Raw genomic sequence first — 81,989 nt, 5'->3', positions numbered from 1 at the left:
GGTGCGGGGTTTTTTGCTTTTGTTTTTCTCCCTCTCCCTGAAACTTTCTCACCTTCGACTTGCAGGCTCGACATTCATACCATTTCTGGGTATCGTTAGCTGTCTGGATGTCTAAACGTTTATACGTATATTGTGAGGAAGTAAGGTTATGCCGATTCGGGTGCAGGACGAGCTACCAGCCGTCAATTTCTTACGTGAAGAGAACGTCTTCGTGATGACGGCTTCACGCGCGACAGGTCAGGAAATTCGCCCGCTGAAGGTTCTCATCCTCAACCTGATGCCGAAAAAGATTGAGACGGAGAATCAGTTTCTGCGTCTGCTGTCGAACTCCCCGCTGCAGGTCGATATTCAACTGCTGCGTATTGATGCCCGCGAGTCACGTAACACGCCCTCTGAGCATCTGAATAACTTCTACTGTAACTTCGAAGATATTCGGGGGGAAAACTTCGACGGACTGATTGTGACAGGCGCGCCGCTCGGTCTGGTTGAATTTAACGATGTTGCTTACTGGCCGCAGATCAAACAGGTGCTGGAGTGGGCAAAAGATCACGTCACGTCAACGCTGTTTGTCTGCTGGGCGGTACAGGCCGCACTCAACATTCTCTACGGTATTCCCAAGCAAACCCGCACTCAAAAGCTCTCCGGCGTATACGAACACCACATTCTTCATCCACACGCGCTGCTGACGCGTGGTTTTGATGACACCTTCCTGGCCCCGCATTCCCGCTACGCCGATTTTCCGGCCCAGCTGATTCGTGATTACACCGATCTGGAGATCCTGGCCGAAACGGAAGACGGGGATGCCTACCTGTTTGCCAGTAAAGACAAACGTATCGCGTTCGTTACCGGCCATCCTGAGTATGATCCCGATACTCTCGCATCAGAGTATTTCCGTGATGTCGAAGCGGGTCTTAATCCGGATATCCCGTACAACTATTTCCCGAAAAACGATCCGCAAAACAAACCAGGAGCCACCTGGCGCAGCCACGGAAATCTGCTGTTCACTAACTGGCTCAACTATTACGTCTACCAGATTACGCCGTACGATCTTCGCCACATGAATCCGACGCTGGAGTAATCGTCTGCATTAAACGATCCTAAAGCGTTTCAGCTATTCAGATCAGGCACCTTCGGGTGCCTTTTTTATTTCCGAAATCCCGTTCAACATACCAGGAAACTTTAACTCTATATTAATCATCATGTTGCGTTGTAATTAAAATTAAAATGGAAATTGTTTTTGATTTTGGAAAGATTATAGATAGTCTTAATTCTGCTGAGCGAAAACTACACAACGATCTTTCGTTCGCATTGGGGGCGTGATTTTGGATCTTTGATGAGGAGCAGAACGATGACTCAACAGGCAACCACGGTCGATGAATTGACCTTTACCCAGCCGAATGGTGAGCAAGAACAGCAGGTTTTGACGGCCGAAGCGGTAGAGTTTCTGACTGAGCTGGTGACCCGCTTTACGCCGCAGCGCAATAAGCTGCTGGCGGCACGCATTCACCAACAGCAGGAAATCGATAACGGCAAGTTGCCAGGATTTATTTCGGAAACAGCTTCCATTCGTCGTGGTGAGTGGAAAATCCGCGGCATTCCTGAAGATTTACAGGATCGTCGCGTTGAGATCACTGGTCCGGTAGAGCGCAAAATGGTGATCAACGCCATGAACGCCAACGTTAAAGTCTTTATGGCCGATTTTGAAGATTCGCTGGCCCCTGACTGGAACAAAGTTATCGACGGGCAGATCAACCTGCGCGATGCCGTCAACGGCACCATCAGCTACACCAACGAAGCCGGGAAAATCTACCAGCTCAAACCGAATCCGGCGGTGCTGATCTGTCGCGTACGAGGTCTGCACCTCCCTGAAAAACATGTCACATGGCGTGGAGAAGCCATTCCGGGCAGCCTGTTTGATTTCGCACTTTATTTCTTCCATAACTACAAAAACCTGCTGGCAAAAGGTAGCGGTCCCTATTTCTATCTGCCAAAAACGCAGGCCTGGCAGGAAGCCGCCTGGTGGAGCGAAGTATTTAGCTACGCGGAAGATCGCTTCAACCTGCCGCGCGGCACGATCAAGGCCACGCTGCTGATTGAAACGCTGCCCGCCGTGTTCCAGATGAATGAAATTCTGCATGCCCTGCGCGACCACATTGTCGGCCTGAACTGCGGACGCTGGGACTATATTTTCAGCTACATCAAGACGCTGAAAAACTATCCCGATCGCGTACTGCCGGACCGCCAGGTCGTGACCATGGATAAACCCTTCCTGAGCGCCTATTCGCGTCTGCTGATTAAAACCTGCCACAAGCGCGGTGCCTTTGCGATGGGCGGCATGGCGGCCTTTATTCCGAGCAAAGACGCGGAGCGCAATAATCAGGTGCTCAACAAGGTGAAAGCCGATAAAGAGCTGGAAGCCCGTAACGGTCACGACGGCACGTGGATTGCCCATCCGGGCCTGGCCGATACGGCGATGGAGGTCTTCAATCGCGTACTCGGCGATAACAAAAATCAGCTGTTTGTCACGCGCGAAGAAGATGCCCCAACGGCTGAAGAACAGCTGCTGGCACCGTGTGCGGGCGAGCGAACGGAAGAGGGGATGCGTGCCAATATTCGCGTCGCGGTCCAGTACATCGAAGCGTGGATCTCCGGCAACGGCTGCGTGCCTATCTACGGCCTGATGGAAGATGCTGCCACGGCGGAAATTTCGCGCACCTCTATCTGGCAGTGGATCCACCATCAAAAAACGCTCAGCAACGGCAAGCCGGTCACCAAAGCCCTGTTCCGTCAGATGCTTGCCGAAGAGATGCGGGTCATCCAGGACGAGCTGGGCGAACACCGCTTCAGCAGCGGACGCTTTGACGACGCAGCGCGCCTGATGGAGCAAATCACCACATCAGATGACTTAATCGACTTCCTGACTCTGCCGGGCTACCGCTTCCTGGCGTAACTCACCACATAACAATATGGAGCATCTGCACATGAAAACCCGTACCCAACAAATCGAAGAATTAAAGAAAGAGTGGACTCAACCGCGCTGGGAAGGCATCCGCCGTCCTTACAGCGCGGAGGACGTGGTGAAATTACGCGGCTCGGTCAACCCGGAATGCACGCTGGCACAGAACGGTGCGGCGAAAATGTGGAAGCTGCTGCACGGTGGCTCCAAAAAGGGTTATATCAACAGCCTCGGTGCGCTGACCGGCGGCCAGGCATTGCAGCAGGCGAAGGCCGGCATAGAAGCCATTTACCTTTCCGGCTGGCAGGTCGCGGCGGACGCCAACCTGGCCTCCAGCATGTATCCGGATCAATCTCTTTATCCGGCCAACTCGGTACCGTCGATGGTGGATCGGATCAACAATACCTTCCGCCGCGCGGATCAGATCCAGTGGGCCGCAGGCATTGAGCCCAACGATCCGCGTTTTATTGATTACTTCCTGCCGATCGTCGCGGATGCGGAAGCGGGCTTCGGCGGCGTGCTGAACGCCTTCGAACTGATGAAATCGATGATTGAGGCCGGTGCAGCGGCCGTTCACTTCGAAGACCAGCTGGCGTCGGTGAAGAAGTGCGGGCATATGGGCGGAAAAGTTCTCGTCCCGACCCAGGAAGCGATTCAGAAGCTGGTAGCCGCGCGTCTGGCTGCTGACGTGCTCGGCGTGCCGACGCTGGTGATTGCCCGTACCGATGCGGATGCGGCAGACCTGATCACCTCTGACTGCGATCCGTACGATAGCGAATTTATTACCGGCGAGCGCACCAGCGAGGGATTCTATCGCACGCATGCCGGTATCGAACAGGCCATCAGCCGCGGCCTGGCCTATGCCCCTTACGCCGACCTGGTCTGGTGTGAAACGTCCACGCCGGATCTGGCGCTGGCGAAGCGCTTTGCCGATGCGATTCATGCGAAATACCCGGGCAAACTGCTGGCCTACAACTGTTCGCCGTCCTTCAACTGGCAGAAAAAGCTGGATGACAAAACCATCGCCAGCTTCCAGCAGCAGCTGTCGGATATGGGCTACAAGTACCAGTTCATCACCCTGGCAGGCATCCACAGCATGTGGTTCAACATGTTCGACCTGGCGCACGCTTACGCGCAGGGGGAGGGCATGAAGCATTACGTTGAGAAGGTGCAGCAGCCGGAGTTTGCCGCTGGTAAAGACGGCTATACCTTTGTTTCTCACCAGCAGGAAGTGGGAACGGGCTACTTTGATAACGTGACGACCATCATCCAGGGAGGCGCCTCATCCGTTACCGCCTTAACGGGGTCAACCGAAGAAGCACAGTTCTAAACTTTTCCCCCTCTCCCCTCCGGGGAGAGGGACGGGGTGAGGGGGAATATATGTCGCGTGGCCTGGAATTGCTGATTGCCCAAACCATTCTGCAGGGCTTTGATGCCCAGTATGGTCGTTTTCTGGAAGTGACCTCCGGCGCGCAGCAGCGCTTCGAACATGCAGACTGGCATGCGGTTCAGCAGGCCATGAAGCAGCGTATTCATCTCTATGACCACCATGTGGGTCTGGTGGTGGAGCAGCTGCGCTGTATTACCGACGGTAAAAGCCCGGACGCGGCATTTTTACTGCGTGTGAAAGAGCATTACACCCATCTGTTACCCGACTACCCTCGCTTCGAGATTGCGGAGAGCTTTTTCAACTCCGTCTATTGCCGGTTATTTGACCACCGCTCATTATCTCCTGAGCGGTTATTTATCTTCAGCTCCCAGCCTGAGCGCCGCTTCCGTACCATTCCGCGTCCGCTGGCGAAAGATTTCTTTCCCGATCGCGGGTGGGAAAAGCTCCTGCATCGCATCTTAACGGATTTGCCGCTGCGCCTGCCGTGGGAGAACAAGCTCCGGGATATCGGCTATATCCATGCGCATCTTCGTGAAACCTACGGCGAGGAGGTGCTCAGCCGCAGCCATGTGCAGGTGGCCAACGAGCTGTTCTACCGGAATAAGGCCGCCTGGCTGGTGGGCAAACTGGTTACGCCGACGGCCATTGTGCCGTTTCTGTTGCCCATTCACCGTACCGACGACGGCGAACTGTTTGTCGATACCTGCCTGACCACCAGCGCCGAGGCCAGCATCGTGTTTGGCTTCGCCCGCTCCTATTTCATGGTGTACGCCCCGCTGCCTGCCGCCCTGGTGGAGTGGCTGCGCGAGATCCTGCCGGGCAAAACTACCGCCGAGCTGTATATGGCGATTGGCTGTCAGAAGCATGCCAAAACGGAAAGTTACCGGGAATACCTGCGCTATGTCACCGCGGCGGATGAGCAGTTTATCGAAGCGCCAGGTATCCGCGGCATGGTGATGCTGGTTTTCACGCTGCCGGGCTTCGACCGGGTCTTTAAGGTGATAAAAGACAAATTCGCCCCGCAGAAAGAGATGACCGCCGCGCACGTCCGCGCCTGCTATCAGCTGGTAAAAGAGCACGATCGCGTCGGGCGAATGGCCGATACCCAGGAGTTTGAAAACTTTGTGCTGGATAAGCAGCAGATCGATCCGGCGCTCATGTCGCTGTTAATGCAGGAAGCGCCGACGAAAATCACCGATCTGGGCGATAAAATAGCGATTAGCCATCTCTACATTGAGCGCCGTATGGTGCCGCTCAATATCTGGCTGGAACAGTCAGAGGGCCAGGCATTACGTGATGCCATCGAAGAGTACGGCAACGCTATCCGCCAGCTCGCCGCCGCCAATATCTTCCCTGGCGATATGCTGTTTAAAAACTTCGGCGTCACCCGGCACGGGCGGGTGGTGTTCTACGATTACGATGAAATTTGCTACATGACCGAGGTGAACTTTCGCGATATCCCGCCGCCCCGTTACCCGGAGGATGAGCTCTCCAGCGAGCCGTGGTACAGCGTTTCGCCGGGCGATGTGTTTCCCGAGGAGTTTCGCCACTGGCTGTGTGCGGACCCACGCATCGGGCCGTTATTTGAAGAAATGCATGAAGATCTGTTCCACGCCAGCTACTGGCGCGGGCTACAAACGCGGATCAAAAATGGGCACGTGGAGGATGTGTACGCTTACCGCCGCAAGCAGCGGTTTTGTGTGCGGTTTAACGAATCCCACCGTACGCCAGCGTCACCTCTTTCGCGGCCTTAATCACCAGCGCGCCCAGCTCGGTCACCCGGTCGTCGGTCATACGTGAGATGGGGCCAGAGATGGAGATCGCAGCAAACGGCTCGCGATGTTCGTCGAAAATACAGGACGCGAGGCAGCGCAGCCCCAGCGCATGTTCCTCGTCATCAAACGAATAGCCGCGCTTGCGGGTCAACGCCAGATCTTCTTTCAGATGCACCGGCGACACCAGCGTGGCGTGGGTATAGGCGTGCAGCCCTTTTCGGTGCAGCAGCCCGGTCACCTGCTCTTCGCTCAGCTGCGAGAGAAACGCTTTCCCCGCCCCGGAGGCGTGCATCGGCAGCTTGCCGCCAATCGGCGCGGACATGCGCATCAGCTGCGTGCACTGCACCTGGTCGATGATAATCGCCTGGTGGTCGCTCTGGTCGAGCACCGCAAGGTTCACCGTCTCGCCGGACTCCTCCATCAGCTTGCGCAGGATCGGGTGAACAATCGCCAGCAGGTTACGGCTCTGAAGGAAGCTGCTGCCCACGATAAACGCATGCGCGCCCACCGCCCAGTGCCCCAGCTCGCCGACCTGGCGGACAAAGCCCAGCTGCTGCATGGTGGTCAGCAGGCGGTGCGTGGTGGAGTTCGGCAGGCCAGCCTGCTGGGCCAGCTCCGTCAGGGCCACGCTGCCGTGCGACTCGGCTATCCACTCCAGCAGCTTCAGACCGCGCGTCAGGGATTGAACCTGTCCGCCGGGTTGTGCAGCGGCGGTGGCGGCAGGTTTTCTGCCGCGTTTGGCGGGAACGGTCGCGACCATGACGATCTCCTTTTTCTGTATCGTGGAAATCATTTTCGTTTTATTTGGTGAATTTGCAACCGCTTTCCTGACTGATCGGAGGAGTGATGGTGAACATGTCTCATGTTACCGCGGCGTGACTTTTCCACCCTGCGAGATTGTGCCAGTATGGAACGCAGCCTTTTGGCCTTGTTGAGCGTTGTCGGGAGCAAGTGTGAGCAGCAAAGTAGAGCAACTGCGTGCGCAGTTAAATGAACGAATTCTGGTGCTGGACGGCGGCATGGGCACCATGATCCAGAGCTATCGTCTGAGCGAAGACGATTTCCGCGGCGAGCGCTTCGCCGACTGGCCCTGCGACCTGAAAGGAAACAACGACCTGCTGGTGTTGAGCAAACCGTCCGTGATTAAGGATATCCACAACGCCTACTTTGAAGCGGGTGCGGATATCGTTGAAACTAACACCTTCAACTCGACAACCATCGCCATGGCGGATTACCAGATGGAATCCCTGTCGGCGGAGATCAACTATGAGGCGGCCAGGCTCGCCCGCGCCTGTGCCGACGAGTGGACGGCCCGCACGCCGGACAAGCCGCGCTACGTTGCCGGGGTGCTTGGCCCGACCAACCGCACCGCGTCGATTTCACCGGACGTCAACGATCCGGCGTTTCGTAATATCACCTTTGACCAGCTGGTTACGGCGTATCGTGAATCGACCAAAGCGCTGGTGGAAGGTGGCTCCGACCTGATCCTGATTGAAACGGTGTTCGATACCCTCAACGCCAAAGCCGCGATATACGCGGTGAAAGAGGAGTTTGAGGCGCTGGGCGTTGACCTGCCGATCATGATCTCCGGCACCATCACCGACGCCTCCGGCCGCACCCTGTCCGGCCAGACAACCGAAGCGTTTTATAACTCCCTGCGCCACGCCGACGCGCTCTCCTTCGGTCTGAACTGCGCGCTGGGACCAGACGAACTGCGCCAGTATGTGCAGGAGCTTTCGCGCATTGCCGAATGCTACGTTACCGCGCATCCGAACGCCGGTCTGCCGAACGCGTTTGGCGAGTACGATCTGGATGCTGACACCATGGCGGCGCAAATCCGCGAGTGGGCCGAGTCAGGCTTCCTGAACATCGTCGGCGGCTGCTGCGGCACCACGCCGGAGCACATCGCCGCCATGAGCCGCGCCGTGGACGGGCTGCCGCCGCGCAAGCTGCCAGAGCTGCCGGTTGCCTGTCGCCTTTCCGGTCTGGAGCCGTTGACCATCGGCGACGACAGCCTGTTTGTGAACGTGGGTGAACGTACCAACGTCACCGGTTCCGCTAAATTCAAGCGTCTGATCAAAGAAGAGAAATACAGCGAAGCGCTGGACGTCGCCCGCCAGCAGGTGGAAAGCGGGGCGCAGATTATCGATATCAACATGGACGAGGGGATGCTTGACGCCGAAGCGGCGATGGTGCGTTTCCTCAACCTGATTGCCGGTGAGCCGGATATCGCCCGCGTGCCGATCATGATTGACTCCTCCAAGTGGGAGGTCATCGAAAAAGGGCTGAAGTGCATTCAGGGCAAAGGCATCGTTAACTCCATCTCGATGAAAGAGGGCGTGGATATCTTTATCCACCACGCGAAGATGGTGCGCCGCTACGGTGCGGCCGTGGTGGTGATGGCCTTCGATGAGGTGGGCCAGGCCGACACCCGCGAGCGCAAAATTGAGATATGCCGCCGCGCGTACAAAATTCTGACCGAAGAGGTGGGCTTCCCGCCGGAAGACATTATTTTCGACCCGAACATCTTTGCCGTCGCGACCGGCATCGAAGAGCACAACAACTACGCCCAGGACTTTATCGGCGCGTGTGAAGACATCAAGCGCGAGCTGCCGCATGCGCTGATCTCCGGCGGCGTGTCGAACGTCTCGTTCTCGTTCCGCGGCAACGACCCGGTGCGTGAAGCGATCCACGCCGTGTTCCTCTACTACGCCATCCGCAATGGGATGGACATGGGCATCGTCAACGCCGGACAGCTGGCGATTTACGACGATCTGCCTGCCGAACTGCGCGATGCCGTAGAGGACGTGATCCTCAACCGTCGCGACGACGCCACCGAGCGCATGCTCGACCTGGCGGAAAAATACCGCGGCAGTAAATCGGATGAATCGGCCAATGTTCAGCAGGCCGAGTGGCGTTCCTGGGACGTGAAAAAGCGTCTGGAATACTCGCTGGTGAAAGGGATTACCGAGTTCATTGAGCAGGACACCGAGGAGGCGCGTCAGCAGGCAGCCCGCCCGATTGAGGTGATCGAAGGGCCGCTGATGGACGGCATGAACGTGGTTGGCGATCTGTTCGGCGAGGGCAAGATGTTCCTGCCGCAGGTGGTGAAATCCGCTCGCGTCATGAAGCAGGCAGTGGCTTATCTTGAACCCTTCATCGAAGCCAGCAAAGAGAAGGGCTCCAGCAACGGTAAAATGGTTATCGCCACCGTGAAGGGCGATGTACACGACATCGGCAAAAACATTGTTGGCGTGGTGCTGCAGTGCAATAACTACGAAATTATCGACCTTGGCGTGATGGTTCCGGCGGATAAAATCCTCAAGACCGCGCGCGAAGTGAACGCCGATCTGATTGGCCTCTCCGGCCTGATTACGCCGTCGCTCGACGAAATGGTCAACGTGGCAAAAGAGATGGAGCGTCAGGGCTTCACCATCCCGCTGCTGATTGGCGGGGCAACCACCTCGAAAGCGCACACGGCAGTGAAGATCGAGCAGAACTACAGCGGACCGACGGTTTACGTGCAGAACGCCTCGCGCACGGTGGGCGTGGTTTCCGCACTGCTCTCCGAGACTCAGCGCGACGAGTTTGTGGCGCGCACTCGCCAGGAGTACGAAACCGTTCGCGTGCAGCACGGGCGCAAAAAACCGCGCACGCCGCCGGTGACGCTCGCTGCCGCACGCGATAACGACCTGGCCTTTGACTGGGCAAGCTATACGCCGCCGGTCGCGCATCGTCTGGGCGTGCAGGACGTGACGGCCAGCATCGAGACACTGCGCAACTACATTGACTGGACGCCGTTCTTTATGACCTGGTCGCTGGCGGGCAAATATCCGCGCATCCTCGAAGATGAAGTCGTAGGCGAAGAGGCGAAGCGTCTGTTTAAAGACGCCAACGATATGCTGGACACGCTGAGCGCAGAGAAAACCCTCAACCCGCGCGGCGTGGTGGGGCTGTTCCCGGCGAACCGCGTGGGTGACGATGTGGAAATCTACCGCGATGAAACCCGCACCCACGTGCTGGCCGTGAGCCATCACCTGCGGCAGCAAACCGAAAAAGTGGGCTTTGCCAACTACTGCCTGGCGGATTTCGTTGCGCCGAAGCTGAGCGGGAAAGCTGACTATATCGGCGCCTTTGCGGTAACCGGCGGTCTGGAAGAAGACGCCCTGGCGGACGCGTTTGAAGCGCAACACGATGATTACAATAAGATCATGGTGAAAGCGATTGCCGATCGCCTGGCGGAAGCCTTTGCTGAATACCTGCACGAACGCGTGCGTAAGGTGTACTGGGGTTACGCGGCGAATGAGAACCTCAGCAACGAGGAGCTGATCCGCGAAAACTACCAGGGGATTCGTCCGGCGCCGGGCTATCCGGCCTGTCCGGAACACACCGAAAAAGGCACTATCTGGAAACTGCTGGACGTGGAAGCGCATACCGGCATGAAGCTCACCGAGTCGTTCGCCATGTGGCCGGGCGCGTCCGTGTCGGGCTGGTACTTCAGTCATCCGGACAGCAAGTACTTCGCCGTGGCGCAGCTGCAGCGCGATCAGATCGAAGATTACGCCCTGCGCAAAGGCATGAGCGTGTCAGAGGTAGAGCGCTGGCTGGCGCCGAATTTAGGCTACGACGCGGACTAACGTCACTTTTCCTTACAACAAACAGGGCACCTCAACGGTGCCCTGTCTCTTTCTTACGTTTAAACCCTTATACTTAATCATAAAATCTATAACGATAAGGAGAACCCACTTCCGTGCTGACGTTGTTACATCTGCTTTCGGCAGTCGCACTGCTCGTATGGGGCACCCATATTGTCCGCACCGGCGTGATGCGCGTGTTCGGCGCGCGCTTACGTACCGTCCTCAGCGGCAGCGTTGAGAAGAAGCCGCTCGCCTTCTGCGCGGGGATTGGCGTCACGGCGCTGGTGCAAAGCAGCAATGCCACCACCATGCTCGTCACCTCGTTCGTGGCGCAGGATCTGGTCGCGCTCGCCCCGGCGCTGGTGATCGTGCTGGGTGCTGACGTCGGTACCGCGCTGATGGCGCGTATCCTGACGTTCGATCTCTCCTGGCTGTCGCCGCTGCTGATTTTCATCGGTGTGATCTTTTTCCTTGGCCGCAAACAAACGCGTGCCGGGCAGCTTGGCCGCGTGGGCATTGGCCTCGGGCTGATTCTGCTGGCGCTGGAACTGATTGTGCAGGCGGTGACGCCTATCACCCAGGCGAACGGCGTGCAGGTCATCTTCGCCTCGCTGACCGGTGACATCATGCTGGATGCGCTGATCGGGGCAGTGTTTGCCATCATCAGCTACTCCAGCCTGGCCGCCGTGCTGCTGACGGCCACGCTCACCGCCGCGGGCGCGATCTCCTTCCCGGTGGCGCTGTGTCTGGTGATCGGCGCTAACCTCGGCTCTGGCCTGCTGGCGATGCTTAACAACAGCGCGGCCAATGCTGCCGCCCGCCGCGTGGCGCTGGGGAGTTTGCTGTTTAAGCTGGTGGGCAGCCTGATTATTCTGCCGTTTGTCCATCCGCTGGCAAACCTGATGGACAACCTCCCGCTGCCGAAAGCGGAGCTGGTGATCTACTTCCACGTCTTCTATAACCTGGTGCGCTGCCTGGCGATGGTGCCGTTTGCCGCGCCGATGGCCCGCTTCTGCGAGCGTCTTATCCGTGATGAACCGGAGCTGGACGCGCGCCTTAAGCCGAAGCATCTGGATACCTCCGTGCTGGACACCCCCGCGCTGGCCATCGCCAACGCCGCCCGCGAAACGCTGCGCATGGGCGACGCGATGGAAACCATGCTCGAAGGGCTGAAAAAGGTGATGCACGGCGAGCCGCGCGAGGAAAAAGAGCTGCGCAGGCTGGCGGACGACATCAACGTGCTGTATACCGCCATCAAGCTCTATCTGGCGCGTATCCCGCAGGACGAGCTGGCGGAAGAGGAGTCCCGCCGCTGGGCGGAAATCATTGAGATGTCGCTTAACCTGGAGCAGGCCTCGGACATCGTTGAGCGTATGGGCAGCGAAATCGCGGACAAATCCCTGGCCGCGCGTCGGGCGTTCTCCGTGGAAGGGCTGAAGGAGCTCGAAGCGCTGCACGAAAAGCTGGTGAGCAACCTGAAGCTGGCGATGTCGGTGTTCTTCTCCAGCGACGTACCGAGCGCGCGCCGCCTGCGCCGCAACAAGCATCGTTTCCGCATTCTCAACCGTCGCTACTCGCACGCCCACGTTGAGCGCCTGCATCAGCAGAACGTGCAGAGTATCGAGACCAGCTCACTCCATCTGGGGCTGCTGGGGGATATGAAGCGTCTTAACTCGCTGTTCTGCGCGGTGGCGTATAGCGTGATGGAACAGCCGGATGAAGATGACGAGCGGGATGAGTATTAATCTCTGAAAGCGCCTCGCAGATCCTCTCCATGAGGCGTGACCAAACTCCACTGAAAACGTAACGTCACTCCTCAGGTCATAAGCAGACCTGTGGAGTGAGACAATGTAATCTTTTATGTATAAAATTTTATACAGGGATGTGGTATGCTTTCAGAAAAACCAGCAATGAGACCCATTGCATGGATGGGGAGTGCCTTCGATGATTTGCTCGGCTTCCCGGAGGAAATCCGGCGGGATGCAGGGTATCAGCTACATCGATTACAGGCTGGATTAGAGGCGGCAGACTGGAAGCCGATCTCAGAGATTGGCAAAGGCGTTGCAGAGATACGGCTACGCGGTGACACGGGCGCATACCGAATCATCTATTTGGCTCGTTATGAGGATGCTGTTTACGTACTGCATTGCTTTAAGAAGAAAACGCAGCGGACATCAGGCCATGATAAATACATAGCAAAGGCACGTTTTCAGGCGGTGCTTGATGCTCGGAGAGGATGAAAATGGGAAGACGCGTTGATACAAAAATTCGGCATGTGACAGCTTCAGAAACGAACATTTTTGCTGAGCTGGGTTTTGAAGAAAGTAAAGCTAAACAGTTGCACGAAAGTGCCGAAAAAGAGGTTGAGCAGTTGCTTGCCATCAAGCGGCAACTGATGCAGGAAATTTCCTCGTGGATTGCGGAGAATAAACTGCGTCAGACTGACGCTGCCGTCAGGCTAAACGTCTCTCGTCCCCGCGTGTCTGATGTCGTGAACCTCAAAACCAGTAAGTTCACCCTTGATACGCTGATCATGATGTTATGTAAACTTGGAAAACCCGTCTCAGTTACCGTCGGCTAATCTTTTTTTCCAGTCCATACCTAAGGTATATTTCGCCCTTCACAGGAGAAACTATGCTGCCAACTCAATCAACCCGATTAAACAAGTACATTAGCGAGAGCGGGATCTGCTCACGTCGCGAGGCGGACCGTTACATTGAACAAGGTAACGTGTTCCTCAACGGCAAACGCGCCACTATCGGTGACCAGGTGGTCCCTGGCGACGTGGTTAAAGTGAATGGTCAGCTCATTGAACCGCGTGATGCTGAAGACCTGGTGTTTATCGCGTTGAACAAACCGGTTGGGATTGTCAGCACCACGGAAGACGGCGAGCGGGACAACATTGTTGATTTCGTGAACCACAGTAGCCGTATTTTCCCGATTGGCCGTCTGGATAAAGACTCTCAGGGGCTGATTTTCCTCACCAACCACGGCGACCTGGTGAACAAAATTCTGCGTGCCGGTAACGACCACGAGAAAGAGTACATCGTGACGGTGAACAAGCCGGTGACGGACGAATTTATCCGCGGCATGGGCGCAGGCGTGCCGATTCTGGGCACCGTGACGAAGAAGTGCAAGGTCAAAAAAGAAGCGCCCTTTGCGTTCCGTATCACGCTGGTGCAGGGCCTGAACCGCCAGATCCGTCGCATGTGCGAGTATTTTGGTTATGAAGTGACGAAGCTGGAACGTACGCGCATCATGAACGTCAGCCTGTCCGGGATCCCGCTGGGCGAGTGGCGTGACTTAACGGACGACGAGCTGATCGAGCTGTTCAAGCTTATCGAAAACTCCTCGTCCGAAGCGAAGCCGAAAGCCAAAGCCAAACCGAAAACGCAGGCGATTAAACGTCCGGTGGTGAAGGCACCGCAGGCGGAAGAGAAAGGGCGGGGCAAGCCGGGTAACGGAAAACGCTTTACCCAGCCGGGGCGCAAAAAGAAAGGGCGCTGATTAGCGCCTTCCACGGGTTGATGTATTGGCGGACCAGGAAAAGGTCGCCTCTGCATCCGGCTTATAAGCCTGCTCTTTTTTCAGCTTGCGGGCTTTTTTCGCCGCAGCCTCACGTTGCGCCATCAGCTTGTCGATATACTCTTTTTTAACCTGATTGGTTTCGGCGTTCGTCAGCGTGCGGCCATGGGCGATGCGGGCGCGGTCGAGAAGCGTTTTAAGTTCACGCTGCTCGGCTTCCGTCATGTCTTTCTGGGTCAAACGTGGTGTAGCCATTGCTGAAGCCTCCTGATGGGGAGGCTTCAGTGTAAAGCAAGCCGCGTCAATTAACCCTGCTTCAGCGCATCTTTTTTCGGTTGTTCATCAATCGGTTTACCGGACCAGTAGCCCGCCAGCAGCGAACCGGACAGGTTGTGCCAGACGGAGAACAGCGCGCCCGGGAGGGCCGCCAGCGGTGAGAAGTAAATTTTACCCAGCGCCGCTGCCAGGCCGGAGTTCTGCATGCCTACCTCGATTGCCAGCGTGCGGCAGGTGGACTCGTCAAAGCCAAACAGCTTCCCGCCCCAGTATCCGCCCAGCAGGCCGATGGTGTTGTGCAGCACCACCGCGACGATCACCACAAAGCCTACGGAGGCAATGTGCGACGCGGAACCGGCCACCACGGCGCTGATGATCGCCAGAATGCAGACCATCGAAAACGCGGGCAGGTATGGCTCAACCGCTTTCACCACGCGCGGGAACAGATGGTGAATGACCAGCCCCAGCGCAATCGGGATCACCACAATCTGCAGAATGCTGAGCAGCATGCCCATCACATCCACCTGAATATGTGCGTCCACGTACAGGCGGGTTAACAGCGGTGTGGCAATCACGCCAACCAGCGTGGATACCGAAGAGATGGTCACGGAGAGCGCCACGTCACCTTTCGCGAGATAGATCATCACGTTAGATGCCGTACCGCTGGCGACGCTGCCCACCAGCACCATCCCGGCGGAGAGATCGGGCGGCATCTTAAAGGCCATCGCCAGCAGCCAGGCCGCGAGCGGCATCACCAGGTAGTGCAGGAAGATCCCTGCAGCCACCGGCGCCGGGCGCGACAGCACGCGTTTAAAATCGTCGATTTTCAGGTGCACGCCCATGCCGAACATAATCAGCATCAGCAGCGTGGTGACCCACGGACCAATGCCCGTGAACGTGTTAGGGGTGTAATACGCGAGTACGGAGAGCAGCAGCGCCCATAGCGGGAACAGCCGGGTGATAGCGGATAACATAGTGAATTCCTTGCAGTATTGTCGTGTTGTTTAGTTATGAAAAAGCCGGGTCTGTGCCCGGCTTATAGGTATTGTTTATCGTGCTAACGAATTTTATTCAAACAAATTCTGATGAAGTTTCTGCACCACCTGCTCGGCCTGATCGGCAGGGACCAGGAAGCAAAGGTTATAGCTGGAGGCACCGTAGCAGATCATGCGGATGTTGAACGGGTCAAGCACGCCGAACACCTCTTTGCCCACGCCGCAGGCGCGAGACAGCTTGTTACCGATGATGGCCACCAGCGCCAGGTCTTCTTCGACCTCCACGCGGCACAGCTCAGACAGCTCAATCAGCAGCGACTGCGTCAGCAGGGTGTCGCCGGTGGAGGTGGAGCCGGTGGTGTCCAGCGTCAGCGCAATGCTCACCTCAGAGGTGGTAATCAAATCTACAGAGATGTTATGGCGCGCGAGGATGCCAAACACTTCCGCCAGGAAGCCGCGGGAGTGCAGCATATTGTGGCTGTGCAGCGTGACCAGCGTCTGGCGGCGGCGCAGGGCCAGCGCGCGGAACAGTGGCGGGTTCTCGGTTTTCTTGCAGACCAGCGTCCCGCCCGCTTTTGGATCTTTACTGGAGCCAACGAAGACCGGAATATCGCTGCGCACGGCGGGCAGCAGCGTTGCCGGGTGCAGCACTTTCGCGCCGAAGGTGGCCATTTCCGCCGCTTCTTCAAAGGCGATCACGTCAATACGTTTTGCCGCGGAAACCACGCGCGGGTCGGTAGTGTAAATACCCGGCACGTCAGTCCAGATATCCACGCGCGTTGCGTGCAGGGCTTCGCCCAGCAGCGCGGCGGTGTAATCGCTGCCGCCACGGCCAAGCGTGGTCGTGCGTCCTTTCGCTTCGCTGCCGATAAAGCCCTGGGTGATCACCATGCCTTCTGCCAGGCGCGGCGCCAGCTGCTGGTTGGTGAGCTCGGCCAGCATCTCAACGTCCGGTTCAGCGCGCCCAAAACGATCGCTGGTGCGCATCACTTTACGCACGTCAAACCACTGCGCCTGAACGTTACGCTCGCGCATAATTTCCACAAACAGCAGGGTAGACATCAATTCACCGTGGCTGACCAGTTCATCGGTCAGGGCGGTAGAGGTGGCCAGGGACGCCGCTTCTGCCAGGGTGGTGATATTTTCCAGCAGGCGCTCCACTTCTTCGCGGATCACGTTCGGGTTTTGCAGACGTTCAAGAATGTCGAACTGAATTTTGCGCAGTGCATCCAGCTTCACGAAACGTTCTGTCGCTTCCAGTCCTTCAGACAGAGAAACCAGCAGGTTCGTCACGCCGGCGGATGCAGAGAGCACCACCAGGCGGGTATTCGGATCGGCCAGCACCACATCGGCGCTGCGGTTCATGGCATCGTAATCGGCCACACTGGTGCCGCCAAACTTGGCGACCACAAAACTCGTCATAACAACCTCGTGTCAGGGAATGAATAAGCGACCTTGGCACAAGAATGAAACGAAAACAGGTGCAGGCGCAAAATACGGCCCTATAAATAAAATGCGGGGGAGGTCCTGTCAATGCTGGGATTATGCGGATTTTTTATGGGGGGGTACCCCTGAGAAACAGGACTTATAACAGGCCCATATTTTATGCTCCTTTTTACCCCCTTTTGACCGACATTTCGCCACGCCGGAAGGGCGCGACAGCAGCTATACTTTTCGGGTCTTTTCACCTGCGTTTGATGCAGACCAGGGCAATGGCATAAAAACCATCACAATTTTTATTTGCAGGCGCTACAATCGACCGCAGTCACAATTCTCAAATCAGAAGAGTATTGCTAATGAAAAACATCAACCCAACGCAGACCGCTGCCTGGCAGGCACTACAGAAACATTTTGATGAAATGAAAGACGTCACCATCGCGGATCTGTTCGCGAAAGATGCCGATCGTTTCACTAAATTCTCCGCGACCTTCGATGACCTGATGCTGGTGGATTTCTCTAAAAACCGCATTACCGAAGAGACGCTGGCAAAACTGCAGGATCTGGCGAAAGAGACCGAGCTGGCCGACGCCATCAAATCCATGTTCTCCGGCGAGAAGATCAACCGCACCGAAGACCGTGCAGTGCTGCACGTGGCGCTGCGCAACCGTAGCAATACGCCAATCATCGTTGACGGCAAAGATGTGATGCCGGAAGTGAACGCGGTGCTGGAAAAGATGAAAACGTTCTCCGAAGCGATCATCTCCGGCAGCTGGAAAGGCTACACTGGCAAAGCGATCACCGACGTGGTTAACATCGGTATCGGCGGCTCTGACCTCGGTCCGTTCATGGTGACCGAAGCGCTGCGTCCTTACAAAAACCACCTCAACATGCACTTTGTCTCTAACGTCGATGGTACCCACATCGCCGAAGTGCTGAAGAACGTAAACCCGGAAACTACCCTGTTCCTGGTGGCGTCTAAAACCTTTACCACCCAGGAAACCATGACCAACGCCCACAGCGCGCGCGACTGGTTCCTGAAAACCGCGGGCGACGAAAAGCACGTGGCGAAACACTTTGCGGCGCTCTCCACCAACGGTAAAGCGGTAGGCGAGTTTGGCATCGATACGGCGAACATGTTCGAGTTCTGGGACTGGGTTGGCGGCCGCTACTCGCTGTGGTCTGCAATCGGTCTGTCCATCATCCTGTCCGTGGGCTTTGACAACTTCGTTGAGCTGCTCTCCGGCGCGCATGCGATGGACAAACACTTCTCCACCACCGCGCCTGAGAAAAACCTGCCGGTGCTGCTGGCGCTGATCGGTATCTGGTACAACAACTTCTTCGGCGCTGAAACCGAAGCGATCCTGCCATACGACCAGTACATGCACCGTTTTGCGGCCTACTTCCAGCAGGGCAACATGGAATCCAACGGTAAGTACGTTGACCGTAACGGCAACGCGGTGGATTACCAGACTGGCCCGATCATCTGGGGCGAGCCGGGCACCAACGGCCAGCATGCGTTCTACCAGCTGATTCACCAGGGTACCAAAATGGTACCGTGCGATTTCATCGCCCCGGCGATCACGCACAACCCGCTGTCCGACCACCATCCGAAGCTGTTGTCTAACTTCTTCGCACAGACCGAAGCGCTGGCGTTCGGTAAATCCCGCGAAGTGGTTGAGCAGGAATACCGTGACCAGGGTAAAGATCCGGCCACGCTGGAGCACGTTGTGCCGTTCAAAGTGTTCGAAGGCAACCGCCCAACCAACTCCATCCTGCTGCGCGAAATCACCCCGTTCAGCCTGGGCGCGCTGATTGCGCTGTACGAGCACAAGATCTTCACCCAGGGCGCGATCCTGAACATCTTCACCTTTGACCAGTGGGGCGTTGAGCTGGGCAAACAGCTGGCAAACCGCATTCTTCCAGAGCTGGGTGACGATAAAGCCATCGACAGCCACGACAGCTCCACCAATGGTTTGATTAACCGTTATAAAGCATGGCGTGCGTAATTAATATGTCATGAAAAATGCCGGCGATATGCCGGCATTTTTTTATCGGATAATTCCTGATGTCTGTTAGTTAACTCAAATTCTGACTCTGAGTTTAATCTGAAAAAGGCGGTTAACCTGCTAATTGCTGCGGTTTATTTTAAGAAAATACGTAGAGCTAAGATAATAAGGATATATTATAATTTATTGATTTTTATCGATTATTTATTTCAAATATTTGTTTTTCGTTTCTGTTTTATCCATTAGTCCGAAAACCATTCCCCTATTTCCCCCCACGGTAAACCCTCTGCTGTAGTTGTGTATACTCGATTCCGCCTGAATTTCTTTTCGGGCAAATCTCCATTCATTCATTGAAGGGAAATTGTTATGAAGAAAGTACTGTATGGCATTTTTGCCATATCTGCACTTGCGGCGACGTCTGTCTATGCAGCTCCGGTCCAGGTCGGGGAAGCAGCAGGGTCGGCAGCGACGTCTGCGTCTGCGGGAAGTTCTACCGCAGCCAGCACCAGCACCGTAAGTTCAGCCGTGGGTGTCGCGCTGGCGGCAACCGGTGGCGGTGATGGCTCCAATACCGGAACCACGACCACTACGACAACCAGCACCCAGTAATACCGGGTGTTTTAATCATAACCACACTTCGGTGTGGTTATTTCGCCCCTTCGGAGAAGAGTCGTGAAGCGACCTGCAATCATTCTGATTTGCCTGCTGTTGCAGGCGTGCTCAGCCACCACCAAAGGGCTGGGACATTCACTGTGGGAAAGCCTGTTCGGCACGCCGGGCGTTCATCTGACCGATGACGAACTTCAGAACATGCCGTACGCCAGCCAGTACATGCAGCTAAACGATGGCCCGCAGCTGTTTGTGGTGCTCGCTTTCGATGAAAACGGGCAGCAGAAATGGGTGACGCAGGATCAGGCCACCATCGTCACGCAGCATGCCCGAATCGTGAAAACGCTGCTCGGCGGCGACAACTTGCTCGAGGTGAATAATCTCGCCGAAGACCCGCTCATCAAGCCAAATCAGATCGTCGACGGCGCAAGCTGGACGCGCACGATGGGCTGGACCGAGCATAAGCAGGTGCGCTACGCCACGGCCCGCTCCACCTTCCGCTGGGACGGTACGGACAACGTGAAAGTCGGCAGCGACGAAACTCAGGTGCGCGTATTGGATGAGAAGGTGACAACCGACCAGGCCACCTGGCATAACCGCTTCTGGATCGACGAGGATGGGCAGATCCGTCAGTCCTTGCAGTATCTCGGTGCCGGTTTCTTCCCGGTGAAAACCACCCTGATCAAGGCGGCGAAATCATGAAAACGCTCATCCACGCTGCGCTTCTCGCCAGCCTTGCCGCGCCGCTGGCATGGTCCGCAGGAACGGTAAAGGTCTACACGCCGGACAGTGAAAAACCCAAAACCTTAACCAACGCCGAGCATCTGCTCGATCTCGTCGGGCAGCCAAAGCTTGCCAACAGCTGGTGGCCGGGAGCGGTGATCGGCGAGCGTCAGGCGACGGTTAAGGCGGAGCAGGAACACCGTGCCCTGCTGACCCGCCTGACGAGCCTGGCGGAGCAGGAAGACGGCGACGATGCCGCGGCCATTAACAGCGTTCGCCAGCAGCTTCAGGCGCTGAAAGTGACAGGCCGCCAGAAAGTCAATCTTGATCCAGATGAAGTGCGCGTCACTGAAAAGGGCAACCCCACGCTTGAAGGGGAGTACACCCTCTGGCTTCCGGTGAAGCCGACGACGGTGACCGTGATGGGGCTTATCAGCAGCCCCGGTAAAAAGCCCTTTACGCCCGGCCGCGACGTGGCGAGCTATCTCGACGAACAAAGCCTGCTGAGCGGCGCGGATAACAGCTACGCATGGATTATTTATCCAGACGGGCATACGCAAAAAGCGCCGGTGGCGTACTGGAATAAACGCCATATCGAACCCATGCCGGGCAGCATCATTTTTGTCGGTTTTGCCGACCATTTCTGGACGAAGGCATATGACGGGCTTAACGCCGATATCCTTCACTCCCTGACACAGCGGATACCGGAAGAATGAAAAGAACCTATCTCTACAGCATGCTGGCGCTCTGCGTAAGCGCCGCCTGCCATGCAGAAACGTATCCGGCACCTATTGGCCCGTCTCAGTCAGACTTCGGCGGCGTCGGTTTACTGCAAACGCCTACCGCGCGCATGGCGCGTGAAGGGGAAATTAGCCTTAACTACCGCGATAACGACCAGTATCGCTACTATTCTGCCTCCGTACAGCTTTTCCCGTGGCTTGAAACCACGCTGCGCTACACCGACGTGCGTACGAAACAGTACAGCAGCGTCGACGCCTTCTCCGGCGATCAGACCTACAAAGATAAAGCCTTCGACGTCAAGCTGCGCCTGTGGGAAGAGAGCTACTGGATGCCGCAGGTCTCCGTGGGTGCAAAAGATATCGGCGGTACCGGCCTGTTCGACGCGGAATACATCGTGGCCAGCAAGGCCTGGGGACCGTTTGATTTTTCTCTCGGTCTTGGCTGGGGCTATCTCGGCACCAGCGGCAACGTTAAAAACCCGTTCTGTACCTACAGCGATAAATACTGCTACCGCGATAACAGCTACAAGAAAGCCGGTTCCATCAACGGCGACCAGATGTTCCACGGCCCGGCCTCGCTGTTCGGTGGTGTGGAATACCAGACGCCGTGGCAGCCGCTGCGCCTGAAGCTGGAGTACGAAGGGAACGACTACTCGCAGGACTTCGCCGGGAAGATTGAGCAGAAGAGCAAGTTTAACATCGGCGCCATTTATCGCGTCACCGACTGGGCCGACGTTAACCTCAGCTACGAGCGTGGCAACACGGTGATGTTTGGCTTCACGCTGCGCACCAACTTCAACGACATGCGGCCGCACTACAACGATAACGCGCGGCCTGCCTACCGGCCGGAGCCGCAGGATGCGATTCTGCAGCACTCCGTGGTGGCAAACCAGCTGACCCTGCTGAAATACAACGCCGGCCTGGCCGATCCGAAAATTCAGGTGAAAGGCGATACGCTGTACGTCACCGGCGAGCAGGTGAAATACCGCGACTCGCGGGAAGGGATCGAACGCGCCAACCGGATCGTGATGAACGATCTCCCGGACGGGATCCGCACGATCCGCGTGACGGAGAACCGCCTGAATTTGCCGCAGGTCACCACCGAAACCGATGTCGCCAGCCTCAAGCGCCATCTTGAAGGCGAACCGCTCGGGCATGAAACTGAGCTGGTGCAAAAACGCGTAGAGCCGATCGTGCCGGAAACCACCGAGCAGGGCTGGTATATCGATAAATCGCGCTTTGATTTCCATATCGATCCGGTACTGAACCAGTCCGTCGGCGGGCCGGAAAACTTCTACATGTATCAGTTGGGTGCGATGGCGACGGCGGATCTGTGGGTCACCGACCACCTGCTGACCACCGGCAGCCTGTTCGGCAACATTGCGAACAACTACGACAAGTTTAACTACACGAACCCGCCGAACGACTCGAAGCTGCCGCGCGTGCGTACCCGCGTGCGTGAATACGTGCAGAACGATGTCTACGTGAATAACCTGCAGGCCAACTACTTCCAGTACTTCGGCAACGGTTTCTACGGCCAGGTTTACGGTGGCTATCTGGAAACCATGTTTGGTGGCGCGGGGGCGGAAGTGCTGTATCGTCCCGTCGACAGCAACTGGGCGTTCGGGATTGATGCCAACTACGTTAAGCAGCGTGACTGGCGCAGCGCGCAGGACATGATGAAGTTCACCGACTACAGCGTCAAAACCGGCCACCTGACCGCCTACTGGACGCCTTCGTTCGCGCAGGACGTGCTGGTGAAAGCCAGCGTCGGCCAGTATCTGGCGGGCGACAAGGGCGGCACGCTGGATATCTCCAAACACTTCGACAGCGGCGTCGTGGTGGGCGGCTACGCCACCATCACCAACGTCTCGCCGGACGAGTACGGGGAAGGGGACTTCACCAAAGGGGTTTACGTGTCGATTCCGCTGGATCTGTTCTCATCCGGTCCGACCCGCAGCCGTGCGGCAGTGGGCTGGACGCCGCTGACGCGTGACGGTGGTCAGCAGCTTGGGCGTAAGTTCCAGCTGTACGACATGACCAGCGATAAGAATATTAACTTTCGCTGATGCTTCACGCCGGGCGGCACTGCGTTTGCCCGGCCTACGGTTTTTGTAGGCCCGGTAAGCGCAGCGCCACAGGGCGAATCACAAGCGGCGCAGCAGCCTCGCCGGGTTCCCGGCATAGACACCTTTCTCGACGATCGATTTTGTCACTACGCTTCCCGCCCCAATCACCGCTCCGTCGCAAATGGAGACCGCCAGGATGGTGGCACCGCTGCCAATCGACACATCATTTCCGATGGTAATGTGGCCCCAGCTGGTCCGGTCGGCGTTCGGTTTCCCCTCACGAAACATATCGTTCGCAAACATCACGCCATGGCCAACAAAGCAACGCTTACCGATGGTCACATACTCACAGATGAAGGTGTGCGACTGAATTTTGCTGTCGTCACCGATGCGCGAATTGCCCTGAATTTCAACAAACGGGCCGACGAACACGCCGTTGCCCAGTACACAGTCGTAAAGATTAGTGGGTTCATATACGGTCACATTGTCGCCGCACGTCACGTTGCGAACCCCGGTTGGTTTACGATCCATCGGTTACCTCCCTACATAAAACATAATTAAAAAATATAGATCCCCGTCACATTTTTGCGTTATACAGGAATCTCGTCCTGGAGAATGAGGTGCTGTATGACATCCCTGACTCGCCCGCGCGTTGAGTTTATCTCAACGATACTCCAGACCGTGCTGAACCTCGGTCTGCTGAGCCTTGGCCTGATCCTGGTCGTCTTTCTCGGCAAAGAGACGGTGCATCTGGCGGATGTGCTGTTCGCCCCTGAGCAAACCAGCAAATATGCGCTGGTGGAAGGTCTGGTGGTCTACTTTCTCTACTTTGAATTTATCGCCCTGATTGTGAAGTACTTCCAGTCCGGCTTTCACTTCCCGCTGCGCTATTTTGTTTACATTGGCATCACCGCCATTGTGCGGCTGATCATTGTCGATCATAAATCCCCGCTCGACGTGCTGATCTACTCGGCGGCGATCCTGCTGCTGGTGATCACCCTTTGGCTGTGTAACTCGAAGCGGCTGAAACGCGAATAAAAAAATGGCGGCCCGGAGGCCGCCTAACAACAGTCACAAGTTGGGTCAATACAATACGTCTAAAGTTGAGGGTTGCAGTGGCATAACAGATGAAACTTAACCTTTCACGCCGCCCGCCGTCAGGCCATTCACCAGCCAGCGCTGGGCCAGCAGGAACACCACGGTAATCGGGATGGCAGACAGTACGGCCGCCGCGGCAAAGTCGCCCCACAGGTAGTTTTGCGGGTTGAGGTATTGCTGCATACCTACGGCCAGGGTGTAGCTGTTCACATCGCGCAGTAACAGTGAGGCGACCGGTACTTCGGTGATCGCCGCGATAAACGACAGGATAAACACCACCGCCAGAATCGGCACTGACAGCGGCAGCAGCACCAGACGGAACGCCTGCCACGGGGTAGCACCATCCAGCGACGCCGCCTCTTCCAGCGAGCCGTCGATGGTTTCGAAATAGCCTTTAATGGTCCACACATGCAGGGCAATACCGCCGAGATAGGCAAAGATCACGCCGCCGTGGGTATTCAGGCCGATAAACGGCACGTACTGGCCGAGACGGTCAAACAGGGCATACAGCGCCACCAGCGACAGCACCGCCGGGAACATCTGGAAAATCAGCATGCCTTTCAGCAGCGTTGCTTTGCCCGGGAAACGCATGCGGGCGAAGGCATAAGCACAGGTGGTGGAGAGCGTCACGATGCCGATCGCGGTGATGGTTGCTACCTTCACCGAGTTCCACAGCCACAGCAGTACCGGGAACGGCGGCGGGGTGACGCGGCCATCGGCGTGCTCCACGCTGAAGCCCAGCGCGAGCTTCCAGTGCTCCCAGGAGATTTCATCCGGGATCAGGCTCCCGGTCGCAAAGTTACCCGAGCGCAGGGAGATGGCGATAACCATCAGCAGCGGGAACATGATGGCCGCGATGAAAATCAGCAGGCCTAAGTGCGTCGCGAGGAGGCGCAGCTTCTGAGATTTGGGTTGTACCATTGCCATGTTCAGTGCCCTCCTTAGTCAAATTTCATACGTGTGGCTTTCAGGTTCACAATCGCCAGAGCGCCAACCAGCAGGAAGATCAGGGTGGCAATCGCCGCCGCCAGACCAAAGTCCTGGCCGCCGCCGCCTTCAAAGGCGATACGATAGGTGTAGCTTACGAGCAGGTCGGTATAGCCTGCCGGCGTGGTGGTGCCGAGACGATCCGGGCCACCGTTGGTCAACAGCTGAATCAGCACGAAGTTGTTAAAGTTAAAGGCGAAGCTGGCAATCATCAGCGGCGTCAGCGGCTTAATGAGCAGCGGCAGCGTAATTTTAAAGAAGTTCTGGAACGGACCCGCGCCGTCCATCGCCGAGGCTTCATACAGATCGTCCGGAATCGCCTTCAGCAGCCCCATGCACAGGATCATCATGTACGGATAGCCCAGCCAGGTGTTGACGATGATAATCATCGAGCGGGCGGTGGTCGGGTCGCTGAACCAGGCCGGTTTGATACCGAACAGCGCGCTCAGCATCATGTTGATTTCACCGAAGCTCTGGTTAAACAGCCCTTTGAAAATCAGAATCGAGATAAACGACGGTACGGCATACGGCAGAATCAGCAGCACGCGGTAAATCGCTTTGCCTTTCAGGGACTCCCACTGCACGAGGCAGGCCAGCACCATGCCTACGGCAACGGTCAGGATCACCGTCAGCACCGAGAAGACCACCGTCCAGACGAAGATGGCGAAGAACGGCTTCTGGATGCCTTCGTCGGTAAACACGCGGGTAAAGTTGTCCCAGCCGATGGTGACGGTATAGCCAGGGCTGAGCTTGTCATCACCCCATTTGCCATCGGCATTTACAGACTGATAAAAACCAATGTCGTTATTCGGACGGTACTTCACGCCGCTCTGGTTGTTGGTCAGCGTGCCGTCGTCCGCCAGGGTATATAGCGGCTGCGTGCCGGAGAACTGGCGCAGCGAGCTCATGGTCACTTTGCTTTCATCGGGCAGCACGGCGGTGAGCTGGGTCAGCGCCTGGCGATTCTGGGTAATGATACGCAGGTTCGCACGTTCACCCTCCGGCAGGGCCGCGGCCTCTTTTAAGACCAGCTTCTGCTCGCCGCCAAATTTGAACGCGTCGGAAAGATAGTTTTTGCCGCTCTCACCGTCAGTGAGCGCTAACTTCCACTCGTCACCTGCAGGATACAGACCGAAGTTGAAGGTTTTACCCGCCTGATAAGAGCGATCCAGAAGCACCTGAGTGGCGCGCTCCTGCGCGAGCTGATTGGTGCTGCTGTAGTTGGTGAACGCAATGGCGATGGTGCAGATCAGCGGGAACAGGACAAACAGCCCCATCCCGGCCACGCCCGGGTAGACATAGCGCCAGGCATAGGCTTTACGGTTGGCGAAAATATACAGGCCAGCAGAGCTTAAGATCAGCGTCATGATGGCGAACAGATATTCCCCTTGTACGTACATTAAAACAACAAGGTAACCCACCAGCAGACACAGCAGACCGATCGCTGACCACTTCAGCGCGTCGCTTTGCCACCAGTGCTTCTTTTTAATGACATCCATGGGGTTCTTCCTCTACAACGGTGGAAACTTTTCGTCAGGTGGCGCTGCGCTTACCTGACCTACGGATCGTGCCGTAGTCGTAGGGCGGGTAAGCGCACGCGCCACCCGCCGTTTTTCTTCTTACTTAGTAATACGACCCTGAGCATCCTTCAGCGCGGCATCGACGGTCTGGCGACCGCTTGCAGCGTTGATAACGGCGGTACGGGTGGCGTACCAGAACGCGGCCATCTGTGGGATGTTCGGCATGATTTCGCCTTTCTGAGCGTTATCCATGGTTGCCGCGATGCGTGGATCTTTTGCCAGCTGATCCTGGAAGGATTTTAGCGCCACGGCGCCCAGTGGTTTGTCCTTGTTCACTTCACCCAGACCCTGATCGGTCAGCAGGTAGTTTTCCAGGAACTCTTTCGCCAGCTCTTTGTTCGGGCTGGCGGCGTTGATGCCCGCGCTCAGCACGCCAACGAACGGTTTAGACGGCTTGCCGTTGAAGGTTGGCAGCAGGGTCACGCCGTAGTTGATTTTGCTCTTGTCGATATTGGTCCAGGCCCACGGACCGTTGATGGTCATCGCGGTTTCGCCTTTGTTGAACGCCGCTTCCGCGATGGAGTAGTCGGTATCCGCGTTCATGTGTTTGTTCTTAATCAGGTCAACCAGGAAGGTCAGGCCTTTTTTCGCGCCCGCGTTGTCCACGCCCACGTCTTTCACGTCATATTTGCCGTTTTCAAACTTGAACGCGTAGCCGCCGTCGGCAGCAATCAGCGGCCAGGTGAAGTACGGCTCTTGCAGGTTGAACATCAGGGCGGATTTACCTTTCGCCTTCAGCTCTTTATCCAGTTTCGGGATCTCTTCCCAGGTTTTCGGTGGGTTTGACACCAGGTCTTTGTTGTAAATCAGAGACAGGGCTTCAACCGCAATTGGGTAGGCGATCAGCTTGCCGTTATAGCGAACGGCGTCCCAGGTGAACGGGAACAGTTTGTCCTGGAAAGCTTTGTCTGGCGTGACTTCAGCCAGCAGGCCAGACTGCGCGTAACCGCCGAAACGGTCATGTGCCCAGAAGATGATGTCCGGGCCGTCGCCGGTTGCTGCAACCTGCGGGAATTTCTCTTCCAGTTTGTCCGGATGCTCTACGGTGACTTTGATACCGGTGTCTTTCTCGAATTTTTTGCCCACTTCGGCCAGGCCGTTATAGCCCTTGTCGCCGTTAATCCAGATAACCAGCTTGCCTTCTTCAATTTTGGCGAGCGCTGGGGCGGAAACCATCATTGCTGCAAGGGCGGACAATGCGAAAACGCGTGCGCCAGTCTTGATATTCATATCTGCCATCCTTTTTGGTGATGTGCTCGTGGATACATAAGGTGGTTCAACGTGACTCAGTCTCCTTATTTGACATCCTCTTTCCATCCTCCCAACCCCTACGCCCCACCCCCCGTTTGTGTGATCTCCGTTGCATAAATTTAAGTTATGAGTGCTGGCGCACATAAAAACCCACCGAATTTTGCAGGCGGCTTCACGAATTTCGCCTCAGCCCCCCGGCTGCGGTCGCAGAGCCTGCTCTCTCATCCTCCCGCCTCCTCCCCCATAAAAAAGGCGGGGGGTGGAGGATTCACGAAAGTAATGGATACCCCATAGTGAACTTATCTTGAATGTTTCTGTCGGTGACAGGTTGTAACGAAGGGAGAAGGGCATGGCGAGCGTACAGCTGCGTAATGTAACGAAAGCCTGGGGCGACGTAGTGGTGTCGAAAGACATCAATCTGGACATCACTGAAGGCGAGTTTGTGGTGTTTGTCGGCCCATCAGGCTGTGGTAAATCTACTCTGCTGCGTATGATTGCCGGTCTTGAAACTATCACCAGTGGCGACCTGCTAATCGGTGATACCCGAATGAACGACATCCCGCCAGCCGAACGCGGCGTAGGCATGGTGTTCCAGTCTTATGCGCTTTATCCCCATCTTTCCGTTGCCGAGAACATGTCCTTTGGCCTGAAGCTGGCCGGGGCGAAAAAAGAGGTCATTAACCAGCGCGTCACGCAGGTGGCTGAAGTGTTGCAGCTGGCGCACCTGCTGGAGCGTAAACCGAAAGCGCTTTCCGGCGGTCAGCGTCAGCGCGTGGCGATTGGCCGTACGCTGGTGGCCGAGCCGCGCGTGTTCCTGCTCGATGAACCTCTCTCTAACCTGGATGCCGCCCTGCGCGTCCAGATGCGTATTGAAATCTCCCGTCTGCACAAGCGCCTTGGCCGCACGATGATTTACGTCACCCACGATCAGGTCGAAGCGATGACCCTCGCCGACAAAATCGTGGTGCTGGACGCCGGTCGCGTGGCGCAGGTGGGCAAACCGCTGGAGCTGTATCACTACCCGGCAGACCGCTTTGTTGCGGGCTTCATTGGCTCGCCAAAGATGAACTTCCTGCCCGTCAAAGTGACGGCGACAGCCATTGAACAGGTACAGGTGGAGCTGCCAAACCGCCAGCAGGTCTGGCTCCCGGTCGACAGCGCCAACGTACAGGTCGGGGCAAATATGTCCCTCGGTATCCGTCCTGAGCATCTACTGCCAAGCCACATTGCGGATGTGACGCTGGAAGGTGAAGTTCAGGTCGTCGAACAGCTTGGTCACGAAACACAGATTCATATCCAGATCCCCGCCATCCGTCAGAACCTGGTCTACCGCCAGAACGACGTGGTGTTGGTAGAAGAGGGTGCCACATTCGCTATCGGCTTGCCGCCAGAGCGCTGCCATCTGTTCCGTGAGGATGGCACCGCATGTCGTCGGCTGCACAAAGAGCCAGGCGTTTAAGCAATCCCAAAAGAAGACACGAAACCGACAGGTGAAGTGTTCAAAGAAAAGCAATGATCTCAGGAGATAGAATGATGATTACTCTGCGCAAACTTCCTCTGGCAGTTGCCGTCGCAGCGGGCGTAATGTCTGCTCAGGCGCTGGCCGTGGATTTCCATGGTTATGCTCGTTCCGGTATCGGCTGGACGGGTAGTGGCGGCGAACAACAGTGCTTCCAGGCAACCGGTGCCCAAAGTAAATACCGTCTTGGTAACGAATGTGAAACCTATGCGGAACTGAAGCTGGGCCAGGAAGTGTGGAAAGAAGGCGACAAGAGCTTCTACTTCGACACCAACGTAGCGTACTCCGTGGCGCAGCAGAACGACTGGGAAGCCACTGACCCGGCGTTCCGTGAAGCTAACGTGCAGGGTAAAAACCTGATCGAATGGCTGCCAGGTTCCACCATCTGGGCCGGTAAGCGCTTCTATCAGCGTCATGACGTCCACATGATCGACTTCTACTACTGGGATATCTCTGGTCCTGGTGCGGGTCTGGAAAACATCGATGTCGGTTTTGGTAAGCTCTCTCTGGCAGCAACCCGTTCTTCCGAAGCAGGCGGTTCATCCTCTTTCGCCAGCAATAGTATTTATGATTACACCACTCGTACAGCGAACGATGTCTTTGACGTGCGCCTGGCACAGATGGAAATCAACCCAGGTGGCACTCTGGAACTGGGTGTTGATTACGGTCGTGCTAACCCGCGTGATGATTATCGCCTGGTTGATGGTGCTTCAAAAGATGGTTGGATGTTCACCGCTGAGCACACCCAGAGCATGCTGAAGGGCTATAACAAGTTTGTGGTTCAGTATGCCACTGACTCAATGACGTCTCAGGGTAAAGGCTTGTCTCAAGGTTCTGGTGTAGGCATCGATTCTAACTCGGGTTATGCCTACGACATTAACAACAACGGTAGCCTGCTGCGTATTCTCGACCACGGTGCAATCTCTCTGGGCGATCGCTGGGACCTGATGTATGTCGGTATGTACCAGGACATCGACTGGGATAACAACAACGGGACCAAGTGGTGGACCGTGGGTGTACGTCCGATGTTCAAATGGACGCCTATCATGAGCACCTTGCTGGAAGTGGGTTACGACAACGTGAAATCACAAAGCGCTGACGAAACCAACAACCAGTACAAAATCACCCTGGCACAACAGTGGCAGGCAGGCGACAGCATTTGGTCTCGCCCGGCAATCCGTGTATTCGCAACCTACGCCAAGTGGGATGAGAAGTGGGGTTATGACTACAACGGTAACCCATCTAACAACGCTAACTACGGTAAAGCGTTCAAAGATGGTTTCAATGGAAGCTCCTTCGGTCGTGGCGACAACGACGAGTGGTCCTTCGGCGCCCAGATGGAAATCTGGTGGTAATCCCGTCTTAACCTGACGTAATGACCAAACTGAGGGGCGCAAGCCCCTCAATCCTTGGGACGGCGCGCTATTGCCTGGCTACCGCTGAACCTGTGCATTTTGAGGTGATAACAATGAAAATGAACAAAACTCTCCTTGCCCTTTGTTTATCCGCAGGGCTGCTGGCAAGCGCGCCTGCCGTAACGCTCGCTAACGTCAACTTCGTTCCGCAAAACACAACATCTGCACCAGCTATTCCGACAGCGGCACTGCAACAGCTTGTCTGGACGCCTGTCGATCAGTCTAAAACCCAGACCACCCAGCTCTCAACGGGCGGCCAGTCGCTTAATGTTCCGGGTATTACCGGCCCGGTTGCTGCGTATAGCGTACCCGCCAATATCGGTGAACTGGCCATTACCCTGACCAGTGAAGTCAACAAGCAGACGAGCGTATTTGCGCCTAACGTGCTGATTCTCGATCAGAACATGACGCCATCAGCCTTTTTCCCAAGCGAATACTTTACCTACCAGGAGCCTGGCGTGATGAGCGCCGATCGTCTGGAAGGCGTCATGCGCCTGACCCCTGCGCTGGGCCAGCAAAAACTCTACGTGCTGGTCTTTACCACCGAGCAGGATCTCCAGAAGACCACCACGCTGCTCGATCCGGCTAAAGCCTACGCAAAAGGCACCGGTAACGCGATTCCTGATATTCCGGACCCTATTGCTCGTCACGTCACCGACGGAACGTTAAAGCTGAAGGTGAAAACGAACAGCGGTTCCAGCGTGCTGGTCGGCCCGCTGTTTGGCTCCTCCGGTAACGGCCCTGTGACCGTGGGCAATACCGCAGCACCTGCTTACACCGCGCCTGCTGCCACGGCAGCCGCACCGGTCGCCGCAGCAGCGCCAGCCCCGGCGAAGAAAGCCGAGCCCGTACTGAACGACACCGAAGAGTACTTCAACAACGCCATTAAGCAGGCGGTGAAGCGCGGCGATGTCGATAAAGCGCTGAAACTGCTTGATGAAGCCGAACGTTTAGGTTCAACCACTGCCCGTTCCACCTTTATCAGCAGTGTAAAAGGCAAGGGGTAACTGTTCCCCACAGTGCTGATTTGTTAGTAGTTTAGTGCGCCTGAGTGGGCGCACTTTTTTTCGTATTCGCCAGGCTGTTGCGCCCATGTTGCGATAGTGATCGTTAAATAACGTTTGGCCCCCCCTCATTGCCCGTTTCTGCGATACAATGCCATTACGTTATGTATCGGAGAGTCTGGCATGTCACACCCCGCGCTAACGCAACTGCGTGCGCTGCGCTATTTCGACCAAATACCTGCGCTTGATCCGCAGCAGCTGGACTGGTTGCTGCTGGAAGATTCCATGACAAAACGTTTTGAGCAACAGGGTAAAACGGTCACGGTAACCCTGATACAGGAAGGGTTTGTCTCCGGCGATGAGATCGCCAGCGAGCTGCCGCTGTTGCCGCAAGAGGAACGCTACTGGCTGCGTGAAATTTTGCTCTGTGCCGATGGCGAACCCTGGCTTGCCGGGCGGACGGTGGTGCCCGAATCTACCCTATCCGGGCCTGAGCTGGCGCTGCAGCGGCTGGGGAAAACGCCGCTGGGACGTTATCTTTTCACCTCATCTGAGCTGACCAGGGATTTCATTGAAATTGGGCGTGATGCCGAACTGTGGGGGCGCCGTTCCCGCCTTCGCCTGAGCGGTAAGCCGTTAATCCTGACGGAGCTATTTTTACCGGCATCACCGTTGTACTAAGAGGAAGAAAAAATGGAGTGGACCCTGACGCAGAATAAGCTGTTGGCGTATCACCGCTTAATGCGTACCGATAAACCCATTGGCGCGTTGCTGCTGCTGTGGCCGACCTTATGGGCGCTGTGGGTGGCCACGCCGGGCATGCCGCCGCTGTGGATCCTGGGCGTATTCGTTGCCGGCGTCTGGCTGATGCGCGCGGCGGGCTGCGTGGTGAATGACTATGCCGATCGTAAATTTGACGGCCACGTAAAGCGCACTGCCAACCGCCCGCTACCCAGCGGTCAGGTGACCGGGAAAGAAGCCCGCGTACTGTTCATCGTTCTGGTGCTGCTCTCTTTCCTGCTGGTATTAACCCTGAACACCATGACGATTCTGCTGTCCGTCGCGGCGCTTGCTCTGGCCTGGGTTTATCCCTTTATGAAGCGCTACACCCATCTGCCTCAGGTGGTGCTGGGGGCGGCGTTTGGCTGGTCGATTCCGATGGCGTTTGCGGCAGTTAGTGAGTCCTTACCGCTTAGCTGCTGGCTGATGTTCCTGGCGAACATCCTCTGGGCCGTGGCGTATGACACGCAATATGCGATGGTTGACCGCGACGATGACCTGAAAATTGGCATTAAATCCACCGCCATTCTCTTTGGACGCCAGGACAAACTCATCATTGGCATTCTGCAGGTTGCGGTACTGGCGCTGATGGTCGCGATTGCGCGCCTGAACGGACTGAACTGGGAATTTTACTGGTCGATACTGGTAGCAGGGCTGCTGTTTGCCTACCAGCAGAAGCTGATTGCAAAACGCGAACGCGAAGCCTGCTTTAAAGCGTTTATGAACAATAACTATGTCGGTCTGGTGCTGTTTTTAGGCCTGGTCATGAGCTATTTTTCCTGATTGACGCGCGGTCATGCCCCGCCGGGTATGGCCGCGTCGTTACCCGGCATTACCGCCCTCACAAATTTAAACCATCGTTTCATAAATTCGCGCTTTTGTGAGGCGCTTCACCTACGCTTCTCCCGGGCTAGTCTATTTTCTAAGCGTAAAAAAATAAAACACTGTTTTAACGCTGACATCGCTACCCTGGAGCTGACTCAATGAATACGACCCTCAAGCCGTTACTGGCCGCGCTGTGCCTGTCTGCTTTTGCCTGCACCGTTTCTGCCCAAACCATCAAAGCCGCCGATGTGCATCCTGAAGGCTACCCGAACGTGGTCGCGGTTCAGCACATGGGTGAAAAACTCAAACAACAAACCGACGGCAAGCTGGAGATTAAGGTCTTCCCCGGCGGCGTGCTGGGGGATGAAAAGCAGATGATTGAGCAGGCGCAGATGGGGGCGATTGACATGATCCGCGTCTCCATGGCGCCGGTTGCCGCCATCCTGCCGGATATCGAAGTCTTCACCCTGCCGTACGTTTTCCGCGATGAGGATCATATGCATAAAGTGATCGACGGGGATATCGGCAAGCAGATCGGCGACAAGCTGACCGCGAACCCGAAATCCCGCCTGGTGTTCCTCGGCTGGATGGATTCCGGCACCCGCAACCTGATCACCAAAGAGCCGATTGTCAAACCTGAAGATCTGAAAGGGAAGAAAATCCGCGTGCAGGGCAGCCCGGTGGCACTCGCCACGCTGAAGGACATGGGGGCGAACTCGGTGGCGATGGGCGTTAGCGAGGTTTACAGCGGCATGCAGACCGGCGTGATCGACGGCGCGGAGAATAACCCGCCCACCTTTATCGCCCACAACTACATGCCGGTTGCTAAAAACTACACCCTCAGCGGCCACTTTATCACCCCGGAAATGCTGCTCTATTCAAAAGTGAAATGGGACAAGCTGAGCGCTGATGAACAGCAAAAAATCCTGACCCTGGCCCGTGAAGCGCAGTTCGAACAGCGCAAGCTGTGGAATGCGTATAACGACCAGGCGCTGGCGAAAATGAAGGCGGGCGGCGTGCAGTTCCACGATATCGATAAGACGGTATTCATCAAGGCCACAGAGCCGGTGCGCGCCCAGTATGGCGACAAGCATCAGGATCTGATGAAAGCCATCGCTGACGTCCAGTAATACGGAGCACGTATGTCCGAACTCTACCTGAAGTGGATGGACCGTCTGTACCTGCTCGCCATGGCGGTGGCGGGTGTCTCGCTGCTGGTGATGACGATTGTCATCCCCATCGGCATCTTCTCACGCTACGTGCTCAACCGCGGCGAATCCTGGCCGGAGCCCGTCGCCATTATCTGCATGGTAACGTTCACCTTCATCGGCGCGGCGGTGAGCTACCGCGCCGGGTCGCACATTGCGGTCAATATGCTCACCGACCGTCTGCCCGCGTCGCTGCAAAAGCTGTGTGTACGTGTGGTTGATCTGCTGATGCTGCTGATTTCCGGTCTGATGTGCTGGTACAGCTACTGGCTGTGCGTCGAGCTCTGGGAGCAGCCGGTGGCGGAGTTTCCGATCCTGACTTCCGGCGAAAGCTACCTGCCGCTGCCGATCGGGTCGGCGATTTTGATTCTGTTCGTGCTTGAACGCCTGCTGTTTGGCGCGCAGGAAAACCGTCCGGTCGTGCTGATCGGCAATCACAGTTAAGGGGTGAACAATGGATGCTTTTGTTTTGTTATTCACCCTCGCCATTTTGCTGGCGCTGGGGATGCCGGTGGCCTTCGCCGTGGGGCTGAGCGCCGTGGCAGGTGCGCTGTGGATTGATTTACCGCTTGAGGCGCTGATGATCCAGATCACCAGTGGGGTGAACAAATTTACCCTGCTGGCGATCCCGTTCTTCATCCTCGCCGGAGCGATCATGGCGGAAGGGGGCATTGCCCGACGGCTGGTTAACTTCGCCTATGTGTTTGTCGGCTTTATCCGCGGCGGGCTGTCGCTGGTGAACATCGTCGCCTCGACGTTCTTCGGCGCGATTTCTGGCTCGTCGGTGGCGGATACAGCGTCCATCGGCAGCGTGATGATCCCGGAGATGGAGAAGAAGGGCTATCCGCGCGAATACGCGGCGGCGGTCACGGCCAGCGGGTCGGTGCAGGCGATTCTGATCCCGCCCAGCCACAACTCGGTGATTTATTCCCTGGCGGCGGGGGGAACGGTCTCCATCGCCACGCTGTTTATCGCCGGCGTGCTGCCGGGGCTGCTGCTGGGGCTGTGCCTGATGATCCTCTGTCTCGGATTCGCCCACAAGCGCGGTTACCCGAAGGGTGAGAAAATCCCGTTTAAGCAGGCGGTGAAGATTTTACTTGATGCCCTGTGGGGGCTGATGACGGTGGTGATTATCCTCGGCGGGATCTTGTCCGGGATATTTACGGCGACGGAATCCGCCGCCGTGGCCTGCCTGTGGGCATTCTTCGTCACCATGTTTATCTACCGCGACTACAAATGGAGCGAACTGCCGAAGCTGATGTGCCGCACGGTGAAAACCGTCACCATCGTGATGATTTTAATCGGCTTTGCCGCGGCGTTTGGCGCGGTGATGACCTACATGCAGCTGCCGATGCGCATCACCGAGTTCTTCACGTCGCTCTCTGATAATAAGTACGTGATCCTGATGTATCTCAACATAATGCTGCTGCTGATCGGCACGCTGATGGACATGGCGCCGATCATTCTGATCCTGACGCCGGTGCTGCTGCCGGTGACCAACTCTTTGGGGATCGACCCGGTGCACTTCGGGATGATCATGATGGTTAACCTGGGGATCGGGCTGATCACCCCGCCGGTCGGGTCGGTGCTGTTTGTGGCGAGCGCGGTGAGCAAGCAGAAGATTGAAACCGTGGTACGGGCGATGCTGCCGTTTTACGGTATGTTGCTGGTGGTGCTGGGGATGGTGACGTACATCCCGGCTATATCATTGTGGCTGCCGAGGATGTTGGGGATGCAGTAACGCCGTTTTTTGCCGGGTGGCGGCTGCGCCTTACCCGGCCTACGGTTCAGAGTTGTTATTGGCCCGGTAAGGCGCAGCCGCCACCGGGCGTTTTTATTTCCGCCGTAATAATCTCAACGCGTTCGCCGTGACCAGCACCGTCGCCCCGGTGTCCGCCAGCACCGCCAGCCACAGTCCGGTCATGCCGAGGAGCGTGGTGACGAGAAATATCCCCTTCAGACCCAGCGCAATGCCGATGTTCTGGCGAATATTGGCGCGCGTCGCCCGCGCAAGAGCGATCATCTGCGCCAGCCCGGTCAGACGGTTATGCGTCAGCGCCGCATCCGCCGTCTCCAGCGCTACGTCGGTGCCGCTGCCCATCGCAATACCGAGGGTGGCGGCCTTCATCGCCGGGGCATCGTTAATTCCGTCACCGACCATCGCCAGCGGCGCGCGGCTGTTCAGTTCGGTTACCGCGCTGACCTTATCCGCTGGCAGTAATCCGGCCTTAAACGCCAGCCCCAGCTCGTCGGCAATCGCGGCCGCCGCGCGCGGGTTATCGCCGGTGAGGATCACGCCCTGTACGCCCAGCTGATGCAGCGCCGCCACGGCGTCTTTGGCGTCATCGCGCAGAGTGTCGCGCAGTGCCAGCATGCCCTTCGACACGCCGTCCTGCATCACGGCAACGACCGTCTGCCCGGCCTGCTCTAACGCCTCAACCTGTGGATGAGAGAACGCGCCCGCCGCAACAATCAGCACCTTTTTGCCGTCGACGACGGCCTCAATCCCTGACCCGACCAGCGCCCGTTGGGCGGTTGCCGAAGGGATAGCCAGCCCGCGCCTCTGCGCTTCACGCACTATCGCCTGCGCCAGCGGGTGAGTGGAGCCCTGCTCAACGGCGGCGGCCATTATCAGCAGTTCGTCTTCGCTGATGTCCTGCGGATAGACGCCGGTGACCTGCGGCTTGCCAACCGTCAGCGTGCCGGTTTTATCGAAGGCGATATGCTGAACCTGGCTCAGCTGTTCCAGCGCCGCGCCGCCCTTAATCAGCGCCCCGCGACGTGCCGCTGCCGCCAGCCCCGAGGTAATCGCCGCGGGCGTAGAGATCACCAGCGCGCACGGGCAGCCAATCAGCAGCAGGGTCAGCCCTTTATAAATCCAGCCCTCCCACGGCGCGCCGAAGAACAGCGGTGGAACGACGGTGACCAGCAGGGCGACCAGCATGATGGCGGGGGTGTAAATCCGGCTGAAGCGGTCAATAAAGCGTTCGACTGGCGCGCGGCGCTCCTCGGCCTCTTCAATCAGCTTCAGGATACGGTCGATGGCGCTGTCGCCCGGCTCGGACAGGACTTTGAGCTGCACCAGGCGGTCGACGCTGGTGGCACCGGCAGGGACTTTTTCGCCTGCCGCACGCTCAACCGGAATGGATTCCCCGGTCAGGGCGCTTTCGTCAAAGCTCGCGGTGGCGGTAACGAGAGCCCCATCGGCAGGCAGACGCCCGCCCGCGGCGACTTCAATCACGTCGCCCGGGCGCAGCGTGTTGATGGCGACCGTTTCACGTTTGCCTTCATTAACCCGCGTGGCGGTTTCTGGCTTCAGCGCCATCAGCGCGCTCACCCCTTTGCGCGCCCGGCTCGCTGCCCAGCCCTCAAGCCGTTCGCCGATCAGGAACAGCAGCAGCACCATCGCCGCTTCCGCCGTCGCGCCAATGAACAGCGCGCCAATGGCCGCCACGCTCATCAACGTTTCAATGGCAAACCAGCTGCCGCTTCTCATCAGGCGCAGTGCCTGACGGGCAATCGGGAACAGCCCGACCAGGGTAGTGGCAATAAACGCCAGATTACCGAACGGGTGGTTAATCTGCTCCAGACCCCAGCTCAGGGCCATCATGATGACGAGCGTGATAAGGGGCAGGTTTTCTTTTAGCGGAGACGTTTTTTCAGCGGGGACTGCTTCGCTGCGCAGAGCGTAGCCCGCCTTGCTGACGGCGGCTTCAACCTGCTTACTGACGTCTTTTTCGGCGCTGACCAGCAGCTTTTCGGTGGCGAACAGGACCTGAACGTGGTTCACGCCCGGTACTTGCCTCACCGCGTTTTCCACTTTGCGGGCGCAGGCCGCGCAGTCCATGCCGTTGATGACCCAGCTGTAGCGGTTGCCGCCTTCAGGCAGCGCGTCGACCTGCGTTTCGCACGCGCCCTCGCAGCAGCAGTCGTCTTTCGGCGGAACCGGGCTGAGCTTAAGCGCCGAGAATTGTGGGACTTTTTTGGGAATTTCTGGAGTCGACATGGCAGTCTCCGGTAATGATAATTTTCTCATTAACCGCAGCATACACTCTGGAGTCGACTCCAGAGTCAAGCGTTATTTAGATATACAATGAACGCACGATCAGGAAGTGCCCGGCGAAGTAGCAGGCGGACGAAATCGCGTTATCCGCGCGGAAGCGGCGGCGATAGTGGCTGCCCAGCCAGACGATATTACCGATTAACAGCAGCGCCGCGCCGAAGAACGCGGACATCGCCTGAGATGTCGGGCGGAAGAACCATAGTTCACCGGCCAGCCACACCATCACCAGCGTCATGGCGATAAACGTGCATACCGGCAGACGCATCTCTTCCAGACGCGACCAGATCACCGCAATCAGCAGCGCGCCAATCACCAGCAGCACCAGCGGCAGCGGCCAGAAGAAGGAGAGCGTCATCTGGCTGGCAAAGTAGATGGTATACAGCAGATGGGAGAGGAAAAATGCCCCCACGGCATACAGCAGGCGCTGACGCGGCAGCAGGGTTAAGGCATCGCCAATCAGGGAGGCACACAGCCCGGCGAGCACCAGATAGCTGATGGCGTTAAACATCGGAGCCTGCCAGGCGAGCAGCAGAAGCAACAGCAGCGTGACGGGTTTAAACAACCAGCGCTGCCAGGCTGGACCGCGATAGGACGCATCGACATAAAGCCATGCGGAAAAACAGACAGCGATAAATGACCAAAGCATATTAACTCCCTGTAACTGTTGAGGCTGAATAATCAGTTTCTGATCCAGTGTAGTGACGCGAGCGGGCGTTTGGCAATGCCGGGGCAGGCGAGGTATCCTGAATTCCGCATAATCTGATGGGATGTTTCAATGAGCAAGATGCCGCTGTTTTTCATTATCGTGGTGGCGATTATCGTCATTGCCGCCTCGTTTCGGTTCGTGCAGCAGCGCCGCGAAAAGGCGGACAACGACGCCGCGCCGCTGATGCAAAAGCGCGTAGTGGTGGCGAACAAACGCGAGAAACCGCTTAATGACCGCCGCTCTCGCCAGCAGCAGGTGACGCCCGCGGGCACCAGCATGCGCTATGAAGCCAGCTTTAAGCCGGAAACCGGTGGTCTGGAGATGACCTTCCGCCTGGAGGCGCAGCAGTACCATCAGCTGACGGTGGGAGAGAAAGGCACGCTGAGCTATAAAGGGTCGCGTTTTGTAGGTTTTAGGGCTGAATAATGCGCGATCGGTCCCCTCTCCCCGTGGGAGAGGGTTAGGGTGAGGGCATCACACCGCACCTTACTTCTTCACCTGCGCCTTAAACTTCTTCATCCACACCAGCAGTTCAAACACGCCGAAAATAAACACCCGCAGCTGCTGCCAGCCGGTCATCGGCGGGCCATCTTTCGGCAGGCCGTTTTTCAGCATCACCATCTGCAGGGCGTGCATGAACGAGGTGAAAATCAGCGCCACGTTAACAAAGATGTTCAACGGGCGCGGGAACGGGTGCACCAGATTCAAAATCAAAAATGCCCAGACGCCCAGCATCAGCAAGCGTCCCAGGTTAATCAGTACCGGCATCGGATCCTCCTTGTGCCTGACGGTGATACAGACGATAAGCCACCTGGCCTGCGACCTTCTCGCGGTGCAGATCCCAGTGAACGGGAACGGGTGGCAGGCCGTTTTCCACTTCGCTTTCTACATAAATCAGCGCGTCATCCGCCAGCCAGCCATTGTGCTCCAGCAGGGATAACGTCTCTTCCAGCAACCCCTTGCGGAACGGCGGGTCGACAAAGACCACATTATGCGGCGTACCCTGCTGCGCGAGGAAGCTCAGCGTATTGGTGTTGACCACTTTCGCGTTCGTCGCCTTCAGCGTCGCCAGATTTTGCTGCAGCGTCTGCGCAACGCCGCGCTCCATCTCCAGCAGCGTGGCGCTGGCGGCGTAGCGCGACAGCGCCTCCAGCCCTAAGGCACCGCTTCCGGCGAAGCAGTCCAGGCAGTGGGCGTCTACCATTGATGGGGCAAGCCAGTTAAACAGCGTCTCGCGAACGCGGTCGGTTGTAGGGCGTAAACCGGGGCTGTCCGGCACCGGTAATTTCCGGCCTCGCCACTGGCCGCCGATAATGCGAATTTGACCGGCCGGGGCGCGGGTGGGTTTCTTCATCTCTGGAAAGCTCTGTTAACCATAGCCCTGCGATTGCGGGCGGTGATGTCAATTAAGTAAAGTGTTAGACTATTTCATCATTTTTTTAGCTTCCCTGTATATAGCGCCGCGAGGAGTGTAGTCGCAGATGGCAAAACAAAAAAAACGTGGCTTCTTTTCCTGGTTGGGTTTCGGTGAAAAAGAGCAAGAAACAGAACAGAAAACCGAAGAGCAACAGGTTGTAGAAGAGCAGTCACAGCCTGAAACGCCTGTCGAAACCGCTGCGGTTGTCGAAGCGGAAGAACCAGCGCACAGCAAAGAAGAGATTGAATCCTTTGCTGAAGAGGTGGTTGAGGTCACTGAACAGGTTCAGGAGAGCGAGAAGCCAGAGCCGGTTATCGTAGAAACCCTTACCGAAGCGCCGCAGGCTGCTATCGAACACGAAGCGCTGCCGCTGCCCGAAGAGGTTAAAGCTGAAGAGGTTTCTGCCGAAGAGTGGCAGGCCGAAGCGGAAACCGTTGAAATCGTTGAGGCGGTGGAAGAAGAGGCGGCACTTGAGCCAGAGCTGACCGACGAAGAGCTGGAAGCTCAGGCGCTGGCGGCGGAAGCGGCTGAAGAAGCGGTAATCGTCGTGCCGGTGGAAGAGCAGGCCGAAGAAGAGATCGTTCAGGAGCAGGAAAAACCGACCAAAGAAGGTTTCTTCGCGCGCCTGAAGCGCAGCCTGCTCAAAACCAAAGAAAACTTAGGTTCCGGATTTATCAGTCTTTTCCGCGGCAAGAAGATCGACGACGATCTGTTTGAAGAGCTGGAAGAGCAGCTGCTGATTGCGGACGTGGGCGTGGAAACTACCCGTAAGATCATCGCCAACCTGACCGAAGGGGCGAGCCGCAAACAGCTGCGCGACGCCGAGGCGCTGTACGGCCTGCTGAAAGACGAGATGGGTGAAATTCTCGCAAAAGTTGACGAACCGCTTAATATTGAAGGCAAAACGCCATTTGTTATTCTGATGGTTGGCGTTAACGGCGTGGGTAAAACCACCACCATCGGCAAGCTGGCGCGCCAGTTTGAGCAGCAGGGCAAATCGGTGATGCTGGCGGCGGGCGATACCTTCCGTGCGGCAGCGGTTGAGCAGCTCCAGGTGTGGGGCCAGCGCAACAACATTCCGGTGATTGCCCAGCACACCGGCGCAGATTCCGCATCCGTGATTTTCGACGCCATCCAGGCGGCGAAGTCGCGCAACGTGGACGTGCTGATTGCTGACACCGCAGGGCGTTTGCAAAACAAATCGCACCTGATGGAAGAGCTGAAGAAAATCGTCCGCGTCATGAAGAAGCTGGACGAAGATGCACCGCATGAAATTATGCTGACTATCGACGCCAGCACCGGGCAGAACGCCATTAGCCAGGCGAAGCTGTTCCATGAAGCGGTAGGGCTGACGGGGATCACGCTGACCAAACTGGACGGCACCGCGAAAGGCGGGGTGATCTTCTCCGTGGCCGACCAGTTCGGCATTCCTATCCGCTACATCGGTGTGGGCGAGCGTATTGAGGATTTGCGTCCGTTTAAGGCGGACGACTTTATTGAGGCATTATTTGCCCGAGAGGACTAACAATGATTCGCTTTGAACACGTCAGCAAGGCCTATCTCGGTGGGAGACAAGCGCTGCAGGGGGTGACGTTCCACCTGCAGCCAGGCGAGATGGCATTCCTGACCGGCCATTCCGGCGCGGGGAAAAGTACCCTGCTCAAGCTTATCTGTGGGATCGAACGGCCAAGCGCCGGGAAAATCTGGTTCAGCGGCCACGAAATTAGCCGTCTGAAAAACCGTGAAGTGCCGTTTCTGCGTCGTCAGATCGGTATGATTTTCCAGGATCACCACCTGCTGATGGATCGCACCGTTTTCGATAACGTGGCGATCCCGCTGATTATTGCCGGCGCCAGCTATGACGATATCCGCCGTCGCGTCTCTGCGGCGCTGGACAAGGTCGGGCTGCTGGACAAAGCGAAGAACTTCCCGATCCAGCTTTCCGGCGGTGAACAGCAGCGCGTGGGCATCGCCCGCGCGGTGGTGAACAAGCCTGCCGTACTGCTGGCGGATGAACCGACCGGTAACCTGGACGATGCCCTGTCCGAAGGGATTTTGCGTCTGTTTGAGGAATTCAACCGCGTAGGGGTAACGGTACTGATGGCGACGCACGACATGGGGCTGATTTCCCGTCGTTCGTACCGCATGCTGACCCTGAGCGACGGGCATTTGCACGGAGGCCACGGTGAACAAGCGTGATGCAATGAACCAGATTCGGCAGTTCGGGAACCGGTTCGACCGTTTCCGTAAGCCGCAGGGCGGCGGTGACGGCAATCGTAATGCGCCTAAGCGCCAGAAAGCGGCGCCGAAACCGGCCTCCCGCAAGACCAACGTGTTTAACGAACAGGTGCGCTACGCCTTCCACGGCGCGCTGCAGGACCTGAAAAGCAAACCGCTGGCGACGTTCCTGACGGTGATGGTGATTGCCATCTCCCTGACGCTGCCAAGCGTCTGCTACATGGTCTATAAGAACGTCAACCAGGCGGCGTCGCAGTATTATCCGTCACCGCAGATCACCGTTTATCTGGATAAAGCGCTCGACGATAACGCGGCGGCGCAGGTGGTCGGGCAAATCCAGGCCGAGCAGGGCGTGGAGAAGGTGAATTATCTCTCCCGTGAAGAAGCGTTGGGCGAGTTCCGTAACTGGTCAGGCTTTGGCGGCGCGCTGGACATGCTGGAAGAGAACCCGCTGCCCGCCGTGGCGGTGGTGATCCCGAAGCTGGATTTCCAGGGTACCGATTCTCTGAATACCCTGCGTGACCGCATCACACGCATCAACGGGATTGATGAAGTGCGCATGGACGACAGCTGGTTTGCCCGTCTTGCGGCGCTGACCGGGCTGGTGGGGCGCGTGTCGGCGATGATCGGCGTGCTGATGGTGGCGGCGGTGTTCCTCGTCATCGGTAACAGCGTGCGTCTGAGCATCTTTGCGCGTCGCGATACCATCAACGTGCAAAAACTGATTGGCGCAACGGATGGTTTCATCCTGCGTCCGTTCCTCTACGGTGGCGCACTGCTCGGTTTCTCCGGCGCATTTCTTTCACTGATATTGTCAGAAATTTTGGTGATGCGGCTTTCGTCTGCCGTCACAGAAGTGGCGCAGGTTTTCGGAACTAAGTTTGATATCAGTGGCTTAGGCTTTGATGAGTGCCTGCTGTTGCTGCTGGTGTGCTCCATGATCGGCTGGATTGCCGCATGGCTGGCAACGGTTCAACATTTACGCCACTTTACTCCCGACTAATAAAAGCGTGATATAATCTTTCCCTGCACCGAGATGTTCGCTCTGCAGGGAAAGCGTCCCTGTTGTCTCTTCCCCTGTTATCATCTCCATGTCACATTTTGTGCGTAATTTATTCACCGTTGCACCTGGAACTTGTGGATAAAATCACTGTCTGATAAAAGAGTGGATGCTAATCTCGTTGCTCAAACGCTTTGGCATGGTTGTTGCCTGACGGGGACAGCCTGGACCAGAAGAAACATTGAGAGGAATGAATGACCAAAGAAATGCAAACTTTAGCTTTAGCCCCTGTTGGTAACCTGGAATCTTACATCCGGGCTGCGAACACCTGGCCGATGTTAACGGCCGAGGAAGAAAAGGCGCTTGCTGAAAAGCTGCATTACCAGGGCGATCTGGAAGCAGCGAAAAAGCTGATCCTGTCTCACCTGCGCTTTGTTGTTCACATTGCTCGTAACTATGCGGGCTATGGCCTGCCGCAGGCGGACTTGATTCAGGAAGGTAACATCGGCCTGATGAAGGCTGTACGTCGCTTTAACCCGGAAGTGGGCGTGCGACTGGTCTCCTTCGCCGTACACTGGATCAAAGCAGAAATTCATGAATACGTGCTGCGCAACTGGCGTATCGTGAAAGTCGCCACGACAAAAGCGCAACGTAAGCTGTTCTTCAACCTGCGTAAAACCAAGCAGCGTTTGGGCTGGTTCAATCAGGATGAAGTGGAAATGGTGGCGCGCGAGCTGGGTGTATCCAGCAAAGACGTCCGTGAGATGGAATCCCGTATGGCCGCGCAGGACATGACCTTTGATATGTCCTCCGACGACGACGCATCTGACAGCCAGCCGATGGCACCGGTTCTGTATCTGCAGGATAAAACCTCTAACTTTGCCGACGGCATTGAAGAGGACAACTGGGAAGATCAGGCTGCGAACAAGCTGACCCATGCGATGGAAGGCCTCGACGAGCGTAGCCAGGACATTATCCGCGCCCGCTGGCTGGACGAAGACAACAAGTCCACGCTGCAGGAGCTGGCCGACCGCTACGGCGTTTCTGCGGAACGTGTCCGTCAGCTTGAAAAGAACGCCATGAAAAAACTTCGCGCCGCTATCGAAGCGTAATTACTGCGAAGTACACCGAGAGCCCTCGAATGCAAATTCGGGGGTTTTGTTTTTTTAGCGCCCGCTCTGGCGAATTTCTCCCCCCTGGCAAACACTTACTGATGCGCTAAGCAGGCGATTTTCTCAGGGGGTCAGGGTGAAAAATAACGAACTGAATGACCGGCGTTTACAGGCGACGCCGCGCGGCATCGGCGTGATGTGTAACTTCTATGCTGATAAAGCCGAAAACGCCACGGTGTGGGACGTGGAAGGCAATGAGTACATCGACTTCGCCGCCGGGATCGCGGTGCTGAATACTGGCCATCGCCATCCCAAAGTTATCTCCGCTATCGAAAAACAACTCCACGCTTTTACCCACACGGCCTACCAGATTGTGCCGTATGAGGGCTATGTGGCGCTTGCCGAGCGCATCAACCAGCGCGTGCCGATTAACGGCCCGGCCAAAACCGCCTTCTTCTCGACGGGTGCTGAAGCGGTCGAAAACGCGGTCAAAATTGCCCGCGCGTATACCAGACGCCCCGGCCTTATCACCTTCGGCGGCGCGTTCCACGGTCGCACCTTTATGACCATGGCGCTGACCGGTAAGGTCGCGCCGTACAAGCTGGGTTTCGGCCCGTTCCCCGGTTCGGTATACCACGCTCAATTCCCTGACGATCTGCACGGCATCAGCACGGCGGAAGCATTAAAAAGCCTGGAGCGCATCTTTAAGGCGGATATCGCCCCAGACCAGGTGGCGGCCATTATTCTCGAACCGGTTCAGGGAGAGGGCGGGTTCAACATTGCGCCCGCTGATTTTATGCAGGCGCTGCGCGCCCTGTGCGATACCCACGGAATTTTGCTGATTGCCGACGAGGTGCAAAGCGGCTTCGCCCGCACCGGCAAGCTGTTCTCGATGGAACACCACTGCGTGAAGCCGGACCTGATCACCATGGCAAAAAGCCTCGCGGGTGGGATGCCGCTCTCAGCGGTATCGGGCCGCGCCGAGGTGATGGACGCGCCTGCACCTGGCGGTCTGGGCGGTACCTACGCAGGTAACCCGCTGGCGATTGCCGCGGCGCACGCGGTGCTGGACGTGATTGACGAGGAAGATCTCTGCACGCGCTCGGCGCATCTCGGCCATCATCTGGTAGAAGTGCTCAACAAAGCGAAGGAAAACTGCCCGTTCATCGCCGACATCCGTGCCCAGGGCTCGATGGTCGCGGTGGAGTTTAACGATCCGCAATCCGGGCAACCGTCGCCGGAATTTACCCGTCAGGTGCAGGAGCGCGCGTTGAACGAAGGGCTGCTGCTCCTGAGCTGCGGCGTTTACGGCAACGTGATCCGCTTCCTTTATCCGCTTACCATCCCAGAAGCGCAGTTCCGCAAAGCGCTGGACATTATCTTCGCGTCGCTGACACGTTAAAGCCACCAGCCCGGCGGTAAATCCTGTCGGGCTTATCATATATTCATTTCAAATTAGCTATTCCAAAATCATAAAAATGGGGTATGTTTTAGCAGAGTATGCTGAAAAAGCGCGAACAGCACACCAATAACTGAAATAAAGCGCTGCACAACAACATCACAACAATCGTAATAACCATAATAATGGGGAATCTCAGGATGAACATGAAGGGTAAAGCGTTACTGGCAGGATGTATCGCGTTGGCATTCAGCACCATGGCGCAGGCAGATATTAAAGTGGCCGTGGTGGGCGCAATGTCCGGTCCGGTAGCACAGTACGGCGACCAGGAATTTACGGGCGCAGAACAGGCAGTTGCAGACATTAATGCTAAGGGCGGCATCAAGGGCGAAAAACTGCAGATCGTAAAATACGACGATGCCTGTGACCCGAAGCAAGCGGTCGCGGTGGCGAACAAAGTGGTCAACGACGGCATCAAATACGTTATCGGTCACCTGTGCTCCTCTTCTACTCAGCCCGCGTCTGACATCTACGAAGACGAAGGTATCCTGATGATCACCCCGGCTGCGACCGCACCGGAGCTGACCGCGCGCGGCTACAAGCTGACCCTGCGTACCACCGGTCTGGACTCCGATCAGGGCCCAACGGCGGCTAAGTACATTCTGGAAAAAGTGAAGCCGCAGCGTATCGCGATTGTTCACGACAAACAGCAGTATGGTGAAGGTCTGGCCCGTGCGGTGCAGGACGGTCTTAAAAAAGGCAATGCCAACGTGGTCTTCTTTGACGGGATCACCGCCGGCGAGAAAGACTTCTCCACCCTGGTGGCGCGTCTGAAGAAAGAGAATATCGATTTCGTTTACTACGGTGGCTACCACCCGGAAATGGGCCAGATCCTGCGCCAGGCGCGCGCTGCGGGTCTGAAAACCCAGTTCATGGGCCCGGAAGGCGTGGCGAACGTTTCCCTGTCTAACATCGCGGGTGAATCTGCCGAAGGTCTGCTGGTGACCAAGCCGAAGAACTACGACCAGGTGCCAGCGAACAAACCTATCGTAGATGCCATCAAGGCGAAGAAGCAGGATCCAAGCGGCGCGTTCGTCTGGACCACCTACGCAGCGCTGCAGTCTCTGCAGGCAGGTCTGAATCAGTCAGCCGATCCGGCTGAGATTGCCACCTGGCTGAAAGCCAACACGGTGGAAACCGTGATGGGGCCGCTCTCCTGGGACGCAAAGGGCGATCTGAAGGGCTTTGAGTTCGGCGTGTTTGACTGGCATGCTAACGGCACGGCGACAGACGCCAAATAAAAGCAAAAAGGCAACTTAAGTTGCCTTTTTTAATGTTTTCTCTCTCTCCCCGTGGGAGAGGGCCGGGGTGAGGGCATCATGCCGCACCGCACAATTCATCCCAAACGCTTCTCCCACCCGCTCTCCTGCGCCGTAAACCCTAACGCCTGCATAAACGCTGCCATCACGCCGCGGTCTTCCACGCCCACGTCGGCCATCCACCATGAGTTTACGTTCGGGTTTTCGCGGATCACTTCTTCAATTAAATACTGTCCCACACCGCGACGACGGGTCACGTCACGTACGCGCAGCGAGTCCAGCGCTCCCTCCGTGCCGCTCAGGGTCACGCGAACCGCGGCCAGCAGGCGCTCGTTGAAGCGCGCGGCATAAATGCGATGGTTCTCGTCGACATGCAGCGACGAAGGGGAATATTCCGGCCAGATCTTGCCCAGGTCGATATGATCCTGGTCGCTAAAGGTCACCAGACGCACGATAGTCAGTTTCATTAGCAGCTTGTCCAAATCAAATTGAGTAGAGGCAGTGTACTCAATTTATTCACTCAGCGGCTTCCTCTTTTTATTCTCATTAACCAGGTGATTAGTTTTTTAGCAATGCAATGGGCAGTGTGAAAACACATGGATCGAAAAATAAGCAGAATTTTAACCTGAATGGCAGTGATTTATTCGGCGCTTTGTACCGTTATTTTATGCTGCAAACTGCACTTTTATTTGTTTATCTCTGCCTGATTTCAGAATATTATCTTTCCTTAATCGCCTGAAAAATAGAGATTTTAGTCTGGTTTTTGACAAAAACTGCGCTAAACCATTAAAGGCACTGGTAAAAATAGCGTTGTTCATTAAAAGTACAGAATGCTTTTTAACCATAATAAAACAAAATATAAACACGACATCACGAATGGGGATTCTGAGATGAAAAGGAACGCGAAGACATTTATCGCGGGAATGGTTGCACTGGCGATCTCGCATGCGGCCATGGCGGAAGAGATTAAAGTTGCGGTAGTCGGTGCGATGTCCGGCCCTGTTGCCCAGTGGGGTGACATGGAGTTTAACGGCGCGCGTCAGGCCATCAAAGACATCAACGCCAAAGGCGGCATCAAGGGCGACAAGCTGGTGGGCGTGGAGTATGACGACGCCTGCGATCCGAAACAGGCCGTTGCGGTCGCCAACAAAATCGTCAACGACGGGATTCAGTACGTCATCGGCCACCTGTGCTCATCCTCCACCCAGCCCGCGTCCGATATCTACGAAGACGAAGGTATTTTGATGATCACTCCGGGCGCCACCAACCCGGAGCTGACCCAGCGCGGCTACCAGCACATCATGCGTACCGCCGGGCTGGACTCCTCCCAGGGGCCAACCGCGGCCAAATACATCCTCGAGACCGTTAAGCCACAGCGTATCGCCATCATTCATGACAAGCAGCAGTACGGCGAAGGCCTGGCGCGCTCCGTGCAGGACGGCCTGAAAAAAGGCGGCGCGAACATCGTCTTCTTCGACGGCATTACCGCAGGCGAAAAAGACTTCTCCGCGCTGATCGCCCGTCTGCAAAAAGAGAACATCGACTTCGTCTACTACGGTGGCTACTACCCGGAAATGGGCCAGATGCTGCGCCAGGCGCGCGCCACCGGTCTGAAAACCCAGTTTATGGGGCCAGAGGGCGTGGGCAACGCCTCCCTGTCAAACATCGCAGGGGATTCTGCCGAAGGCATGCTGGTGACGATGCCAAAACGTTATGACCAGGATCCGGCCAACAAGGCTATCGTGGATGCGCTCAAGGCGCAGAAGAAAGATCCGAGTGGTCCATACGTCTGGATCACCTACGCGGCAGTGCAGTCTCTGGCAACCGCATTGGAGCGTACCGGCAGCAAAGAGCCACTGGATCTGGTGAAAGATTTAAAAGCACACGGGGCGAACACCGTGATTGGGCCGCTGAACTGGGATGAGAAAGGCGATCTGAAGGGATTTGAGTTTGGTGTCTTTAAGTGGCACGCCGACGGTTCGTCCTCGGTCGCCAAATAATTATCCCACCGCCCGGCTCACCGGGCGGGTATAAAAAGGTTTGCATATGTCCGAGCAGTTTCTCTACTTTTTGCAGCAGATGTTTAACGGCGTCACGCTGGGAAGCACCTACGCGCTGATCGCCATCGGCTATACGATGGTTTACGGCATTATCGGCATGATCAACTTCGCCCACGGCGAGGTGTACATGATCGGTAGCTACGTCTCCTTTATGATTATCGCCGCGCTGATGATGATGGGCATCGACAGCAGCTGGCTGCTGGTCGCCGCCGGGTTTGTCGGTGCGATCGTGATCGCCAGCGCCTACGGCTGGAGCATCGAGCGCGTGGCCTACCGGCCGGTGCGCAGCTCCAAGCGTCTTATTGCGCTGATTTCCGCGATCGGGATGTCGATCTTCCTGCAAAACTACGTCAGCCTGACTGAAGGTTCGCGCGACGTGGCGCTGCCAAGCCTGTTTAACGGCCAGTGGATTGTGGGGGCCAGCGAAAACTTCTCTGCCTCTATTACCACGATGCAGCTGGTGATCTGGGTCGTAACTTTTGTCGCCATGCTCGCTCTGACCCTGTTCATCCGCTACTCCCGCATGGGACGCGCCTGCCGCGCGTGCGCGGAAGACCTGAAGATGGCGAGCCTGCTCGGCATCAACACCGACCGCATAATTGCCCTGACCTTCGTGATTGGCGCGGCGATGGCGGCGGTGGCTGGCGTGCTGCTCGGCCAGTTTTACGGCGTAATTAACCCGTACATCGGCTTTATGGCCGGGATGAAAGCCTTCACCGCGGCGGTACTGGGCGGCATCGGCAGTATCCCTGGCGCGATGATCGGCGGCCTGATCCTGGGCGTGGCGGAAGCGCTCTCCTCGGCGTATCTGAGCACCGAATATAAAGACGTGGTGTCGTTTGCCCTGCTGATTCTGGTTCTGCTGGTGATGCCTACCGGTATTCTGGGCCGTCCGGAGGTAGAGAAAGTATGAAACCGATGCATTTTGCTATGGCGCTGCTCTCTGCCGCCATGTTCTTCGTGCTGGCCAGCGTCTTTATGGGCGTCCAGCTTGAGCTGAATGGCACCAAACTCGTTGTCGATACTGCAGCTGATATTCGCTGGCAGTGGGTCTTTATCGGCACCGCCGTGGTGTTCCTGTTCCAGCTGCTGCGCCCGCTGTTCCAGAAGACGCTGAAAAATGTCTCCGGACCGAAATTCGTCCTGCCGGCGATCGACGGTACAACGGTAAAACAGAAGCTGTTCCTCGTGGCGCTGCTGGTGGCTGCCGTGGCGTGGCCGTTTATGGTGTCGCGCGGCACGGTGGACATCGCCACCCTGACCATGATTTACGTGATCCTCGGCCTCGGTCTGAACGTGGTGGTGGGGCTGTCCGGCCTGCTGGTGCTGGGCTACGGCGGTTTCTACGCTATCGGCGCGTATACCTTTGCGCTGCTGAACCACTATTACGGCCTGGGCTTCTGGACCTGCCTGCCGCTGGCGGGGCTGGTCTCTGCCGCCGCAGGCTTCCTGCTCGGCTTCCCGGTGCTGCGCCTGCGCGGTGACTACCTGGCGATTGTGACCTTAGGCTTCGGTGAAATCGTCCGTATCCTGCTGCTCAACAACACCGAAGTGACCGGCGGCCCGAACGGCATCAGCCAGATCCCAAAACCGACCTTCTTTGGCCTGGAGTTCAGCCGTACCGCCCGCGAAGGCGGCTGGGATACCTTCAGCAACTTCTTTGGCATCAAATATGACCCGTCCGACCGCGTGATCTGGCTCTATCTGGTGGCGCTGCTGCTGGTGGTCATCACCCTGTTCGTGATCAACCGCCTGCTGCGCATGCCGCTGGGCCGAGCGTGGGAAGCGCTGCGCGAAGATGAGATCGCCTGCCGCTCTCTGGGCCTGAACCCGACCCGCATCAAGCTGACCGCGTTCACCATCAGCGCCGCGTTTGCCGGTTTCGCCGGCACGCTGTTCGCCGCGCGTCAGGGCTTCGTCAGCCCCGAGTCGTTCACCTTTGCCGAATCGGCCTTTGTGCTGGCGATTGTGGTACTCGGCGGGATGGGCTCGCAGTTCGCCGTTATCCTCGCGGCCATCCTGCTGGTGGTCTCTCGCGAGCTGATGCGCGACTTTAACGAATACAGCATGCTGATGCTGGGTGGTTTGATGGTGCTGATGATGATCTGGCGTCCGCAGGGTCTGCTGCCGATGACGCGTCCACAGCTGAAGCTTAAGAATGTGGAAGCGAAAGGAGAGCAGGCATGAGTCAGCCATTATTATCCGTAAACGGTCTGATGATGCGTTTTGGCGGCCTGCTGGCGGTCAACAACGTGAACCTGGACCTGCATAAAAAAGAGATCGTCTCCCTGATTGGCCCGAACGGCGCGGGGAAAACCACGGTCTTTAACTGTCTGACCGGCTTCTACAAGCCGACGGGCGGCACCATCATGCTGCGCGACCAGCACCTGGAAGGGCTGCCGGGCCAGCAGATTGCCCGCATGGGCGTGGTACGTACCTTCCAGCACGTGCGTTTGTTCCGCGAGATGACGGTGATTGAGAACCTGCTGGTGGCACAGCATCAGCAGCTGAAAACCGGCCTGTTCTCCGGCCTGCTGAAAACCCCGGCCTTCCGCCGCGCGCAGGAGGAGGCGCTCGATCGTGCCGCCACCTGGCTCGACCGCATCGGCCTGCTGCAGCACGCCAACCGTCAGGCGAGCAACCTGGCCTACGGCGACCAGCGTCGACTGGAGATTGTGCGCTGCATGGTGACCCAGCCGGAGATCCTGATGCTCGACGAACCGGCGGCGGGCCTCAACCCGAAAGAGACCAAAGAGCTGGACGAGCTGATTGCCGAGCTGCGCGATCATCACGACACCACCATCCTGCTGATTGAGCACGACATGAAGCTGGTGATGGGTATTTCGGACCGTATCTACGTGGTTAACCAGGGCACGCCGCTGGCAAACGGCACGCCGGAAGAGATCCGCAACAACCCGGACGTGATCCGCGCATACCTTGGTGAGGCATAAGATGGAAAAAGCGATGTTAACGTTCGACAAGGTCAATGCGCACTACGGCAAGATCCAGGCGCTGCACGACGTCAGCCTGCACATCAATCAGGGTGAAATCGTCACCCTGATTGGCGCCAACGGCGCGGGCAAAACCACGCTGCTCGGCACCCTGTGCGGCGACCCGCGCGCCACCAGCGGTCGGATTGTGTTCGATGGTAAAGACATTACCGACTGGCAGACCGCCAGAATCATGCGTGAGGCGGTGGCGATTGTCCCGGAAGGGCGCCGCGTCTTCTCCCGCATGACGGTGGAAGAGAACCTGGCGATGGGCGGGTTCTTCGCTCACCGCGATGAATACCAGACCCGCATCAAGTGGGTGTACGAACTCTTCCCGCGCCTGTGGGAGCGCCGCATTCAGCGTGCGGGCACCATGTCCGGCGGTGAACAGCAGATGCTGGCGATTGGCCGCGCGCTGATGAGCCAGCCGCGCCTGCTGCTGCTGGACGAGCCGTCGCTCGGCCTGGCGCCGATCATCATCCAGCAGATCTTCGACACCATCGAGCAGCTGCGTAAAGAGGGGATGACCATCTTCCTCGTCGAGCAGAACGCCAACCAGGCGCTGAAGCTCGCTGACCGTGGCTACGTGCTGGAGAACGGCCGCGTGGTGCTGGAAGACACCGGCGACGCGCTGCTGGCGAACGAAGCGGTGCGGAGCGCGTATTTAGGCGGTTAGATAAAAGCAAAAAGGCAACGCAAGTTGCCTTTTTTAGTGTTTTCTCCCTCTCCCTGTGGGAGAGGGCCGGGGTGAGGGCACCAGACCGCACCCAATCATGCACCTAATTCCCTTCACACAACCATCATCCCCCTGACCCTTTACTGTCACTTATCTGTAAACAAACAGTTATTTTTCTGTCATTCGAGCATGTCATGTTACCTCGCGAGCATAAAACGCGTGATATCGCGCATCCGGCACAATAAGAGAGATGACAATGACATCGTTACGACACACAGCTTTGGGTCTGGCACTGGGTCTGGCTTTTGCGACGAACGCAATGGCTGTGACCACTATTCCGTTCTGGCATTCCATGGAAGGGGAGTTGGGTAAAGAGGTTGACTCCCTGGCGCAGCGTTTCAACGACACCCATCCGGATTACAAAATTGTGCCGGTGTACAAAGGTAACTACGAGCAGAGCCTGAGCGCGGGCATCGCCGCCTTCCGTACCGGTAACGCGCCTGCGCTGTTACAGGTTTATGAAGTGGGCACCGCCACCATGATGGCCTCCAAAGCCATCAAGCCGGTGTATGAAGTGTTCAAAGAGGCGGGCATCAACTTCGATGAATCCCAGTTCGTGCCGACCGTAGCGGGTTACTACACCGATTCCAAAACCGGTCACCTGCTGTCCCAGCCGTTTAACAGCTCCACACCGGTGCTGTACTACAACAAAGACGCCTTCAAAAAAGCCGGTTTAGATCCGGAGCAGCCGCCAAAAACCTGGCAGGACCTGGCCGAATACACCGCGAAGCTGAAAGCGGCGGGCATGAAGTGCGGCTACGCCAGCGGCTGGCAGGGCTGGATCCAGATTGAGAACTTCAGCGCCTGGCACGGCCTGCCGGTTGCCACCAAAAACAACGGCTTCGATGGCACCGATGCGGTACTCGAGTTCAACAAACCGGAGCAGGTGAAGCACATTGCGCTGCTTGCCGATCTGAACAAGAAGGGCGACTTCAGCTACTTCGGGCGTAAAGACGAATCCACCGAGAAGTTCTACAACGGCGACTGCGCCATTACCACCGCCTCGTCCGGCTCGCTGGCGGATATCCGCCACTACGCCAAATTCAACTACGGCGTGGGCATGATGCCGTACGACGCCGACGTAAAAGGCGCGCCGCAGAACGCCATCATCGGCGGGGCGAGCCTGTGGGTGATGCAGGGTAAAGATAAGGGCACCTACAAAGGCGTCGCCGAGTTCCTCGACTTCCTGGCGAAGCCGGAAAATGCCGCCGAGTGGCACCAGAAGACCGGCTACCTGCCGATCACCAAAGCCGCGTACGATCTGACCCGCGAGCAGGGCTTCTACAGCAAAAACCCGGGTGCGGACATCGCGACGCGTCAGATGCTGAACAAGCCGCCGTTGCCGTTCACTAAAGGCCTCCGTCTGGGCAACATGCCGCAGATCCGCACCATCGTGGATGAAGAGCTGGAAAGCGTGTGGACCGGGAAGAAAACGCCACAGCAGGCGCTGGATTCCGCAGTAGAGCGCGGGAATCAGCTGCTGCGCCGCTTTGAGCAGTCGACGAAATCGTAATTTGTGATTCGCCCGGTGGCGCTGCGCTTACCGGGCCTACGACGTGCCCCATCCAGGCCGGGTAAGGCGCAGCCGCCACCCGGCATTGTTCAGGAACCCAATCTCCATGTCCTCATCCCGTCCGGTGTTTCGCTCCCGCTGGCTGCCGTACCTGTTGGTCGCGCCTCAGCTGGTCATCACCGTTATCTTCTTTATCTGGCCTGCGGGCGAAGCGCTGTGGTACTCGGTACAAAGCGTCGATCCGTTCGGGCTCTCCAGCCAGTTCGTCGGGCTGGACAACTTTACCGCGCTATTCCATGACAGCTACTACCTGGACTCCTTCTGGACGACGATCAGGTTCAGCGCGCTGGTGACCGTGAGCGGCCTTGTTGCCTCGCTGTTTTTCGCCGCGCTGGTGGACTACGTGGTGCGCGGCAGCCGCCTGTATCAGACCCTGATGCTGCTGCCTTACGCCGTGGCCCCCGCCGTTGCCGCTGTGCTGTGGATCTTCCTGTTTAACCCCGGACGCGGGCTGATTACTCACTTCCTGGCAGAGTTCGGCTACGACTGGAACCACGCCCAGAACAGCGGTCAGGCGATGTTCCTGGTGGTGTTCGCCTCGGTGTGGAAGCAGATCAGCTATAACTTCCTGTTCTTCTTTGCCGCGCTGCAGTCCATCCCGCGCTCGCTGGTGGAGGCCGCCGCGATTGACGGCGCAGGGCCGATTCGGCGCTTCTTCAGGCTGTCGCTGCCGCTGATCGCCCCGGTGAGCTTCTTCCTGCTGGTGGTTAACCTCGTCTACGCCTTCTTCGACACCTTCCCGGTGATTGACGCCGCCACTGCAGGCGGCCCGGTCCAGGCAACCACCACGCTTATCTATAAGATCTACCGTGAAGGCTTCGCCGGGCTGGATCTCTCGGCCTCCGCCGCGCAGTCGGTGGTGCTGATGTTCCTCGTCATCATCCTCACGGTGGTGCAGTTCCGCTATGTTGAAAGTAAGGTGCGCTACCAATGATTGAGAACCGTCGCGGGCTGACGATTTTCAGCCACACCATGCTGATTTTAGGGATTATCGTCATCCTGTTCCCGCTTTACGTGGCCTTTGTCGCCGCCACGCTGGACACCAAAGCGGTGTTCGACACGCCGATGACGCTGATCCCGGGCGGGCATCTTTTCGAGAACATGAAAACCATCTGGACCCAGGGCGTGGGCGCCAACAGCGCGCCGTTCTGGCTGATGATGCTCAACAGCTTCATCATGGCGTTCGGCATTACGGTTGGCAAAATTACGGTGTCGATGCTCTCGGCCTTCGCCATTGTCTGGTTTCGCTTTCCGCTGCGTAACCTGTTCTTCTGGATGATTTTCATCACCCTGATGCTGCCGGTGGAGGTGCGTATCTTCCCGACGGTGGAGGTGATTGCCAACCTGAAGATGCTGGACAGCTACGCGGGCTTAACCCTGCCGCTGATGGCCTCGGCGACCGCCACCTTCCTGTTCCGCCAGTTCTTTATGACCCTGCCGGACGAGCTGATTGAGGCCGCGCGCATCGACGGCGCCTCCCCGATGCGCTTCTTCCGCGACATCGTGCTGCCGCTGTCGAAAACCAACCTTGCGGCGCTGTTTGTGATCACCTTTATCTACGGCTGGAACCAGTACCTGTGGCCGCTGCTGATTATTCAGGACGTCAACCTCGGCACCGCCGTGGCGGGCATCAAAGGCATGATTGCCACCGGTGAAGGCACCACCCTCTGGAACCAGGTGATGGCGGCGATGCTGCTCACCCTAATCCCACCCGTAGTCATTGTTTTAGCCATGCAGCGCGCGTTTGTCCGCGGCCTGGTCGATAGCGAGAAATAAGATGGCAGGTTTAAAACTTCAGGCAGTTACCAAAAGCTGGGACGGTAAAACCCAGGTCATTCAGCCGCTGACGCTCGACGTGGCGGACGGCGAATTTATCGTGATGGTCGGCCCGTCCGGCTGCGGGAAGTCCACGCTGCTGCGCATGGTGGCGGGGCTGGAGCGCGTCACATCTGGGGACATCTGGATTGACCGCCAGCGCGTCACCGAGATGGAGCCGAAAGACAGGGGCATCGCGATGGTGTTCCAGAACTACGCCCTCTATCCGCACATGAGCGTGGAGGAGAACATGGCCTGGGGGCTGAAAATTCGCGGCATGGGCAAAGGCCATATCGAGGAGCGCGTGAAAGAAGCCGCCCGCATTCTGGAACTCGACGGCCTGCTGAAGCGCCGCCCGCGCGAGCTCTCCGGCGGCCAGCGCCAGCGCGTGGCAATGGGGCGCGCCATCGTGCGTGACCCGGCGGTATTCCTGTTCGACGAGCCGCTGTCTAACCTCGACGCCAAGCTGCGCGTGCAGATGCGCCTTGAGCTGCAGCAGCTGCACCGTCGTCTGAAAACAACGTCTCTGTACGTGACCCACGATCAGGTCGAAGCCATGACTCTCGCCCAGCGCGTAATGGTGATGAACAAAGGCGTTGCCGAGCAGATTGGCACCCCGGTGGAAGTGTACGAAAAACCGGCCACCCGCTTTGTGGCGAGCTTTATCGGCAGCCCGGCGATGAACCTGCTGGAAGGGCGCATCAGCAGCGCGGGCACCCACTTTGAACTGGAAAGCGGGATGGCGCTGCCGATCAACTGGTACTATCGTGGCTACGCCGGGCGTAAGATGACGCTCGGTATCCGCCCCGAGCATATTGGTTTAACCTCACAGGCGGACGGCGGCGTGCCGCTGGTGATGGACACGCTGGAGATGTTGGGTGCAGATAACCTGGCGCATGGGCGCTGGGGCGAGCAAAAAATGGTGGTGCGCCTGGCGCATCAGGAGCGCCCGAAAGCGGGCAGCACGCTGTGGCTCCACCTGCCGGAAAACCATCTGCACCTTTTTGACGGTGAAACAGGACAACGAGTATGAGCAACTGGCCTTATCCCCACGTCGTCGCCCACCGCGGCGGCGGTAAGCTGGCCCCGGAAAACACCCTGGCGGCGATCGATGTCGGCGCGCGCTACGGCCACACGATGATCGAGTTCGACGCCAAGCTGTCGAAGGACGGCGAAATTTTCCTGCTGCATGACGACAATCTTGAACGCACCAGCAACGGCTGGGGCGTGGCGGGTGAACTGCCGTGGCGCGATCTGCTGAAGGTGGACGCCGGAAGCTGGTACAGCGGCGAGTTCAAAGGCGAACCTCTGCCTCTGCTGGCGGAAGTGGCCGATCGCTGTCGCCAGCACGGCATGATGGCGAACATCGAAATCAAACCGACCACCGGCACCGGGCCGCTGACGGGCAAAGTGATTGCCCTTGCCGCGCGCGAGCTGTGGGAAGGCATGACCGCGCCGCTGCTGTCGTCGTTTGACATCGACGCGCTGGAGGCCGCACAGGCAGCTGTACCTGAGCTGCCGCGCGGGCTGCTGCTGGACGAGTGGCGTGAAGACTGGCGTGAACTGACGGGCCGCTTAGGCTGCGTCTCTATCCATCTGAACCACAAGCTGCTGGATGAGGCGCGGGTGAAAATGCTGAAAGACGCGGGTCTGCATATTCTGGTCTACACCGTTAACAAACCCCAGCGCGCAGCCGAGCTGCTGCGCTGGGGCGTGGACAGTATCTGTACCGATGCGATTGACCAGATCGGCCCGAAATTTATTTATTGAGCATACTGCCGTTCTGCTGGGTCGGCAGCATATGCTGCTGACCGCTGCTTTGCGACATCCCGCCCCCTAACATCCCGCCGTTTTTATTTGGCAGCGGCTGCTCGCGCACCTGTCCCTGCTGCACGCGCTGGGTGTTGGCGTTCATCTGGTTTTGCAGGCTCTGCTGCTGCATCTGGGTCTGCGTTCTCAGCTGCTGATTGAGCATCCCTTTCTGCTGCTGTTGCTGGCTCATCATCTCGGTCTGCATACGCTGCTGGCTCGGGATAACGTAACCCTGCTGGTTCGGGTTATTCATGGTGTTGAGTGGCTGTGCGAGCGCGGCAAACGGGATTAGCGCCGCAATAATCATCAAGCGTTTCATTGTCATTTCCTCCTCTTGAGGCCTCTCTTAAGTTTACCCTGATTTCACCATGACGATGATTTTTTAGGAGTTGTGAACCAGGCTTAAGCGGGGAATATGGATCCCTTCACCTGGAGAACAATAATGATGAAACCAACCTTCTTGCGCTGGGTCGCCATCGCCGCGCTGATGGCAGGCGGCACATTTACCGTGGCGGCCAACCCGCCCGCCGCTCCTCCCGTCTCTTACGGCGTGGAGGAGGATGTTTTTCACCCCGTGCGGGCCACGCACGGCATGGTGGCCTCGGTTGACGCGCTGGCGACCCAAGTGGGCGTTGATATTCTTAAGCAGGGCGGTAACGCGGTGGATGCGGCGGTCGCGGTCGGGTACGCGCTGGCGGTAACGCATCCGCAGGCAGGGAATCTGGGCGGCGGCGGCTTTATGATGCTGCGCACCAAAGACGGCAAAACTACGGCCATCGACTTCCGCGAAATGGCGCCTTCTCAGGCGTCCCGCGATATGTTCCTCGACGACCAGGGGAACCCGGACAGTAAAAAATCCCTGACCTCGCACCTCGCCTCCGGCACGCCGGGCACCGTTGCGGGCTTCTCGCTGGCGCTGGAAAAATACGGCACGATGCCGCTGAACAAGGTGGTGCAGCCTGCCATCAGGCTGGCGCGGGAGGGCTTTGTGGTCAATGACGCCCTGGCGGACGACCTCAAGACCTACGGCAGTGAAGTCATTCCCAATCACGAAAGCAGCAAGGCGATCTTCTGGAAGGACGGTGAGCCGCTGAAGAAGGGCGATAAGCTGGTACAGAAGAATCTCGCCAAAAGCCTGGAGCTGATTGCGGAGCACGGCCCGGACGCGTTCTACAAAGGGGCGATTGCCGACCAGATTGCCGAAGAGATGCAGAAGAACGGCGGGCTTATCACCAAAGCGGATCTGGCGGAATACAGGGCGGTGGAGCGCGAGCCGATTAGCGGCACCTATCGCGGCTACGAGGTGTTCTCCATGCCGCCGCCGTCCTCCGGGGGCATTCACATCGTGCAGATCCTCAATATTCTTGAAAACTTTGATATGCACAAGTTCGGCTTCGGCAGCGCGGATGCCATGCAGGTGATGGCGGAGGCGGAAAAACGCGCCTATGCCGACCGCTCGGAATACCTCGGCGATCCGGACTTCGTGAAGGTGCCGTGGCAGGCGCTGACCAACAAGGCGTATGCAAAATCCATTGCCGATCAGATCGACATCAACAAGGCTAAGCCGTCGAGCGAGATCCGCCCCGGCAAGCTGGCGCCGTATGAAAGCAACCAGACCACCCACTTCTCGGTGGTGGATAAAGACGGCAATGCGGTGGCGGTGACCTACACGCTCAACACTACCTTTGGTACCGGGATCGTAGCGGGCAACAGCGGCATTCTGCTGAACAACGAGATGGATGACTTCTCCGCCAAGCCGGGCGTGCCGAACGTCTACGGACTGGTCGGCGGCGATGCGAATGCGGTGGGGCCGAAGAAGCGTCCGCTGTCGTCCATGTCGCCAACCATCGTGGTGAAAGACGGGAAAACCTGGCTGGTGACCGGCAGCCCTGGCGGGAGCCGCATCATAACTACCGTGCTACAGATGGTGGTGAACAGCATCGACTTTGGCATGAACGTCGCCGAGGCGACCAATGCGCCGCGTTTCCATCATCAGTGGCTGCCGGACGAGCTGCGCGTGGAGAAGGGCTTTAGCCCGGACACCATCAAGCTGCTGGAGCAGCGCGGACAGAAGGTTGCGGTGAAAGAGGCGATGGGCAGCACCCAGAGCATTATGGTGGGGCCAGACGGCGCGCTGTTTGGCGCGTCGGATTCGCGTTCGGTGGATGATTTGACGGCGGGGTACTGATTATTCCCCTCACTCTAACCCTCTCCCCATAGGGGAGAGGGGAGTGTGTCACTTCATTCTCGCCATGAAGTACGCGTCCACATATTCGCCGTTGCGCAGGGCGTAGCGCTTGCCGGTGCCTTCAATTTCGAACCCGTGCTTTTTGTACACCGCGATTGCCGGTTCGTTATCAACAAATACCGTTAACTCAATGCGATCGACGCGCAGCCAGTTGTCGCACATATCAATCATGGTTCGCATCAGCGCGCTGGCAACGCCCCGATTTTGCCATTGCGCACCCACACAAATACCGAAATCGGCAACGTGGCTGCGACGCGGGCGTTGTGCGACGGCAATGCACAGGTGCCCGGCGACGGTCCCGTCGATACAAGCCACCAGCTGTTTAATGCCGGGCTGATCGGTTAGCCGGTCATGCCACATCTGCTCTGAGGGATGAGGAACCTGTAGCGTGTTGTGGTACACCTCCGGCTGGGCGTGGATCTGACGAATGGCATCGTAATCTCTCGGTTCCGCGTGGCGTATCACTATCTCACTCATTCCTTGTTCCTCAGTCGGTTAAAAGTCCCCTCCAACATCAATGACTTTAAAATTTGAGTCAACCGCTATTTTTTGCAAAAAGTATTGGACAAGTGCGAATGAGAATGATTATTATTGCTTTGCATTCAGGAGGACCCCTACGGGAACCTGAAAGCACGACATTGCTCACATTGCTTCCAGTATTACTTTAGCCAGCTTCTCGCTGGCTTTTTTTTGTTATGGTTAAACTCAGTAACCTTCTAAAAGGACTGAGCCATGACACTACATTGCGCATTTATTGGATTTGGCAAAAGCACCACGCGTTACCACCTTCCGTATGTCCTCCACCGTAAAGACACCTGGCATGTGGCCCATATCTACCGCCGCCGCGCGAAGCCGGAAGAGCAGTCTGCGCAGTACTCCCACATTCACTTCACCAGCGATCTCGATGAAGTATTGAATGACCCGCAGGTAAAGCTGGTGGTTGTCTGCACCCACGCCGACAGCCATTTTGACTATGCGAAACGCGCGCTCGAAGCGGGCAAGAACGTGCTGGTGGAAAAGCCGTTCACCCCGACCATTGCCGAAGCGAAAGCGCTGTTTACGCTGGCGAAAAGCAAAGGGCTGACCGTCACACCGTATCAGAACCGTCGCTTTGACAGCTGTTTCCTGGCGGCGAAAAAGGCGATTGAGAGCGGCAAGCTTGGCGACATTGTGGAAATCGAAAGCCACTTCGATTACTACCGCCCGGTGGCGGAAACCCAGCCCGGCCTGCCGCAGGACGGCTCGTTCTATGGTCTGGGCGTACACACCATGGACCAGATCATCTCCCTGTTTGGCCGCCCGGACCACGTGGCTTACGACATCCGCAGCCTGCGCAATAAAGCCAACCCGGACGATACCTTCGAGGCGCAGCTGTTCTACGGCGACCTTAAGGCTATCGTTAAAACCAGTCACCTGGTGAAAATCGACTACCCAAAATTTATCGTTCATGGCACCAAAGGCTCGTTCATTAAGTACGGCATTGACCAGCAGGAGACCAGCCTGAAGGCCAACATCATGCCGGGCGAACCGGGCTTTGCGGCGGACGATTCCGTAGGCGTGCTGGAGTACGTGAACGATGAGGGCGTAACGGTCAAAGAAGAGCTGAAACCGGAAACCGGCGACTATGGCCGCGTCTACGATGCGCTATATGAAACCCTAATCAACGGCGCGCCGAATTACGTCAAGGAATCTGACGTTCTGACCAACCTGGAAATCCTTGAACGGGCCTTCGAACAGGCTTCTCCTGCCACGGTAACCCTCGCGAAATAAGCAAAAACGGCTCCTCTGGGCTTGTTCATAATTTTTGAACAGAGGAGTCAATTTTCACCCTCTATGATCCCTGACCGTTTGAGTCCACACTTACTCCATCGAAACGAACTGAGGGTGAAAACAATGATCTACTTACGCAAAGCAAACGAACGCGGTCACGCAAATCATGGCTGGCTGGACTCATGGCATTCATTCTCGTTTGCCGACTACTACGACCCGAACTTCATGGGCTTCTCCGCGCTGCGCGTGATTAACGACGACGTGATTGATGCAGGCCAGGGCTTCGGTACCCACCCGCACAAAGACATGGAAATCCTGACCTATGTGCTGGAAGGGGCGGTTGAGCACCAGGACAGCATGGGCAACAAAGAGCAGGTGCCGGCGGGCGAGTTCCAGATTATGAGCGCGGGTACCGGGGTGCGTCACTCTGAGTACAACCCGAGCAAAACGGAAAAACTGCACCTGTATCAAATCTGGATCATTCCAGAAGAGACCGGCATCACGCCACGCTACGAGCAGCGCCGCTTCGACGCGAAACAGGGCAAACAGCTGGTGCTCTCCCCGGACGCGCGTGAAGGTTCCCTGAAAGTGCATCAGGATATGGAGCTGTACCGCTGGGCGCTGGCGAAAGACGAACAGTCCGTGCACCAGATTGCCGCCAACCGCCGCGTCTGGATCCAGGTGGTGAAAGGGGAAGTGTCTATCAACGGCACCAAAGCCACCACCGCCGATGGTCTGGCCGTCTGGGATGAGCAGGCGCTCTCCGTACACGCCGACAGCGAAAGCGAAATCCTGCTGTTTGACCTGCCTCCGGTCTAAATAATTTCTCAACCTTCCCTTTAAACGGGGAAGGTTGAGCTTTGTCCGTGATAAACTGAGCAAATCTCTCACTTCAAGATTTCTCAGGACGATGAAAAAGAAACGCCCCGTACTTCAGGATGTCGCCGATCGCGTCGGTGTGACCAAAATGACGGTCAGCCGTTTTTTACGTAACCCGGAACAGGTTTCCGTGGCGTTGCGTGGCAAGATTGCCGCCGCCCTTGATGAACTGGGTTATATTCCCAACCGCGCCCCCGATATTCTCTCCAATGCGACCAGCCGTGCGGTGGGCGTTCTGCTTCCTTCCCTGACCAACCAGGTTTTCGCTGAAGTTCTGCGCGGCATTGAAAGCGTTACCGATGCTTTTGGTTACCAGACCATGCTCGCTCACTATGGGTACAAGCCGGAACTGGAAGAGGAACGTCTTGAATCAATGCTTTCCTGGAATATTGACGGCCTGATTTTAACCGAACGTACCCACACGCCGCGCACGCTCAAAATGATTGAAGTCGCCGGTATTCCGGTGGTGGAGCTCATGGACAGCCAGTCGCCATGCCTCGACATCGCCGTTGGGTTCGATAACTTTGAAGCGGCTCGTCAGATGACAGCGGCGATCATCGCCCGCGGTCATCGTCATATTGCCTATCTGGGTGCGCGTCTTGATGAACGTACTATCATCAAACAGAAGGGATACGAGCAGGCGATGCTCGACGCAAATTTAACCCCGTACAGCGTAATGGTGGAGCAATCTTCATCTTATACGTCGGGTATTGAGCTGATGCGTCAGGCGCGACGCGAGTATCCGCAACTGGACGGTATTTTCTGTACCAACGATGACCTTGCGGTCGGTGCAGCGTTCGAATGCCAGCGTCTGGGGTTGAAGATCCCTGAGGATATGGCGATTGCCGGCTTCCACGGCCACGATATTGGTCAGGTGATGGAGCCGCGTCTGGCGAGCGTTCTGACACCGCGTGAACGCATGGGCCGCATTGGCGCAGAACGCCTGCTGGCGCGCATTCGTGGAGAGACGGTTACCCCTAAAATGTTAGATTTAGGTTTCACCTTGTCACCGGGTGGATCTATTTGAACTGACAAATTTGAAGTAGCTCACACTTATTCACTTCGCGCACGTTTGGATATTGCTTCTCTTTTGCCCCAGCAGGACAATGTTACCGATAACTGTTACCCGTAACAATTGACTGAGGGACACCCTTTGAGCACGACTAATCACGATCACCACGTTTACGTCCTGATGGGCGTGTCCGGTAGCGGTAAATCTGCCGTGGCGAGCGAAGTGGCGCATCAACTTCAGGCTGCGTTTCTTGATGGTGACTTCCTCCATCCGCGCAGCAACATTATGAAAATGGCCTCCGGCGAACCGCTGAACGATGACGACCGCAAACCGTGGTTGCAGGCGCTGAATGACGCCGCGTTCGCGATGCAGCGCACCAACAAAGTTTCCCTGATCGTCTGCTCCGCGCTGAAAAAAACCTACCGCGACCTGCTGCGCGACGGCAATCCGAACCTATCGTTCATCTACCTGAAAGGCGATTTCGGGGTGATTGAAAGCCGTCTGAAAGCGCGTAAAGGCCACTTCTTTAAAACCCAGATGCTGGTGACGCAGTTCGAAGCGCTTCAGGAGCCGGGTGAAGATGAAAAAGACGTCTTAGTGGTTGATATCGATCAGCCGCTGGAAGGTGTTGTAGCCAGCACCATCGAGGTCATTAACAAAAGGCAGTAAGTTTTGAGTACATTAACGCTAGTTTTGACAGCAGTGGGTTCGGTATTGCTGCTGCTGTTTTTAGTGATGAAGGCGCGTATGCACGCCTTCGTTGCTTTGATGGTGGTTTCTATTGGTGCAGGTCTCTTTTCCGGTATGCCGCTCGACAAGATCGCCGCGACGATGGAAAAAGGGATGGGAGGCACGCTGGGCTTCCTGGCGATTGTGGTCGCGCTGGGCGCGATGTTTGGCAAGATTCTGCATGAGACGGGCGCGGTCGACCAGATTGCCGTCAAAATGCTCAAATCCTTCGGGCACAGCCGCGCGCACTACGCGATTGGCCTGGCCGGTCTGATTTGCGCACTGCCGCTGTTCTTCGAAGTGGCGGTGGTGCTGCTCATCAGCGTCGCCTTCTCCATGGCGCGCCATACCGGCACTAACCTCGTGAAGCTGGTCATTCCGCTGTTTGCGGGCGTGGCGGCGGCTGCGGCGTTTCTGCTGCCAGGGCCGGCGCCGATGCTGCTGGCCTCCCAGATGCACGCCGATTTTGGCTGGATGATCCTGATTGGCCTGTGTGCGGCCATCCCGGGGATGATTATCGCCGGTCCGCTGTGGGGCAATTTCATCAGCCGTTACGTTGAGCTGCACATCCCGGACGACATCACCGAGCCGCACCTGGGCGAAGGCAAAATGCCGTCATTCGGCTTTAGCCTTTCTTTGATCCTGCTCCCGCTGGTGCTGGTGGGCCTGAAAACTATTGCCGCGCGCTTTGTGCCGGTCGGTTCTACCGCGTACGAATGGTTTGAGTTCATTGGTCACCCGTTCACGGCGATTCTGGTGGCGTGTCTGGTGGCGATTTACGGCCTGGCGATGCGCCAGGGAATGCCAAAAGACCGCGTGATGGAGATCTGTGGTGCGGCGCTGCAGCCTGCGGGTATTATCCTGCTGGTGATCGGTGCCGGCGGCGTGTTCAAACAGGTGCTGGTGGATTCCGGCGTGGGCCCGGCTCTGGGTGAAGCACTGACCGGAATGGGCCTGCCGATTGCGGTAACCTGCTTCGTGCTGGCTGCGGCGGTGCGTATCATTCAGGGTTCCGCCACCGTGGCGTGCTTAACCGCCGTGGGTCTGGTGATGCCGGTGATTGAACAGCTGAACTACTCCGGTGCCCAGATGGCCGCGCTGTCTATCTGCATCGCGGGCGGTTCGATTGTCGTCTCGCACGTTAACGACGCCGGCTTCTGGCTGTTCGGTAAGTTTACCGGCGCGACCGAAGCGCAAACGCTGAAAACCTGGACGCTGATGGAAACCATCCTCGGCACCACCGGGGCCATTGTCGGGATGATTGCCTTTACGCTGCTCAGCTAAATGCAATGATTTAACAAGGCAAAAAAGGCCCGGTAGCGTTAGCGCTTACCGGGCCTTTTTGTTATGCAGAACGTCAGGCCGGGCCATAACCCGGCATTGTGTTACTCGCCCTGCGTCGCGCTCTCAATCGTCAAGCGCACATCCGACGTAATCAGTTCAGCCAGCATCTGGTAAACCTTCAGCGTCTCTTCCGGCTCGGCATCGCCCGTATCGCTGATGAAGCCTTCGTCACGCAGCGTCAGCACCAGCGAGCTGAATACCGCCTTGTCGAAGAATTCCGGGGCGTTAATGCCGTGCAGAACGGACAGGCGCTGCGCCAGCGTCCGGCTCTCTTTCTCCAGCGTGCCGCGGTTGATCGACGGGGTCGCGCTCAGCAGCCAGAACGTAATGGCGTAGCGCTGCAGCGTTTCGCGCGCACCGGCCGCCAGCAGTTGCAGGGTACGGGAGCGTGACGGATTGATGTGCAGCTCGTCGTTCGCAACGGTGATCAGCCCCTGACGGCGCAGCTCTTCCGTCAGTTTATCCAGCTCAACGGCCAGCTCTTCCTTGCTCCAGCGCAGGAATAGCTCCGCTTTAAGCATCGGGTAGAGCGTCTCAACGTGGCGCAACAGCTCCTGACGTGAAATACGGCGATGCTGGGTGATAATGGCCGCCATGAGCGACGGCAGCATCAGCATATGAGCGATGTTGTTGCGGTAGTACGTCATCAGTACAGCCTGCTCGCGCGGCAGAATGATGATATCGCCGATCGTATCTTTTTCGACTTCGAACTTGTTCATCTGCAGTGCGTGATCGATAAGCTCGCTGGCGGTAGCAGAAGGAGCTGTCGAATCAACCGAGTATGGCACGTTGCGCATCATGTCCAGATAGCAGTCAAGCTGCTCCGTGAGCTGTTCACGGGTCAGGGAACGCTGACGTGAAGCCAGCAGCGCCGTACAGCACAGGTTCATCGCATTGGCCGCACCGGCGTTGTTAATGCGCACCATCAACTCGGACGCGATACCGTTCACCGTTGGCGTCAGCCAGGCCGGACGCACCGCTTCGATAGGGTCGATAGACTCGCGCCAATCCGGAACATGATGGTTCAGATACGTCATCAGCGGCATCGGCTCGCCAAAGTTTACGTAGCCCTGACCCAGGTTGCGTAACTTGCTCAGGCCGCGCAGCATCTGCGGCAGGCTCTCTTTCTCTTTGGTCGCGCCGCGCAGTTCTTTGGCGTACGTGCCCACTTCCATCACGTGCTCATAGCCAATGTAAATTGGCACAAGCGTGATTGGACGCGTACCGCCGCGCAGCATCGCCTGAATGGTCATCGACAGCGTGCCGGTCTTCGGATCGAGCAGACGACCGGTACGGGAGCGCCCGCCCTCAACGAAGTACTCTACGGAGTAGCCGCGGCTGAATAGCTCGCCGAGATACTCGCGGAACACGGTGGAGTAGAGCTTGTTGCCCTTGAAGGTACGACGAATAAAGAACGCGCCCAGGCGGCGGAAAATCGGGCCTGCTGGCCAGAAGTTCAGGTTAATACCGGCGGCAATGTGCGGCGGTACCAGTCCCTGGTGATAGAGCACGTAGGAGAGAAGCAGGTAGTCCATGTGGCTGCGGTGGCAGGGGACATAGACAATCTCATGACCATCGTGCGCCAGCTGACGAACACGCTCAGCGTTATGCACGTTGATGCCCTGATACAGGCGGTTCCAGGTAAAGCCGAGAATACGATCGGACAGGCGAATCATCTCGTAGGAGAAGTTCGCTGCGATCTCTTCCATCAGCGCAATGGCGTTCTGCTGGGCTTTCTCATGGGAAATTTTCTTGCTGCGCGCTTCGTCTTCAACGGCGCGGGCGATCGCTTTGGAGGCCAGCAGCTTGTTGAACAGGTCCTGACGCGCCGGAAGACGTGGCCCTACGGCCGCCAGGCGCTGACGGGCGAAGTGCATACGCGCCACGCGCGCCAGTTTTTGCGCGATGATCTTGTCAGTGCCGTGCTCGTCCGCCATTCGGCGAAGGGAGACGGAAGGGGAGAAGCGCACAAAGCTGTCGCGTCCCAGCCAGGAGACCGCGAAGAACTTCTGAATGCCGTTAAGCATGCGCAGCGGCGGGTTCTCTTCGCCTTTTTCGCGGCCCGGACGGCGACCAAACATCACCGATACCGGCACCATCTGCACATCCAGGTCAGGATTGCTGCGGTGCAGGTCGAGATAGTCGTGGAACAGCTTGATGGACTCTTCTTTCGGTGTGTAATAGGTAAACACGCGCGGCCCGCCGTGAATGAACACGTAGCGCGGCAGCAAAGTGCCGTCAACTTCCAGTGGTTCAAGCGGATCGGGTAAATCATGCGCCAGACACTGGGCACGGAGCGTTAGCAGGTCTGCCTTAGAGTTATAAGGCAAAACGTACATAATAGGGCGCGACGTATCGAGCCCCAGTTCCAGCGCGGGTTCTGCTGGGATAGACTTGCTTTTTACCAGTATGCTTAATGGTAAATTAAGTAATTTGTAGTAAATTCGTGGCCAGCCGGACATAAACGATGTAAAGCCTCTGGTTAATAATGCAATTGCGGCGCAAGGATAACAGAAAGCGCGCAAAATTTCTGTTGTTACCCGTCATACTTCAGGCGGTAGCGAAACGCGCTGCAGCTCCTGTTACTGACGCTCTTTTTTAAAAAAGGTTCTTTTAATGGCCAATAATACCACTGGGTTGACGCGTATCATCAAAGCCGCCGGCTATTCATGGAAAGGTTTCCGTGCCGCGTGGGTCAATGAAGCTGCTTTTCGCCAGGAAGGTGTCGCCGCTATCGTCGCGGTTATCATCGCCTGTTTCCTTGATGTAGATGCCATTACCCGCGTGCTTCTCATCGGTTCCGTACTTCTGGTGATGATAGTGGAAATTCTCAATAGCGCTATTGAGGCCGTGGTCGACCGGATCGGCTCTGATTTTCACGAGCTCTCTGGCCGCGCGAAAGATATGGGCTCCGCCGCTGTCCTGCTGGCGATTATCACCGCAGCCATTACCTGGGTCACGCTGCTTTGGTCACATTTCCGATGATGCTCGAGGAATAATTAAGTCCCTGGTTTTTTGTGCAGTTTTTGGTTCCAAAATCGCCTTTGACTGTATATACTCACAGCATAACTGTATATACACCCAGGGGGCGGAATGAAAGCATTAACGACCAGGCAGCAAGAGGTGTTTGATCTCATTCGGGATCATATCGGCCAGACGGGTATGCCACCCACGCGTGCGGAAATCGCGCAGCGTCTGGGTTTCCGTTCTCCGAATGCTGCCGAGGAACACCTGAAAGCGCTGGCGCGTAAGGGTGTGATTGAGATTGTGTCAGGCGCGTCGCGTGGTATCCGCCTGCTGGTGGAAGAAGAGACGGGCATTCCGCTGATAGGCCGCGTTGCTGCAGGTGAACCGCTGCTGGCACAACAGCATATTGAAGGTCACTACCAGGTTGATCCTGGTATGTTCAAGCCGAGCGCTGATTTTCTGCTGCGCGTTAGCGGGATGTCGATGAAAGACATCGGCATTCTTGATGGCGACCTTCTGGCCGTTCACAAAACGCAGGATGTGCGAAACGGCCAGGTGGTGGTTGCGCGCATTGATGACGAAGTGACCGTTAAGCGCCTGAAAAAACAGGGTAACACCGTTCAGCTGTTGCCCGAAAACAACGAGTTCACCCCGATTGTGGTCGACCTCCGCGAACAGAGCTTCTCTATTGAAGGTCTGGCTGTTGGCGTGATTCGTAACGGCGAATGGCTGTAATCTCTTCCTGACAGGCTACGCTTCCGCTGTAGCCTGCTTCATTTACCCTTCCCGGTATCTCTCATGTCACTGCTGACGGCATCTGATAAGGCATTGTGGCGTCTTGCCCTGCCGATGATTTTCTCCAATATCACCGTGCCCTTGCTGGGTCTGGTCGATACGGCCGTTATTGGTCATCTCGATTCCCCTGTTTATCTTGGCGGCGTGGCGATTGGCGCGACGGCAACCAGCTTTCTGTTTATGCTGCTGCTCTTTTTGCGTATGAGCACCACCGGGCTCACCGCACAGGCGTATGGTGCGAAAGATCCGTTACGTCTGGCGCGTGCGCTGGTGCAGCCGCTGATCCTGGCGCTTGGCGCGGGGGTACTCATTGTTTTACTGCGCACGCCCCTGATAGACCTTGCGCTCCATGTTGTTGGTGGCAGCGAGGCGGTACTGGAGCAGGCGCGTCGCTTCCTGGAAATCCGCTGGCTCAGCGCGCCCGCTTCGCTGGCAAACCTGGTTCTGCTGGGTTGGTTACTGGGTGTGCAATACGCCCGTGCGCCAGTGATTTTGCTGGTCGTGGGAAACCTTCTCAACATTGTGCTCGATCTCTGGCTGGTGATGGGCCTGCATATGGACGTGCGCGGGGCGGCACTGGCAACGGCGATTGCCGAATACGGAACCTTACTCATTGGGCTGTGGATGGTCTGGCGCGTGCTGGCCCTGCGCGGGATATCCCTCGTAATGCTGAAAACCGCATGGCGCGGCAATATCCGTAAACTGCTGGCGCTCAACCGTGACATCATGCTGCGCTCGCTTCTGCTACAACTCTGTTTTGGCGCATTGACGGTTTTTGGTGCCCGTCTTGGGCCTGAGATCGTCGCGGTGAATGCGGTCCTGATGACATTGCTGACGTTTACCGCCTACGCGCTGGACGGCTTCGCCTACGCCGTTGAGGCGCATTCCGGGCAGGCGTACGGCGCGCGGGAAAGTGGCCAGCTTAGGGATGTCTGGCGGGCAGCCTGTCGACAAGCGGGACTGGTGGCACTGGCGTTTGCACTCATTTATGCCTGTTTTGGCCGTGACATTATTGCATTACTCACTTCGATCCCGGCTTTACGTGAACTGGCGGACCACTACATCGTCTGGCAGGTGATCTTGCCGGTGGTGGGGGTGTGGTGTTATCTGCTGGACGGCATGTTTATCGGTGCGACGCGCGGAGCGGAAATGCGCAACAGTATGGCGGTTGCGGCGGCGGGGTTTGGTTTGACGCTGCTGACGCTTCCGTGGCTGGGTAATCACGGTTTGTGGCTGGCGCTTGCGGTCTTTCTCTCCCTGCGCGGCCTCTCGCTTGCCTTTATCTGGCATCACCACTGGCAAAATAATACCTGGCTTCCTTCCCGTCACGATATATCGTGACGGTTAAAGATTCCGAATATGAAATCAACTGCCGAATCCTCAACTACAATTATTATCACGTCCAGCAGAAAAGAACGTAACGGACGTTACGACCCGACGCTTAACTAAGAGGACACGATGATGAATAAAGACGAAATCGGCGGCAACTGGAAGCAGTTCAAAGGTAAAGCGAAAGAACAGTGGGGTAAGCTGACTGATGACGATATGACCGTCATTGAAGGCAAGCGCGATCAGCTTGTCGGTAAAATTCAGGAACGTTACGGCTACGCGAAAGATCAGGCGGAAAACGAAGTCAAAGACTGGGAAACGCGTAACGATTACCGCTGGTAACGCTGAATAACCCACAGAGGCGGCTTAAGAGCCGCCTTTATTTTGCTGCTAACGCGGCTTTTTCTTTATCAGAATTGAGTGGTCGTGCTGACACGCATCCTGATGTCGACAGGCTTCCACCTCAACGCATGCAGAACACAGCCCGTGCGCTTCAATCACGTTATGACGCAGGGCAAAACCCATTTTTGCCGCCAGCGTGTGCATAATGTCCTCTACGCCTTCCGCTCCCTCTTCTTTCACCACGCCGCAACGATCGCAGATAAACATGGCCGATGTATGCGTTGGCTGATCGAAAAGATGGCACAGGACATAGCTGTTTGTGGATTCGACTTTATGCACAAACCCTTGTTCCAGCAGGAAATCCAGCGCGCGATACACCGTGGGAGGTTTAGCCTGCGGCTCGCTTTCGCGGAGCAGGTCGAGTAGATCGTAGGCGCTGATCGCCCCCTGTTGCAGGCTCATCAGGCGCAAGACTTCAAGGCGCTGCGGGGTCAGGCGCACATTGCGTTGCGCGCACAGCTTTTCGGCCTGCGCTAACAGCTCTTTTGTGGACTTATCCATTTAGCACCTCGGATGTTCTGGGAGATAAAACCCTCACTTTATCATGTTCTGGCAAAAACACCGATATCCGCCAGGCTGTGCTATACCTGACGCATCGCAAACCGGGAATGTAACAATGAAAAAACCAGACTGTATCAAGCACTGGCGCGACGTAGAAGGGCCAGATGACGCCACCTACCCCGACAGTAACGAGCTTTTTTCCATCGGATCGCCGCTGGCGCGCAGCCTGGGCCTCAGGCGTATAGGCATTCATCATGAACGTTTACCGCCGGGGCGTCGGACGTCCTATCCCCATGCGGAAAGTGACGAAGAAGAGTTTATCTACGTGCTTGAGGGCTATCCTGAAGCCTGGATTAATGGTTATTTGTGGAAACTCGAACCCGGAGACAGCGTGGGCTTTCCCGCCGGAACGGGGGTGTGCCACACCTTTATCAACAACACCGAGGAAGAGGTGCGGTTGCTGGTGGTGGGGGAGGCCAACAAGAAGCACAACCGCATCTACTATCCGCTCAATCCGGTTTATGCCGCCACGCGGGAAGATCGCTGGGTAGATCATCCGCCACAGTTTTTTGGGCCGCACGATGGAAAACCTGGGAAAAAATAATTTCCTCTTCTATAAATATTGAGGGCCGTCACAAATTACAACAGGCCGTAAGGAAGTTTTACTTAGGGAATGAATTAGCGGGTCTTTTTATCTTTATTCACAGCAATAGTTCGCGCCTGTTTGGGGGATAACAGACAGGGGTTATTTCATAACAGACTATAAGACGGGCATACTGTGAAAAAACATTTTAAATTTTCGGTGGTTAGCATCGCTGTCTCCTTGTTTATGGCAAATCAGGCGGGAGCAGCCAATACCTGGACAGAATCACGTAGCGACGCGATGGGGGGCACCGGCGTTGCTTCGGGCAATTATGGTAGCGGGGCGTTAATTAACCCCGCGCTGCTGGCAAAGGCAAAACCGGACGATGACGTGACGGTCATTTTGCCGTCCGTTGGGGTGCAGGTAACGGATGAGGACAATCTTCAGGATGAGATTGATACCATCAACGACAAAATCAATCACTATAAGGATGTGGTTGATAACCTTACGCCAATCGAGGTTATTACTAATCCGTTAGGCTCCATCAACCAGTTCCAGGGCGCGGCCAAAGATCTGGCCGATGAGCTGGACTATCTCAAGGGCAAAACCGCTCGCGCGACGGCAGGAGCAGGCCTTGCCGTGAGTATCCCTAACGATGTGCTTTCCGTGGCCTTTATGGCGAAAGGGTACGCCCATGGCCGGGTAAGTTCGTCTATCGACCAGCAGGATATTGATTATCTGCGCGGTATTCAAAGAAGCAATCTGGTGGCTGCCGGCGTTGCCCTGGACGCTGCGCTGAACGGCACGGACCAGATCACTAAAAACCTCAACTCAACGGCGTCCGGTCGGGCGGCGATTATCTCCGACTACGGTATTGCCGTTGCCCGCCAGTTTGACCTTGGCGGCGTTCCGGTTTCCGTGGGCGTGACGCCAAAACTGCAAAAAAGCTGGATCTATAACTACACCACCTCGATCTACGATTACGACAGTAATAAGTGGAACGATAGCCGCTACCGTACAGACGATACCGGCTTTAACGTCGATGCCGGTATTGCCGCTGATTTTGGCGAAAACTGGACGGTCGGCGTGAGCGGGCAAAACCTGATGTCGCGCGATATCGACACCAAAGATATCCGCATCCGCAACGGGCGTACGGGGGAAGTGGTGAGCTATAAAGACACCTACCAGATCCGTCCGCTGGTGACCGCGGGCGCTGCCTGGCACAACGATCTGGTGACCCTGACCGCCGATGGCGATCTGACCGAAACCAAAGGATTTAAGAGCGAAGATACGTCGCAGTATGTTGGGGTCGGTGCTGAAGTGACTCCGCTGAGCTGGCTGGCGGTGCGTGCCGGTTATCGTGCGGATATGAAAGGGAACGACAGCAACGTCTTTACCGGCGGTGTCGGTTTCGCGCCGTTTAATACCGTTCATGTTGACCTGATGGGTCTGTATGGCGAGGACGAAACCTGGGGCGCAGGGGCTCAGCTGAGCATGACGTTCTAAAGTACACCGGAGGCGCTGCGCCTCCGGCTTTTCTTTGTGCTATAGTAGCGCCCCTTTTCCACCAGATGCTTAAAACTTCGCCATGTCGTCAGAACACCAGACCGCTTTTCCTGCACACCGTTTCTCTATTGCGCCAATGCTCGACTGGACGGACAGACACTGCCGCTATTTCCTGCGCCAGCTCTCCCGCCATACGCTGCTGTACACCGAAATGGTGACCACGGGCGCAATTATTCACGGTAAGGGCGACTACCTGGCATACAGTGAAGAAGAGCATCCGGTTGCGCTGCAGCTGGGGGGCAGCGATCCGGTCGCGCTGGCCCAGTGTGCAAAGCTGGCGGAAGAACGCGGCTACGACGAGATCAACCTGAATGTTGGCTGCCCTTCCGACCGCGTGCAAAACGGCATGTTCGGCGCCTGTCTGATGGGCAACGCACAGCTGGTGGCGGACTGCATCAAAGCGATGCGCGATGTGGTCTCCATTCCGGTGACGGTCAAAACCCGTATCGGCATTGACGACCAGGACAGCTACGAATTCCTGTGTGATTTCATCAATACGGTGTCAGGGAAAGGCGAGTGTGAGATGTTTATCATCCACGCCCGCAAAGCCTGGCTTTCAGGCCTTAGCCCGAAAGAGAACCGTGAGATCCCGCCGCTGGACTACCCGCGCGTGTACCAGCTGAAACGTGATTTCCCGCACCTGACGATGTCAATCAACGGCGGTATTAAGTCGCTGGAAGAGGCGAAAGCGCACCTTGAGCATATGGATGGCGTGATGGTTGGGCGCGAGGCGTATCAAAATCCGGGCATTCTGGCGACGGTCGATCGCGAAATCTTTGGCGTTGCAGGCGCAGACACCGATCCGGTTGCCGTCGTGCGTGCCATGTACCCTTACATTGAGCGCGAGTTGAGCAATGGCACCTATCTTGGCCACATCACCCGCCATATGCTTGGCCTGTTCCAGGGTATTCCGGGCGCGCGCCAGTGGCGTCGCTACCTCAGTGAGAACGCGCATAAAGCCGGTGCCGATATTGAGGTGCTGGAACATGCGCTGCGGCTGGTGGCGGATAAGCGATAATTTCGCTAAAAGATCGTCAAATTCACCACGCCCTGCGGATCCTTGCGGGGCGTTTTGCTTTAAGAACAATACGTTAGCTTTGGCATGATTCTTGTAATGATTGCAGCATCATTCGGGAACTCGTGGGAGAGCACAATGCTTGAACTACTTTTTGTGATTGGCTTTTTTGTCATGCTGATGGTCACGGGCGTGTCGCTGCTCGGCATTCTGGCCGCGCTCGTTGTGGCCACGGTGGTTATGTTTATCGGCGGATTATTTGCCCTGACGATCAAACTGCTGCCGTGGCTGCTGCTGGCTATCGCCGTGGTGTGGGTAATACGGGCGATTAAAGCGCCAAAACTGCCGACTTATCAGCGCAATAACCGCTTCCGTTACTAAGGTATTGAGGGGTTCGTCACATACTTGTAACTTTTCCGGCAGCATGGCTTAGAACAGAATAGGATTTACTTATCGAATCTGTCACTATGGCTGCCGCTACAGAATTCATCGAGCTGTACCCTACATACAGCCGAACTAAAAAAAGAAAGGGCTTCCCACGGGAAGCCCAATTTCTTTTTGGGGGTCAGGGAATTAGCAAACTGGAACCCTGCGTCGCCCGGCTTTCCAGCACCTCATGCGCGCGCTGCGCATCGGTTAGCGGGTATTTCTGCGCATCCGCCACATCCACCTTAATCACGCCGCTGGCTATTAGCGAGAACAGCTCGTTGCTGGCTTCCTCCAGTTCTTCCCGGTTGGTGATGTAACCCTGCAAAGAAGGGCGCGTCACGTACAGCGACCCTTTCTGATTCAAAATGCCGAGATTGACGCCGGTGACAGCGCCTGAGGCGTTACCAAAGCTCACCATCAGCCCGCGACGCTGCAGGCAGTCCAGCGACGCTTCCCAGGTGTCTTTCCCCACCGAGTCATACACGACGCGTACTTTTTTGCCGTCGGTGATCACTTTCAGCCGCTCGACAATGCTCTCTTCCCGGTAGTTGATCACCTGCCACGCGCCCGCGTCCAGCGCACGCTGGGCTTTTTGCGCACTGCCTGTGGTGCCGATCAGCTTCGCGCCTAAGGCTTTCGCCCACTGGCAGGCAATCAGCCCCACGCCACCGGCGGCAGCATGGAACAGGAACTGCTCATCGGGCTTAATTTCGTAGGTTTTGCGCAGCAGGTAATAGACCGTTAGCCCTTTCAGGAATGAGGCGGCCGCCTGCTCAAAGGAGATGGCGTTCGGCAGCAGGGCGGCTTTGTCCGCCGGGACGTTGTGGATGGAGCTGTAAGCGCCCAGGGCAGACTGTGCATACACCACACGATCGCCTTCTTTGATGTGCTTAACCGCACTGCCCACTTTGCTGACGATACCGGCCGCTTCAGTGCCCAGGCCGCTCGGCATTGACGGAGGCGGGTAGAGACCGCCACGAATATAGGTATCAATGTAGTTAATGCCGATAGCTCTGTTTTCCACCTGAATTTCGTTCTCGCCAGGCGCAGCGGGGGTAAACTCCACCGCTTTCAGCACTTCAGGACCGCCGTGTTTCTGGAACTCAATGCGCGTTGCCATGCTCCCTCCGTAAGAAAAATATGGTAATCTTTCGACCCACTCTTTATCTCGGTAACTCCATTCACTATGGCAGGAAACAAACCCTTCAACAAACAGACTGAACCTCGCGAGCGTGATTTCCAGGTCGCAGGGTTAAAAGTCCCGCCGCACTCGATTGAAGCGGAACAGTCGGTGTTGGGCGGTTTAATGCTGGATAACGAACGCTGGGACGACGTCGCCGAGCGCGTAGTGTCTGAAGATTTCTACACCCGTCCGCACCGCCATATTTTTACCGAAATGGCGCGCCTGCAGGAGTCCGGCAGCCCGATTGACCTGATCACGCTCGCGGAATCGCTGGAGCGTCAGGGGCAGCTGGACAGCGTCGGCGGCTTTGCCTACCTGGCAGAACTGTCAAAAAACACGCCAAGTGCGGCTAACATCAGCGCTTACGCCGACATCGTGCGCGAACGTGCCGTCGTCCGCGAGATGATCTCGGTAGCGAACGAAATCGCCGAAGCCGGATTCGACCCGCAGGGCCGCACCAGCGAAGACCTGCTCGACCTTGCCGAGTCCCGCGTCTTTAAAATCGCCGAAAGCCGTGCCAACAAAGATGAAGGCCCGAAAAACATCGCCGACGTGCTCGACGCCACCGTTGCGCGTATAGAGCAGCTTTTCCAGCAGCCGCACGACGGCGTGACCGGGGTGAACACAGGCTATGACGATCTGAACAAAAAAACTGCTGGTTTACAGCCGTCGGATTTAATTATCGTCGCGGCGCGTCCGTCGATGGGTAAAACGACATTTGCGATGAACCTCGTTGAAAATGCGGCGATGTTGCAGGATAAGCCGGTGCTTATTTTCAGTCTCGAGATGCCCTCGGAGCAGATTATGATGCGTTCTCTGGCATCCCTGTCGCGCGTGGATCAGACCCGCATCCGTACCGGCCAGCTCGACGACGAGGACTGGGCGCGAATCTCCGGCACCATGGGCATTTTGCTGGAAAAACGGAACATCTACATCGATGACTCCTCCGGCCTGACGCCGACGGAAGTGCGCTCCCGCGCGCGCCGCATCGCCCGTGAACACGGCGGCATCGGCCTTATCATGATCGACTACCTTCAGCTGATGCGCGTCCCGTCGCTCTCAGACAACCGTACGCTGGAAATTGCAGAGATTTCCCGCTCGCTCAAGGCGTTAGCTAAAGAGCTGCACGTGCCGGTAGTGGCGCTGTCGCAGCTTAACCGCTCCCTGGAACAGCGTGCAGACAAACGCCCGGTCAACTCCGACCTGCGTGAATCCGGCTCCATTGAGCAGGATGCCGACTTAATCATGTTCATCTACCGTGATGAGGTCTATCACGAGAACAGCGACCTGAAAGGGATCGCCGAAATTATTATTGGTAAGCAACGTAACGGCCCCATCGGTACGGTACGTCTGACCTTTAACGGCCAGTGGTCGCGTTTCGACAACTATGCCGGTCCTCAATATGATGATGAGTAATTTCTAAGGAATTCAAATGCAAGCGGCAACTGTTGTGATTAACCGCCGCGCTCTGCGACACAACCTGCAACGTCTGCGTGAACTGGCGCCCGCCAGCAGGCTCGTTGCAGTCGTGAAAGCGAACGCTTACGGACACGGTCTTCTTGAGACCGCGCGAACGCTCCCCGATGCCGACGCCTTTGGCGTCGCCCGTCTCGAAGAAGCTCTCCGCCTGCGCGCAGGCGGCATTACGCAACCGATTCTGCTCCTCGAAGGCTTTTTTGAAGCCTCGGATCTGCCGACCATTGCAGACCAGCAGCTGCACACGGCGGTACACAACGAAGAACAACTGGCCGCGCTGGAAACGGCTGAACTGAGCGAGCCGGTCACCGTCTGGATGAAGCTCGATACGGGCATGCACAGGCTGGGCGTGCGCCCGGAAAACGCGGAGGCGTTTTATCAGCGTTTGTGCCAGTGCAAAAATGTGCGTCAGCCGGTCAATATCGTCAGCCACTTTGCCCGTGCCGATGAGCCCGAATGCGGCGCAACCGAGCAGCAGCTTGATATCTTCAACACCTTCTGCGAAGGCAAGCCGGGAATGCGCTCCATTGCGGCATCCGGCGGCATTCTGCTGTGGCCGCAGTCCCACTTCGACTGGGCGCGTCCGGGCATTATCCTGTATGGCGTTTCCCCGCTTGAGAATAAACCCTGGGGGCCGGACTTAGGCTTTAAGCCGGTGATGTCGTTGGTATCAAAGCTGATTGCCGTGCGGGAGCACAAAGCGGGCGAGCCGGTGGGTTACGGCGGTACCTGGACCAGCGAGCGCGACACGCGGCTTGGCGTGGTGGCGATGGGCTACGGCGACGGCTATCCGCGCGCGGCACCAACGGGCACGCCGGTGCTGGTCAATGGTCGTGAAGTGAAAATTGTCGGCCGCGTGGCGATGGACATGATTTGCGTGGATCTTGGGCCCGGCGCGCAGGATAAAGCGGGCGACGATGCGGTGATGTGGGGTGAAGGTCTGCCCGTTGAACGCATTGCTGAGATTACAAAAGTGAGTGCTTACGAACTTATTACGCGTCTGACGTCGCGGGTGGCGATGAAATACATCGACTGAGCTTTAACGGGATGCGATGCATCCCGCTTCTGTTAACATCCCCTCGATCTTATTCCGCTTCCGGTTTATTGTTGAAAACCCTGCCTCATAATAATCCGGAGAACATCGCGTGTTTCAGAAAGTAGACGCCTACGCCGGCGACCCTATTCTCTCCTTGATGGAGCGTTTCAAAGAAGATCCTCGCAGCGATAAAGTGAACCTCAGCATCGGTCTGTATTACAACGAGGATGGCATCATTCCTCAACTGAAAGCCGTTGCCGAAGCCGAAGCACGTCTTAACGCAACCCCGCACGGTGCTTCGCTTTATTTGCCGATGGAAGGGTTAAACACCTACCGTAATACGATTGCGCCGCTGCTGTTTGGTGCGGACCACGCGGTGCTCGCGCAAAAGCGCGTGGCGACTATCCAGACGCTGGGCGGCTCGGGTGCGCTGAAGGTAGGCGCTGATTTCCTGAAAAAATATTTCCCGGATTCCGGCGTGTGGGTCAGCGACCCGACGTGGGAAAACCACGTGGCCATCTTTGAAGGCGCGGGCTTTAAGGTCGAGACCTATCCGTGGTTCGACAGCGAAACCAATGGCGTGCGCGTCGAAGCGCTGCTGGAAAAACTGAACACCCTGCCGGCGCGCAGCATCGTGCTGCTGCACCCATGCTGCCATAACCCAACGGGTGCGGACCTCACCAATGCCCAGTGGGATGCGGTGATCGAGGTGCTGAAGGCACGTAACCTGATCCCGTTCCTCGACATCGCCTATCAGGGCTTTGGCGCGGGCATGGAAGAAGATGCTTACGCCATCCGCGCCGTTGCCAGCGCCGGGCTGCCAGCGCTGGTCAGCAACTCCTTCTCAAAAATCTTCTCTCTCTACGGCGAGCGCGTTGGCGGTCTGTCCGTGGTGTGTGAAGACGCCGAAGCCGCGGGGCGCGTTCTCGGCCAACTGAAAGCGACGGTCCGCCGTATTTACTCCAGCCCGCCGAACTTTGGTGCGCAGGTGGTGGCGACCGTTCTGGGAGACGAACAGCTGGAAGCCACCTGGCTTGCGGAAGTGGAAGCGATGCGCAAGCGCATTCTGTCGATGCGTCAGGAACTTGTTAACGTGCTGAAAGAGGCGGTGCCGGGGCATAACTTCGACTATCTGCTCAAGCAGCGCGGGATGTTCAGCTATACCGGACTGAGCGCGGCACAGGTCGATCGCCTGCGTGACGAGTTCGGCGTCTACCTGATCGCCAGCGGCCGTATGTGCGTGGCGGGCCTGAATGCCGGCAACGTCCAGCGCGTGGCGCAGGCGTTTGCTGCTGTAATGTAAATGCTCACTAACCCAGCCCTCTCCCCGTGGGAGAGGGCTGGGGTGAGGGCATCAGACCGCATAAACACGTCCCCCGGCACTTTGTGATCGTCTTCTTTTTATTCATCTTTATAAGTAAAAACTCCTTTCCTTCCCCTCCCTCCGGGGTTATGGTCGGATAGATTTTTGACCATCCACTCAAAATATAAAGATAACAAACTGAATATTCAGGGGAAAATATGCGCAAGATCACACTGGCGCTCAGCGCCGCCTGCTTATTGTTCTCGCTTAATAGCGCCGTCGTCGCGCGAGCTTCCGCACCGACGCCGCTTTACACCGGCACCACCGCCGCCATCCTTGCCGAGCAGGCACCCATTCACTGGGTTTCCGTGGCC

Annotated in this window: 76 protein-coding genes and 1 pseudogene (1 of these 77 cut by a window edge); 59 read left to right on the top strand and 18 right to left on the bottom strand. The window is 57.0% G+C overall.

The annotated features are described in order from the left end of the window. The first annotated feature begins 148 nt into the window (after window positions 1-148). From metA to aceK, 4 genes are all read left to right on the top strand, one after another. Window positions 149-1,078 (top strand): homoserine O-succinyltransferase, encoded by a 930-nt coding sequence (gene metA / locus IM313_RS00645; RefSeq protein WP_048957448.1) that lies wholly within the window; start codon window positions 149-151, stop codon window positions 1,076-1,078. A gap of 270 nt (window positions 1,079-1,348) precedes the next feature. After that, window positions 1,349-2,950 carry a malate synthase A gene (gene aceB / locus IM313_RS00640; RefSeq protein ID WP_047362605.1) on the top strand — a complete coding sequence of 534 codons (1,602 nt, stop codon included), beginning with the start codon at window positions 1,349-1,351 and terminating at the stop codon, window positions 2,948-2,950. A gap of 31 nt (window positions 2,951-2,981) precedes the next feature. Beyond that, the gene (gene aceA, locus IM313_RS00635) at window positions 2,982-4,286 is read left to right on the top strand and encodes an isocitrate lyase (RefSeq protein WP_192972051.1); all 1,305 of its coding nucleotides are present in this window, start codon (window positions 2,982-2,984) and stop codon (window positions 4,284-4,286) included. A 50-nt stretch (window positions 4,287-4,336) separates the two neighbouring features. Beyond that, window positions 4,337-6,100 carry a bifunctional isocitrate dehydrogenase kinase/phosphatase gene (aceK, locus tag IM313_RS00630; RefSeq protein ID WP_028015115.1) on the top strand — a complete coding sequence of 588 codons (1,764 nt, stop codon included), beginning with the start codon at window positions 4,337-4,339 and terminating at the stop codon, window positions 6,098-6,100. On the opposite strand, the gene iclR is transcribed toward aceK, so the two are convergent. Continuing rightward, window positions 6,054-6,881 (bottom strand): glyoxylate bypass operon transcriptional repressor IclR, encoded by an 828-nt coding sequence (iclR, locus tag IM313_RS00625; protein WP_072201792.1) that lies wholly within the window; start codon window positions 6,879-6,881, stop codon window positions 6,054-6,056. The two genes, aceK and iclR, sit on opposite strands and share 47 nt — an antisense overlap. Before the next feature lie 193 nt (window positions 6,882-7,074). Here iclR and metH point away from each other — a divergent pair, with 193 nt between their 5' ends. The 5 genes from metH to rluF all read left to right on the top strand — a co-directional run bounded on the left by metH (window position 7,075) and on the right by rluF (window position 14,265). Next, window positions 7,075-10,758: a methionine synthase gene (gene metH / locus IM313_RS00620; RefSeq protein ID WP_049137682.1), complete on the top strand. Its 3,684-nt coding sequence runs from the start codon at window positions 7,075-7,077 to the stop codon at window positions 10,756-10,758. Between the two features lie 113 nt (window positions 10,759-10,871). Continuing rightward, window positions 10,872-12,503 carry a Na/Pi cotransporter family protein gene (locus tag IM313_RS00615; protein ID WP_041911578.1) on the top strand — a complete coding sequence of 544 codons (1,632 nt, stop codon included), beginning with the start codon at window positions 10,872-10,874 and terminating at the stop codon, window positions 12,501-12,503. A 144-nt stretch (window positions 12,504-12,647) separates the two neighbouring features. Further along, window positions 12,648-12,998 carry a type II toxin-antitoxin system RelE/ParE family toxin gene (locus IM313_RS00610; protein WP_032654612.1) on the top strand — a complete coding sequence of 117 codons (351 nt, stop codon included), beginning with the start codon at window positions 12,648-12,650 and terminating at the stop codon, window positions 12,996-12,998. A gap of 2 nt (window positions 12,999-13,000) precedes the next feature. Beyond that, window positions 13,001-13,339 (top strand): helix-turn-helix domain-containing protein, encoded by a 339-nt coding sequence (locus tag IM313_RS00605; RefSeq protein WP_192972050.1) that lies wholly within the window; start codon window positions 13,001-13,003, stop codon window positions 13,337-13,339. A 53-nt stretch (window positions 13,340-13,392) separates the two neighbouring features. Beyond that, complete coding sequence (gene rluF, locus IM313_RS00600) at window positions 13,393-14,265, top strand: 23S rRNA pseudouridine(2604) synthase RluF (RefSeq protein WP_047366837.1); 873 nt, start codon at window positions 13,393-13,395, stop codon at window positions 14,263-14,265. On the opposite strand, the gene IM313_RS00595 is transcribed toward rluF, so the two are convergent. The 3 genes from IM313_RS00595 to lysC all read right to left on the bottom strand — a co-directional run bounded on the left by IM313_RS00595 (window position 14,266) and on the right by lysC (window position 16,976). Beyond that, window positions 14,266-14,538 (bottom strand): DUF3811 domain-containing protein, encoded by a 273-nt coding sequence (locus IM313_RS00595; RefSeq protein WP_003860346.1) that lies wholly within the window; start codon window positions 14,536-14,538, stop codon window positions 14,266-14,268. It abuts the gene before it with no gap. 50 nt (window positions 14,539-14,588) lie between these two features. After that, entirely contained in the window at window positions 14,589-15,533 is a 945-nt protein-coding gene (gene panS / locus IM313_RS00590; RefSeq protein ID WP_028015121.1) for a ketopantoate/pantoate/pantothenate transporter PanS, read from the bottom strand. A 93-nt stretch (window positions 15,534-15,626) separates the two neighbouring features. Next, entirely contained in the window at window positions 15,627-16,976 is a 1,350-nt protein-coding gene (gene lysC, locus IM313_RS00585; RefSeq protein ID WP_041911575.1) for a lysine-sensitive aspartokinase 3, read from the bottom strand. A gap of 374 nt (window positions 16,977-17,350) precedes the next feature. Between lysC and pgi the strand changes: the two genes are divergently transcribed. From pgi to IM313_RS00560, 5 genes are all read left to right on the top strand, one after another. Next, complete coding sequence (pgi, locus tag IM313_RS00580; RefSeq protein ID WP_048998333.1) at window positions 17,351-19,000, top strand: glucose-6-phosphate isomerase; 1,650 nt, start codon at window positions 17,351-17,353, stop codon at window positions 18,998-19,000. Window positions 19,001-19,366: 366 nt separating this feature from the next. After that, on the top strand, window positions 19,367-19,609 hold the full coding sequence (gene yjbE, locus IM313_RS00575) for an exopolysaccharide production protein YjbE (protein ID WP_013095034.1): 243 nt from the start codon (window positions 19,367-19,369) through the stop codon (window positions 19,607-19,609). 63 nt (window positions 19,610-19,672) lie between these two features. Next, the gene (locus IM313_RS00570) at window positions 19,673-20,311 is read left to right on the top strand and encodes a YjbF family lipoprotein (protein ID WP_028015124.1); all 639 of its coding nucleotides are present in this window, start codon (window positions 19,673-19,675) and stop codon (window positions 20,309-20,311) included. Then, window positions 20,308-21,048, top strand: coding sequence for a capsule biosynthesis GfcC D2 domain-containing protein (locus IM313_RS00565; protein WP_048998331.1), 741 nt, complete (start codon window positions 20,308-20,310; stop codon window positions 21,046-21,048). The genes IM313_RS00570 and IM313_RS00565 overlap by 4 nt, the downstream gene beginning before the upstream one ends. Beyond that, entirely contained in the window at window positions 21,045-23,141 is a 2,097-nt protein-coding gene (locus tag IM313_RS00560; RefSeq protein WP_192972049.1) for a YjbH domain-containing protein, read from the top strand. The genes IM313_RS00565 and IM313_RS00560 overlap by 4 nt, the downstream gene beginning before the upstream one ends. Before the next feature lie 78 nt (window positions 23,142-23,219). On the opposite strand, the gene IM313_RS00555 is transcribed toward IM313_RS00560, so the two are convergent. Beyond that, window positions 23,220-23,672: an acyltransferase gene (locus IM313_RS00555; RefSeq protein ID WP_028015127.1), complete on the bottom strand. Its 453-nt coding sequence runs from the start codon at window positions 23,670-23,672 to the stop codon at window positions 23,220-23,222. A gap of 96 nt (window positions 23,673-23,768) precedes the next feature. On the opposite strand from IM313_RS00555, the gene psiE reads away from it, so the two are divergent. Next, entirely contained in the window at window positions 23,769-24,179 is a 411-nt protein-coding gene (psiE, locus tag IM313_RS00550; RefSeq protein ID WP_000202963.1) for a phosphate-starvation-inducible protein PsiE, read from the top strand. 96 nt (window positions 24,180-24,275) lie between these two features. Here psiE and malG read toward each other — a convergent pair whose 3' ends face one another. From malG to malE, 3 genes are all read right to left on the bottom strand, one after another. Then, the gene (gene malG, locus IM313_RS00545; protein WP_006810496.1) at window positions 24,276-25,166 is read right to left on the bottom strand and encodes a maltose ABC transporter permease MalG; all 891 of its coding nucleotides are present in this window, start codon (window positions 25,164-25,166) and stop codon (window positions 24,276-24,278) included. A gap of 14 nt (window positions 25,167-25,180) precedes the next feature. Next, on the bottom strand, window positions 25,181-26,725 hold the full coding sequence (gene malF, locus IM313_RS00540) for a maltose ABC transporter permease MalF (protein ID WP_047362613.1): 1,545 nt from the start codon (window positions 26,723-26,725) through the stop codon (window positions 25,181-25,183). A gap of 120 nt (window positions 26,726-26,845) precedes the next feature. Next, a complete protein-coding gene (gene malE / locus IM313_RS00535; RefSeq protein ID WP_192972048.1) occupies window positions 26,846-28,036 on the bottom strand; it encodes a maltose/maltodextrin ABC transporter substrate-binding protein MalE in 1,191 nt (396 codons plus the stop codon). Between the two features lie 370 nt (window positions 28,037-28,406). On the opposite strand from malE, the gene malK reads away from it, so the two are divergent. From malK to IM313_RS00495, 8 genes are all read left to right on the top strand, one after another. Next, entirely contained in the window at window positions 28,407-29,516 is a 1,110-nt protein-coding gene (gene malK, locus IM313_RS00530; protein ID WP_028015130.1) for a maltose/maltodextrin ABC transporter ATP-binding protein MalK, read from the top strand. A 71-nt stretch (window positions 29,517-29,587) separates the two neighbouring features. Beyond that, window positions 29,588-30,931, top strand: coding sequence for a maltoporin (locus IM313_RS00525; RefSeq protein ID WP_028015131.1), 1,344 nt, complete (start codon window positions 29,588-29,590; stop codon window positions 30,929-30,931). Between the two features lie 113 nt (window positions 30,932-31,044). Further along, entirely contained in the window at window positions 31,045-31,998 is a 954-nt protein-coding gene (gene malM, locus IM313_RS00520; protein WP_045631390.1) for a maltose operon protein MalM, read from the top strand. Between the two features lie 180 nt (window positions 31,999-32,178). Further along, window positions 32,179-32,676: a chorismate lyase gene (gene ubiC / locus IM313_RS00515; RefSeq protein WP_014882105.1), complete on the top strand. Its 498-nt coding sequence runs from the start codon at window positions 32,179-32,181 to the stop codon at window positions 32,674-32,676. Window positions 32,677-32,688: 12 nt separating this feature from the next. Further along, complete coding sequence (gene ubiA / locus IM313_RS00510; RefSeq protein WP_028015133.1) at window positions 32,689-33,558, top strand: 4-hydroxybenzoate octaprenyltransferase; 870 nt, start codon at window positions 32,689-32,691, stop codon at window positions 33,556-33,558. Window positions 33,559-33,758: 200 nt separating this feature from the next. Further along, on the top strand, window positions 33,759-34,730 hold the full coding sequence (locus IM313_RS00505) for a TRAP transporter substrate-binding protein (protein WP_028015134.1): 972 nt from the start codon (window positions 33,759-33,761) through the stop codon (window positions 34,728-34,730). A 12-nt stretch (window positions 34,731-34,742) separates the two neighbouring features. Further along, window positions 34,743-35,252, top strand: coding sequence for a TRAP transporter small permease (locus IM313_RS00500; protein WP_045260961.1), 510 nt, complete (start codon window positions 34,743-34,745; stop codon window positions 35,250-35,252). 10 nt (window positions 35,253-35,262) lie between these two features. Further along, window positions 35,263-36,549 carry a TRAP transporter large permease gene (locus IM313_RS00495; RefSeq protein WP_028015136.1) on the top strand — a complete coding sequence of 429 codons (1,287 nt, stop codon included), beginning with the start codon at window positions 35,263-35,265 and terminating at the stop codon, window positions 36,547-36,549. A 93-nt stretch (window positions 36,550-36,642) separates the two neighbouring features. Here IM313_RS00495 and zntA read toward each other — a convergent pair whose 3' ends face one another. Both zntA and IM313_RS00485 read right to left on the bottom strand, forming a co-directional pair. Beyond that, window positions 36,643-38,814, bottom strand: a complete 2,172-nt coding sequence (gene zntA, locus IM313_RS00490) for a Zn(II)/Cd(II)/Pb(II) translocating P-type ATPase ZntA (protein WP_192972047.1) — start codon at window positions 38,812-38,814, stop codon at window positions 36,643-36,645. A 76-nt stretch (window positions 38,815-38,890) separates the two neighbouring features. Continuing rightward, window positions 38,891-39,517, bottom strand: coding sequence for a lysoplasmalogenase (locus IM313_RS00485; protein WP_028015138.1), 627 nt, complete (start codon window positions 39,515-39,517; stop codon window positions 38,891-38,893). A 129-nt stretch (window positions 39,518-39,646) separates the two neighbouring features. Between IM313_RS00485 and IM313_RS00480 the strand changes: the two genes are divergently transcribed. Then, window positions 39,647-40,003: a DUF2500 domain-containing protein gene (locus IM313_RS00480; protein WP_048998302.1), complete on the top strand. Its 357-nt coding sequence runs from the start codon at window positions 39,647-39,649 to the stop codon at window positions 40,001-40,003. Window positions 40,004-40,063: 60 nt separating this feature from the next. Here the strand turns inward: IM313_RS00480 and IM313_RS00475 are convergent, their stop codons facing one another. Together IM313_RS00475 and rsmD are read right to left on the bottom strand one after the other, a co-directional pair. Next, window positions 40,064-40,345 (bottom strand): DUF1145 family protein, encoded by a 282-nt coding sequence (locus IM313_RS00475; protein ID WP_014882110.1) that lies wholly within the window; start codon window positions 40,343-40,345, stop codon window positions 40,064-40,066. Next, complete coding sequence (gene rsmD / locus IM313_RS00470) at window positions 40,329-40,931, bottom strand: 16S rRNA (guanine(966)-N(2))-methyltransferase (protein ID WP_028015140.1); 603 nt, start codon at window positions 40,929-40,931, stop codon at window positions 40,329-40,331. Before rsmD ends, IM313_RS00475 begins: the two co-directional genes overlap by 17 nt. 127 nt (window positions 40,932-41,058) lie before the next feature. Between rsmD and ftsY the strand changes: the two genes are divergently transcribed. From ftsY to livJ, 6 genes are all read left to right on the top strand, one after another. Further along, entirely contained in the window at window positions 41,059-42,519 is a 1,461-nt protein-coding gene (ftsY, locus tag IM313_RS00465; protein ID WP_045631387.1) for a signal recognition particle-docking protein FtsY, read from the top strand. A gap of 2 nt (window positions 42,520-42,521) precedes the next feature. Continuing rightward, on the top strand, window positions 42,522-43,193 hold the full coding sequence (gene ftsE, locus IM313_RS00460) for a cell division ATP-binding protein FtsE (protein ID WP_003861525.1): 672 nt from the start codon (window positions 42,522-42,524) through the stop codon (window positions 43,191-43,193). Then, the gene (gene ftsX / locus IM313_RS00455) at window positions 43,180-44,235 is read left to right on the top strand and encodes a permease-like cell division protein FtsX (protein WP_028015142.1); all 1,056 of its coding nucleotides are present in this window, start codon (window positions 43,180-43,182) and stop codon (window positions 44,233-44,235) included. Before ftsE ends, ftsX begins: the two co-directional genes overlap by 14 nt. Window positions 44,236-44,486: 251 nt before the next feature. Next, window positions 44,487-45,344 (top strand): RNA polymerase sigma factor RpoH, encoded by an 858-nt coding sequence (rpoH, locus tag IM313_RS00450; protein ID WP_192972046.1) that lies wholly within the window; start codon window positions 44,487-44,489, stop codon window positions 45,342-45,344. A gap of 136 nt (window positions 45,345-45,480) precedes the next feature. Next, window positions 45,481-46,746 carry a 4-aminobutyrate--2-oxoglutarate transaminase gene (locus tag IM313_RS00445; RefSeq protein ID WP_048957460.1) on the top strand — a complete coding sequence of 422 codons (1,266 nt, stop codon included), beginning with the start codon at window positions 45,481-45,483 and terminating at the stop codon, window positions 46,744-46,746. A gap of 197 nt (window positions 46,747-46,943) precedes the next feature. Further along, a complete protein-coding gene (gene livJ, locus IM313_RS00440) occupies window positions 46,944-48,044 on the top strand; it encodes a branched chain amino acid ABC transporter substrate-binding protein LivJ (protein ID WP_072201786.1) in 1,101 nt (366 codons plus the stop codon). A 95-nt stretch (window positions 48,045-48,139) separates the two neighbouring features. Here livJ and panM read toward each other — a convergent pair whose 3' ends face one another. Further along, entirely contained in the window at window positions 48,140-48,529 is a 390-nt protein-coding gene (gene panM, locus IM313_RS00435; RefSeq protein WP_028015145.1) for an aspartate 1-decarboxylase autocleavage activator PanM, read from the bottom strand. 423 nt (window positions 48,530-48,952) lie between these two features. Here panM and livK point away from each other — a divergent pair, with 423 nt between their 5' ends. The 10 genes from livK to ugpQ all read left to right on the top strand — a co-directional run bounded on the left by livK (window position 48,953) and on the right by ugpQ (window position 59,006). Beyond that, complete coding sequence (gene livK / locus IM313_RS00430) at window positions 48,953-50,062, top strand: high-affinity branched-chain amino acid ABC transporter substrate-binding protein LivK (RefSeq protein ID WP_028015146.1); 1,110 nt, start codon at window positions 48,953-48,955, stop codon at window positions 50,060-50,062. 46 nt (window positions 50,063-50,108) lie between these two features. Continuing rightward, the gene (livH, locus tag IM313_RS00425) at window positions 50,109-51,035 is read left to right on the top strand and encodes a high-affinity branched-chain amino acid ABC transporter permease LivH (protein WP_048998298.1); all 927 of its coding nucleotides are present in this window, start codon (window positions 50,109-50,111) and stop codon (window positions 51,033-51,035) included. Beyond that, window positions 51,032-52,309 carry a high-affinity branched-chain amino acid ABC transporter permease LivM gene (locus tag IM313_RS00420; protein ID WP_045631383.1) on the top strand — a complete coding sequence of 426 codons (1,278 nt, stop codon included), beginning with the start codon at window positions 51,032-51,034 and terminating at the stop codon, window positions 52,307-52,309. Before livH ends, IM313_RS00420 begins: the two co-directional genes overlap by 4 nt. Beyond that, the gene (gene livG / locus IM313_RS00415) at window positions 52,306-53,073 is read left to right on the top strand and encodes a high-affinity branched-chain amino acid ABC transporter ATP-binding protein LivG (protein ID WP_028015149.1); all 768 of its coding nucleotides are present in this window, start codon (window positions 52,306-52,308) and stop codon (window positions 53,071-53,073) included. Before IM313_RS00420 ends, livG begins: the two co-directional genes overlap by 4 nt. A gap of 1 nt (window position 53,074) precedes the next feature. After that, window positions 53,075-53,788 (top strand): high-affinity branched-chain amino acid ABC transporter ATP-binding protein LivF, encoded by a 714-nt coding sequence (livF, locus tag IM313_RS00410; RefSeq protein WP_008500102.1) that lies wholly within the window; start codon window positions 53,075-53,077, stop codon window positions 53,786-53,788. Between the two features lie 256 nt (window positions 53,789-54,044). Further along, window positions 54,045-55,361 carry a sn-glycerol-3-phosphate ABC transporter substrate-binding protein UgpB gene (gene ugpB, locus IM313_RS00405; protein WP_023310025.1) on the top strand — a complete coding sequence of 439 codons (1,317 nt, stop codon included), beginning with the start codon at window positions 54,045-54,047 and terminating at the stop codon, window positions 55,359-55,361. Between the two features lie 106 nt (window positions 55,362-55,467). Further along, a complete protein-coding gene (gene ugpA / locus IM313_RS00400) occupies window positions 55,468-56,355 on the top strand; it encodes a sn-glycerol-3-phosphate ABC transporter permease UgpA (RefSeq protein WP_047366851.1) in 888 nt (295 codons plus the stop codon). After that, window positions 56,352-57,197 carry a sn-glycerol-3-phosphate ABC transporter permease UgpE gene (ugpE, locus tag IM313_RS00395; protein WP_028015153.1) on the top strand — a complete coding sequence of 282 codons (846 nt, stop codon included), beginning with the start codon at window positions 56,352-56,354 and terminating at the stop codon, window positions 57,195-57,197. Before ugpA ends, ugpE begins: the two co-directional genes overlap by 4 nt. A gap of 1 nt (window position 57,198) precedes the next feature. Next, complete coding sequence (locus IM313_RS00390) at window positions 57,199-58,269, top strand: sn-glycerol-3-phosphate import ATP-binding protein UgpC (RefSeq protein WP_028015154.1); 1,071 nt, start codon at window positions 57,199-57,201, stop codon at window positions 58,267-58,269. Then, complete coding sequence (gene ugpQ, locus IM313_RS00385; RefSeq protein WP_069733686.1) at window positions 58,266-59,006, top strand: glycerophosphodiester phosphodiesterase; 741 nt, start codon at window positions 58,266-58,268, stop codon at window positions 59,004-59,006. Before IM313_RS00390 ends, ugpQ begins: the two co-directional genes overlap by 4 nt. On the opposite strand, the gene IM313_RS00380 is transcribed toward ugpQ, so the two are convergent. Beyond that, window positions 58,996-59,367: a DUF2756 family protein gene (locus IM313_RS00380; RefSeq protein WP_045260950.1), complete on the bottom strand. Its 372-nt coding sequence runs from the start codon at window positions 59,365-59,367 to the stop codon at window positions 58,996-58,998. The genes ugpQ and IM313_RS00380 overlap by 11 nt on opposite strands. Before the next feature lie 123 nt (window positions 59,368-59,490). Between IM313_RS00380 and ggt the strand changes: the two genes are divergently transcribed. After that, complete coding sequence (gene ggt / locus IM313_RS00375) at window positions 59,491-61,236, top strand: gamma-glutamyltransferase (RefSeq protein WP_192972045.1); 1,746 nt, start codon at window positions 59,491-59,493, stop codon at window positions 61,234-61,236. Between the two features lie 48 nt (window positions 61,237-61,284). Here ggt and yhhY read toward each other — a convergent pair whose 3' ends face one another. Then, a complete protein-coding gene (yhhY, locus tag IM313_RS00370; protein ID WP_028015158.1) occupies window positions 61,285-61,773 on the bottom strand; it encodes an N-acetyltransferase in 489 nt (162 codons plus the stop codon). A 255-nt stretch (window positions 61,774-62,028) separates the two neighbouring features. On the opposite strand from yhhY, the gene IM313_RS00365 reads away from it, so the two are divergent. From IM313_RS00365 to gntU, 5 genes are all read left to right on the top strand, one after another. Then, on the top strand, window positions 62,029-63,066 hold the full coding sequence (locus IM313_RS00365; RefSeq protein ID WP_048998291.1) for an oxidoreductase: 1,038 nt from the start codon (window positions 62,029-62,031) through the stop codon (window positions 63,064-63,066). Between the two features lie 123 nt (window positions 63,067-63,189). Further along, on the top strand, window positions 63,190-63,885 hold the full coding sequence (locus tag IM313_RS00360) for a pirin family protein (RefSeq protein WP_003861565.1): 696 nt from the start codon (window positions 63,190-63,192) through the stop codon (window positions 63,883-63,885). A 91-nt stretch (window positions 63,886-63,976) separates the two neighbouring features. Next, the gene (gntR, locus tag IM313_RS00355) at window positions 63,977-64,972 is read left to right on the top strand and encodes a gluconate operon transcriptional repressor GntR (RefSeq protein ID WP_041911546.1); all 996 of its coding nucleotides are present in this window, start codon (window positions 63,977-63,979) and stop codon (window positions 64,970-64,972) included. Window positions 64,973-65,098: 126 nt separating this feature from the next. Then, window positions 65,099-65,626 (top strand): gluconokinase, encoded by a 528-nt coding sequence (gntK, locus tag IM313_RS00350; protein WP_045260947.1) that lies wholly within the window; start codon window positions 65,099-65,101, stop codon window positions 65,624-65,626. 3 nt (window positions 65,627-65,629) lie between these two features. Beyond that, a complete protein-coding gene (gene gntU, locus IM313_RS00345) occupies window positions 65,630-66,970 on the top strand; it encodes a gluconate transporter (protein WP_014833577.1) in 1,341 nt (446 codons plus the stop codon). A 101-nt stretch (window positions 66,971-67,071) separates the two neighbouring features. On the opposite strand, the gene plsB is transcribed toward gntU, so the two are convergent. Next, window positions 67,072-69,492, bottom strand: a complete 2,421-nt coding sequence (gene plsB / locus IM313_RS00340) for a glycerol-3-phosphate 1-O-acyltransferase PlsB (RefSeq protein ID WP_192972044.1) — start codon at window positions 69,490-69,492, stop codon at window positions 67,072-67,074. A gap of 154 nt (window positions 69,493-69,646) precedes the next feature. On the opposite strand from plsB, the gene IM313_RS00335 reads away from it, so the two are divergent. From IM313_RS00335 to IM313_RS00320, 5 genes and pseudogenes are all read left to right on the top strand, one after another. Further along, window positions 69,647-70,015: a diacylglycerol kinase gene (locus tag IM313_RS00335; RefSeq protein WP_014830281.1), complete on the top strand. Its 369-nt coding sequence runs from the start codon at window positions 69,647-69,649 to the stop codon at window positions 70,013-70,015. Window positions 70,016-70,123: 108 nt separating this feature from the next. Beyond that, entirely contained in the window at window positions 70,124-70,732 is a 609-nt protein-coding gene (lexA, locus tag IM313_RS00330) for a transcriptional repressor LexA (protein WP_028015162.1), read from the top strand. A gap of 63 nt (window positions 70,733-70,795) precedes the next feature. Next, window positions 70,796-72,133 (top strand): MATE family efflux transporter DinF, encoded by a 1,338-nt coding sequence (dinF, locus tag IM313_RS00325; RefSeq protein WP_048998287.1) that lies wholly within the window; start codon window positions 70,796-70,798, stop codon window positions 72,131-72,133. Further along, window positions 72,130-72,204 (top strand): annotated as a pseudogene (locus IM313_RS22720) (hypothetical protein); the annotation flags it as partial. The gene dinF and the pseudogene IM313_RS22720, both read left to right, overlap by 4 nt. A 49-nt stretch (window positions 72,205-72,253) precedes the next feature. Continuing rightward, entirely contained in the window at window positions 72,254-72,463 is a 210-nt protein-coding gene (locus IM313_RS00320) for a CsbD family protein (RefSeq protein ID WP_014882139.1), read from the top strand. A gap of 48 nt (window positions 72,464-72,511) precedes the next feature. On the opposite strand, the gene zur is transcribed toward IM313_RS00320, so the two are convergent. Then, the gene (gene zur / locus IM313_RS00315) at window positions 72,512-73,024 is read right to left on the bottom strand and encodes a zinc uptake transcriptional repressor Zur (RefSeq protein ID WP_028015164.1); all 513 of its coding nucleotides are present in this window, start codon (window positions 73,022-73,024) and stop codon (window positions 72,512-72,514) included. Between the two features lie 115 nt (window positions 73,025-73,139). Here zur and IM313_RS00310 point away from each other — a divergent pair, with 115 nt between their 5' ends. The 4 genes from IM313_RS00310 to pspG all read left to right on the top strand — a co-directional run bounded on the left by IM313_RS00310 (window position 73,140) and on the right by pspG (window position 76,569). After that, window positions 73,140-73,628, top strand: coding sequence for a cupin domain-containing protein (locus IM313_RS00310; protein ID WP_045260944.1), 489 nt, complete (start codon window positions 73,140-73,142; stop codon window positions 73,626-73,628). Window positions 73,629-73,853: 225 nt separating this feature from the next. Beyond that, complete coding sequence (gene traF, locus IM313_RS00305) at window positions 73,854-75,113, top strand: conjugal transfer protein TraF (RefSeq protein WP_153657273.1); 1,260 nt, start codon at window positions 73,854-73,856, stop codon at window positions 75,111-75,113. Window positions 75,114-75,195: 82 nt separating this feature from the next. Then, window positions 75,196-76,191, top strand: a complete 996-nt coding sequence (gene dusA, locus IM313_RS00300) for a tRNA dihydrouridine(20/20a) synthase DusA (protein ID WP_049137649.1) — start codon at window positions 75,196-75,198, stop codon at window positions 76,189-76,191. A 135-nt stretch (window positions 76,192-76,326) separates the two neighbouring features. Continuing rightward, complete coding sequence (gene pspG, locus IM313_RS00295) at window positions 76,327-76,569, top strand: envelope stress response protein PspG (protein ID WP_028015168.1); 243 nt, start codon at window positions 76,327-76,329, stop codon at window positions 76,567-76,569. Between the two features lie 184 nt (window positions 76,570-76,753). On the opposite strand, the gene IM313_RS00290 is transcribed toward pspG, so the two are convergent. Continuing rightward, window positions 76,754-77,737 carry a quinone oxidoreductase gene (locus IM313_RS00290; protein WP_192972043.1) on the bottom strand — a complete coding sequence of 328 codons (984 nt, stop codon included), beginning with the start codon at window positions 77,735-77,737 and terminating at the stop codon, window positions 76,754-76,756. 66 nt (window positions 77,738-77,803) lie between these two features. Between IM313_RS00290 and dnaB the strand changes: the two genes are divergently transcribed. The 4 genes from dnaB to aphA form a co-directional block, all read left to right on the top strand. Continuing rightward, window positions 77,804-79,216, top strand: a complete 1,413-nt coding sequence (gene dnaB, locus IM313_RS00285; RefSeq protein WP_008503375.1) for a replicative DNA helicase — start codon at window positions 77,804-77,806, stop codon at window positions 79,214-79,216. A gap of 16 nt (window positions 79,217-79,232) precedes the next feature. Then, window positions 79,233-80,312, top strand: coding sequence for an alanine racemase (alr, locus tag IM313_RS00280; RefSeq protein ID WP_028015170.1), 1,080 nt, complete (start codon window positions 79,233-79,235; stop codon window positions 80,310-80,312). Between the two features lie 109 nt (window positions 80,313-80,421). Next, on the top strand, window positions 80,422-81,615 hold the full coding sequence (gene tyrB / locus IM313_RS00275; protein WP_192972042.1) for an aromatic amino acid transaminase: 1,194 nt from the start codon (window positions 80,422-80,424) through the stop codon (window positions 81,613-81,615). A 218-nt stretch (window positions 81,616-81,833) separates the two neighbouring features. Continuing rightward, window positions 81,834-81,989: the beginning of an acid phosphatase AphA gene (gene aphA, locus IM313_RS00270; protein ID WP_041911537.1), read on the top strand. It continues 558 nt past the right edge of the window; 156 of the gene's 714 nt are visible here — the first part of the coding sequence; it begins with the start codon at window positions 81,834-81,836; its stop codon lies beyond the right edge, outside the window.

The organism is Enterobacter cloacae complex sp. P2B (genome assembly GCF_014895985.1).
Lineage (GTDB): Bacteria > Pseudomonadota > Gammaproteobacteria > Enterobacterales > Enterobacteriaceae > Enterobacter > Enterobacter bugandensis.
Note: the sequence above shows the minus strand (reverse complement) of the source record. Positions and strands in the feature narration are given on the sequence as shown.

What these genes read in the sequence shown, in the direction of transcription:
- metA (WP_048957448.1), top strand. Translation starts at nt 149, where the DNA reads ATGCCGATTCGGGTGCAGGACGAGCTACCAGCCGTCAATTTCTTACGT.
- aceB (WP_047362605.1), top strand. Translation starts at nt 1,349, where the DNA reads ATGACTCAACAGGCAACCACGGTCGATGAATTGACCTTTACCCAGCCG.
- aceA (WP_192972051.1), top strand. Translation starts at nt 2,982, where the DNA reads ATGAAAACCCGTACCCAACAAATCGAAGAATTAAAGAAAGAGTGGACT.
- aceK (WP_028015115.1), top strand. Translation starts at nt 4,337, where the DNA reads ATGTCGCGTGGCCTGGAATTGCTGATTGCCCAAACCATTCTGCAGGGC.
- iclR (WP_072201792.1), bottom strand. Translation starts at nt 6,881, where the DNA reads ATGGTCGCGACCGTTCCCGCCAAACGCGGCAGAAAACCTGCCGCCACC.
- IM313_RS00610 (WP_032654612.1), top strand. Translation starts at nt 12,648, where the DNA reads ATGCTTTCAGAAAAACCAGCAATGAGACCCATTGCATGGATGGGGAGT.
- IM313_RS00605 (WP_192972050.1), top strand. Translation starts at nt 13,001, where the DNA reads ATGGGAAGACGCGTTGATACAAAAATTCGGCATGTGACAGCTTCAGAA.
- rluF (WP_047366837.1), top strand. Translation starts at nt 13,393, where the DNA reads ATGCTGCCAACTCAATCAACCCGATTAAACAAGTACATTAGCGAGAGC.
- IM313_RS00595 (WP_003860346.1), bottom strand. Translation starts at nt 14,538, where the DNA reads ATGGCTACACCACGTTTGACCCAGAAAGACATGACGGAAGCCGAGCAG.
- panS (WP_028015121.1), bottom strand. Translation starts at nt 15,533, where the DNA reads ATGTTATCCGCTATCACCCGGCTGTTCCCGCTATGGGCGCTGCTGCTC.
- lysC (WP_041911575.1), bottom strand. Translation starts at nt 16,976, where the DNA reads ATGACGAGTTTTGTGGTCGCCAAGTTTGGCGGCACCAGTGTGGCCGAT.
- pgi (WP_048998333.1), top strand. Translation starts at nt 17,351, where the DNA reads ATGAAAAACATCAACCCAACGCAGACCGCTGCCTGGCAGGCACTACAG.
- yjbE (WP_013095034.1), top strand. Translation starts at nt 19,367, where the DNA reads ATGAAGAAAGTACTGTATGGCATTTTTGCCATATCTGCACTTGCGGCG.
- IM313_RS00565 (WP_048998331.1), top strand. Translation starts at nt 20,308, where the DNA reads ATGAAAACGCTCATCCACGCTGCGCTTCTCGCCAGCCTTGCCGCGCCG.
- IM313_RS00560 (WP_192972049.1), top strand. Translation starts at nt 21,045, where the DNA reads ATGAAAAGAACCTATCTCTACAGCATGCTGGCGCTCTGCGTAAGCGCC.
- IM313_RS00555 (WP_028015127.1), bottom strand. Translation starts at nt 23,672, where the DNA reads ATGGATCGTAAACCAACCGGGGTTCGCAACGTGACGTGCGGCGACAAT.
- psiE (WP_000202963.1), top strand. Translation starts at nt 23,769, where the DNA reads ATGACATCCCTGACTCGCCCGCGCGTTGAGTTTATCTCAACGATACTC.
- malG (WP_006810496.1), bottom strand. Translation starts at nt 25,166, where the DNA reads ATGGCAATGGTACAACCCAAATCTCAGAAGCTGCGCCTCCTCGCGACG.
- malF (WP_047362613.1), bottom strand. Translation starts at nt 26,725, where the DNA reads ATGGATGTCATTAAAAAGAAGCACTGGTGGCAAAGCGACGCGCTGAAG.
- malE (WP_192972048.1), bottom strand. Translation starts at nt 28,036, where the DNA reads ATGAATATCAAGACTGGCGCACGCGTTTTCGCATTGTCCGCCCTTGCA.
- malK (WP_028015130.1), top strand. Translation starts at nt 28,407, where the DNA reads ATGGCGAGCGTACAGCTGCGTAATGTAACGAAAGCCTGGGGCGACGTA.
- IM313_RS00525 (WP_028015131.1), top strand. Translation starts at nt 29,588, where the DNA reads ATGATGATTACTCTGCGCAAACTTCCTCTGGCAGTTGCCGTCGCAGCG.
- malM (WP_045631390.1), top strand. Translation starts at nt 31,045, where the DNA reads ATGAAAATGAACAAAACTCTCCTTGCCCTTTGTTTATCCGCAGGGCTG.
- ubiC (WP_014882105.1), top strand. Translation starts at nt 32,179, where the DNA reads ATGTCACACCCCGCGCTAACGCAACTGCGTGCGCTGCGCTATTTCGAC.
- ubiA (WP_028015133.1), top strand. Translation starts at nt 32,689, where the DNA reads ATGGAGTGGACCCTGACGCAGAATAAGCTGTTGGCGTATCACCGCTTA.
- IM313_RS00505 (WP_028015134.1), top strand. Translation starts at nt 33,759, where the DNA reads ATGAATACGACCCTCAAGCCGTTACTGGCCGCGCTGTGCCTGTCTGCT.
- IM313_RS00500 (WP_045260961.1), top strand. Translation starts at nt 34,743, where the DNA reads ATGTCCGAACTCTACCTGAAGTGGATGGACCGTCTGTACCTGCTCGCC.
- IM313_RS00495 (WP_028015136.1), top strand. Translation starts at nt 35,263, where the DNA reads ATGGATGCTTTTGTTTTGTTATTCACCCTCGCCATTTTGCTGGCGCTG.
- zntA (WP_192972047.1), bottom strand. Translation starts at nt 38,814, where the DNA reads ATGTCGACTCCAGAAATTCCCAAAAAAGTCCCACAATTCTCGGCGCTT.
- IM313_RS00485 (WP_028015138.1), bottom strand. Translation starts at nt 39,517, where the DNA reads ATGCTTTGGTCATTTATCGCTGTCTGTTTTTCCGCATGGCTTTATGTC.
- IM313_RS00480 (WP_048998302.1), top strand. Translation starts at nt 39,647, where the DNA reads ATGAGCAAGATGCCGCTGTTTTTCATTATCGTGGTGGCGATTATCGTC.
- IM313_RS00475 (WP_014882110.1), bottom strand. Translation starts at nt 40,345, where the DNA reads ATGCCGGTACTGATTAACCTGGGACGCTTGCTGATGCTGGGCGTCTGG.
- rsmD (WP_028015140.1), bottom strand. Translation starts at nt 40,931, where the DNA reads ATGAAGAAACCCACCCGCGCCCCGGCCGGTCAAATTCGCATTATCGGC.
- ftsY (WP_045631387.1), top strand. Translation starts at nt 41,059, where the DNA reads ATGGCAAAACAAAAAAAACGTGGCTTCTTTTCCTGGTTGGGTTTCGGT.
- ftsE (WP_003861525.1), top strand. Translation starts at nt 42,522, where the DNA reads ATGATTCGCTTTGAACACGTCAGCAAGGCCTATCTCGGTGGGAGACAA.
- rpoH (WP_192972046.1), top strand. Translation starts at nt 44,487, where the DNA reads ATGACCAAAGAAATGCAAACTTTAGCTTTAGCCCCTGTTGGTAACCTG.
- livJ (WP_072201786.1), top strand. Translation starts at nt 46,944, where the DNA reads ATGAACATGAAGGGTAAAGCGTTACTGGCAGGATGTATCGCGTTGGCA.
- panM (WP_028015145.1), bottom strand. Translation starts at nt 48,529, where the DNA reads ATGAAACTGACTATCGTGCGTCTGGTGACCTTTAGCGACCAGGATCAT.
- livK (WP_028015146.1), top strand. Translation starts at nt 48,953, where the DNA reads ATGAAAAGGAACGCGAAGACATTTATCGCGGGAATGGTTGCACTGGCG.
- livH (WP_048998298.1), top strand. Translation starts at nt 50,109, where the DNA reads ATGTCCGAGCAGTTTCTCTACTTTTTGCAGCAGATGTTTAACGGCGTC.
- IM313_RS00420 (WP_045631383.1), top strand. Translation starts at nt 51,032, where the DNA reads ATGAAACCGATGCATTTTGCTATGGCGCTGCTCTCTGCCGCCATGTTC.
- livG (WP_028015149.1), top strand. Translation starts at nt 52,306, where the DNA reads ATGAGTCAGCCATTATTATCCGTAAACGGTCTGATGATGCGTTTTGGC.
- livF (WP_008500102.1), top strand. Translation starts at nt 53,075, where the DNA reads ATGGAAAAAGCGATGTTAACGTTCGACAAGGTCAATGCGCACTACGGC.
- ugpB (WP_023310025.1), top strand. Translation starts at nt 54,045, where the DNA reads ATGACATCGTTACGACACACAGCTTTGGGTCTGGCACTGGGTCTGGCT.
- ugpA (WP_047366851.1), top strand. Translation starts at nt 55,468, where the DNA reads ATGTCCTCATCCCGTCCGGTGTTTCGCTCCCGCTGGCTGCCGTACCTG.
- ugpE (WP_028015153.1), top strand. Translation starts at nt 56,352, where the DNA reads ATGATTGAGAACCGTCGCGGGCTGACGATTTTCAGCCACACCATGCTG.
- IM313_RS00390 (WP_028015154.1), top strand. Translation starts at nt 57,199, where the DNA reads ATGGCAGGTTTAAAACTTCAGGCAGTTACCAAAAGCTGGGACGGTAAA.
- ugpQ (WP_069733686.1), top strand. Translation starts at nt 58,266, where the DNA reads ATGAGCAACTGGCCTTATCCCCACGTCGTCGCCCACCGCGGCGGCGGT.
- IM313_RS00380 (WP_045260950.1), bottom strand. Translation starts at nt 59,367, where the DNA reads ATGAAACGCTTGATGATTATTGCGGCGCTAATCCCGTTTGCCGCGCTC.
- ggt (WP_192972045.1), top strand. Translation starts at nt 59,491, where the DNA reads ATGATGAAACCAACCTTCTTGCGCTGGGTCGCCATCGCCGCGCTGATG.
- yhhY (WP_028015158.1), bottom strand. Translation starts at nt 61,773, where the DNA reads ATGAGTGAGATAGTGATACGCCACGCGGAACCGAGAGATTACGATGCC.
- IM313_RS00365 (WP_048998291.1), top strand. Translation starts at nt 62,029, where the DNA reads ATGACACTACATTGCGCATTTATTGGATTTGGCAAAAGCACCACGCGT.
- IM313_RS00360 (WP_003861565.1), top strand. Translation starts at nt 63,190, where the DNA reads ATGATCTACTTACGCAAAGCAAACGAACGCGGTCACGCAAATCATGGC.
- gntR (WP_041911546.1), top strand. Translation starts at nt 63,977, where the DNA reads ATGAAAAAGAAACGCCCCGTACTTCAGGATGTCGCCGATCGCGTCGGT.
- plsB (WP_192972044.1), bottom strand. Translation starts at nt 69,492, where the DNA reads ATGTCCGGCTGGCCACGAATTTACTACAAATTACTTAATTTACCATTA.
- IM313_RS00335 (WP_014830281.1), top strand. Translation starts at nt 69,647, where the DNA reads ATGGCCAATAATACCACTGGGTTGACGCGTATCATCAAAGCCGCCGGC.
- lexA (WP_028015162.1), top strand. Translation starts at nt 70,124, where the DNA reads ATGAAAGCATTAACGACCAGGCAGCAAGAGGTGTTTGATCTCATTCGG.
- dinF (WP_048998287.1), top strand. Translation starts at nt 70,796, where the DNA reads ATGTCACTGCTGACGGCATCTGATAAGGCATTGTGGCGTCTTGCCCTG.
- IM313_RS00320 (WP_014882139.1), top strand. Translation starts at nt 72,254, where the DNA reads ATGAATAAAGACGAAATCGGCGGCAACTGGAAGCAGTTCAAAGGTAAA.
- zur (WP_028015164.1), bottom strand. Translation starts at nt 73,024, where the DNA reads ATGGATAAGTCCACAAAAGAGCTGTTAGCGCAGGCCGAAAAGCTGTGC.
- IM313_RS00310 (WP_045260944.1), top strand. Translation starts at nt 73,140, where the DNA reads ATGAAAAAACCAGACTGTATCAAGCACTGGCGCGACGTAGAAGGGCCA.
- traF (WP_153657273.1), top strand. Translation starts at nt 73,854, where the DNA reads ATGGCAAATCAGGCGGGAGCAGCCAATACCTGGACAGAATCACGTAGC.
- dusA (WP_049137649.1), top strand. Translation starts at nt 75,196, where the DNA reads ATGTCGTCAGAACACCAGACCGCTTTTCCTGCACACCGTTTCTCTATT.
- pspG (WP_028015168.1), top strand. Translation starts at nt 76,327, where the DNA reads ATGCTTGAACTACTTTTTGTGATTGGCTTTTTTGTCATGCTGATGGTC.
- IM313_RS00290 (WP_192972043.1), bottom strand. Translation starts at nt 77,737, where the DNA reads ATGGCAACGCGCATTGAGTTCCAGAAACACGGCGGTCCTGAAGTGCTG.
- dnaB (WP_008503375.1), top strand. Translation starts at nt 77,804, where the DNA reads ATGGCAGGAAACAAACCCTTCAACAAACAGACTGAACCTCGCGAGCGT.
- alr (WP_028015170.1), top strand. Translation starts at nt 79,233, where the DNA reads ATGCAAGCGGCAACTGTTGTGATTAACCGCCGCGCTCTGCGACACAAC.